The organism is Finegoldia sp. P1-F-LS (assembly GCF_052932205.1).
Map to the genome: position 1 here is coordinate 109,641 of NZ_JBRFJH010000001.1, position 115,343 is coordinate 224,983.

At 28.8% G+C, this 115,343-nt stretch carries 119 protein-coding genes and 7 tRNA genes (1 of these 126 only partly in view); 114 read left to right on the forward strand and 12 right to left on the reverse strand.

What is annotated here, in order from left to right:
- The 20 genes from leuS to ACU68Y_RS00835 all read left to right on the forward strand — a co-directional run bounded on the left by leuS (position 1) and on the right by ACU68Y_RS00835 (position 17,574).
- Complete coding sequence (leuS, locus tag ACU68Y_RS00740; protein WP_446755213.1) at positions 1-2,409, forward strand: leucine--tRNA ligase; 2,409 nt, start codon at positions 1-3, stop codon at positions 2,407-2,409.
- Between the two features lie 106 nt (positions 2,410-2,515).
- Positions 2,516-2,923: an RrF2 family transcriptional regulator gene (locus tag ACU68Y_RS00745; protein ID WP_002839398.1), complete on the forward strand. Its 408-nt coding sequence runs from the start codon at positions 2,516-2,518 to the stop codon at positions 2,921-2,923.
- A 2-nt stretch (positions 2,924-2,925) separates the two neighbouring features.
- The gene (locus ACU68Y_RS00750) at positions 2,926-4,113 is read left to right on the forward strand and encodes an AI-2E family transporter (protein WP_002839421.1); all 1,188 of its coding nucleotides are present in this window, start codon (positions 2,926-2,928) and stop codon (positions 4,111-4,113) included.
- Positions 4,114-4,123: 10 nt separating this feature from the next.
- A complete protein-coding gene (alaS, locus tag ACU68Y_RS00755; RefSeq protein ID WP_446755214.1) occupies positions 4,124-6,745 on the forward strand; it encodes an alanine--tRNA ligase in 2,622 nt (873 codons plus the stop codon).
- Positions 6,746-6,757: 12 nt separating this feature from the next.
- On the forward strand, positions 6,758-7,024 hold the full coding sequence (locus ACU68Y_RS00760) for an IreB family regulatory phosphoprotein (RefSeq protein WP_002838215.1): 267 nt from the start codon (positions 6,758-6,760) through the stop codon (positions 7,022-7,024).
- A gap of 52 nt (positions 7,025-7,076) precedes the next feature.
- A complete protein-coding gene (gene ruvX, locus ACU68Y_RS00765; protein ID WP_002836239.1) occupies positions 7,077-7,490 on the forward strand; it encodes a Holliday junction resolvase RuvX in 414 nt (137 codons plus the stop codon).
- Positions 7,491-7,492: 2 nt separating this feature from the next.
- The gene (locus tag ACU68Y_RS00770; RefSeq protein WP_446755215.1) at positions 7,493-7,735 is read left to right on the forward strand and encodes a DUF1292 domain-containing protein; all 243 of its coding nucleotides are present in this window, start codon (positions 7,493-7,495) and stop codon (positions 7,733-7,735) included.
- Positions 7,735-8,187 (forward strand): Fur family transcriptional regulator, encoded by a 453-nt coding sequence (locus ACU68Y_RS00775; protein WP_002838348.1) that lies wholly within the window; start codon positions 7,735-7,737, stop codon positions 8,185-8,187. Before ACU68Y_RS00770 ends, ACU68Y_RS00775 begins: the two co-directional genes overlap by 1 nt.
- Positions 8,188-9,855 (forward strand): ribonuclease J, encoded by a 1,668-nt coding sequence (locus tag ACU68Y_RS00780; RefSeq protein WP_002842267.1) that lies wholly within the window; start codon positions 8,188-8,190, stop codon positions 9,853-9,855.
- A 1-nt stretch (position 9,856) separates the two neighbouring features.
- On the forward strand, positions 9,857-10,195 hold the full coding sequence (locus ACU68Y_RS00785) for a YlbF family regulator (RefSeq protein ID WP_002838362.1): 339 nt from the start codon (positions 9,857-9,859) through the stop codon (positions 10,193-10,195).
- A complete protein-coding gene (locus tag ACU68Y_RS00790; protein ID WP_446755216.1) occupies positions 10,188-10,832 on the forward strand; it encodes an O-methyltransferase in 645 nt (214 codons plus the stop codon). The genes ACU68Y_RS00785 and ACU68Y_RS00790 overlap by 8 nt, the downstream gene beginning before the upstream one ends.
- A gap of 46 nt (positions 10,833-10,878) precedes the next feature.
- Positions 10,879-12,105: a peptidase U32 family protein gene (locus ACU68Y_RS00795; protein ID WP_002839360.1), complete on the forward strand. Its 1,227-nt coding sequence runs from the start codon at positions 10,879-10,881 to the stop codon at positions 12,103-12,105.
- 37 nt (positions 12,106-12,142) lie between these two features.
- Positions 12,143-13,300, forward strand: a complete 1,158-nt coding sequence (locus ACU68Y_RS00800; protein ID WP_002838296.1) for an HlyD family efflux transporter periplasmic adaptor subunit — start codon at positions 12,143-12,145, stop codon at positions 13,298-13,300.
- The gene (locus ACU68Y_RS00805) at positions 13,300-13,980 is read left to right on the forward strand and encodes a YggS family pyridoxal phosphate-dependent enzyme (protein ID WP_002838283.1); all 681 of its coding nucleotides are present in this window, start codon (positions 13,300-13,302) and stop codon (positions 13,978-13,980) included. The genes ACU68Y_RS00800 and ACU68Y_RS00805 overlap by 1 nt, the downstream gene beginning before the upstream one ends.
- A gap of 9 nt (positions 13,981-13,989) precedes the next feature.
- On the forward strand, positions 13,990-14,475 hold the full coding sequence (locus ACU68Y_RS00810) for a cell division protein SepF (protein WP_002838352.1): 486 nt from the start codon (positions 13,990-13,992) through the stop codon (positions 14,473-14,475).
- Positions 14,472-14,744, forward strand: coding sequence for a YggT family protein (locus ACU68Y_RS00815; RefSeq protein ID WP_035110251.1), 273 nt, complete (start codon positions 14,472-14,474; stop codon positions 14,742-14,744). Before ACU68Y_RS00810 ends, ACU68Y_RS00815 begins: the two co-directional genes overlap by 4 nt.
- Before the next feature lies 1 nt (position 14,745).
- Positions 14,746-15,522, forward strand: coding sequence for a YlmH/Sll1252 family protein (locus tag ACU68Y_RS00820; RefSeq protein WP_002838393.1), 777 nt, complete (start codon positions 14,746-14,748; stop codon positions 15,520-15,522).
- 8 nt (positions 15,523-15,530) lie between these two features.
- On the forward strand, positions 15,531-15,977 hold the full coding sequence (gene lspA / locus ACU68Y_RS00825; RefSeq protein ID WP_446755217.1) for a signal peptidase II: 447 nt from the start codon (positions 15,531-15,533) through the stop codon (positions 15,975-15,977).
- Positions 15,977-16,654, forward strand: a complete 678-nt coding sequence (locus ACU68Y_RS00830; RefSeq protein WP_060790630.1) for a uracil-DNA glycosylase — start codon at positions 15,977-15,979, stop codon at positions 16,652-16,654. Before lspA ends, ACU68Y_RS00830 begins: the two co-directional genes overlap by 1 nt.
- On the forward strand, positions 16,651-17,574 hold the full coding sequence (locus tag ACU68Y_RS00835) for an RluA family pseudouridine synthase (RefSeq protein ID WP_002839375.1): 924 nt from the start codon (positions 16,651-16,653) through the stop codon (positions 17,572-17,574). Before ACU68Y_RS00830 ends, ACU68Y_RS00835 begins: the two co-directional genes overlap by 4 nt.
- Positions 17,575-17,589: 15 nt before the next feature.
- Here ACU68Y_RS00835 and ACU68Y_RS00840 read toward each other — a convergent pair whose 3' ends face one another.
- Both ACU68Y_RS00840 and ACU68Y_RS00845 read right to left on the reverse strand, forming a co-directional pair.
- Positions 17,590-18,477, reverse strand: a complete 888-nt coding sequence (locus ACU68Y_RS00840; protein ID WP_446755218.1) for a DegV family protein — start codon at positions 18,475-18,477, stop codon at positions 17,590-17,592.
- 30 nt (positions 18,478-18,507) lie between these two features.
- A tRNA-Thr gene (locus ACU68Y_RS00845) sits at positions 18,508-18,583 on the reverse strand.
- Between the two features lie 142 nt (positions 18,584-18,725).
- Between ACU68Y_RS00845 and ACU68Y_RS00850 the strand changes: the two genes are divergently transcribed.
- The 4 genes from ACU68Y_RS00850 (at position 18,726) to ACU68Y_RS00865 (ending at position 20,397) form a co-directional block, all read left to right on the forward strand.
- Positions 18,726-19,400 (forward strand): glucosaminidase domain-containing protein, encoded by a 675-nt coding sequence (locus tag ACU68Y_RS00850; protein WP_446755219.1) that lies wholly within the window; start codon positions 18,726-18,728, stop codon positions 19,398-19,400.
- Between the two features lie 18 nt (positions 19,401-19,418).
- Positions 19,419-20,108 carry a thermonuclease family protein gene (locus ACU68Y_RS00855; RefSeq protein WP_002839275.1) on the forward strand — a complete coding sequence of 230 codons (690 nt, stop codon included), beginning with the start codon at positions 19,419-19,421 and terminating at the stop codon, positions 20,106-20,108.
- 125 nt (positions 20,109-20,233) lie between these two features.
- Positions 20,234-20,310 (forward strand) — tRNA-His (locus ACU68Y_RS00860).
- A gap of 3 nt (positions 20,311-20,313) precedes the next feature.
- Positions 20,314-20,397, forward strand: a tRNA-Leu gene (locus ACU68Y_RS00865).
- A gap of 252 nt (positions 20,398-20,649) precedes the next feature.
- Here ACU68Y_RS00865 and ACU68Y_RS00870 read toward each other — a convergent pair.
- Positions 20,650-20,736: transfer RNA gene (locus ACU68Y_RS00870), tRNA-Leu, on the reverse strand.
- A 176-nt stretch (positions 20,737-20,912) separates the two neighbouring features.
- On the opposite strand from ACU68Y_RS00870, the gene ACU68Y_RS00875 reads away from it, so the two are divergent.
- Both ACU68Y_RS00875 and ACU68Y_RS00880 read left to right on the forward strand, forming a co-directional pair.
- Complete coding sequence (locus ACU68Y_RS00875) at positions 20,913-21,869, forward strand: DUF1002 domain-containing protein (protein WP_002839433.1); 957 nt, start codon at positions 20,913-20,915, stop codon at positions 21,867-21,869.
- A 131-nt stretch (positions 21,870-22,000) separates the two neighbouring features.
- Positions 22,001-22,564: a redoxin domain-containing protein gene (locus ACU68Y_RS00880; RefSeq protein WP_002839335.1), complete on the forward strand. Its 564-nt coding sequence runs from the start codon at positions 22,001-22,003 to the stop codon at positions 22,562-22,564.
- A 27-nt stretch (positions 22,565-22,591) separates the two neighbouring features.
- On the opposite strand, the gene ACU68Y_RS00885 is transcribed toward ACU68Y_RS00880, so the two are convergent.
- A complete protein-coding gene (locus ACU68Y_RS00885; protein WP_446765316.1) occupies positions 22,592-24,433 on the reverse strand; it encodes an ATP-dependent helicase in 1,842 nt (613 codons plus the stop codon).
- Between the two features lie 101 nt (positions 24,434-24,534).
- Between ACU68Y_RS00885 and ACU68Y_RS00890 the strand changes: the two genes are divergently transcribed.
- From ACU68Y_RS00890 to ACU68Y_RS01005, 24 genes are all read left to right on the forward strand, one after another.
- Positions 24,535-25,329 carry a nitroreductase family protein gene (locus ACU68Y_RS00890; protein WP_446755221.1) on the forward strand — a complete coding sequence of 265 codons (795 nt, stop codon included), beginning with the start codon at positions 24,535-24,537 and terminating at the stop codon, positions 25,327-25,329.
- A gap of 68 nt (positions 25,330-25,397) precedes the next feature.
- Positions 25,398-26,204, forward strand: coding sequence for a molybdate ABC transporter substrate-binding protein (modA, locus tag ACU68Y_RS00895; RefSeq protein WP_446755222.1), 807 nt, complete (start codon positions 25,398-25,400; stop codon positions 26,202-26,204).
- On the forward strand, positions 26,197-26,880 hold the full coding sequence (modB, locus tag ACU68Y_RS00900; RefSeq protein WP_446755223.1) for a molybdate ABC transporter permease subunit: 684 nt from the start codon (positions 26,197-26,199) through the stop codon (positions 26,878-26,880). Before modA ends, modB begins: the two co-directional genes overlap by 8 nt.
- Positions 26,867-27,481 (forward strand): ATP-binding cassette domain-containing protein, encoded by a 615-nt coding sequence (locus tag ACU68Y_RS00905; protein ID WP_446755224.1) that lies wholly within the window; start codon positions 26,867-26,869, stop codon positions 27,479-27,481. The genes modB and ACU68Y_RS00905 overlap by 14 nt, the downstream gene beginning before the upstream one ends.
- 76 nt (positions 27,482-27,557) lie before the next feature.
- On the forward strand, positions 27,558-29,663 hold the full coding sequence (gene rnr, locus ACU68Y_RS00910; RefSeq protein ID WP_446755225.1) for a ribonuclease R: 2,106 nt from the start codon (positions 27,558-27,560) through the stop codon (positions 29,661-29,663).
- 12 nt (positions 29,664-29,675) lie between these two features.
- Positions 29,676-30,125, forward strand: coding sequence for an SsrA-binding protein SmpB (smpB, locus tag ACU68Y_RS00915; RefSeq protein WP_002838120.1), 450 nt, complete (start codon positions 29,676-29,678; stop codon positions 30,123-30,125).
- An 8-nt stretch (positions 30,126-30,133) separates the two neighbouring features.
- Positions 30,134-31,870: an Rqc2 family fibronectin-binding protein gene (locus ACU68Y_RS00920; protein WP_446755226.1), complete on the forward strand. Its 1,737-nt coding sequence runs from the start codon at positions 30,134-30,136 to the stop codon at positions 31,868-31,870.
- Positions 31,871-31,939: 69 nt separating this feature from the next.
- Complete coding sequence (locus ACU68Y_RS00925) at positions 31,940-32,815, forward strand: YicC/YloC family endoribonuclease (RefSeq protein WP_002838464.1); 876 nt, start codon at positions 31,940-31,942, stop codon at positions 32,813-32,815.
- Between the two features lie 7 nt (positions 32,816-32,822).
- The gene (locus tag ACU68Y_RS00930) at positions 32,823-33,074 is read left to right on the forward strand and encodes a DUF370 domain-containing protein (protein ID WP_002838275.1); all 252 of its coding nucleotides are present in this window, start codon (positions 32,823-32,825) and stop codon (positions 33,072-33,074) included.
- A gap of 1 nt (position 33,075) precedes the next feature.
- Entirely contained in the window at positions 33,076-33,663 is a 588-nt protein-coding gene (gene gmk, locus ACU68Y_RS00935; protein WP_002839418.1) for a guanylate kinase, read from the forward strand.
- The gene (locus ACU68Y_RS00940; protein WP_002838258.1) at positions 33,656-33,853 is read left to right on the forward strand and encodes a DNA-directed RNA polymerase subunit omega; all 198 of its coding nucleotides are present in this window, start codon (positions 33,656-33,658) and stop codon (positions 33,851-33,853) included. The genes gmk and ACU68Y_RS00940 overlap by 8 nt, the downstream gene beginning before the upstream one ends.
- Complete coding sequence (gene coaBC, locus ACU68Y_RS00945; protein ID WP_446755227.1) at positions 33,846-35,012, forward strand: bifunctional phosphopantothenoylcysteine decarboxylase/phosphopantothenate--cysteine ligase CoaBC; 1,167 nt, start codon at positions 33,846-33,848, stop codon at positions 35,010-35,012. The genes ACU68Y_RS00940 and coaBC overlap by 8 nt, the downstream gene beginning before the upstream one ends.
- Before the next feature lie 6 nt (positions 35,013-35,018).
- Positions 35,019-37,388 (forward strand): primosomal protein N', encoded by a 2,370-nt coding sequence (gene priA, locus ACU68Y_RS00950; protein ID WP_446755228.1) that lies wholly within the window; start codon positions 35,019-35,021, stop codon positions 37,386-37,388.
- 9 nt (positions 37,389-37,397) lie between these two features.
- Complete coding sequence (gene def / locus ACU68Y_RS00955; protein ID WP_446755229.1) at positions 37,398-37,886, forward strand: peptide deformylase; 489 nt, start codon at positions 37,398-37,400, stop codon at positions 37,884-37,886.
- A complete protein-coding gene (gene fmt / locus ACU68Y_RS00960; RefSeq protein WP_002841708.1) occupies positions 37,876-38,808 on the forward strand; it encodes a methionyl-tRNA formyltransferase in 933 nt (310 codons plus the stop codon). The genes def and fmt overlap by 11 nt, the downstream gene beginning before the upstream one ends.
- A gap of 9 nt (positions 38,809-38,817) precedes the next feature.
- Positions 38,818-39,501, forward strand: coding sequence for a zinc metallopeptidase (locus ACU68Y_RS00965; RefSeq protein ID WP_002838286.1), 684 nt, complete (start codon positions 38,818-38,820; stop codon positions 39,499-39,501).
- A gap of 113 nt (positions 39,502-39,614) precedes the next feature.
- Positions 39,615-40,886 (forward strand): 16S rRNA (cytosine(967)-C(5))-methyltransferase RsmB, encoded by a 1,272-nt coding sequence (rsmB, locus tag ACU68Y_RS00970; RefSeq protein WP_304151431.1) that lies wholly within the window; start codon positions 39,615-39,617, stop codon positions 40,884-40,886.
- Between the two features lie 49 nt (positions 40,887-40,935).
- Entirely contained in the window at positions 40,936-41,985 is a 1,050-nt protein-coding gene (gene rlmN / locus ACU68Y_RS00975) for a 23S rRNA (adenine(2503)-C(2))-methyltransferase RlmN (protein WP_304151429.1), read from the forward strand.
- Positions 41,982-42,719, forward strand: a complete 738-nt coding sequence (locus ACU68Y_RS00980; protein ID WP_446755230.1) for a Stp1/IreP family PP2C-type Ser/Thr phosphatase — start codon at positions 41,982-41,984, stop codon at positions 42,717-42,719. The genes rlmN and ACU68Y_RS00980 overlap by 4 nt, the downstream gene beginning before the upstream one ends.
- Positions 42,709-44,592 carry a Stk1 family PASTA domain-containing Ser/Thr kinase gene (gene pknB, locus ACU68Y_RS00985; protein ID WP_446755231.1) on the forward strand — a complete coding sequence of 628 codons (1,884 nt, stop codon included), beginning with the start codon at positions 42,709-42,711 and terminating at the stop codon, positions 44,590-44,592. The genes ACU68Y_RS00980 and pknB overlap by 11 nt, the downstream gene beginning before the upstream one ends.
- Positions 44,582-45,460 carry a ribosome small subunit-dependent GTPase A gene (gene rsgA / locus ACU68Y_RS00990; protein ID WP_154273416.1) on the forward strand — a complete coding sequence of 293 codons (879 nt, stop codon included), beginning with the start codon at positions 44,582-44,584 and terminating at the stop codon, positions 45,458-45,460. The genes pknB and rsgA overlap by 11 nt, the downstream gene beginning before the upstream one ends.
- Positions 45,460-46,116 carry a ribulose-phosphate 3-epimerase gene (rpe, locus tag ACU68Y_RS00995; protein WP_446755232.1) on the forward strand — a complete coding sequence of 219 codons (657 nt, stop codon included), beginning with the start codon at positions 45,460-45,462 and terminating at the stop codon, positions 46,114-46,116. The genes rsgA and rpe overlap by 1 nt, the downstream gene beginning before the upstream one ends.
- A 10-nt stretch (positions 46,117-46,126) precedes the next feature.
- Positions 46,127-46,666 (forward strand): energy-coupled thiamine transporter ThiT, encoded by a 540-nt coding sequence (gene thiT / locus ACU68Y_RS01000; protein WP_002838242.1) that lies wholly within the window; start codon positions 46,127-46,129, stop codon positions 46,664-46,666.
- A complete protein-coding gene (locus ACU68Y_RS01005; protein ID WP_002838197.1) occupies positions 46,663-47,295 on the forward strand; it encodes a thiamine diphosphokinase in 633 nt (210 codons plus the stop codon). Before thiT ends, ACU68Y_RS01005 begins: the two co-directional genes overlap by 4 nt.
- A gap of 28 nt (positions 47,296-47,323) precedes the next feature.
- Here the strand turns inward: ACU68Y_RS01005 and rpmB are convergent, their stop codons facing one another.
- Positions 47,324-47,539 (reverse strand): 50S ribosomal protein L28, encoded by a 216-nt coding sequence (rpmB, locus tag ACU68Y_RS01010; protein ID WP_002836298.1) that lies wholly within the window; start codon positions 47,537-47,539, stop codon positions 47,324-47,326.
- 179 nt (positions 47,540-47,718) lie between these two features.
- On the opposite strand from rpmB, the gene ACU68Y_RS01015 reads away from it, so the two are divergent.
- The 6 genes from ACU68Y_RS01015 (at position 47,719) to ACU68Y_RS01040 (ending at position 53,440) form a co-directional block, all read left to right on the forward strand.
- Complete coding sequence (locus tag ACU68Y_RS01015; protein WP_002838226.1) at positions 47,719-48,081, forward strand: Asp23/Gls24 family envelope stress response protein; 363 nt, start codon at positions 47,719-47,721, stop codon at positions 48,079-48,081.
- A gap of 8 nt (positions 48,082-48,089) precedes the next feature.
- Entirely contained in the window at positions 48,090-49,715 is a 1,626-nt protein-coding gene (locus ACU68Y_RS01020) for a DAK2 domain-containing protein (protein WP_002839379.1), read from the forward strand.
- Positions 49,716-49,803: 88 nt separating this feature from the next.
- Positions 49,804-51,840, forward strand: a complete 2,037-nt coding sequence (gene recG, locus ACU68Y_RS01025) for an ATP-dependent DNA helicase RecG (protein WP_446765317.1) — start codon at positions 49,804-49,806, stop codon at positions 51,838-51,840.
- Between the two features lie 8 nt (positions 51,841-51,848).
- Positions 51,849-52,409 (forward strand): 16S rRNA (guanine(966)-N(2))-methyltransferase RsmD, encoded by a 561-nt coding sequence (rsmD, locus tag ACU68Y_RS01030; protein WP_002839291.1) that lies wholly within the window; start codon positions 51,849-51,851, stop codon positions 52,407-52,409.
- Positions 52,402-52,890 (forward strand): pantetheine-phosphate adenylyltransferase, encoded by a 489-nt coding sequence (gene coaD / locus ACU68Y_RS01035; RefSeq protein ID WP_002838125.1) that lies wholly within the window; start codon positions 52,402-52,404, stop codon positions 52,888-52,890. The genes rsmD and coaD overlap by 8 nt, the downstream gene beginning before the upstream one ends.
- Positions 52,891-52,966: 76 nt before the next feature.
- On the forward strand, positions 52,967-53,440 hold the full coding sequence (locus ACU68Y_RS01040) for a hypothetical protein (protein WP_002838280.1): 474 nt from the start codon (positions 52,967-52,969) through the stop codon (positions 53,438-53,440).
- A 40-nt stretch (positions 53,441-53,480) separates the two neighbouring features.
- Here the strand turns inward: ACU68Y_RS01040 and ACU68Y_RS01045 are convergent, their stop codons facing one another.
- A complete protein-coding gene (locus ACU68Y_RS01045; protein ID WP_094225590.1) occupies positions 53,481-53,900 on the reverse strand; it encodes a flavodoxin in 420 nt (139 codons plus the stop codon).
- 3 nt (positions 53,901-53,903) lie between these two features.
- Complete coding sequence (locus tag ACU68Y_RS01050; protein WP_002841693.1) at positions 53,904-54,449, reverse strand: DUF3793 family protein; 546 nt, start codon at positions 54,447-54,449, stop codon at positions 53,904-53,906.
- A gap of 205 nt (positions 54,450-54,654) precedes the next feature.
- On the opposite strand from ACU68Y_RS01050, the gene secG reads away from it, so the two are divergent.
- The 4 genes from secG (at position 54,655) to map (ending at position 59,135) form a co-directional block, all read left to right on the forward strand.
- Entirely contained in the window at positions 54,655-54,879 is a 225-nt protein-coding gene (gene secG, locus ACU68Y_RS01055) for a preprotein translocase subunit SecG (protein ID WP_094229786.1), read from the forward strand.
- 24 nt (positions 54,880-54,903) lie between these two features.
- Entirely contained in the window at positions 54,904-56,916 is a 2,013-nt protein-coding gene (locus ACU68Y_RS01060) for a sodium-translocating pyrophosphatase (RefSeq protein WP_012290564.1), read from the forward strand.
- 123 nt (positions 56,917-57,039) lie between these two features.
- Positions 57,040-58,383, forward strand: a complete 1,344-nt coding sequence (locus tag ACU68Y_RS01065) for a hemolysin family protein (RefSeq protein WP_094225592.1) — start codon at positions 57,040-57,042, stop codon at positions 58,381-58,383.
- Positions 58,380-59,135 (forward strand): type I methionyl aminopeptidase, encoded by a 756-nt coding sequence (gene map / locus ACU68Y_RS01070; protein ID WP_002838358.1) that lies wholly within the window; start codon positions 58,380-58,382, stop codon positions 59,133-59,135. Before ACU68Y_RS01065 ends, map begins: the two co-directional genes overlap by 4 nt.
- Positions 59,136-59,171: 36 nt before the next feature.
- Here the strand turns inward: map and ACU68Y_RS01075 are convergent, their stop codons facing one another.
- Entirely contained in the window at positions 59,172-60,317 is a 1,146-nt protein-coding gene (locus ACU68Y_RS01075; RefSeq protein ID WP_446755234.1) for a tRNA(Met) cytidine acetate ligase, read from the reverse strand.
- 86 nt (positions 60,318-60,403) lie between these two features.
- Between ACU68Y_RS01075 and ACU68Y_RS01080 the strand changes: the two genes are divergently transcribed.
- From ACU68Y_RS01080 to rplT, 15 genes are all read left to right on the forward strand, one after another.
- Positions 60,404-60,844: a hypothetical protein gene (locus ACU68Y_RS01080; protein WP_002838155.1), complete on the forward strand. Its 441-nt coding sequence runs from the start codon at positions 60,404-60,406 to the stop codon at positions 60,842-60,844.
- A 58-nt stretch (positions 60,845-60,902) separates the two neighbouring features.
- Positions 60,903-61,544, forward strand: coding sequence for a zinc dependent phospholipase C family protein (locus tag ACU68Y_RS01085; protein WP_002839352.1), 642 nt, complete (start codon positions 60,903-60,905; stop codon positions 61,542-61,544).
- A gap of 20 nt (positions 61,545-61,564) precedes the next feature.
- Positions 61,565-62,290 (forward strand): hypothetical protein, encoded by a 726-nt coding sequence (locus ACU68Y_RS01090; protein WP_002838325.1) that lies wholly within the window; start codon positions 61,565-61,567, stop codon positions 62,288-62,290.
- A gap of 89 nt (positions 62,291-62,379) precedes the next feature.
- Positions 62,380-62,455: transfer RNA gene (locus ACU68Y_RS01095), tRNA-Phe, on the forward strand.
- A gap of 8 nt (positions 62,456-62,463) precedes the next feature.
- A tRNA-Gly gene (locus ACU68Y_RS01100) sits at positions 62,464-62,538 on the forward strand.
- A 3-nt stretch (positions 62,539-62,541) separates the two neighbouring features.
- A tRNA-Cys gene (locus tag ACU68Y_RS01105) sits at positions 62,542-62,615 on the forward strand.
- A gap of 51 nt (positions 62,616-62,666) precedes the next feature.
- Complete coding sequence (locus tag ACU68Y_RS01110; RefSeq protein WP_002838395.1) at positions 62,667-63,797, forward strand: DUF6873 family GME fold protein; 1,131 nt, start codon at positions 62,667-62,669, stop codon at positions 63,795-63,797.
- Between the two features lie 13 nt (positions 63,798-63,810).
- Entirely contained in the window at positions 63,811-65,106 is a 1,296-nt protein-coding gene (gene hisS, locus ACU68Y_RS01115; RefSeq protein ID WP_002838300.1) for a histidine--tRNA ligase, read from the forward strand.
- Between the two features lie 195 nt (positions 65,107-65,301).
- Positions 65,302-67,206: a threonine--tRNA ligase gene (thrS, locus tag ACU68Y_RS01120; RefSeq protein ID WP_002838140.1), complete on the forward strand. Its 1,905-nt coding sequence runs from the start codon at positions 65,302-65,304 to the stop codon at positions 67,204-67,206.
- 74 nt (positions 67,207-67,280) lie between these two features.
- Positions 67,281-69,008, forward strand: coding sequence for an ABC transporter ATP-binding protein (locus ACU68Y_RS01125; protein WP_002839277.1), 1,728 nt, complete (start codon positions 67,281-67,283; stop codon positions 69,006-69,008).
- Complete coding sequence (locus ACU68Y_RS01130) at positions 68,998-70,737, forward strand: ABC transporter ATP-binding protein (RefSeq protein WP_002839371.1); 1,740 nt, start codon at positions 68,998-69,000, stop codon at positions 70,735-70,737. The genes ACU68Y_RS01125 and ACU68Y_RS01130 overlap by 11 nt, the downstream gene beginning before the upstream one ends.
- A 9-nt stretch (positions 70,738-70,746) precedes the next feature.
- The gene (locus ACU68Y_RS01135) at positions 70,747-73,149 is read left to right on the forward strand and encodes a phosphatidylglycerol lysyltransferase domain-containing protein (protein ID WP_002839333.1); all 2,403 of its coding nucleotides are present in this window, start codon (positions 70,747-70,749) and stop codon (positions 73,147-73,149) included.
- Between the two features lie 171 nt (positions 73,150-73,320).
- Positions 73,321-73,827 (forward strand): translation initiation factor IF-3, encoded by a 507-nt coding sequence (gene infC / locus ACU68Y_RS01140; RefSeq protein WP_002838237.1) that lies wholly within the window; start codon positions 73,321-73,323, stop codon positions 73,825-73,827.
- Positions 73,828-73,840: 13 nt separating this feature from the next.
- Positions 73,841-74,032 (forward strand): 50S ribosomal protein L35, encoded by a 192-nt coding sequence (rpmI, locus tag ACU68Y_RS01145; protein WP_002838103.1) that lies wholly within the window; start codon positions 73,841-73,843, stop codon positions 74,030-74,032.
- An 18-nt stretch (positions 74,033-74,050) separates the two neighbouring features.
- Positions 74,051-74,404 carry a 50S ribosomal protein L20 gene (gene rplT, locus ACU68Y_RS01150; protein WP_002838114.1) on the forward strand — a complete coding sequence of 118 codons (354 nt, stop codon included), beginning with the start codon at positions 74,051-74,053 and terminating at the stop codon, positions 74,402-74,404.
- 31 nt (positions 74,405-74,435) lie between these two features.
- On the opposite strand, the gene ACU68Y_RS01155 is transcribed toward rplT, so the two are convergent.
- Both ACU68Y_RS01155 and ACU68Y_RS01160 read right to left on the reverse strand, forming a co-directional pair.
- The gene (locus ACU68Y_RS01155; protein ID WP_446755235.1) at positions 74,436-74,711 is read right to left on the reverse strand and encodes a GIY-YIG nuclease family protein; all 276 of its coding nucleotides are present in this window, start codon (positions 74,709-74,711) and stop codon (positions 74,436-74,438) included.
- On the reverse strand, positions 74,711-75,328 hold the full coding sequence (locus ACU68Y_RS01160; RefSeq protein ID WP_316533732.1) for a regulatory protein RecX: 618 nt from the start codon (positions 75,326-75,328) through the stop codon (positions 74,711-74,713). Before ACU68Y_RS01160 ends, ACU68Y_RS01155 begins: the two co-directional genes overlap by 1 nt.
- 188 nt (positions 75,329-75,516) lie before the next feature.
- Here ACU68Y_RS01160 and ACU68Y_RS01165 point away from each other — a divergent pair, with 188 nt between their 5' ends.
- The 16 genes from ACU68Y_RS01165 (at position 75,517) to ACU68Y_RS01240 (ending at position 91,228) form a co-directional block, all read left to right on the forward strand.
- Positions 75,517-75,756 (forward strand): YdbC family protein, encoded by a 240-nt coding sequence (locus ACU68Y_RS01165; protein WP_002838212.1) that lies wholly within the window; start codon positions 75,517-75,519, stop codon positions 75,754-75,756.
- Positions 75,757-75,764: 8 nt separating this feature from the next.
- Entirely contained in the window at positions 75,765-76,841 is a 1,077-nt protein-coding gene (locus ACU68Y_RS01170) for a metallophosphoesterase family protein (protein ID WP_002838419.1), read from the forward strand.
- On the forward strand, positions 76,838-79,090 hold the full coding sequence (locus tag ACU68Y_RS01175; protein ID WP_446765318.1) for an ATP-binding protein: 2,253 nt from the start codon (positions 76,838-76,840) through the stop codon (positions 79,088-79,090). Before ACU68Y_RS01170 ends, ACU68Y_RS01175 begins: the two co-directional genes overlap by 4 nt.
- 2 nt (positions 79,091-79,092) lie before the next feature.
- Positions 79,093-79,773 carry a metallophosphoesterase gene (locus ACU68Y_RS01180; RefSeq protein ID WP_094229805.1) on the forward strand — a complete coding sequence of 227 codons (681 nt, stop codon included), beginning with the start codon at positions 79,093-79,095 and terminating at the stop codon, positions 79,771-79,773.
- Position 79,774: 1 nt separating this feature from the next.
- Positions 79,775-80,317 carry a class IV adenylate cyclase gene (locus ACU68Y_RS01185; protein WP_012290576.1) on the forward strand — a complete coding sequence of 181 codons (543 nt, stop codon included), beginning with the start codon at positions 79,775-79,777 and terminating at the stop codon, positions 80,315-80,317.
- Between the two features lie 19 nt (positions 80,318-80,336).
- Complete coding sequence (topA, locus tag ACU68Y_RS01190; protein WP_446755238.1) at positions 80,337-82,403, forward strand: type I DNA topoisomerase; 2,067 nt, start codon at positions 80,337-80,339, stop codon at positions 82,401-82,403.
- A gap of 115 nt (positions 82,404-82,518) precedes the next feature.
- Complete coding sequence (gene rpsB, locus ACU68Y_RS01195) at positions 82,519-83,328, forward strand: 30S ribosomal protein S2 (RefSeq protein ID WP_002838265.1); 810 nt, start codon at positions 82,519-82,521, stop codon at positions 83,326-83,328.
- A gap of 78 nt (positions 83,329-83,406) precedes the next feature.
- Positions 83,407-84,081: a translation elongation factor Ts gene (gene tsf / locus ACU68Y_RS01200; RefSeq protein WP_002838199.1), complete on the forward strand. Its 675-nt coding sequence runs from the start codon at positions 83,407-83,409 to the stop codon at positions 84,079-84,081.
- Between the two features lie 121 nt (positions 84,082-84,202).
- Positions 84,203-84,922: a UMP kinase gene (gene pyrH, locus ACU68Y_RS01205; RefSeq protein WP_002838447.1), complete on the forward strand. Its 720-nt coding sequence runs from the start codon at positions 84,203-84,205 to the stop codon at positions 84,920-84,922.
- On the forward strand, positions 84,915-85,472 hold the full coding sequence (gene frr / locus ACU68Y_RS01210) for a ribosome recycling factor (protein ID WP_002838260.1): 558 nt from the start codon (positions 84,915-84,917) through the stop codon (positions 85,470-85,472). The genes pyrH and frr overlap by 8 nt, the downstream gene beginning before the upstream one ends.
- Positions 85,473-85,678: 206 nt before the next feature.
- Positions 85,679-87,448 (forward strand): NlpC/P60 family protein, encoded by a 1,770-nt coding sequence (locus tag ACU68Y_RS01215; RefSeq protein ID WP_446755239.1) that lies wholly within the window; start codon positions 85,679-85,681, stop codon positions 87,446-87,448.
- Positions 87,449-87,546: 98 nt separating this feature from the next.
- Positions 87,547-88,185, forward strand: coding sequence for a helix-hairpin-helix domain-containing protein (locus ACU68Y_RS01220; RefSeq protein WP_304140199.1), 639 nt, complete (start codon positions 87,547-87,549; stop codon positions 88,183-88,185).
- Positions 88,186-88,198: 13 nt separating this feature from the next.
- On the forward strand, positions 88,199-89,263 hold the full coding sequence (gene selD, locus ACU68Y_RS01225; RefSeq protein WP_446755240.1) for a selenide, water dikinase SelD: 1,065 nt from the start codon (positions 88,199-88,201) through the stop codon (positions 89,261-89,263).
- A gap of 7 nt (positions 89,264-89,270) precedes the next feature.
- Complete coding sequence (locus ACU68Y_RS01230; RefSeq protein ID WP_002838404.1) at positions 89,271-89,969, forward strand: response regulator transcription factor; 699 nt, start codon at positions 89,271-89,273, stop codon at positions 89,967-89,969.
- A 40-nt stretch (positions 89,970-90,009) separates the two neighbouring features.
- Positions 90,010-90,594: a peptidylprolyl isomerase gene (locus tag ACU68Y_RS01235; RefSeq protein WP_002841716.1), complete on the forward strand. Its 585-nt coding sequence runs from the start codon at positions 90,010-90,012 to the stop codon at positions 90,592-90,594.
- Between the two features lies 1 nt (position 90,595).
- The gene (locus ACU68Y_RS01240) at positions 90,596-91,228 is read left to right on the forward strand and encodes a thymidine kinase (RefSeq protein WP_002838263.1); all 633 of its coding nucleotides are present in this window, start codon (positions 90,596-90,598) and stop codon (positions 91,226-91,228) included.
- Positions 91,229-91,249: 21 nt separating this feature from the next.
- Here ACU68Y_RS01240 and ACU68Y_RS01245 read toward each other — a convergent pair whose 3' ends face one another.
- Both ACU68Y_RS01245 and rodA read right to left on the reverse strand, forming a co-directional pair.
- On the reverse strand, positions 91,250-91,720 hold the full coding sequence (locus tag ACU68Y_RS01245) for an S-ribosylhomocysteine lyase (RefSeq protein ID WP_154273815.1): 471 nt from the start codon (positions 91,718-91,720) through the stop codon (positions 91,250-91,252).
- Positions 91,721-91,728: 8 nt separating this feature from the next.
- Positions 91,729-92,832, reverse strand: coding sequence for a rod shape-determining protein RodA (gene rodA, locus ACU68Y_RS01250; RefSeq protein WP_002838149.1), 1,104 nt, complete (start codon positions 92,830-92,832; stop codon positions 91,729-91,731).
- 74 nt (positions 92,833-92,906) lie between these two features.
- Here rodA and ACU68Y_RS01255 point away from each other — a divergent pair, with 74 nt between their 5' ends.
- The 23 genes from ACU68Y_RS01255 to ACU68Y_RS01365 all read left to right on the forward strand — a co-directional run.
- Positions 92,907-93,740 (forward strand): deoxyribonuclease IV, encoded by an 834-nt coding sequence (locus ACU68Y_RS01255; protein WP_446755241.1) that lies wholly within the window; start codon positions 92,907-92,909, stop codon positions 93,738-93,740.
- Entirely contained in the window at positions 93,721-94,347 is a 627-nt protein-coding gene (gene nth, locus ACU68Y_RS01260) for an endonuclease III (RefSeq protein ID WP_002838210.1), read from the forward strand. Before ACU68Y_RS01255 ends, nth begins: the two co-directional genes overlap by 20 nt.
- A gap of 67 nt (positions 94,348-94,414) precedes the next feature.
- Positions 94,415-95,335, forward strand: a complete 921-nt coding sequence (pyrB, locus tag ACU68Y_RS01265) for an aspartate carbamoyltransferase (protein ID WP_002841720.1) — start codon at positions 94,415-94,417, stop codon at positions 95,333-95,335.
- Positions 95,335-95,763, forward strand: a complete 429-nt coding sequence (locus ACU68Y_RS01270) for an aspartate carbamoyltransferase regulatory subunit (RefSeq protein WP_012290584.1) — start codon at positions 95,335-95,337, stop codon at positions 95,761-95,763. Before pyrB ends, ACU68Y_RS01270 begins: the two co-directional genes overlap by 1 nt.
- Positions 95,763-96,959: a dihydroorotase gene (locus tag ACU68Y_RS01275; protein ID WP_446755242.1), complete on the forward strand. Its 1,197-nt coding sequence runs from the start codon at positions 95,763-95,765 to the stop codon at positions 96,957-96,959. Before ACU68Y_RS01270 ends, ACU68Y_RS01275 begins: the two co-directional genes overlap by 1 nt.
- The gene (gene pyrF, locus ACU68Y_RS01280) at positions 96,946-97,797 is read left to right on the forward strand and encodes an orotidine-5'-phosphate decarboxylase (RefSeq protein WP_446755243.1); all 852 of its coding nucleotides are present in this window, start codon (positions 96,946-96,948) and stop codon (positions 97,795-97,797) included. Before ACU68Y_RS01275 ends, pyrF begins: the two co-directional genes overlap by 14 nt.
- Positions 97,790-98,506 carry a dihydroorotate dehydrogenase electron transfer subunit gene (locus ACU68Y_RS01285; RefSeq protein ID WP_446755244.1) on the forward strand — a complete coding sequence of 239 codons (717 nt, stop codon included), beginning with the start codon at positions 97,790-97,792 and terminating at the stop codon, positions 98,504-98,506. Before pyrF ends, ACU68Y_RS01285 begins: the two co-directional genes overlap by 8 nt.
- A complete protein-coding gene (locus ACU68Y_RS01290) occupies positions 98,499-99,395 on the forward strand; it encodes a dihydroorotate dehydrogenase (RefSeq protein ID WP_446755245.1) in 897 nt (298 codons plus the stop codon). The genes ACU68Y_RS01285 and ACU68Y_RS01290 overlap by 8 nt, the downstream gene beginning before the upstream one ends.
- A 10-nt stretch (positions 99,396-99,405) precedes the next feature.
- Positions 99,406-99,978 (forward strand): orotate phosphoribosyltransferase, encoded by a 573-nt coding sequence (gene pyrE, locus ACU68Y_RS01295; protein WP_002841736.1) that lies wholly within the window; start codon positions 99,406-99,408, stop codon positions 99,976-99,978.
- Positions 99,979-100,106: 128 nt separating this feature from the next.
- Positions 100,107-100,811 (forward strand): isoprenyl transferase, encoded by a 705-nt coding sequence (locus tag ACU68Y_RS01300; protein WP_002838086.1) that lies wholly within the window; start codon positions 100,107-100,109, stop codon positions 100,809-100,811.
- The gene (locus ACU68Y_RS01305; RefSeq protein WP_002838092.1) at positions 100,808-101,587 is read left to right on the forward strand and encodes a phosphatidate cytidylyltransferase; all 780 of its coding nucleotides are present in this window, start codon (positions 100,808-100,810) and stop codon (positions 101,585-101,587) included. The genes ACU68Y_RS01300 and ACU68Y_RS01305 overlap by 4 nt, the downstream gene beginning before the upstream one ends.
- A gap of 12 nt (positions 101,588-101,599) precedes the next feature.
- Positions 101,600-102,604, forward strand: a complete 1,005-nt coding sequence (rseP, locus tag ACU68Y_RS01310; protein WP_060790589.1) for an RIP metalloprotease RseP — start codon at positions 101,600-101,602, stop codon at positions 102,602-102,604.
- Positions 102,605-102,654: 50 nt separating this feature from the next.
- The gene (ispG, locus tag ACU68Y_RS01315; RefSeq protein WP_012290593.1) at positions 102,655-103,704 is read left to right on the forward strand and encodes a flavodoxin-dependent (E)-4-hydroxy-3-methylbut-2-enyl-diphosphate synthase; all 1,050 of its coding nucleotides are present in this window, start codon (positions 102,655-102,657) and stop codon (positions 103,702-103,704) included.
- Positions 103,705-107,970: a PolC-type DNA polymerase III gene (locus tag ACU68Y_RS01320; protein ID WP_446755246.1), complete on the forward strand. Its 4,266-nt coding sequence runs from the start codon at positions 103,705-103,707 to the stop codon at positions 107,968-107,970.
- Positions 107,971-108,002: 32 nt separating this feature from the next.
- Complete coding sequence (locus ACU68Y_RS01325; RefSeq protein ID WP_002841668.1) at positions 108,003-108,986, forward strand: PhoH family protein; 984 nt, start codon at positions 108,003-108,005, stop codon at positions 108,984-108,986.
- Positions 108,967-109,428, forward strand: a complete 462-nt coding sequence (gene ybeY, locus ACU68Y_RS01330; RefSeq protein WP_446755247.1) for an rRNA maturation RNase YbeY — start codon at positions 108,967-108,969, stop codon at positions 109,426-109,428. Before ACU68Y_RS01325 ends, ybeY begins: the two co-directional genes overlap by 20 nt.
- Positions 109,412-110,155 (forward strand): diacylglycerol kinase, encoded by a 744-nt coding sequence (locus tag ACU68Y_RS01335; RefSeq protein WP_002841737.1) that lies wholly within the window; start codon positions 109,412-109,414, stop codon positions 110,153-110,155. Before ybeY ends, ACU68Y_RS01335 begins: the two co-directional genes overlap by 17 nt.
- A gap of 7 nt (positions 110,156-110,162) precedes the next feature.
- A complete protein-coding gene (gene cdd / locus ACU68Y_RS01340; protein ID WP_002838211.1) occupies positions 110,163-110,558 on the forward strand; it encodes a cytidine deaminase in 396 nt (131 codons plus the stop codon).
- Positions 110,551-111,435 carry a GTPase Era gene (era, locus tag ACU68Y_RS01345; protein WP_002838109.1) on the forward strand — a complete coding sequence of 295 codons (885 nt, stop codon included), beginning with the start codon at positions 110,551-110,553 and terminating at the stop codon, positions 111,433-111,435. The genes cdd and era overlap by 8 nt, the downstream gene beginning before the upstream one ends.
- Positions 111,435-112,139, forward strand: coding sequence for a DNA repair protein RecO (gene recO, locus ACU68Y_RS01350; RefSeq protein WP_002838372.1), 705 nt, complete (start codon positions 111,435-111,437; stop codon positions 112,137-112,139). The genes era and recO overlap by 1 nt, the downstream gene beginning before the upstream one ends.
- A gap of 9 nt (positions 112,140-112,148) precedes the next feature.
- A complete protein-coding gene (locus ACU68Y_RS01355) occupies positions 112,149-113,837 on the forward strand; it encodes a glycine--tRNA ligase subunit beta (protein WP_060790584.1) in 1,689 nt (562 codons plus the stop codon).
- 10 nt (positions 113,838-113,847) lie between these two features.
- On the forward strand, positions 113,848-114,645 hold the full coding sequence (locus ACU68Y_RS01360; RefSeq protein WP_002839089.1) for a pyruvate, water dikinase regulatory protein: 798 nt from the start codon (positions 113,848-113,850) through the stop codon (positions 114,643-114,645).
- An 83-nt stretch (positions 114,646-114,728) separates the two neighbouring features.
- Positions 114,729-115,343, forward strand: partial view of a PASTA domain-containing protein gene (locus ACU68Y_RS01365; RefSeq protein WP_446755248.1) — the 5' end (the start) only. Its footprint extends 819 nt past the window's final position; the window shows 615 of its 1,434 coding nt (coding positions 1-615); its start codon is at positions 114,729-114,731; its stop codon lies off the right edge, out of view.

A 115,343-nucleotide genomic window follows, 5' to 3' on the forward strand; every position in this document is an offset into this window, starting at 1 on the left:
ATGGATAGATATAATCCGAATTCTATTGAGAAAAAGTGGCAAAAATATTGGGAAGAAAATAAAACTTTCAAAACATCTGATGATAAATCTAAAAAAAGATTTTACGCATTAGTAGAGTTTCCTTATCCATCTGGACAAGGACTACACGTAGGTCATCCAAGACCATACACTGCACTAGATATTGTTTCAAGAAAAAGAATAATGCAAGGATACAATGTTTTATATCCTATGGGTTGGGATGCTTTTGGACTTCCAACAGAAAATTTTGCTATTAAGAATAAAATAAGACCTGAAGTTGTTACTGAAAATAATATAAAAAACTTCAAAAGACAAATGCAATCAATCGGATTTTCTTTTGATTGGGATAGAGAAATAAACACAACAGATCCAGATTATTATAAATGGACTCAATGGATTTTCATTCAAATGTTCAAAAAAGGTCTTGCTTATAAAAAAGAAATGCCTATTAATTGGTGTCCATCATGTAAAACTGGACTTGCAAATGAAGAAGTAATCAATGGTCACTGTGAAAGATGTGGTGGTCAAGTTGTCAGAAAAGTTAAGAACCAATGGATGCTTAAAATTACTGAATACGCTGATAGGCTTATTGATGATTTAAAAGATGTCGATTACTTTGATAGAATTAAATCTCAACAAATCAATTGGATTGGAAGATCATACGGAGCAGAAATTAATTTTGCAGTAAAAGAAGTTGATGAAAAAATTACTGTATTTACAACAAGAGCAGATACTATATTTGGTGCTACTTACATGGTTATTTCAGTTGATCATCCTTTGATTGAAAAATATAGTGATAGAATTAAAAACATTGATGAAATTAGAAGCTATAGATCAGAAGTTGCAAAAAAATCAGAATTAGAAAGAACAGATTTATCTAAAGAAAAAACAGGATACAAAATTGATGGATTAACAGCTATTAATCCTTTGACAAACAAAGAAATCCCTGTTTATGTTTCAGATTATGTATTGATGACTTACGGAACAGGTGCTATCATGGCAGTTCCTGCTCACGATGATAGAGACTATGAATTTGCTAAAAAATTTAATATTGATATGATTCCTGTAATTGAAGGATCTGACATAGAAAATTGTGCATTTACAGAAACAAATGAAGGAAATCTTATTAATTCAGGATTTTTAAATGGCTTGACTGTAGATGAAGCAAAAGAAAAAATGTATGAATACATTGAAGAAAAAGAAATAGGTCATAAGAAAACAAATTACAAATTAAGAGACTGGGTATTTTCAAGACAAAGGTATTGGGGAGAGCCAATTCCATTGGTTTACTGTGAACATTGTGGATGGGTTCCATTGGATGAGAAAGATTTGCCATTGGTATTACCAAAGGTAGATAATTATGAACCAACAGATAATGGAGAATCTCCACTATCAAAAATAGATGATTTTGTTCACACAAAATGTCCAAAATGTGGCAGAGATGCGGTTAGAGAAACTGATACAATGCCACAATGGGCTGGATCTTCTTGGTATTATTTAAGATATACTGATCCACACAATGATGAAGCTATAGCTAGCAAAGAAAACTTAGACTATTATACACCTGTAGATTGGTACAACGGTGGAATGGAACACACTACACTTCACTTATTGTATTCTAGATTTTGGCATAAATTCTTGTATGATATCGGAGTAGTTCCTACAAAAGAACCATACATGAAGAGAACTAGCCATGGAATGATTTTAGGGGACAATAATGAAAAAATGAGTAAGTCTCGTGGTAATGTCGTAAATCCAGATGATATAGTTAGAGATTTCGGTGCAGATACTTTGAGATGTTATGAAATGTTTATTGGAGATTTTGAAAAATCAGCTCCATGGTCAGAAAATGGAGTTAAAGGTTGTAGAAAATTCTTGGATAAAGTTTGGAGAACACAAGAGTTAGTTGATGGTGATTCTAATTTTGAAAAAATGGAAACCTTGATTCACCAAACTATTAAAAAAGTTAGTGAAGATTATGAAAATTTGAAATTCAATACAGCGATTGCTCAACTTATGACATTATTGAATGAATTCAACAACTTAGACAAAATCTCCAAGGAACAATATAAAATTTTCTTGATATTATTAAATCCAGTATGTCCACACATTACAGAAGAAATTTGGCAAAGAATGGGATATGAAGGATATGTTCATGAATCTAGCTGGCCTGAATATGATGAATCAAAGACTATCTTAGATGTCATTGAATTGCCTATCCAAGTAAATGGTAAATTAAGAGCAACAGTAGAAATAAACAGGGAAGCTTCAGAAGATGAAGTTTACGAAAAAGCTGTTAAGGATGATGTTGTTGCAAAATATCTTGAAGGCAAAAACGTAGTTAAGAAAATTTATGTTAAAGGAAGAATTTTTAATATAATTGTAAAATAATTTTGGTAATAGTAGATTGAGTTATCTTAATCTACTATTATTATTGACATAGGATATTTACACAACTATTTTACTATGATAAAATTTATCATAAATAGGAGGGCTTATGAGATTATCTACTAGAGGAAGATATGGGCTTGCGGCAATGATATATTTAGGCAAAAAATATGGAGATAATCCAGTTAGTTTGAATGAAATATCAAAAGCCACAGGACTTAGTAATAATTATTTAGAACAACTTATTCGAGAATTAAAAAAACAAGATTTAGTAATTTCTGTCAGAGGTGTACAAGGTGGTTATTTATTAAAAAAATCACCAAAAGAAATTTCGGTTGCCGAAATCTTGGAGTGCTTGGAAGAGTTCTTTGGAGTGACAGAATGCTCTGTAGTTCCTGGACTATGTTCAAGAGAAGATACTTGTCCATCTAGACTTATTTGGACTCAAATGCATGACGATATGATTAATAGTATTAAAAACGTAAGTTTACAAGACCTGATTAGCAAAGAGAAATAGATATGATTATTAATTCTGAATTTCTACACAATGCATTAGTATTTATAACTATTATTTTCATGGTATTTGGAACGTATTTTTTGATTACTGTGGGAAATAGTAAGGTAGATGAGAAATACAAAATTGTATTTAATTTCCATAAAATAAAAAAAACTACTATATTGATACTTATTCTATTGGGATTATTGGCTTTATTTTCAAAGTATCCTGTAATTTATCACACTATCAATACTTTATTGATAGGAATAATACTTTCATACATTATCAATCCTTTGGTTAAGTACTTTGAAAATAAAGGAATCAGAAGGTCGTTTGCAATTTTAATAATATATGTCATAGTAATATTTTTGATAATATTATTAGGAATGATTGTTGTTCCTCAAACTATTCAACAAATCAAAAAAATGATAATTAGTTTACCTGGTTTTATGGCCGATATTTCTATAAAAGTAAATGATTTTAATAGAAAAATATTCAAAGAGTATCCTAATGTAAGCAAAATAATGTCCAATGCGATGCAAACAGTTAATCAAAAACTTGGGACAATTCAAACTTCGATATTGGACATGTTATCACAAACAGGAAATATTACAGGAAGTATTTTTACTAATTTACTTAGAATTATTTTAATTCCTGTTGTTAGTTTTTATATGTTATTGGATAAAGAAAAATGTATTGATTTTATAATGGGATTTATACCAAATAAAAATAAAGACAAGTTTTTGAGCGTTTGCAATGATATGGATAAAGCTTACAGCGAATTCATTCGTGGTAGATTAATAATGGCGATATTTGTAGGAGTGCTTACAGCTATTGCTTTAATTATAATGAGAGTTGATTTTGCGATTATCATAGGAATACTTACTATGGTAGGAGATATTATTCCTTATATTGGCCCTTTTATAGCGGTTACTCCGGCTTTTATATTGGCTTTTTTAGACAGCCCAATAAAAGCTGTGGTTGTTGTAATTGTATTCGTATCTATACAATGGGTTGAAAACAACATACTTGCACCTAAATTGTTGGGTTCAAAAATTGGTATTAATCCATTGTTAGTAATTGTTAGTTTGATAATAGGTGGTGGAATGTTTGGAGTTGTAGGTATGATTTTATCAGTTCCATTCGTTGCTACAATTAAAATATTATATTTACATTTTAAAGATAAAATTAAAATGTTTTTTAAAAATTAGTGAGGTTATAATGAAAAATTACGGTTTAAATGAAATTAGAAAAAAATTCTTAGATTATTTTGGTGAAAGAGGACATCTTGTTATTAAATCATTTCCTCTTATTCCACAAGATGATAAGAGTCTTTTACTTATAAATGCTGGTATGGCACCATTGAAAAAATACTTTACAGGTGAGAAAAAACTTAAAAAAGACAGAGCAACATCTTCACAAAGATGTATTAGAACAGCAGATATAGATGAAGTAGGAAAAACACAAAGACATGGTACTTTTTTCGAAATGCTTGGTAATTTTTCTTTTGGAGATTATTTCAAAAGAGAAGCAATTACATGGGCATGGGATTTCTTGACAAATGAATTAGAAGTTCCAAAAGATATTTTATGGGTAAGTGTCTATGAAGAAGATGAAGAAGCTTATAATATATGGGTTAATGAAGTTGGGATTAGTCCAGAAAGAGTTGTTAAATTAGGCAAAGCTGATAACTTCTGGGAGTTAGATCAAGGACCTTGCGGACCATGCTCTGAAATTCACGTAGACAGAGGATTTGAATTTGATCCTAGAGAAGATGCAAAACCAGGTGATGAAGGCGAAAGATTCTTGGAAGTATGGAATTTGGTTTTCACACAATTTAACAAAACAGCAGATGGAAAATACGAAAGAATTGCTCATCCAAATATAGATACTGGAATGGGTCTTGAAAGAATTACAATGGTTTTGGAAAATGCTGACAACATTTTTGAAATTGGACTTGTAAAAGATATAATCAAAACTATCGAAGAAATTTCAGGTGTAAAATACAAAGAAAATCACAAGAACGATGTATCCATTAGAATAATTGCAGACCACGTACGTGCTATGACATTCTTAATCTACGATGGAGTAATACCAAGTAATGAACAAAGAGGATATGTACTAAGAAGACTTATAAGAAGAGCTTGTAGACATGGAAAATTATTGGGAATAAACGACAGTTTCATAGAAAAAGTTATCGATTCATGTATTAAAGTTTATGAATCAGGATATCCTGAATTAAAAGAAGATAGAGATAGAATTGTTAAAATAGCTAATGCCGAAGAAAAGAAATTCCAAGAAACTTTGGATTTGGGATTGAATATTTTAGATTCTATGTTGAAAGAAACAGATTCAGATGTATTTAGTGGTGAAAATGCATTCAAGTTATATGACACTTACGGATTCCCAATAGATTTAACTAAGGAATTAGTCGGTGAAGTTAACAAGACTGTAGATGAAGTTCAATTTAAAAAATTAATGGAAGAACAAAAAGAAAGAGCTAGGGGATCAAGAAATGAATCTAATATGGGTTGGTCTTCTGACAAAAAATATGGCGAAGGACTTCCAGAAACAAAATTTGACGGATATAATTCATTAAAAGATGAAAGTAAAGTTATAGAAATTTACGGTGAAGATGAAAATAATTTAAAAGCCGGACAAATGGGTATAATAGTATTAGATTGTACAACTTTCTATGGAGAAGGTGGAGGACAAGTAGGTGACAAAGGAATTATCTATAATGATAATTTCAAAGCTGAAGTGTACGACACTAAGAAAACAGGAAAGAAAGTATTCTTGCACTATGTTAAAGTCACTGAAGGAAGTCTACACGTAGGTGACAAAGTTACAATAGAAGTAGATGAACTTAACAGAAGAGATATTATGAAAAACCACTCTGCAACACACTTATTGCATCAAGCTTTAAAAGATGTTGTGGGGGATCATGTTAATCAAGCTGGATCTTACGTTGATGGTGAAAGATTAAGATTTGATATCACTCATTTTGAAGCGGTTTCAAAAGAACAATTAGAAAAAGTTGAACAAATTGTTAATGATAAAATAGCTTTGGGAATTCCAGTAAAAATTGATGAAATGTCATTGGAAGAATCACAATCAATAGGAGCTAGAGGACTTTTCGAAGATAAATATCAAGATGTTGTAAGAGTTGTTCAAATGGGAGATTATTCTATAGAATTATGCGGTGGAACTCACGTTAAAACAACAAGTGACATTCAAATGTTGAAGATAATATCTGAATCAAGTGTTGCTGCAGGTGTAAGAAGAATCGAAGCCATAACTGGCCGTGCAGTATACAAATATCTCAAAGAAAGAGATAGTTTGATTGATAATGTTAAGCATTCACTAAAAGCATCTAACGAAGACGAAATCACTAGAAGAATTGAAATGAATACTGAAGAAATTAAGGGATTGAAGAAGAAACTTAAAGATATAACAAATAAGGATTTATCTTCAAATGTTGATTCAGTTATTAATGATGCTGTAGAGGTTAATGGTACAAAAGTTTGCACATTTGAATTAAGTGGTTTGGACAATAATTCATTTAGAGATTTTGGAGAAAATATTAAATCAAAATTAGAAGATGGAGTTGTAATATTAGCTAATTCAGATGAATCAAAAGTATCATTTATAGCTTTAGTTACGGATTCTGCAGTTAAAAAAGGTGTATTTGCAGGAGATATTGTAAGAGAAGTTGCCAAAGTATGTGGTGGTAACGGCGGTGGACGTAAAGACTTTGCACAAGCTGGTGCAAAAGATAGTTCCAAAGTTGATGAAGCATTACAAAAAGGAATTGAAACAGTGAAATCAAAACTTAATGCTTAAAGGAGGCAAAAAATGGAAGGTAAGGATTTAAACCATACGGTTAGATTTGAAGCATCGAAACTTGAAAAGAAATCAATAAAGGAGACTTTGAAAAAAGTTTACCAAGCTTTAGAAGAAAAGGGATATGATCCTAAAAATCAAATTATTGGATATATATTATCAGGAGATCCTACTTACATTACAAGCTTTAATAATGCAAGAAATTTGATAAGACAAATAGATCGAGATGATTTATTGGGAGAAATGTTAGAAGTTTACTTGAATGAAATAGATAAATAAAGGATAATGTAGAGCTGTTACTTGTAACAGCTCTCAAAATATGTAAAAATTTATGGAAAGATATATTGGACTTGATGTGGGAGATAGGACTATAGGTGTCGCTATAAGTGATCCGTTTTTATTGACTGCCCAATCATTAATGACGATCAAGAGAAAAAGTAAAATTGAAGATATAGAAATCATTAATGATATAATTAAAGAGAAAGAGGTCAGTAAAATTATAGTAGGTCTACCTAAAAACATGAATAATACAATTGGCCCTCAAGCTAAAAAAGTTAAAACATTTGTAAAAGAGCTAAGAAAACATACGGATTTGGATATTGAATATGTTGATGAGAGATTGACAACTGTCAGTGCTACGAGAGTTTTGATAGAACAAAATGTATCAAGAAAAAAAAGAAAAGATGTAATAGATAGTGTTGCAGCGACATATATTCTGCAAACTTATTTAGATATGGGAAGATAATTATGGAAACAATAAAATTATACGATGAAAATAATAATGAAAAAGAATTTAAAATAATTAATACATTTGGTATGGATGATGATAATTATTGCGTATTAGAGGATGTATCAAATGGAGAGAATGTTATTTTGAAATATATAGGAAACGATGAACAAATTGAATTTATTGGATTAGAAAACGAAAAAGAATTAAACGATGCTATCGAAGTATATGAAGATCTAATGAATTCACAAAAGGAGCAATAATGAACATTGAAACATTAAAAACTAAACTAATCAATGCAGGATACAAAGTAACTAAACAAAGAGAAGTGATTTTTGAAGCATTGTTAGAAAATATGGATTCACACCTATCTCCGGAAGAATTAAACGAAATAGTAAGCAAAAAAGATCCGGAAATTGGTATAGCTACGGTTTATAGAACTTTATTAATTTTTGAAGAACTTAACTTGGTATATAAGTTAGATTTTGATGATAAAAGATACAGATATGAATTAGTGGATGAAGATGAAGATCACCATCATCACCATATTATATGCACGAATTGTGGTAAAGTTGATGAAGTTAAGTATGATTTATTAGAAGGCATCGAAAAGCAAATTAGAAAAGATTACAACTTCGATATACAAAATCACGATGTAAAGTTTTATGGGATATGTTCTGATTGCCAAGAGAAACTTAAAAATGAGGAGAAATAAATGGCAAAAAAGAATATTGATAAATTAAAAGTTATTCCACTAGGAGGACTTAATGAAATAGGGAAAAATATGACAGTAGTAGAATACAAAGATGATATTATTGTCGTTGATTGTGGAATGACATTTCCTGATGAAGAAATGTTGGGGGTAGATATAGTAATCCCTGATATTTCTTATCTAGAAAAAAATAAGGAAAAGATCAGAGGAATAGTTATAACTCACGGTCACGAAGACCATATTGGAGCAATTCCTTACGTATTAAAAAAATTAGATGTCCCTGTTTATGGAACAAAACTTACAATGGGACTTTTAGAAAATAAAATATTGGAGCACAAATTAAGTTTGAAGTCACTTCATACAGTTGATTACAGAAAACCAATTAAACTCGGAGAATTTAGCGTAGAGTTTGTAAAAGTATGTCACTCAATTCCAGATTCTGCAAGTTTAGCTATAACAACTCCTGTAGGAGTTTTGTTCTTTACTGGTGATTTTAAAATAGACTACACTCCAATTGATAATAATAGAATGGATTTTGGAAGAATAGCTTCCATAGGTAATAAGGGAGTTCTAGCATTATTCGCTGATAGTACAAATGTTGAAAGACAAGGTTATACTTTAAGTGAAAAAAGTGTTGGTAAAACTTTTATAAATTTGTTTGACGATGCACCTGCTAGAATAATTGTAGCGACCTTTGCATCTAATGTTCACAGAATTCAACAAGTTATTTCAGCTGCTGAGCATTTCAATAAAAAAGTAGCTCTTTCAGGAAGGTCTATGATTAACACTGTTAACGTTGCGCGTGAGTTAGGATACATTAAAGTTGGCGACAAAACTATTATTGATATAAATGATATCAATAAGCATAAACCAAACGAAATAGTTCTTTTAACAACTGGCTCTCAAGGTGAACCAATGAGTGCAATGACGAGAATGGCTAATGGTACACACAGAAAAGTTCATTTAGATCCAACTGATACAGTTATTTTGTCTGCTACACCAATTCCAGGAAATGATAATCAAGTTAGTTCAGTTATCAATAAGTTAATGGAAATGGGAGTTAAGGTTATTTATTCTTCCTTGGCTGATGTACACGTAAGTGGACACGCTTGTCAAGAAGAACTGAAATTGATGCATTCATTAGTTAGACCTAAATTCTTTGTTCCACTTCATGGAGAAATGAGACACTTAAAGTGTCATGCAAATTTAGCGCTTGATATGGGAATGAAAGAAAAAGATATTGTGATTGCAGACAATGGTAATACAATTGAATTTACAAGAAAAAGCATTAATCTTGTCGACACTAAATTTGCAAGTAACATTTTAGTAGATGGACTTGGAGTAGGTGATGTTGGAAATGTTGTATTAAGAGACAGAAGACATTTATCAGAAGACGGATTAATTGTTGTTGTAATTACTTTGGATGCTAGAAACAAAGAAGTTATAGCTGGCCCTGACATCATTTCAAGAGGGTTTGTATATGTTAAAGAAAATAATGATTTAATGGAAGAGTGCAAATCTGTTGTTCAAAATGTTTTAGACGAATGTTATACGAAAAATATCTACGATTGGTCAACTCTTAAACACAATATTAGAGAAACATTAAAGAAATTCTTGTATCAAGAAATCAAGAGAAATCCAATGATATTGCCAGTAATAATGGAGGTATAATATGGAATATAAGAAAAAGGCTGAAGAATTAGCTCAAATGTTGAATAATTCATCAGAGTTTCAAGAACTTAAAAAACTTCACAAAGATGTTTATAAAAAGAATGAAAATAATAAAAATATGATAGATGATTTCAAAAAACATCTTTTTGAATATCAATTAAAAATTCAACAAACAGGAAAAGAAGATCCTGAAGATGTAAAAAAACTTCAAAATTTACAAAATATCATTATGACAAATCATGATATTGCAGCTTATCTACAAGCAGATGCAAGATTTTCTATGATTTTAAAAGATGTTTACGATGCATTAGAAAGTGGCATAAAATTAGAAGATGAATAGTATTGTAAATGAACACCTACAAGATTATTTAAGACAATTATCAAAAAGTAACGATGAAACTATCCTAGAGTTAGAAATATTTGCCAAGGAAAATCATATACCAATTGTTGAACCAGAGGTTAGACAATTGCTGAAGATAATATTACTAATGGAACAACCAAAGTCTATTTTAGAAATAGGCACAGCTATTGGTTACAGTTCGATTATTATGAAAAAAACTTGTCCTGATGCAAAGATTATTACAGTCGAAAATTACGAAAAAAATGCAAACCTTGCAAGAGAAAACTTCAAAAAGTATGGATATGACGATATTCAATTAGTCTTTGGTGATGGATATGAAGTTATGAAAAACATGGACACAAAATTTGACTTGATATTTATCGATGCTGCTAAAGGACAATATATAAAATATTTTGAAGAAGCTGTACGATTATCTAACAAAAATTCAGTTATTGTATGTGATAATGTTTTGTTTAGAGGAATGGTATGCGAAAAAGAATTCTATGAACATAGACACAGAAAGATAACTATAGTTAAGAGATTAAGAGAATTTTTGGAAATTATTTCAGATAGTTCAAAATACGATACAACTATCATTCCAATCGATGATGGAATGAGCATAACTAAATTAAAATAGCAATAGTCGGAAGTCTGTGATTTCCGACTATTTTTGAGGAGATTAAATGAAAAAAGTTGAATTATTAGCACCTGCCGGTGATTTAGATAAATTAAAAACAGCCATTGATTATGGTGCAGATGCAGTGTACATGGCAGGCCCAGACTATGGATTGAGAACTGCATCTAAGAACTTCACAATAGAAGATATGAAAGAAGCTGTAGAATACGCCCACAGTAGAGGCAAGAAAATATATATAACAATGAATATATTAGCTCACAATGATGATTTGGAAGGAATTGAAGACTACATTCAAAACTTAATAGATATTAATGTAGATGCTCTTATTGTTTCTGATCCAGGTATTTATTCTATTATTAGAAGTATTAATAAAGATATTGAAGTCCACATGTCGACACAAGCATCAGTAACAAATTTTAGAACAGTAAAATATTGGATGGATCAAGGCATAAAGAGAATTGTATTGGCTCGTGAATTGTCATTGAAAGAAATTCAAGATATCAAGAAAAATATTCCTGATTCCGAATTGGAATGTTTCGTACATGGAGCAATGTGTATGTCTTATTCAGGAAGGTGTTTATTGAGTAATTACATGACTGGAAGAGATGCAAACAGAGGTGATTGCGCACAAGCGTGTAGGTGGAAGTACAGACTTGTTGAAGAAAAAAGACCTGGAGAGTATTTTCCAATTGAAGAGGATGAGAAGGGAACTTTTATTTTCAATTCAAAAGATTTGTGTATGATAGAACACCTGGATAAATTAATTAAAGCTGGAATTAACAGTTTAAAAATAGAAGGTAGAGTTAAGAGTCAATATTATGTAGCAACGGTTGTTAGAAGCTACAGAATTGCTATCGACAAATACTACAATAACGAATTTGATGAGCCAACAGCGAAGAGACTTTTAGAAGAAATTAAAAAAGTTTCTTACAGAGATTTTACTACAGGATTTTTTGAAAAAAAACCTGATGAAAATGATCAATTGTACGAATCATCATCTTACATTAGAAAATACGATTTTGTAGGTTTATTATTGGATTATGATGAAGAAAGTAAAATTGCTACTTTTGAACAAAGAAACAGAGTTTTCAAGGGAGATGAAGTAGAAATTTTTGGCCCAGAAGATGGATTTATTACTACAAAAATCGAAAAAATGTATGATGAAAAGATGAATGAAATTGAAGTAGCTAATAAAGCTCAACAAATTTTTAAAATAAAAATTGAAGAAAAACTTCAACCTAATTCGATGATGAGAAAAAAGAGCGATAATTAATTTTGGAATGTAATTTATACTATGATATAATCAGATTATGAAAACGAAAAAACTTAACAAAAAAGAAATTTTTATAATTATCATTTCTGTTTTAGTATTAATTTTTATTGTTCACAATTTATTAGGTTTTTTCTTTAAAAGAAACCTTTATCTTGTGAATGATATTTCCAAAATAAAAAACGAAATAAATGCAAATGCTCTTGTTCTAAAAGATGAGTACATTTATTTAAATGATGTGGATACTAAAGCAGCTGAAAATGTAAAATATCCTGTAGGATCAAATGTTATAAACATACCAAAAGAAATAAACTCACAAATGAGTACAAAGTATATAGATGACAAATTGAATGATTTGGAAACAAATCACAGCGATAAAACAACAAGTAATTTTGATATTAAAGATACCGATATAAAATCATTATCAAACTCTATAAGAAATAGAAAATTCGATGAAAAGTTTTTATCTGAGTATGATAAGAAGAAAAACATCACAGAAGAAGAGTATTTTCATTCAAAAAAAGAATTAGAAATACTAAAACAAGTTCTAAACTCAAAATCAACTACCGTTAAGACTACGGTTAGTGGAGTGCTGAAAAAAAATGTAGACAACTATGAAAACTTTGTAGTATATAACTCTTCTAGTATATTCGGTAGTGATTATTATTTGAGAGATATTGGAGAAAATTATAACACTAAAGGTTTATCTGTAGTTGATAGCATGAATTTATCATTAGTATTTGATGTTGAAAGTTCAAAACTGAATAGAAATTTGAAAAATAACGATGAAATTGAAATTAATATTGAAAAAAATGACTATTCTGCCCATATAAAAGACATAAAGGTAAATGGGAATATTATAACTATAGTTTGTGACATGAATGATGGTATTAATAATTTGATGAATAAAAGATTCGTACCTATAACGGTAATTGATAAAAAAACAAAAGTATTCAAAATACCAAAAAAATCAATTATTACGAAGGATTCTACACAAGGTGTGTTCATTAAAAAAGAAACAGGAATTATTAAATTTGTAGCTGTAAAAGTTTTAAAAACTGATGACAAATTTGCATATGTTTCAACTGGTACTGATGGACAAATCGATGTTAATAACAGAAAAGTAAAAACTTTGGAACTTTACGATTATATCGTAAAAAATCCAAGGTTTGTTAAAGAGGGGGAACTTTTAAAATAATGAGTATAAAAGATAATCTAAATGAAGTTAATGAAAATTTGAAAAAATTTGCATCTCATGGAGAAACTCCAAAACTTATTGCGGTTACAAAAACTGTTGATATCGACAGAATAAAAGAAGCTATTGATTGTGGAGTAACAGATATTGGTGAAAACAAGCCCCAAGAAATGAGTTGGAAATATGATGAATTAAAAGATTCTGTAAATTATCATATGATTGGTCATTTGCAATCTAATAAAGTTAAAGATGTTGTAGGAAAAGCTTGTTTGATTCATTCATTGGATAGAATGAGTGTTTTAAAAGAAATTGAGAAGAGAGCAAGTGCTATTAATAAACCACAAGATTGTTTGATTCAATTAAATGTAGCAGAGGAAGAGCAAAAATCTGGTTTATATCTTGATGATTTGGATTCTTTTATAGAAGAAATTGAAAAAAGAAAGTTTGTAAAAGTAAAAGGTTTGATGAGCATTGCTCCGTTTGCTGATGATCCAGAAGAAATAAGATGGGTTTTTAAGAAAATGAGAGAAATTTATGATAAAATAAAAAATACAGAATACAAAAATATCGAAATGAAATACTTATCTATGGGAATGAGCCACGACTACAAAGTGGCACTTGAAGAAGGATCAAATATGGTAAGAGTGGGAAGCTTTATTTTTGGTAAAAGAAATTACAATTAGGAGGACGTTATGTCATTTATGAATTCATTTAAAAAATTAGTAGGAGTAGAAGACGATTACGACGAATATTACGATGACCAATACTACTATGATGAATCAGATCATGTAGAATCTGAATCAAAAGATTATGAACAAAAACAAAATTATGAAACAAAATCAAATATAGTAAGCATGAATAATTCTGCAACTAAACCTGTGGAATCTAAACCTTTGAATAGAGTTAAAATAAACATTCATGAACCAATTAGTTTTGATGATGCACCAAAAGTAATTGATGTAATATTAAAAAATGAAGTTGCCGTATTAAATATTGAAATGCTTGAAAAAGATGTAAAGCAAAGAATATTTGACTTTGTTAGTGGAGCTATTTATTCACTTGATGGCAAAATGCAAAAAGTAACTAAAGATATTTTTGTGTTGGTACCAAAAGGAGTTGAAATTGACGGCAAAATTAAGGATCAGATAACAAAAAATAATGGATTTTTCCAATTATGATAAATGGATTTAGTATAGTTAATTTTTTCTTAACCATTTTGAAGTTGATTGAATGGTCGATATTTATTAGAGTTATATTGTCATTTGTTCATATATCAAGGGATAATGCTTTGGTCGACTCGATTTATTTGATTACTGATTATATAATGTATCCTGCAAAAATATTGCTGGGCATGTTTGGACTTGATAGATCAATTATAGATTGGTCTCCATTAGTAACATTGATATTTCTTCAAATTATTGGATCATTAATAATAGGATTGATTTAAAATGAGTTACGAATTAAATTACATTCAAGATATAGAAATTAAAAAGACTATCGATAGATTTATTGATAGTCTTATTTCAGTTAAAAAGACAAAAACTATATATTCAACAGATTTTATGAATCCTAAAGAAATAGAGTATGCTATTTCGATTTTAAATACAGAGACTGATGTAGGATATATGGCTACGAATTGTCCGAAAAACTGTGAAAATAGCATTATTATAATGTGGGATAGATATTGCTACTCAGAAGAATACATTAATATGTTCGATTATATTGGTCTATTGGAAATACAAACCGATCAGGAAATTTCTCATAGAGACATTTTAGGAGCTGTGTTGAATTTAGGAATTAATCGTGAAAAAATCGGAGATATTTTTACACATAATAAAAGATTTTATATTTGTGCTACAAATACGATGATAAAATTTTTGAATTTAAATTTGACAAAAATTAAAAAGTTTAATATTTCGACATCGATTGTTGATAAAAACATAGAAAAAGATGAAGAAAAGTACAAATCATTCACAGGCATTATAAACTCAGAAAGATTGGACTGTTTGGTTTCTGAGATGGCAAATATTTCCAGAAAAGATGCTCAGATTATGATAAAAAATAAGAAAATTAAACTTAATTATGAAGTATTATCTAATACTAGCAAATCAGTCGAAGAAAATTCTCTCGTATCAATTAGAGGTTATGGTAGGTACAGGCTTATAGAATACTTGGGAAACACAAAAAAAGACAAATTGAGAATAAAATATATTAAATACATTTAGGAGTAAAAATGGTTACTATTTTAATGATGATTTTGGTAATTGGCTTAGATCATTTAACAAAATACATGGCAATTTCTCTAAAAGCAGGAGATATTGTAATTTTTGATAAATTTTTAAAGCTTACTTATCTTGAAAATAGAGGAGCAGCATTTGGAATTCTTGAAAACAAGAAAATATTCTTACTTATAATAACATTACTAATAATTGGATTTGTTATATTGTATATTTTTAAGAATTACAAAAGCTTGATGAATTTTGAAAAAGTAATATACGGTCTACTTCTTGGTGGAGCATTAGGAAATCTGATTGACAGAATTTTCAGAGGTTATGTCATTGATTTTATTTCTGTAAGACTTCCATTTAATTATGATTTTCCAGTGTTTAATGTGGCGGATATAGCTGTTGTTGTATCGTGTATTTTACTTGTTATATTTAGCTTAAAAGGACATAAATAATGAGTGTTAATATAGGAAATAGTTGGGATGAATTACTAAAGGATGAATGGAACAAAGATTATTATAAAAAAATCAGAGAAGTTTTAATTCATGATTATAAAAATTACAAAGTATATCCAGATATGAATTATATTTTTGAAGCATTGAAATTAGTTCCTTTTGAAGATTGTAAGGTTGTGATTTTAGGACAAGACCCATATCACAATCCTAATCAAGCACATGGACTTAGTTTTTCTGTTAAACCAAATGTTAAAACGCCTCCTTCATTGATTAATATTTATAAGGAATTGCAAAATGAATTTGGTTATCCAATTCCTAATAATGGATATTTGATGAAATGGGCAAAACAAGGAGTTTTATTATTAAATACTTCACTTACGGTAATAGAAAACAAACCAAATTCTCATTCAAAAATTGGATGGCAAATTTTAACGGATAAAATTATAGAATTATTAGGAAATTCAAATAGACCAATAGTATTTATATTGTGGGGCAACAACGCCAGAATGAAAAAAGATTTAATAAAAAGTAAGAATGCGCTTATACTAGAATCGCCACATCCTTCTCCATTTTCAGCTAATAGGGGATTTTTTGGTTGCAATCATTTTATAAAAACTAACGATTATTTGATAGATAATGGTCTAGAACCTATTGATTGGAAGATAGAAAATATATGATTTACGAATTTTTAATTGACGATTCTAATCAAAATGCAAGATTGGATGTTTTTTTGGCAAATGTAGTCGAATTATCTAGAAGTGAAATTCAAAAACTTATAGATGATAAAAAGGTTTTGGTAAACGGTAAAATTCAGAAAAAAAATTATAAGCTAAATTTGAATGATAAAATTACATTAGATTATGAAAAGCCCGACAAAACTATCAAAGCGCAAAAACAAGATTTGGATATTGTATATGAAGATGATTATCTAGCGATTATTAACAAAGATAAAGACGTCATTGTACATCCTACAGAAACTATATATTCTGATACTTTAGTGAATTATTTAATGTATAATTTCAAAAATTTGAGTGATGTGGACGGGGATTATAGAAGGGGAATAGTCCACAGATTAGATAAAGACACAACAGGGCTAATAATAATTGCAAAGGACAATGATACCCATCTAAAATTAAAAGAGATTATCAAAAATCACGAAATTATAAAAACTTATTTGTGTATTGTACATGGAAAAATCGATGAATGTGGAACAATTGAAGAATATATGTCTAGAAATCCAAAAGATAGAAAGAAAATGATGGTTTCTGACGAAGGGAAATTATCTATTTCTCAATATGAAAGACTTGATTATAATGATGATTATTCTCTTGTAAAAGTTCAAATCAAAACCGGTAGAACTCATCAAATTCGAGTTCACATGAATTATATTCATCATCCTATTTTAGGTGACAAATTATATGGATTGAAAAAGGAAAAAATACTTTTCGACAGTCAAGTTCTTCACGCATATAACCTTCAATTTATTCATCCTCAAACTCATGAAAAAATAAATGTGATAGGGAAATTAAAACCAGATTTTATGACAGCTATCGAAAAAACAAAACTAGATTACACAAAAATACCTTCTAAGTTATAACTTAGAAGGTTATTTTTATACTTCTGATAATTCGTCTCCCAAATCTTTGTTACTAAAATAAATACTTAGTAGATTTGGACCGATATGAGCACCTATAACACATCCCAATGGATACTTTACTATTTTTTTGAACTTGAATTCTTCTTTTATTCTTTCGATAAATAAATCTGCTTCATCTTCATTTTCGCCATAGCAAACATAAAGAGTTTGATTTAAATTAACATTATTGTTACATTTTTCAGCCATTAAATTTTTGATTTTAGCAAAAGTTTGTTTTTCACCGCGCGCTTTTTCTACAACATATAAGCTACCATCATTTTTATCCACACTCATAATTGGTCTTATGTTCAATAATGAACCCATTACCTTTTGAGTCTTAGATAATCTTCCACCTCTGTACAAATACTCTAAGTTAGTAACAGTAAAAATATGCTCTTGTGCGCAGATTATTTCATCTAATTTTTCGTTTACTTCTTTAAATGAATAATTTAATTCTAAAAGTTTAAGTGCTTTATTAACAACAGAAGTTTCTCCTGAGCAAGCACTCACAGAATCCTTAACGATTATCTTATAATCTTTATTTTCTTCTAAAACATCATTCATTGCCATAGTAGCTGTTTGAAATGTGCTTGTTAGTCCGCTTGAAAGTGTAATGCAAATAACTTCATTTCCAGCTTCCAATTCTCTTTTAAATGTTTCGTAGTATGTTTTATATGGAACTTGACTAGTTTTAAAAACCTCTCCATTTTTCATTCTAGAAAACATATCTGAAGAATTAATTGTTTGACCTTCTATGTATTCTTGATCAGAGCTAATAACGGGCATATTCAATAAAATTAAATTTTCGTTTTCATTTGAACCTGTTAGTTGACTACTAGAGTCCGTAATTATTTTTATAGACATTCTTACCTCCAGATAAGTATTGTTTTTAAATGGTGCTGTTGAGAGGGATCGAACCTCCGACCTATTGATTACGAATCAATTGCTCTACCAACTGAGCCACAACAGCATATACATTTATTATAAGCTTAAGAGTACAATATTTCAAGATTATTACAATGTACAATATTTCAAGATTATTACAATAATGAAAATCAATAGGAAATAATAAAAAATTATGATAAAATACTATTCATATTCTAGGAGGAATAATGAAAAACAAGAAATTAATAAGAAAAAGAGTTGGAATATTCTTGCTAATGATAGTTTTTTGCTCCTGCTTAATAATAAATTATTCTGAAAATTACTTTTCTTTTTCTCGAAAAATCACGCATCATAAAAGTGAATTAGAAGATAATGAGTTAAGAACACTAAATAAATTAGAAAAAGATATGGTTGAATTTAAGAAGGTTGGGGCCTTAAAAATAACAGAAGATAATATATTTTATCCAACTCATAAATCTAAAATAACTGAAAGAATGTTAGAGGTTGCATTAGAAGGTACTGATTTAGAGGGTAATGCACATTCGTTCATTAAAGTTGAAAAGAAATATGGAGTGAATTCTTTGTATTTATTAGCTATAGCAAATCATGAGTCAGATTTTGGACAGAGCAGAATAGCAAAGGATAAAAATAATTTGTTTGGATTCAATGCAATAGATTCAAATCCATATAATGGAGCAAGTCAATACGATTCACTTGATGAGGGAATTCAAGATATTGGTAAAAAAATTAAAATATTGTATCTTAGTGATAATGGAAAGTATTTTAAAGGATATAATTCTTATGCTATGAATAAAAACTATGCAAGTGATAAGAATTGGGGAGAAAAAGTAAACAATCACATGATACTAATAGCACAAAAGATCTTATCGAGCTATAAATAATTAAAAGAGAGAGCAAGCATGAAGAAATTTTTACTGGGAATATTAATATTAATATCATTAACTGGCTGTGACAAATTTGGTCAAAATGAAACTGAAAATAATTTGTATGAAGTAGTTAGAGTTGTAGATGGAGACACTGTTATATTAAACATAGATGGCAATAAAACTAGAGTGAGGCTTATAGGAATCGATACACCGGAAAGTGTAGCCAAAGATAAAAGTCGAAACGTCAAAGAAGGTAAGGTTGCAAGTGATTATACAAAAAGATTGCTCGAAAACAAAAGAGTGCGATTGGAATACGATGATGAAAAAAATGATGTATATGACAGAAAACTGGGTTATTTGTTTTTAGATGATGAATTTATCAATGAAAAACTACTCAAAGAAGGAATGGCAAAATTATACACAAAAACAACTAATCAAAAATATTCTGAAAGACTAAAAAAAGCAGAACAATACGCAAAAGATAATAAGAAGGGATTCTGGAAAGATTTCTATGTTAATGATACAAATTTATATAAAAAATATATCGATTCTAAAGGTAGGGGAATGATAAAAGGAAATATAAACCGTAAAGGTTTAAAAATATACCACTTGCCAAATCAAAAAAGTTATAAAGATGTAAAAATTAACTTCAAAAAAGGCGAAAAATATTTTATAACAGAAAAAGAAGCACAAGAAGAAGGATTTTCAAAATCTTCAAAATAATACTTGCAAAACGAAAATTACAATGCTATAATATTAAAGTCAAGTTGACTTGAAATAAATTTTACAAATGCTTGACAATCATAGTTTATTATGGTACACTTATAAAGTAGTCAATTGAGGCTATGGTGGATGTAGCCTAGTTGGTTAGGGCGTCAGTTTGTGGCACTGAAGATCGAGAGTTCGAATCTCTTCATCCACCCCATAAGCAGGAATGGCGGAATTGGCAGACGCGCTAGACTTAGGATCTAGTGTCTTTGACGTGGGGGTTCAAGTCCTCTTTCCTGCACCAAATTATAACGACTCAATTTCAAATGATTGTTCATTGAAATTGAGTCGTTTTTTGTTTGTGTATTTAGTCTAACTACGCTTAAATTTGATTTTAGATGAAACAACAACAGTAACTTTATAGACTATTTTAGCTTTTGGGAAGGCAAACTATGAGTTAATGCTTTGAATTAAAAAAACCCAGGTAAAAATATTTTACTCCTGGGTTATTTTAAGTTTACAAGAAAAAAGATAGCTTAAAAAGCTATCTTGTATATGGTGCCGGAGGCGGGACTTGAACCCGCACGGTGTTGCCACCGCTGGATTTTGAGTCCAGTACGTCTGCCAATTCCATCACTCCGGCTGACTTTATAATTATAGCATAAAGTAAAAACAATGTAAAGGAAATTTTGTGAAAATTTGAAGCTTAAATATTAGCCTTTGAAATTCAGCTTAATAATTTAGTTTTTCTTAATAATTTTGTAGACTTTGAGTGATTATTTTTGTGCTATAATCAATGTGAACGGAGGATAATAATCTATGAAAAAAATTACAGTTTTTTTATTAGCTATTTTAATTTCATTATCATCTACTATTAGTTTCGCTGGCAAGATTGATACTAATGTTATTGATGAGAAGTGGGGCAAGCCAACTTTTGTTTATGGTGAAAGCTTGGATAAATCTCAAATTAGAAAAACAAAAGGACTTTTAGATATTGAAGACGACAGTAATATTAAGTCAGTCATGGTTACTTATAATGATTTGTTGAAGTATATTGGTGGGGATGATTCTAATCCGGGCAGTATGATTTCTAGCGTTTTGGTTAAGAAAGAAAACAAAAATAAAGGCATAAAAGTTAATATTACGACACCGAAAAATATTACGTTGATTACTGAAAAGCAATATGAAAATGCCGCTATAACAGCAGGTGTAAAAGACTGCACAATAATGGTAGCTGCGGTTAGACCGGTAACTGGAGAATCAGCCCTAACAGGAGTATATAAAGCTTTTGAATCAAATGGTGAAAAGCTCGATAAGGAGAGAATAAAAGTAGCCCAAAAAGAATTGGAAGTTGTTAGTGATATTAACAAAGAAAATAAAGATAAAGGCGAATTCGATAGAGACAAATTAAATGATGTTATTGTTGTAATAAAAGATAATATTGCAAATATAAATATTAACAATAATGGTCAAGCACCAAGTCTTGATGAAATAAAAAAGATTGTAAATGATGCAATCAAAGAAAATAACCTTGAAAATGTAATTACAGAAGATCAAAAACAAGAATTAATAAATCTATTTGAAAAATATTCTAACGTAAAATCTATTAATTCAAAAGACATCAAGGATGAATTGTCTAATATTTCTGATAAAGTTATAGAAGGAGCCAAAGATATTTATAAAAAGGCAGAAGATGCAGGAATTATTGATAAAATAATTAACTTTTTTTCCTCAATAATCAAATCAATAGCGGATTCTTTTGGATCAGAAAATTAAATTTTTATGGGACTTTCGAGTCCCTTTTTTAATTGCTCGAAAATATATTACAAACTATTAAACGAAACTTGTAATCATTACAAAATGTGGTATAATTAAATTGTAAATCAAATAAGAAAGGATGATTATTTATGTCATTAATTAAAAAACACGTTGAAGAATTTAAAGTTCCTGCTTATCTCAATGAAGAACTTACAGAAGTTTCTAGTGAAGATTTAAAAGGTCACTGGTCATTGTTGTTCTTCTATCCAGGAGATTTTACATTTGTTTGTCCTACTGAATTAGAAGACTTACAAAACTTATACTCAGAATTTAAAGAATTAAACTGTGAAATTTATTCTATCTCTACAGATTCAGAATTTGTTCACAAGGCATGGCATGATAAATCTGAAAAGATTAAAAAAATCCAATATCCAATGTTATCAGATAGAGCATTTGCTTTATCAAAACAATTTGGAGTTTTAAAAGAAGCTGACGGTCAAAGTCAAAGAGGTGCTTTCTTAATCAATCCTGATTTAGATGTTGTATTATACGAAGTATCTGCTGATGGAATAGGTAGAAATGCACATGAATTATTAAGAAAACTACAAGCTGCACAATATGTTGATAAATACGGTGATCAAGTTTGTCCAGCTAACTGGGCACCTGGTCAAGACACTTTAAAACCAGGAATTGACCTAGTAGGTAACTTATAAATAACAAAACTAGCTGTAAAATTACAGCTAGTTTTTTAAATTATTTTCAATTTCTATAATATCTTTTAAGAATTGAGATGAATCAACTTCAACAGAATTTCTAGTTTTAGGAGACAACAGAGTTAATTTGTCTTTAGCTCTAGTCATAGCTACATAAAACATTCGTCGTTCTTCTTCAAATATATTTTCATAATTTTTTTTATTCGAGTCGATGTTTGTAGGAAACTCACCATCTATTAAATCTATGATGAATACTTCATCGAATTCCAATCCTTTTGCAGAATGTACAGTTAGCAAATTTAAATTACTGGTATGTTTTATTGATTCTTTTTGAATTTTCTTTAAGCTTTCAATTTCGTTTATAAAATCTTCGTAACACTCACAATCTTTAAACAGGTACTTATATATTTCGACTAAATGGTCCAATGATATTTTTTGGTTTTGTAGCAAAACACTATCTTCAATATATGTTTTGTAATCAATGTCATTCATTATAATATCAATTTTCTTGGAACCTTTTGCTCTTTTTATTCCGGAAAAAAATGATTTTAAGTCCATAAATCTGTCTACATAATACCTACTTAAAGTTGAATCATCCAAAAGACGATCTAAAACAGGCATTGATTCATCGTAGGTTTCCAGTTGATTTATTGATGTTTTTTTGATGTAGCTGTTTAGTTTGTAGTATATGTCTCTAAAAAGGCCGACAGAGGTTTTATTTTCCGAAAAAGCAATCATTTTTAGAATATCATTTAGTACAAAATGATTATAAAAATCATCTTTTTGATATCTGGAGTGAAAATCAATATCCTGATCATGTAAATATTTCGTTAGCGCTATAGAAGAAATATTTTTACGGTATAAAATAGCGGTTTTTTTATCGGGATTAATATTGTTTTTCAGATAAGAATACAACGATAAAAAGTTTTGAGGAAATTTTATTATTATTTTCTTGTTTGATGCTTTTGTTGAAGTAACATCCTTATTATATCGGTTTTTATTTTGCTTAATAAACAAGTTACTTGCGTTTACTATTTTGTCGCTGCATCTAAAATTTTGATCAATATAATAAATACTTGCATTGGAAAAAATTTTATTAAAATGCAATAAATAACTAGGATCTGCTCCTCTAAAAGAATAAATTGATTGATCGTCATCTGCTACAATGAACAAATTATTTTCCGGATATGCGATTTTTTTGATTAACTCAAATTGAATTTTTGAGGTGTCCTGACCTTCGTCTACTTGAAAAAACTTGTACTTGCGTTTAATTCTTTTTAGTATATATTCATCCTCATTAAGAATTTCAAATGACTTTGTAAGCATATCATCAAAATCTATAAAGAAATTTTTTTTCTTAAAGCTTTCATATTCTTGATAAATTTGCTCGAAGTTTTCAATGTCGAATTTTGGAAAATCTTTTATTATCATCATATTTTTACAATATCCATAGTATTGTAAAAATTTTTCAACATCTTCATCTTTAGAATTTGTTTTATTGATTTTTCGCATGATATTTCTGATGACCAAATATTTATTGGTATCATTATTTGATTCAAGTATTTTGAAAATTCTATTATTCATTTTATAGTATAGTTTTATAATATAATAGCAAAAAGAATGTATCGTAGAAAAATACGCAGAATCTGTTTCTGGGAATTTTTCAGAAAATCTTTCTTTCATATCCATTGCTTGAGATTTGCTGAATGTTATTGATAAAATACTTTTTGGATCAACGTTGTGAACTTTCTCCAAGTATTTTATTCTATTTAGAAGTACCGTAGTTTTGCCGGCTCCTGGGACTGCTAGTACTAAAGCAGGGGATTCATAATGAGATATTGCTTTTTGTTGATTTTCAGTAAATTTCATATTATCACCATTAATTATTATATCAAAATGTTTGTGATTATTTGTGATTTGTAGTATTATTTAATTAGAAGATTTATGTTAAGGAGTAGATAAAAATGTCAATGAACGAATTTTTAGAAAATAGAAAATCAGTAAGAGATTTTAAATCAAAAAATCTTAGTGATTCAGATTTACAAAAAGTTGAATCTATAATTTTTGATATAAACAATTCAGCAAAAAAACACGATGTTAGTTTTAAATTATATAAAGATGGTTCTGTAGATTACAATGCACTTGATGGTGAAGGTGGATATGGAGGAGCTATGATTAAAGCTAACCATTATATAGCCATGGAAGCAGACAAAAGCAACGAACAATCAATGATATTTGGTGCATTTTATTTTGAAAACTTAATCACTAAACTAGATGCATTAAATGTAGGAAGTTGTTGGGTAACTATATCTAACGCATCTGAAGAATCTAAAAAAAGGGCTTTTGGAGAAAATTGTAACGTAGATTTCTTGCTTGCTATGGGATATGCTCCAAGTGAATTTGGATTTGGTAAGAAAAAATTTAGCTCTAGAATTGGCGTTGAAGAATTTGTGTGTGACAAATCATTGTCTACTCCGATAGATATAGATAAATTACAAAATTACGGTTTAGATGAATTATTTAGTTATTTGAGATTTGCTCCATCAACTAAAAATGAACAACCTTGGAGATTCGTTCTAAATGATGATGATTTGGATTTGTATATTAAAGATTACAAAGGAATCGAAAATCTAATAGATGCAGGAATAGTAATGTACTATTATACAGAATTAGCTAATTATAATAGTATTGATGCTAATTGGGTTGTAAAAGACAACTTAAGTGATAAGGATAATTACAAATATATCGCATCAGTTAATTTCTAATTTTTACAAAAAAGCCTTTAACTAGGCTTTTTTAATACATAGCGTTATATGCTAAGGAGGATAATGAAATGAAGAAAAAGTATTTATTATTAATGATAGTGGGGTGTTTAATTTTGGCTAGTTGCGCAAAAAATGAAAAACAAAATACTGAAAAGAAAGAAGAACAAAAAACTGAACAAAAAGCAGAAACTCAAAACATAAGCTTGTTTGCAGCGGCTTCTTTGGAAGAATCGTTAGCAAAAATTATTCCTGAATTCGAAAAAGAAAATAATGTTAAAGTTGATGTTAACTTAGCAAGTTCAGGAAAATTACAAAAACAAATCGAGCAAAAAGCTCCTTGTGATGTATTTGTTTCAGCAGGACAAAAACAAGTAAAAGCTCTTGAAGAAAAACAACTTGTAAAAGATTCAAAAAGTTTATTGAAGAATAAGCTAGTAATTGTAAAAAACAAAGAAACAGATGTTAAAGTTTCAAAAATTGAAGATTTGGAAAATGTTAAGGGTAAAATTGCTGTAGCTGAATTGGAAACTGTTCCAGTTGGACAATATACAAAACAAAGCTTAACTCATTATAATTTATTGGACAAACTTCAAGAAAAATTTGTTTATGGTAAAAATGTTAAAGATACTTTGAGATTTGTTGATAGCAAGGAAGCTGAAGTTGGTTTCGTTTATTCTTCCGATGCTGCAACTGATGACAAGGTGGAAGTAGCTTTAAATGTTGATGGTAGTTCACACAAACCTATCATATATCCAATTACAAAAACAACTTATTCAAAAAATACAGAAATGCAAAACAAATTGTATGAATTCTTGCAAAACGAATTATCTGAAAAGTATTTTAAAGAAGCGGGTTTTGAATCTAGCCATGAATAATGATATTATGATGCCTATTATAATTTCATTAAAGGTATCCGTAATTTCAACTATTATTACATCCATTCTATCAATCTTTATAGCGTGGATGATGGTAAAATTTAATAAAAAAAATGGTAGTATACTAGAGGCAATAATTACATTGCCTCTTGTTTTACCACCATCAATATTAGGATACATACTTCTAATTATAATAGGAAATAACGGTTTAATTGGGAAATTCTTTTATGATAATTTTGAGTGGAGTATTATTTTTACTTGGAAAGCTTGCGTTATAGCATCTGTAATAGTATCGTTTCCATTAATGTATCAAAATTGTAAGTCTGCATTTCAAAGTATAGATAAGAAAATTTTAAATGCAGCTAGAACAATGGGTGCGAGTGAGTGGAAGATTTTTTTTAGAATAGCAATTCCGCTAGCATACACAGGAATAATAAGCGGTTTGGTTCTTGCTTTTGCTAGAAGCTTAGGAGAATTTGGAGCGACTATGATGGTTGCTGGAAATATTCCAAGGAAAACTCAAACAATTCCATTGGCTATGTATTATGCAGTGGAAAGAGGAGATAAAACAATGGCAAACACTTTAATGGTTGTAGTTGTTGTATTTTCATTTTCGTTGATATATTTCCTAAATAGATGGATAGAAAAGAGAAGGAATAGAAATGCTGAAGTGTAATATTAAAAAAAAATTGAATCATTTTGTACTTAATGTAGATTTTACCGTAGAAAATGAAATTTTGTGCATAATGGGTGAATCGGGAAGCGGAAAAACATCTATATTAAATTCAATAGCAGGGTTGTTAACTCCAGATAAAGGAGATATTATTCTCGATGATAATATTTTGTTTTCGGATAAAATAAATTTGAAACCACAACAAAGAAATATTGGATATGTTTTTCAAGACTACGCGTTATTTCCTAATATGAGTGTAAGAGATAATATTTTCTTTATGAATCCAGATAAAGATTACGCAAATTCGCTTATAGAAAAACTAGGTATAGAATATCTTTTGGAGAATTTCCCAAATACTTTATCAGGCGGAGAAAAACAAAAAGTTTCAATAGTAAGAGCATTGGCAAATAAGCCACGTTTACTTCTAATGGATGAGCCATTCAGTTCGATTGATGAAAAATTTAAAAATAAATTTTACGAAGAACTCATTGAAATCAAAAAATCATTAGATGTTCCTATTATGATGGTTACTCACAATAGACACGAAGCAGAAATTTTAGCTGATAGATTAATTTTTATTGATAAGGGAAGAATTATCAAATAAGCATTAAATACAATAATTAGGTAGTTTTTTGTCATTTAGGGTATAATATAGATAAGAAACAAACAGGAGGTATTTAATGAAAATAAAGCAAAAGGTACTTAATATCGTAAATTCTAATGATTATATTCCTTTAACTTTTGATGAATTATCTTCACGATTAAATATTGAAAAAAAAGATAAAAAAATTTTTCATAAGATTATTAATGAACTGCAAAAAGATAGAAAAATTTTACTTGAAAAAAATTCTAATATAATTCCAATTACAGAGCAAAAAGCATATCCAGGAACTATTCAAGGATCTGGAAGTGATTTTTGCTATTTTATTCCTGATGATGAAAATATTGACGATATATTTATAGCCAAAAAAGATTTAAATGGTGCAATTCACAAAGACAAGGTTTTAGTTACAATAACAGTAGAAAAAAAACCTAACCGTAGTCCTGAAGGTAAAGTTTTACAAATTTTATCCAGAGAAACAAAAAAACTCGTAGGAACTTTTGATGAGGCAAAAGGTTATGGATTTGTAATTTTGGATGATAAAAAATACGGTTTCGATGTTTTTGTCCAGTCAGGTAACAAAAATGGAGCAAAAAACAACGATAAAGTAGTGGTAAAATTAATCAAAACTCCATCTAAAAAACACAAAAATCCAGAAGGAGTTATAGTTGAAGTCTTAGGAGGCAAGGACGATCCAGGAATTGACATTTATTCTATAGCGAAGACTTTTAAATTACCGTATGAATTTCCAAAGAAAGTAAAAGAACAAGCAAAGGAAATAGAACAACAGGTCGATGAATCAGAAAAGAAATCTAGAATGGATTTTAGAGATTTGTTTACTGTTACAATAGATGGATCAGATGCAAAAGATTTTGATGATGCAATAAGTATCACCAAAAAAGGAGAAAATTTTGTACTATATGTTCATATAGCTGATGTCAGCCATTATGTGAAAAAGAACACTGCACTAGACAAGGAAGCTTTTAGAAGAGGAACAAGTGTATATATGTTAGACAGGGTAATTCCAATGTTGCCTGTGGAACTATCTAATGGAATTTGTTCACTAAATCCAAATGAAGATAGACTTTGCTTAACAGTTAAAATGGAAATTTCGCCAACAGGAAAAACTCTTGACTATAAATTTTACGAGTCGGTGATTAATTCTGACTATAGATTAATCTACAAAAATGTGTCAGACTTTTTGGAAGACATAGATAATCCTTATGAAGATGAAAAACTCACAGATAACTTACTATTAATGAAAGAATTGTATGAAATTCTAAGTGCCAGAAGAAAAAAGAGAGGTAGCATTGACTTCGACTTTCCAGAAACTAAAATTATTTTAGATGAAAATTCTAAAGTAATAGATGTTACAAAAGATGAGAGAAGAATTGGAAATAAGCTGATTGAAGAATTCATGTTGATTACCAATGAAACTGTGGCAAGTCATTTCGGGTATTTGGATAGACCGTTTTTATACAGAGTTCACGAAGAGCCTGACGAAGAAAAAGTTAATACTTTTAAAAGAATTTTGTCAAACTTTGGATATCACTTAAAAGGTAAGAATTTGTACTCTAAAGATTACCAAAGAATTTTGAATGAACTAGATGGTAAGCCTGAAAAACCTCTGCTTTCATCACTTTTGTTAAGATCTATGCAAAAGGCTGAATATAGCGAAAATCCTAGCATTCATTTCGGATTAGCATCTATGTTCTATACGCATTTCACATCTCCAATTAGAAGATACCCGGATTTATTTATTCACAGAATTGTAAAGAATTTTATAAACCATAAACCAGATACTAATAACGAAAAAGAGTTCATGAAATACATCAAAGACATCGCAAAGCAATGTTCAGCAACTGAAAGAAGAGCAGAAGAAGCTGAAAGAGAAGCTATTGATATGAAATCAGCAGAATATATGCAGCAACACATAGATGAGGAATTTGAGGGAATTATTAGTTCACTTACGAAATTTGGAATCTTCGTACAACTTGACAATACTATTGAAGGTTTAGTACAATTTCAATCTATGATAGATGATTATTATGTATTTGACGAAAAAAACTACACGGTTTATGGAGAAAGAACAAAAAAATCATATCATATTGGACAAAAAGTTAGAGTTAAAGTTATAAATAGCGATAAAGACAAGCGTCAAATAGATTTTGAATTTGTAAATTAGAAAAGGAATATAATGAGTGAAATAAAATTATTAGCTAACAATAAAAAAGCACGCCACGAGTATTTTATTGAAGAAGTGTACGAATGTGGAATTGAATTAAAGGGAACTGAAGTAAAATCTATCAAAAAAGGTAAGGTTTCTATTAAGGAAAGTTATTGTATGATAGAAAACTCAGAAGTTTTTGTATATTCAATGAATGTGAGTCCGTACACAGAAGGAAATATTTTTAATGTGGATAGTTTAAGAAAAAGAAAACTTTTAATGCATAAGTCTGAAATCAGAAAATTAATCGGGAAAACAAAAGAACAAGGTTACACTTTGATACCACTAAGGGTTTATGCAAAAAATGGACTCGTAAAAGTAGAGATAGCTCTTGCGAAAGGTAAAAATTTGTACGATAAGAGAGAAACTTTAAAAAAACGTGATGATTTGAGAAATATGCAAAGAGCAATGAGAAGATAGGAGTAATAATGAGCTTTGACGGAATTGTAACAAAAGCGATAGTAGATGATATAAAAGAAAAATTAATCAATGGAAAAATCAGCAAGGTTAATCAACCAGATAAAAACGAATTGGATTTAATCATCTATAATAACAAACAAAATTATAAACTTCTTATTTCTGCATCCTCGTCTTTACCGAGGATGCATTTTACAAATGAAAATAAGAAAAATCCAATTGAAGCGTACAATTTCTGTATGCTGATGCGAAAATATTTACAAGGAGCAGTTATAACCGATATTTATCAAGAATCTATGGACAGAGTTGTAAGTATTGATATCAACTCCAGGGACGAAATGGGTTATGACATGAACTACACATTAGTTGTAGAACTTATGGGGAAGCATTCCAATATCATTTTAATTGAAAAAGAAAGTCAAATGATTGTAGATGCAATTAAGAGAATTAGTTTCGATACAAAAAGTATAAGACAAATACTTCCAAAAACTAAGTATTCATATTTAGAAGATGATAAGATTAATATTCTAAAATCGGATGATCTTCCTACTGATATTGCTGAAGGGACTACTAAACTTCAACAAGTTTTTTACAAAAACTACACAGGCTTTTCTCCAACTATTTCAAGAGAAATATGCCTAAGAGCAGATTTGGATTATAACATAAGAGTTGAAGATTTAAATGATGATGAAAAATCAAGATTTAATCAAGCATTTATTGACATTAGAGAAGATATTAGAAATTGCGATTACGAGTATTCTATAGTCATTGATGAAGATGAAAAATTAAAGGATTTTCATGTAATTAAATTAGAAAAATACGGATACCTTAAGAAAAATTTTGATGATATTCACGAAATGTTGGATTATTATTATAAAAAGCACAGTTCAAATGATTCTATTACACAAAAATCTTCTCATCTAAAAAAAATAGTTTCTAACAAAATTCAAAGAAACTCCAATAAATTGAGTAATTTAACTGTTGATTTACAAGAAGCGAAGAAAAGAGATATCTATAAAGTATACGCTGATCTTATAAGTTCAAATATGCATTTGATAAATAAGGGAATGGATAAAATAACTGTAGATAACTTCTATGATGATATGAATCCTATAGAGATTCCATTAAATCCTATAAAATCAGGCAATGAAAATGCACAAATTTATTATAAGAGATTTAGCAAATTAAAAACCAGAGAAAAAATGATTACACAAGAGCTTCCACTGATAAAACAAGAAAATGAATATTTGCTTCAACTTTTAGAAACTCTGGAGAGAATTACAGAATATCAAGAATTATCAGAGATTAAAGATGAGATGGTAAAAATAGGTTTGATAAAAAAATCTAAGAAAAAGACTGCAAAGGTAAAACCTTCAAAACCAAGACATTTTGTAACAGAAAATAATGTTGATATTTTTGTAGGAAAAAATAATTACCAAAATGATAATCTAACTTTGAAACAAGCAAATAGAGAGGATATTTTCGTTCACGTAAAGGATATGCCAGGTTCACATGTGATTATGAGAAATGAAAATTTGATTCAGAAAGATTATGATGTTGCTTGCTTCTTAGCAGCGTATTTTTCCTCAATGAGCAAAGAAAAATATGTTGAAGTAGATTATACTGAAAAGAAAAATGTAAAAAAAGCTAAAGGCGCAAAACCAGGAATGGTATTTTACAATAACTTTAACACTGTCAATGTGGATATGAGCTCTTTTAATATTGACAATATAAAAGAAATTGTTTAAAAAATGTAATAAATTATTGTAAATTCCTAGAGATTAATATACACTAACAATATCAAGGGAGGCGATAGAATGAAGTCTATGACAGGATTTGGATCTTCTAGTTTGGAATTGGAAGATTGCAGCATAGATATTGAAATCAAATCTGTAAATAATAGGTATTTAGATTTCAATTTTTCAATGCCGAGTTATTTGAATTTTATGTTGGAAGACATGAAATCACTAATAAAAAACAAGTTGAAACGTGGAAGAGTGGATGTCTATATCAAAATAAAAAAATATCAACTAGCTGTTGATAGTGTAGATATTAACTATGAATTAGCACAGAAAATTAAAGAAAAGCTTGATTCATTAAACGAAAATCTAGATATGAAATCAGACATTAATGTCAGAGATTTAGTGAAATATGATGATGTAATGTCATTTACTTACAAAGATTTGGATAATGAATTTTTGCACGATAATATTTTGAAAGTTTTAAATGAAGCTGTGAATAAAATATATTCAATGAGATCCACTGAAGGAGATAATTTGAGAGAAGATTTATCTACAAATCTCTCAAAAATAGAGGAAGAAATATCCAAAATATCAAGTTTGACTGAAAATAGTGTAAAAGAATACAGAGAGAATTTATTTAATAAAATTTCTGAATTATTGGATGAAGAAAAAATTGATAAAGACAGAATGTATTTGGAAGTCGCTTTAATGGCAGATAAAGTTGATATCAATGAAGAATTAAAAAGATTTGATTCTCATATTGTACAATTTAAATCAGCAATGGATATGAAAGATTGCATAGGTAGAAAATTAGACTTCATAATTCAAGAGATGAATCGTGAAATCAATACAATTTCTTCAAAATCAAATGATGAAAATATTTCAGTATGCGTTATTGAAGTAAAAAGTTTGATTGAAAAATTAAGAGAACAAGTGCAAAACATTGAATAGAGGGAAAATGGAAAGTTTAGGAATAGGATTTTCAAATTTAGTTAATAGCAACAGGATTATTGCAATTGTTAGCCCTGAAACAAATCCAATTAAAAGAATTGTTCAAAAAGCGAAGGAAGACAACAATCTCATCGATGTTACTTTTGGTAGAAAAACTAGAAGTGTAATAATTATGGATTCAAGTCACGTTGTGTTGAGTTGTCTTCAACCAGAGACTTTACAAATGAGATTGGATAAATCAAATAATAAGGAAGATTAAAATGAGAGACGGATTTTTATTAGTTGTTTCTGGTCCATCGGGAGTTGGCAAAGGAACTGTTTGTGAAAAATTAATATCGCAGAAAAAAGATATTGTATATTCTGTATCCGCTACGACAAGAAAAAAGAGACCTTATGAAGTAGACGGAGAAAATTATTATTTTTTGAGTTTAGATGAGTTTAAGAAAAAAATTGATCAAGGAGATTTCATTGAATATGCTAATGTACACAATAATTATTATGGAACTCCAAAATCATTCGTCTTCGACCAAATCAATAAAGGAGAGATAGTTATTTTAGAAATTGATGTTCAAGGAGCGTTAAAAGTAAAAGAAAACTATCCAGAAGCTGTTTTTGTATTCATTCTTCCACCAGATTTAATTGAGCTTAGAAGAAGAATTGAAGGAAGAAATACTGAAGATGAGGAAACAATTAATATTAGAATGCAAAACGCTAAAAAAGAATTGAGTTTTATTGATGAATATGATTATGCAGTTATTAATGAAGATGTCGATGAAACTGTAAAAAATATTGAAACTATAATTGATGCAGAAAAATTTAGAGTTGTAAAAGGAGAAAAATATGATTAATCCATCATTTAAAAAATTATCAGAAATAAATAATAGTAGATATGCACTTTGTGTAATGGTAAGTAAAAGAGCAAGAATGCTAATAGACGGAAAAGAAACTAAATTAAAAAAAGCAAAAGCCCAACCAGTTACTACAGCTTTGGAAGAAGTTATGGAAAAGAAGGTTTGGGAAGATAAATCAAATGAATAAAAACATTCTTTTAGGAGTTACTGGAGGAATTGCTATTTACAAAGTTGTGGATGTTGTAAGTAGATTAAAAAAACTTGACTATAATATTAAAATCATTATGACGGATTCTGCTTGCGAATTTGTAAGTCCAATGACTTTTGAAACGATTGGAAAATGCGATGTTAAAAACAAAATGTTTCATAACAATTCACACAAGGTTGTTGAACATATAGAGCTTGCAAATTGGGCAGATTTGTTTATGATTGCACCAGCTAGTGCGAACACGATGGCTAAAATAAATTATGGTATAGCAGATGATTTATTATCTTCTACAGCACTAGCTTATACTAAACCTATAATGTTTTGTGTAAGCATGAATACTAATATGTTAAACAATCCTGCAACACAAAAGAATATCAAAGATTTGAAAGAAAAGAAACACTTAATTATCGATTCAAATAATGGAATGCTAGCTTGTAATACAAAAGGAGACGGAAGACTAAAAGAACCTTGGGAAATTGTCGAAGAAGTTGAAAAGTACTTTTGTAAAAAAGATTTAAAAGGTAAGAAAATTTTGATTACAGCCGGGGCTACAGTTGAAAGAATTGATCCTGTACGTTATATAACGAATGATTCCAGTGGTAAAATGGGATATTCGATTGCTAAGAAAGCTTTTATGAGAGGTGCAGATGTAACAATTATTTCTGGGAAAACAACAGCAGAAAGTCCATACGGTGTTGAAAATATTAAAGTTGATTCTGCTATTGAAATGAAAGAAAAAATCGAAAGCTGCATTGAAAACTACGATTGCTTAATTATGGCGGCAGCGGTAAGTGATTTTAAAGTAAAAAATAGAAAAGAATTAAAAATAAAAAAGCAAGACGTCATCGATTCATTAGAATTAGAAGAAAATCCAGATATTTTGAAATCATTAAATAAAAAAGAAAATCAAATCTTCATAGGATTTGCTGCAGAAACAAATAATTTATTGGAAAATGCTAGGAAAAAATTAGATAAAAAAAATCTAGATTATATAGTATTAAACGATGTGTCAAAAAAAGACATTGGATTTAACTCAGAATACAATAAAGTATCTGTAATTAGCAAAGACAAAATATTAGATATTGAAAGAGATACAAAATTAAATATCGCAGATAGGATATTGGATTTGATAAAGTAGGTAAACATGTATATTGATGTTATTTTTAGAAATAAATCGAAGATGACTAACAGGCTGTACTCTTATCATTCGAATGAAGAAGTTGAAGTTGGAATGAGAGTAATAGTTCCTTTTGGTAAATCAAATATTAACAAATTGGCATTAGTGGTTAGAGTTAATGAAAACCCTAATCAAGATATTGATTACAAAGAAATAATATCAGTAGTAGATTTGAATCCTATTGTCACACAAGAATCCATTGACATAGCTTTTTTTATGATCGATAAATATTTGAGCGATTATAGTTCGGCTTTTCAAACTATATTACCACCTGGTAACTTTGAAGAATTAAAAGAGTATTTCGTTGCAAATGATAAACTGAATAATGTTGATGAAGATTTGTACAATATTCTTAAAACAAAGAAAGAATATTCGGAAATTAAGGAAATTTCAGATATTAGTCACAAAAAACTAATGGAGTATGTTAAATTTGATTTATTGAAAATGGATTTAGTGTACGATCAAAAAATTTCTCCTAAATTATTAAAATACGTAAAACTTATAGACAATAATCCAGTTATTTCAAAAAGAGCAAACGCACAACAAAAAATAGTTGATATGCTTAAAAAGGAAAGCAATATACTGTATAGCGAACTTTTAGCTAAAACAAATACGACTTCAAGTGTAGTAAAAGCACTTGAGGAAAAGAAAGTTGTTAAAATTTATTTCAAAGAAGTTGACAGAATTGTTGTAGATGACACCAAATCTTATCATAAAATAAGCCTAAATTCGCAGCAAGAAAATGCCTACAATTCGATTTTAGAAAATCAATTTAATTTGTTACATGGTGTCACTGGTAGTGGAAAAACTGAAGTTTATTTGCATTTGGTTGAGAAAATGTTAAACGAAGGAAAAGATAGCATAGTTTTGGTTCCAGAAATTTCTTTGACACCTCAAACAATTGAAAGATTCGAGGGAAGATTTCCTGGGAAAGTTGCTATTATTCATTCTAAACTAAATATTAACGAAAAATTTGAACAATTTAGAAAAATGTATAATGGAGAATACAAGATAGTGGTTGGAGCTCGAAGCGCAGTTTTTTCTCCTTTTAAAAATTTAGGCTTGATAATAATTGATGAAGAGCATGAAACAAGTTATGTAAGTGAAAAAAATCCTAAATATAATGCTATCGATATTTCTAGATTTAGAGCAGAATATAATAATGCTAAGCTTTTATTGGGTTCGGCAACTCCTGGAGTTGAAGAATACAATAATGCTTTAAAAGGTGAGTACAACCTTATCGAAATGAACAAAAGAGCAAACAACACAACTCCTGTTGATTGCACGATTGTAGACATGAGAAAAGAATTAGAGACTGGAAACATGAGAATGTTTAGTAAAGTTCTTCTCAACAAAATTCAAGAAAATTTAAACAACAAAAAACAAACTATTTTGTTTTTAAACAAAAGAGGCCACACTTCTTTTATTTCGTGTAGAAGGTGTGGATATGTATTAAAATGTGATAGCTGCGATGTATCCATGACATATCACAAAACAAAAAACAGACTGATTTGTCACATGTGTGGAAGAACTGCATTAAAACCAAAAGTATGTCCTAATTGTGGTTCGAAATTTATTAAAGAGTTTGGAGCAGGAACGCAAAAACTAGAAGAAGAAACTAGAGAGCTATTTCCAGATGCACGAATTGTACGAATGGATAGGGACACTACAAACACGAAAAAAGATTACGAAAAAATCTACGATATGATGAATAATCAAGAAATAGACATATTAATTGGGACACAAATGTTGTCAAAAGGATTTGATTTTCCAAATGTAACACTAGTCGGTGTAATGGCTGCAGATATTAGTTTGAACTTAGGAGATTACAAATCAAACGAAAAAACATTTCAATTGATAACTCAAGTAGCCGGAAGAGCTGGAAGAGCAGAATATGAAGGAGATGTAATTATACAAACTTATAAACCTGATAATTTTGCTATCACATCAGCAGCTCTTCATGATTACAAAATGTTTTATGAAAAGGAGATAAAACTTCGAAAATCATTTAATTATCCTCCTTTTTACAGGATATTAAATATCAATATTTCCAGCAGAAATCGAAATGTTGCGATGAAAAAAATCAATGAGGTTTCAAATTATGTTGCTGCATTGATTAGAAGATATAAATTATCTACAACATTGATTAATGGTCCTCATCCTTCTCCAATAGAAAGGATAAATAATATGTACAGGTTTGATTTGTACTATAAATTCCCTAATGGAGAGGATAAAATAATAGAAATAATAAAAAAAGTTTTAATAAACAATGAATACAATATTAACTTAGAGGGAATAACGCTTAAAATAACATTAGATCCTCAAAGTTATTTTTAAGGAGATAAAATGGCATTAAGACAAATTAGATTAGAAAATGATCCAATCTTGAGAAAAAAATCAAGAGAGGTTGAAAAAATAGATGATAGAATCAAACAAATCGTAGAAGATATGTTTGAAACGATGTATGAAAATAAAGGAATAGGATTGGCTTGTGTTCAAGTTGGAATGCTTAAGAGAATAGTAGTAATAGACATGCAAGATGAAGACGGGAAAATGGTTTTGATAAATCCTAAAATAATAGAAAAATCAGAAGAGAAACAAATTAATATTGAAGGGTGTCTATCTGTTCCTGGAAAAAATGGATACGTGGAAAGGCCTAAAACAGTAGTTGTAGAATACACTGATTTGGATGGAAACACTCAAAGAGTAATGGGTACTGATTACAAAGCACATTGCTTTTGTCATGAATTAGATCACTTGGATGGTGTATTGTACACTGATAAAGTGTTGAATCTTTCTGAAGAAGAAGTTGAGAGATTGAATAATGAAAAATAAAATTGTATTTGCAGGTTCGCCTGATTTTGCAGTTGAGAGTTTGCAAAGGTTATATGATAATCCAAATAACGAAATTCAATTAGTAATATCACAAGAAGATAAAAAACGAAATAGAAACAAATTTTCACCTACAGCTGTAAAAAAAAGAGCTATGGAATTGGGGATTGATGTTATCACTCCAAAAAACATCAATGATGAAGAAGTTTTCGATTTACTAGATAAACTTAATCCTGATTTTATTGTGGTAGTAGCTTATGGTCAATTAATCAAAAAAAGAATTCTTGATAGATTTAAAAACAAGATTTTGAATGTTCACGCATCAATTTTACCAAAATACAGAGGAGCTTCTCCAATTAATTATTCACTATTAAATGGCGATAAGGAGTCTGGAGTAAGTATAATGTTAGTTGAACAAGGCCTTGATACGGGAGATGTATTAGCAGTAGATAAAATTGAGCTTGACAATGAAATTATGCTTGAAGAATTACACGATAAATTAATGATAATGGGTGCTGATTTAATTAATAAAGTAATTGATGATTACCAAAAATATTTTGATTCAAGAAAAGAACAAAATGAAAATGAGGCCTCCATAGTAGGAAAAATTCATAAATCTATGGGCCAAATTAATTTTAATGAGAAATCAGATGTTATTTACAATAAATTTAGAGGATTAACTCCTTGGCCGGGGTTGTTTTTCAAATTAGAAGATAAAATAATAAAAGTTCACAATATCAACATAATAAAACAATATAATGATAATAAGAATGGTGAAGTTGTAAAGGTAGATAAAAATGGCATAAAAGTTGCTTGCGAAGATGGATTTATCATTATCACAAGATTACAACTTCCTAATAAAAAACCTCTAAATATAAGCGAATATTTAAATGGAAATTCATTTGAAGAGGGAATAATTTTGTAGGAGGAATCATTGTTTAATTTTTATTATGATAGGACTATGCTGCTTTTAATTCCAGCTTTGATATTGGCGTTTTACTCACAATACAAGGTTAGTCATACTTTTGATAAGTATCAAAAGATTACTAACTCAAAAGGTTTAACAGGAAAAGAAATGGCTAGAGTTTTACTTGATTACGAAGGTTTATCTGAAATAGAAATCGTAAATGTTCAAGGAAGCCTAACCGATTATTATGATTCATCAAATAAAGTATTAGCTTTATCAGATGAAGTTTATAATAGCCAGTCGATTTCAGCAGTTTCTGTAGCAAGTCATGAAGTTGGTCATGCAATTCAAGATAAGGAAAATTATGGTTTCTTAAGATTTAGAGAATCATTGTTTCCAGTTGTGAATTTTGCTTCGAAATCAGTGTGGATTTTAATTTTACTAGGATTTTTATTTAGCATGAGACCATTAGTAGAATTTGGAATTATTTTATTTTCTGCAACTGTTTTATTTCAATTAGTAACTTTACCCGTTGAATTTGATGCAAGCAAAAGAGCCATAAGAGCATTATCAAACGGATTATTAGCTGATGATGAAATAGAGCCAGCAAAACAAGTTTTAAAGGCTGCGGCATTGACTTATATTGCAAGTGCTTTGGTATCATTATTACAATTGGTAAGACTAATATTGATATCAAAAGATAGAGATTAACACAAATGTAAATTGAACCTAAGAATAATTATTCTGGGTTCAATTTTTTTATTTTTGTAGTTTTAGTGTAAAATATATTATGTAATGAAAATATTTAAAAGAAATGAGAGATTATGAATATTAGAAATGAAATAATTAATATTACAAATTCCATAAATAATAAATCAGGATATTCTTCTGAAATATTAAAAACCTATGATTATGGTGATTTGGACAAAAGAGATATCGCATATATTAAGAGGTGTGTTTTTACAGAGATAGAAAATAGATTTTTCATAGATTATGTAATATCTAAGTGCAGCGATTTGGAAATAAATAGACTTGATAAGTTCGTTCTGGAAATATTAAGAATGGCAACTACAGAAATACTATTTATGAAAACAGCTGATTATGCAGTGGTTGACGAGGCTGTAGAATTGGCTAGAAGCATAACAAGATACAAAGATTATGTTAATGCTGTTTTAAGAGAAGTTTGTAGAATTAATGTAGATTCTGAAGATTTAGAAGATGATATAAAATTTTCTATAAATAAGGATTTGCTTAAAATGTTAAATAAGTCTTATTCGAAAAAAACTGTTAGAAAGCTTCTTAAATCATTCTTCTATAAATCTGATTTTGTAATCAAACAAAATAAATTAAAAGAAAACAATTTAAAAATAAACCTAGAAAATCAAGGATTTGTATTAAATGATCATCCGTTTTTAAAAGACAGTTTCATTGTAGAAAATCCAGAATCTATAATAGATACGAAAGAATTTAAAGAAGGTAAATTTCTTATACAAGATGGTTCTTGTAGTTTGTGTGCAGAAATATTAGAACCGTTGGAAAACTCTATAATACTTGACATTTGTGCTGCTCCTGGGTCAAAATCATGTAATATTCAAGAAATAACAAACAATCAGTCGATTATTTATTGCAATGATATTAACCAGAATAAAATTGTTAGGATTAAGGAAAATGTAGAAAAATGTGCAGTGAAAAATGTTCAATATATGAACTTTGATGCGACTATTTTACAAAAAGATTTGATAAATAAATTTGACAGAATTTTAGTGGATGCACCATGTTCTGCCACTGGCGTTATAAATAAAAACCCTGAAATAAAGTTATTCAGAACAAAAAAAGATGTTGAAAATCTAGTAAATACACAACGACAAATACTTGAAAATTGTGAGAAATATCTGAAAAAAGGTGGCATTTTAGTTTATTCTACTTGTTCACTTTTAAAAGAAGAAAACGAAGAAAATGTTGAATTTATAGAAAATAGATTACATTTAAAAAGAAAAGACATTGAATTTTATGGAGATAAAAATGAATTTATAAAACTAATGCCTTTTCAACAAGGAACGCAAGGCTTCTTCATTTCAAAGTTTGTAAAGGACTAACAGATTACAAAACTTGAGATTTTTGATATAATTTAAATTGGTGAATAATATGCAAAAAAAAATCATCTTGGAAAACATGACTGTTGATGAACTGAAGGAATTTTTTGTTAACAATGGAGAAAAACCATTCAGAGCGTTGCAGTATTTTCAAGCTATTCATAAAAATAGAATATTCAATCCGGACGAAATGACTAATTTCTCTAATAGTTTAAGGGGAAAATTAAATCAGTACAACGATATAAAAAATTGTTCTATCATAAAAAGAATTAATTCGAAACTCGACAACACAAAAAAGTATCTTATTGAGATGAGTGATGGTAATATTGTAGAAACTGTGTTTATGCAGTACAAAACTCACACTTCAATATGTTTATCAACACAAATTGGTTGCAAGATGGGATGCAAATTTTGTGCGTCAACAAAGAAGAGCTTTGTTAGAAATTTACAACCTTATGAGATGTGTGCTCAAATTTATTTGGTGGAAAATGATTTGGATATAAGAATTAATAATATTGTATTGATGGGAATAGGAGAACCACTAGATAATTACGACAATGTTTCTAGATTTATTGATTTGATTACTGACAAAGATGGTCAAGATATGTCAATTAGAAATATAACATTATCTACTTGCGGATTGGTTGATAAAATTATTAGACTTGCAGACGATGATATAGGTATAAATATAACTATTTCACTTCATAATCCATTCGATAATGAGAGAAATAAACTTATGCCAATAGGAAACAAATACTCAATTGAAGAGATTCTAGATGCATGTGATTACTATTTCAAGAAAACTAAACGACGTATTGGTTTTGAATACACTGTCATTGAAAATGTTAATGATTCAAAAAAATACATGGATAAGTTAGTTAGTTTATTGAAAAACAGAAATTGCTTATTGAACTTGATAACATTAAATCCTATTGAAGAATTTAATCAAAAATCTCCAGATAGATATAAAATGACAGAATTTATGGAATATATGAACAAAAATAATGTAAATACAACGATAAGAAGAAAACAAGGCATTGATATAGATGGGGCCTGTGGACAATTAAGAATTAACAATATGACAAAAAGAGGTGTGAAATGAAATATGCTTCAAACACAGACATCGGCTTGGTAAGAAAGCTAAATGAAGATTATCATATGAATTATATGACTGATGATTTTAGCTTGCTTGTTGTATGTGATGGAATGGGCGGACATAAAGCTGGAGAGGTTGCAAGTAAGAAGGCAGTAGAAACAGTTGTAAATTTTGTAAAAGAAAATGAAAATGAGAAAGATTATGAGAGAATATTAACTGAGGCTATTGAATTAGCTAATGATGAAGTATTCAACGATAGTGAAAATAATTCGGAACATAGAAACATGGGAACTACGATAGTTGCATGCTTAATTCATGATGATAATGCTATTGTAGCAAATGTAGGTGATAGTAGATTATACTTATATAGAGATGAAGAATTAAAGCAAATAACTGTCGATCATTCTCTTGTAAATGACTTGTTATCATCTGGAACTATCACAGAAGAAGAAGCTGTTGATTTTGCACAAAAAAATGTTATTACAAGATCATTGGGAATTCAAGATAATGTAGATGTAGATATATTTAATATTAAACTTGTTAATGGAGATTTGATATTAATGTGTACAGATGGATTAACTTCACAATTAGAAAATGAAGACATAGTTGATATTATCAAAGAAGAATCAGATTTAGATCAAATTATTAAAAATTTGATTGATGAAGCAAATGACATTGAAGGAATCGATAATATAACTATTACGCTTTATTTATTTGAAGGGGAAAATTATGATAGGTAAAATTCTAGGCGATAGATACGAGATAATAGAAGAAGTCGGCGTTGGGGGTATGGCCAAAGTGTACAAAGCTTTGGATACTGTTTTAAATCGATATGTCGCTGTAAAAGTTTTAAAAAATGAATACATGGAAGACCAAGATTTTCTTAGAAAATTTGCCATGGAAGCTCAATCTGCTGCATCATTGACTCACGCAAATATTGTAAGTGTGTTTGATGTTGGAAGTTCTTATGTAGATGGTCGCAAATATAATTACATTGTAATGGAATATGTGGATGGTAAAACTTTAAAGGATATAATCGACGAAAAACAAGTTTTACCAATTGAAGATATCGTAAATTATGGAGTTCAAATAGCAAGCGCATTAGAATGCGCTCATAAAAATGGGATAATCCATCGCGATATAAAACCGCATAATATGCTTATTGATAAATCTAATAATCTAAAAGCTACAGATTTTGGAATTGCAAGAATTTCTTCATCAGCGACATTAACATATACTTCAACAGTTTTAGGAACTGTTCATTATATTTCACCAGAACAAGCAAAGGGTAAATTTATTGATGAAAAAAGTGATATATATTCATTAGGTGTAGTATTGTACCAAATGGCTACAGGAGAAGTTCCTTTTGATGCACCAAATGCCGTTGGAATTGCGTTAAAACATATTCAAGACCCATTGGTACCACCTATAAATCTGCGTCACGATTTGCCACAAGGACTTAATGATATCATAGTTAAAGCCATGGCAAAAGATCCTAACGACAGATTTAAATCTGCTACAGAATTAAAAGAGATGTTGAAGAATTATCAAAACTACTCATCTGATTTGTATCAAAAAACTACAAAAAATCCAATAATTAAAGAAAATGACGAACAACCTGAAGTAAAAGAAGCGATTTATAAAACTCCTATACAGTCTTCTACAAAAGACAATAAAAATAAATCTAAAAAGATTTTGTGGATTATATTACCAATCATTCTAGCTTTTTTGGTATTTGTTGCGGTGTTATTAGGTAAAAAGTATATAAACAAGAATAAACAAGACTTAGTCATAGTTCCAGCGTTGACTGGGTTAACTGAAAATGATGCATTGAATAAAGCTAAAGCTAGCAATTTGATTGCTGTAGTTTCAGAGTACAAAACCGAAAATAGTGTTGAGCCTGGAAAAGTAATAGAACAAACTCCAGAATCTAGTTCGGAAGTAAAAAAAGGAACTATTATAAAATTAGTCGTGAGCAAAGGTGAAGAACAGGTTTCTGTGCCTAATTTATCAAATATGACAATAGAAAATGCTAAAATTCAGCTCAACAAATTAGGCTTAGAAATTGGAGAAATTACTAAAGAAAACAGCGATAATTTTGAAGTTGGAAAAATTCTGAAACAACATCCAGAAGCAGGAACTAGCATAGGCAAGGATTCTAAAATTGATTTGGTAATTTCTTTAGGGAAAAAAGAAGAACTAGTAGAAATGGTTGATTTGATGGGCAGTGATATTAGTCAAGCTATTAATAAGCTAAAATCAATTGGACTAAATATAGGTAATATTGAAAAAAAATATAGTAATTCCTATGATACTAACCAAGTAATTTGGCAACAATACGATGCAGGTAAAAAATTGAAAAAAGATAGTTCTATTGATGTTATAATCAGTAAAGGCAAAAAAGATTCTGAAATGGTTGAAAGATTATTTAGAATAAGTAAACCAGTAGACAGAGGAATTTACACTGTCACTATAAAAGACGAAACAGAAGATAATATCATATATGAAGAAAACCATAAAGCTTCTGAAGGAGATATTAGAATAAAACTTAAAGTAAAACCTAAAAACGACATTAAAGTTTATATTAATGGAGAATTGATTAATGTCGGATAAAACAGGGATTATTACTAAAATTCAAAGAGAATTGTTCTACGTAAGCATTGGAAATAATGTATATCCTTCAAAAGCCAAAGGGAATTTTAGAAATAAAAAAATTACCCCTGTTGTAGGAGATAAGGTAGATATACATGTAGAAAATGGTCTTGGATTTATTTTAAAAATACATCCAAGATCTGTACTTTTACATCGACCAGAAGTGAGTAATGTAGACAAATGTTTCGTATTGAGTAGTATAAAATCACCAAATATTAATTTGATGTTATTGGATAAATATTTGTTGATGATTGAGAAAAACAACATTGATTGTGTGATTGTATTCAATAAATCTGATTTGGTATCTGAAAATGAAAGAAACTTATTCGCAGAGATATATAGAAATATTGGATACAAGGTTATATTTAATTCAAATGAATCTTCGCATGTAAATGAAGAATTATTAAAAGAATTTAAAAATCATATCAGCTGTGTTATAGGGCCAAGTGGAGCAGGAAAATCAAGTACTTTAAAAAAATTGTTTCCAAATGAGAATTTTGTTTCTGGAAAAATAAGCGAAAAAACTCAGAGAGGGAAACAAACAACTAGGCATATCGAAATTAAAATGGTTGATGAAAATACTTATGTTTTGGATACTCCAGGATTTAGTTCTTTTGATTTATCTTTTTTAAAAGATAAATCAGAAATTAAGAATAATTTCTTAGAATTTAGAAAGAACAGTTCAAAATGTAAATTTAATAATTGTGATCACATTAATGAACCAAAATGCGAAATAAAAAAACTTTTAGAATCTGGAGAAATATCTAAAAGTAGATATGATAACTATTTAAAAATTGTAGAAGAATACGAGAAAATTAGGAGGTATTAATGACTAGTTTGAGTCCATCTTTGTTAGCGTGTAATTTTTTTGAATTAGAAAAGAACTTAGATATATTAAAAAACAAAGGAATAAGATATTTACATTTAGATGTTATGGATGGAAATTTTGTACCAAATATTTCTTTTGGTCCAGCAATTATAAAACAAATCAGAGAAAAATATCCAGAATTTATCTTTGATTGTCACCTTATGGTTAATAAACCAGAGAATATTATAAATGATATATTGGATGCAGGAGCAGATATAATTACTTTTCATCCAGAAGCAACTTTTCATCCTCATAGAATAATTCAAACTGTTCATAAAGCAGGTAAAAAGTGTGGGTTAGCATTAAATCCTTCTACAGGGTTAGAATCTTGTAAATATATTATCGATGATTTAGATATTATACTTGTAATGAGCGTAAATCCAGGTTTTGGGGGACAATCGTTTATAGAAAGTCAATATTTGAAATTAATAGACGCAAGAAATATGATAAAAGCTTCAAAAAAAGATATTATATTAGAAGTTGATGGAGGAGTTAAAACATCAAATATTGATAAAGTTTTGGAAGCAGGGGCTGATTTAATCGTAAGTGGATCAGATGTTTTCAATCATAATATTGAATCACAATTAGATATTTATAATCAAAAATTAAACAGATAGGGAGAATGTTATGAACAAAAATTTGAAGTTTATGGTTGAAGGAGCTATTACTTTAGCTCTTACAGCGGTATTGAACAGTATAGTAATTTTTAAAATGCCAAGAGGAGGATCTGTTTCATTGGCAGGATACGTTCCAATCTTATTATTTGGTCTAAGATGGGGACTCAAACCTGGTATTTTAATAGGACTAATGTATGGGATTTTAGATAGCCTTGTGGATCCTTACGTTATACATCCAATACAATACCTACTAGATTATCCAATAGCTTATATGGCTCTAGGTTTATCAGGATTAGGATGTAATGAGGAAACTTTAAGTGGCAAAATTAATATTAAAATGATTTTAGCGTGTGTATTCGCGGTATTAATGAGAGGAGTAGCTGCTATATTAAGCGGATATGTATTTTTTAAAGACACATTACCAAAAGATATACCGGCTTTACTGGGATCTTTCTTGTATAATATTACTTATATCGTTCCAAATGGAATTATAGCTATAGTTGTAATTTTAATTTTAATTAAGCCTGTATCAAAGGTAAGTAAGAAATGATTGGATTGATTTGTTGCGCCGGTGAATTGTCTGATAGGATTCTTTTTGAAGAATATTACGAAAAATCAGATTTTAAAATAGCAGTAGATGGTGGTACAAAATATTTTACAGACTATGACAAAGATTTTGATTTCGCTATAGGAGATTTTGATTCTATAAAAATCGAGGATAAAAAATTTCTAGAAGTAAATAACAAGATTTATGAAAAATATAAGCGAAAAAAAGATTTTACTGATTTTGAAGCCGCAATAAATATATTAATAGAAAAAAATTGTAAAACAATATATGCCTTTGGTGCAACAGGAACAAGATTAGATCATACAATGTCGAATTTAATCTACTCAAAAAAATGCTTTGATATTGGAATTGAACTTGTATTTGTTGGAAATAATAACATTATTAAATTCTTAGGCGAAAGCACTGAATGCGTTATGAGATATGATTATATCTCTATTGTAGTATTATCGAATAATGGCATGAGAATTAGATTAAAAGGTTTTGAATACGATAGTGAAAACTTGGATGTGGATTATTGTTCAACATTAACTATTAGCAATAAAATAAAAGATAAAAAAGCATATATAGAATTAATTGAAGGATATGGTCTTTTGATTGATTCTAGAGATTAAAAAAGAGTCGAAATTTCGACTCTTTGTTTTATTCTTCTTCTGTTGTTTTGATAAATTGAGGTCTTTCAACTAAACCTGATCTTAAGCATCTTGTGCACACATTGATTCTTTTTGGTTTGCCATCAACTAAAGCTCTAACTTTTCTGATGTTAGGTGCCCAGCTTCTATTTGAAGATCTTAAAGAAAATGATCTATTATTTCCGAAAGTTCTTGATTTACCACAAATTTCACATTTTTTGGACATAATTACACCTCCTGGTTCTTTTTCAAATGTCTCTTGATATTATAGCATATTTTAAAACAGAATTTCAAGCTTTTAAAACTAAAATATGTTATAATAATATAGTATTAATATGTAAATTAGAATCTTTGACATAAAAAGAGTATAATATAATTAATTAGGTATCACAAATAGGAGGTAATATGACTACTAAAATTGATAACGAATATGGTTCAATATTAATATCAGATAATATCGTTAGAACTATTGCTAGTGAAACAGCGATGACTTGTTACGGAATTGTTGGACTAGCTTATAAAAATTTGTCAGATGGTTTTTTAATGTTACTCAACAAAGATAATATGAGTAAAGGCGTAAAAGTATATACAAAAAATAATAAAATTGTAATAGATTTGACTGTTGTTTTGGAATACGGTACTAAAATTGCTGTGGTTTGCCAAAATATTATTGATACAGTTAAATATAGTGTAGAAAACAAAACAGGTCTTGAAGTTGAATGTGTTAATGTTCTTGTTCAAGATATGAGAATAAACGAAGGAAAATAGGGGGCACAATGAAGAATGACGCAACACTGTTCAAGAATTGCCTTCTAGCGGGATTTAAGAACTTAGAAAATAAAAGGGAAATAGTTAATAGCTTAAATGTTTTTCCGGTTCCAGATGGAGATACTGGTACCAATATGACATTGACAATTAAATCTGCTATTTCTAAAGTCAATGGCGTAACTGATTTGAGCATTGCAAGTTTAGCGAAAGCTATGAGCGATGGTTCACTTATGGGAGCTAGAGGAAATTCGGGAGTAATTACTTCTCAAATTATGAGGGGTTTTTATAATGGTTTTAAAGATTATACAGAATTTAATATATTAGCATTAAGAGATGGATTTGTTGAAAGTTATAAAACTGCCTACAAAGCTGTAATGAAACCAACAGAAGGAACTATTCTTACAGTTTCTAGATGTATGGGAGAATTTGCTGAAGAAAACTACCAAAATTACGAAGATATCAAAGAATTTTTGACAGATATTATTTCTGAAGGTAATAAGGCGCTTCTTAAAACAAAAGAAATGTTACCTGTTTTAAAAGAAGCCGATGTAGTTGATGCAGGCGGACAGGGATTAATGTTATTTTTGGAAGGCGTTTTAAATTACGATAATGAAAAATTAATTTCAGAAACTGTAATCGATGAATCTTCTAGAACTATCAATGAAAACACAAATGTTGTATCTGATGAAGAAATAAAATTCGGATATTGTACTGAATTTTTCATAATGACTGATGCTGACGAAAATTCATATAGATCAAAACTTGAAAACCTTGGCGATTGTTTATTAGTTGTAAAAGGTGATGGAGTAATCAAGACTCATATTCACACTAACAATCCTGGTAAAGTTTTAGAAATAGCTTTAGAATTAGGCGCATTAAAAGATATTAAAATTGATAACATGAGATTACAACATCAAAACTTGCATTCTACTGAAGAAGAAATTAATCAAGCTTCTAGTAAACCTTCAGAACCAGAAAAAGATTTTGGATTTGTGGTTGTTAGCAGTGGGAAAGGCTTCAGCAAAGTTTTTGAGATGCTAAATGTCGATGAAGTAATAACTGGTGGCCAAACAATGAATCCATCAACTGAAGATATAGTTAATTCTATAGAAAAAGTTAATGCAAAGACAGTTTATGTGTTCCCAAATAATAAAAATATTATATTATCAGCAAATCAAGCTAAACAAATAGTTGATAAGCAAGTATATGTGGTAGAAACAAAAGCCGTACCACAATCTATTTCTGCGCTTTTGGCTTTCAACGAAGAAGCTAGTGCACAAGAAAACTTTGACAGTTTTAACGATGTAATATCTACTGTAAAAACAGGAGAAGTTACTTTTGCTGTAAAAGATTTAAATATGTCTGATATAAAAGTTAAAAAAGACGATATTATCGGTCTTGATCAAAAGAATATTAGGGCTGTCGGTAATGATATTAATAAAGTTTCAATGGATTTATTAAGACAACTAATTCAAAAAGATGATTCATTAGTCACTATTTATTACGGCGAAGGTTGTGATGAAATGATGGCCAATAAATTAAGGGATAGTTTAGAAGAAGAATATAAAGATATTGATATAGAGGTTGTTGAGGGATCTCAACCGTTATATTATTATGTATTTTCAATAGAATAACTCCTTACAAAGAATACCAAATAATAGATCGATTTTATCGGTCTATTATTTGTATTACTAATGTAAGGATTTTTTTGTGTGGTGAATTATGCAATTATCAGAAATAAAAGGAATAGGAAAGAAAAAATTAGAAGTATTAAACTCTATGGGCATTATCAATATTAATGATTTGTTGAATTACTTTCCTTACAGATACGAAAACAGATCTATTATTAAAAACATTATTGATACTAGAGATGAAGAAAATTGTGTTATAAAGGTAAAGTTTATTTCTAAACCTATAACTAAATATTTAAGAAGAAATCTAAACTTAACAACCGCTATAGCATTTGATGATACTTCAAAAATTAGCGTATCATGGTTTAATCAACCTTTTATTAGAAATCAAATTTTACCAAATACAACTTATTATCTATATGGAAAGATACAAAGAGTCCAAAATCAATTTAAAATATCTTCACCAATATTAAGTAAAACTTTTGGCGGGAAATTGGGCATAATTTATCCAATTTACAAAGTTAAAAAAGGCATAACAAATAACGATATGATTAAGTTCGTTGATTTTGCTATTAAACATTGTATTGATGAAATAAAAAATGTTATTCCGTATAGTATGATTAAAAACTATGATATTGAAAATAAAAGAAATGCGATAAAAAACATTCATAAACCAGTTGATTACGCACAATTCAAAAAAGCAAGAACAGCGCTTGTACTTGAAGAAGTTATTATAATGCAACTGGCAATGAAATCGATGAAAACTTCACTCAATCAACAAAATCATATAAAATTTCAATCAGACGAAAGTATAAATATTTTCATAAATTCTTTAAAATTTGAACTTACAAAAGGACAACTTGAAGCAATAAAAGATATCGAAATGGACATGACATCTGAAAAGAGAATGAATAGGCTGGTTCAAGGTGATGTTGGAAGTGGCAAGACAATAGTAGCGGAGGCAGCGATTTTTAAATCACATTCTAGTGGTTATCAATCTGCCTTTATGGCTCCTACAGATATCTTAGCGACACAACATTATGAAAGCTTGTCAGAAGATTTTTCAAAATTTGGAATAAAAGTTTGCTTATTGAAATCTGACTTAACAAAATCAGAAAAAGATTTTGTTCTAAAAGGAATAAAATCAGGATATTTCGATGTTATAGTAGGAACCCATGCAATAATACAAGATTTTGTTGAATTTAAAAGACTTGGACTTGTAATAACCGATGAACAACATAGATTTGGAGTGGGTCAAAGAAAAAAAATTTCTGACAAGGGACAAAATCCAGATGTTCTTGTAATGACAGCTACTCCAATTCCTAGAACTTTAGCACTTTCCTATTACGGAGATTTAGATATATCAACAATAAATGAAATGCCTAAAGGAAGAAAAATAATAGAAACATATTCTGTTGGATTTAGCTATGAAAAAAGGATAGCGGCTTTTATAAGAAAACAAGTTGATAATGGGTTTCAGGCATATATCGTTTGTCCATTGATAGAAGAATCTGAATCTTTAGAATTAGAAAATGTAACTGAACTTTACAATAGGCTTACTAGTGAGTATTTTTCAGATATAAATGTTGGGATGTTGCATGGAAAAATGAAATCCTCGGAAAAAGAAGAAACTATGAAAGATTTTGTAGACGGTAAAACAAAAATACTTGTATCTACAACTGTTATTGAGGTTGGAGTTAATGTTAGAAAAGCAAATGTAATAGTTATTTATAACGCTGAAAGATTTGGACTTTCACAACTTCATCAACTTAGGGGAAGAGTAGGTAGATCATCAGATCAATCTTATTGTATTCTGATAAATAATGCACATTCTGATGAGCAAATGGAAAGAATGAATATTATGGTCAAGACAAATAGCGGATTTGAACTATCACAAAAAGATTTGATGATGAGAGGTAGTGGTGATTTATTAGGAACTAGACAATCAGGAATACCACTTTTAAATATCGCAGATCTTGAAAAAGATTATGATTTGATAGAAAAAGCAGCGGTGATAACTGATTATATCTACACTAATGATTTGTTAAAAAATAAAGAATATAGTTATTTAAATAAAGAAATAAACAAATTTAAAGATAAATTATTAGAAAATGTAATTTTTAATTGAGGTGAGAAATGAAAGTTATTTCAGGAAAAATGAGAGGTATGAACTTAAATACTGATTTAGATAGATTTACAAGACCAACTGAAGGCAAAATAAAAGAAGCTATATTTAGCGTGATATTTCAGGTAAAACCAAATTCTAAAGCATTGGATTTATTTGCTGGAAGTGGAGCGGTTGGGATAGAATTCATAAGTAGAGGTTGTGATTTGGTAGTATTTAGTGAAGCTTCTAGTGATAACATAAGATGTATTAATGAAAATATTGAACATACGAAATCACAAGAATTTACAAAAGTATTTAAGGGAGATTTTAAGAAAAATATATTGAATATCAAGAGGCAAGGAATAAAATTCGACTATGTTTTTATAGATCCTCCATACGAAAGACTAAATTATTACAAAGAATCAATTCAAATGCTCTTAGATAATGATATTTTGAATGATGATTGTCTTGTGATATTAGAATCAGAAAAAGAGTTGCCAGATGAATATTTTGGTTCTTTGAATTTGGAAAAGCAAAAACAATATGGAAAAAAGAAAAATATTTATTTTTTGAGGAAAGATAATGAATAAAACAAAAGTTTTATATCCAGGTAGTTTTGATCCGATAACAAATGGGCACATGGATATCATTGAAAGAAGCGCAAAGATTTTTGAAGAAGTAAATGTAGCTGTTGTAAAAAATATTCAAAAGAAAAGTACATTTACGCTAGAACAGAGAGTTGAAATGATTGAAAAAGCTTGTAAACATTTATCTAATGTAAAGATCCATCAATTTGAAGGATTGACTGTAGATTTTGCAAAACAAATAGGATGTAGTACAATTATAAGGGGACTACGTGCTGTAAGTGATTTTGAGTCAGAAATGCAAATGTCATTGGCTAATAAAAAGTTAAATGATGAATTAGAAACATTATTTCTAGTTGCAGATGGAAAGTATGCATTTCTTTCGTCTTCTATAGTAAGGGAGATAGCTTCATATGGCGCTGATATCTCAGAACTTGTTCCAGAAAATATCGTTGAGGATATAAAGCGAAGATTTAACGATAAATAAACGCTTTATCTTGAATTAATTTGATATTTTTATTATAATAATTATAAGAATAATTAGCTCAATGCGGGAGGGTTACATGGATATTATTAAATTAATAGAAGAAATGGAAGACATACTTGATGAAGCATCAACAGTTCCATTTTCTAAAAAGGTTATGGTAGAAAGAGAAGAACTTTTATCAGTTTTAAAAGACATGAGAGAAAATCTACCAGAAGAAATCAAACAAGCTCAATGGACTAATGCTGAAAAGAATAGAATTATTGATGAAGCTAACAGAGAGTCTGAAAATATTAGAACTCAAGCTTATAAAGAAGCTGAAAAAATTGACCAAGAAGCTCGTAACAGATTTGAAACAATGGTAAATGAACACGATGTTACTATTGCAGCTCAAAAAAACGCGGAAGAAATTACTTCTCAAGCCGAAAACAATGCTAGACTATTGAAGAGTCAATCTATTCAATATATCGATGAAATGTTAGAAACAACACAAGACAAATTACACAATTTATTGGACGAATTACAAGAAAATAGAAACGAATTAAAAGGCTAATAAAAAGCTTGGTAGTTTAAACTACCAAGCTTTTTAAGTATTATTTTAATAAATTATCTGCGAATTTTTTGATGTCATTAGTAGAGTTTTCATCTGGTGCATCGTAACAAATTACAGTGTCAATAACATTTAAATTATTTTTAGCACATCTTTCTTTCCAAAATCCCATCCATTCACCGTTGTTCCATTCGTATGATCCGAATAAAGCGATTTTTTTATCATTTAATTTGTTTTCTAAATCAGAAAACATTGGTTCAAATGATGTATCCTCTAATTCTTCGTCTCCCATAGCAGGGCATCCGAAAGCAATTACATCGAAATTATCGATATTGCAGTTTTGATAATCATCACTAAAAACCATTTCAACTTTAGAACCCTTTGACTCACACTCATCTTTAATTATTTGAGCCATTTTTTCAGTGTTACCAGTTTGTGACCAGTACAAAATTAATAAATTCATAATTTACTCCTTAAAATAATTTATTATATCAAACAAGTTATTTCCTTGTAATGATAGCCTTTTTGTTATTTGCTTAGCGTAGTCATATTTTTTAAAAATATTTTTTGCTCTCTCAACATCAGAATATACTTTCCATTTTCCAGATATACATTCATTTTTTCCATTGTAATTTATAAATCCAAGCACATCTTCATATGGATACCCTAAGAAAAATCCGATTTCATGAGGGAATTCATTTTCAAGCAATCTTTTCTTTAAAAAATTTATGCTGCTATTAAAATTATCCACAGGATAACCATAACTTTCTAAAGCTTTTTTTAGCCTCTTATCATTATAGTTTTCTATTAAATTGTAATTTATTAAGTACAGCAATAACTTTTTTTCAGTTTGCTTTAAAATAATTAAACTAAAATTATATTCAGATAATTTTTCATTTAATTTTAATATGTCTTCAAATATGTTTTCTGTATAATCGACGTTTATCATATTCGCAAATTTGAGATTACTAAGTGTGGGATAACAATGTTCTAATAATATGTCTTGTAACATAACCACCTCTATAATAAGTATTGATAATTGATATCATAAAAATTATAACACATGATTTTGTAGAAATCAATATTGATTATCAATTAAATTCTAAGTAATTTGTGGTATAATATTTTTGTGCATTAATGGTATATGAAATATCTTGATAATATCGAATGTGTATGTTATATTTTATATATCAACTTAATTGAAATGAGGTGGATAAATGAAGACTGTTTTTTCAGTAATTTTAGTTATTGCTAGTATCGTAATTATATTTGCGGTAATGAGTCAAGAAACTAAATCAGAAGGGATGGCAGCGTTAACAGGCGAAACTAATGTCGGAGGACACGGTGGAAGATTAACTAAGGATAATTATATCAACAGAGTCGTAGTTGTATCATCAGTTATATTCTTAGTTTCAGCTTTGGCGTTAGCATATATAAAATAATTTAATAGTTGAAAGGAGTAAATCATGGACAATATGTATTACTATTTAGCTATTGCAGCAGGTATTATCGCTTTATTATTTGCTGCAATAAAGTTTAGTAGCATAAGTAAAAAAGGTGCTGGTAATGAAAGAATGAAGGAGATATCTGGATTTATTCATGATGGAGCTATGGCTTATCTTTCTCGTCAATACAAAGCACTTATTATTTTTGTTGTTGTAGTATGCGTAATTTTAGGTGTTGCAATTGATTATAAGACAGCAATTTGTTTCTTAGCTGGTGCTATATTTAGTGTACTTGCTGGATATATTGGAATGCAAGCTGCTACAAAGGCAAACGTTAGGACCGCTAACTCAGCAAAAGAAGAAGGAATGAACGGAGCATTAAACGTTGCATTTTCAGGTGGAGCAGTAATGGGAATGTGCGTTGTTGGATTAGGAATTTTAGGTATAACTCTTTCTTATATTATTTTCCAAGACGCAGAAATAGTTACTGGATTTAGTTTTGGTGCTTCTTCAATAGCATTGTTTGCCAGAGTAGGTGGCGGTATTTACACTAAAGCTGCCGATGTTGGTGCAGACTTGGTTGGTAAAGTAGAAGCAGGTATTCCTGAAGATGACCCTAGAAACCCTGCAGTAATTGCAGATAACGTTGGTGATAACGTAGGGGACGTTGCAGGTATGGGAGCTGACTTATTCGAATCTTATGCCGGTAGTATTTTATCAGGGATTACATTAGGTTTATTAGCTTACAAAGAAGCAGGTGTGTCTTTCGCAATTGCAATAGCAGCTATAGGAGTTATTGCTTCTATTATAGGTGTATTTACAGTAAGAGGAGGAAAGGATCCTCAAAAATCTTTAAATACTGGTACTATTATTAGTTCTATTTTAGCAATCGCAGGATCATTCTTCTTATCAAGAACTATTCTTGGTAACAATAATGCGTTCTTCTCTGTTTTAGCAGGTATTTTAGTTGGATTGATAATTTCTCAATTTACAGAATATTACACATCTGAAGACAAAAAACCAGTTCAAAAAATAGCTGAAGAATCTGAAACGGGTTCATCTACTAACATTATTTCAGGATTAGCTACAGGTATGAAATCAACAACTGGCCCTATTATTGTTATAGCTATTGGTATAATTGTTTCATTCTTTGCATCAAATGGTGCAACTAATCCTACAGAAGGTTTATACGGTATTGCAGTAGCAGCTATTGGTATGTTGTCAACTTGTGGTATGACAATTGCTGTAGATGCTTACGGTCCAATAGCCGATAACGCTGGTGGTATTGCAGAAATGTGTGAATTACCAGAAGATGTTAGAAATATTACAGATAAATTAGACTCAGTTGGTAATACAACTGCAGCCATTGGTAAAGGATTTGCAATTGGTAGTGCTGCATTAACAGCTTTGGCACTATTTGCATCATACACTGCCGTTGTAGGATTAAAACAAATCAATGTAACAAGTCCTGAAGTAGTAGCTGGTATGTTCATTGGTGGTATGTTACCATTCTTATTCTCAGCGTTAACTATGGATGCTGTAGGAACTGCTGCAAATGATATGATTGTAGAAGTTAGAAGACAATTTAAAGAGTTCCCTGGAATAATGGAAGGCACTCAACAACCAGATTACAAAAAATGTGTTGATATTTCTACTGGAGCTGCATTAAGACAAATGATAGTACCTGGATTATTAGCTGTAATATGTCCTGTAATAATGGGATTCCTATTAGGTGCAGAAGCTCTAGGAGGACTTTTAGCAGGTTCACTTGTAACAGGTGTTTTAATGGCGATATTTATGTCAAACAGTGGTGGAGCATGGGATAATGCTAAGAAGTATATTGAATCAGGTCAACATGGTGGAAAAGGATCAGATGCTCATAAAGCAGCTGTTGTAGGAGATACTGTAGGGGACCCATTCAAAGACACATCAGGCCCATCATTAAATATCCTAATTAAATTGATGACAGTAGTTTCATTAGTATTTGCACCATTAATTGCTCAACATGGTGGAATAATATTAAATTTATTCTAAATAATAAAAAATTTTTTAAACGGAATGAAATCTGTACTTTACAGATACATTCCGTTTAATTTTGTTTTATTTTAATTCTAAATTATTGTATAATATTAGTATGTATAATTTTAGGAGGATTAAATGGACGAAGTCGGGCCCAATCTTTTTATAGAATTGGTAATTTTATTGGTACTCATAATAATTAATGCTTTTTTTTCAGCAAGTGAAATAGCTATAGTATCTTGTGACAAAAATAAGCTTAGAGCTATGAGTGAAGATGGTAATGATAAAGCAAAATTAGTTTTAGAACAATTTGAAAAACACACAAAATTTTTATCTACTATTCAGGTTATTTTAACTTACATTGGATTTGTTGCTGCTGCAATATGTTCCTCTAGTTTAAGTGGGAGTTTGAGTAAAAAATTAGTATTTTTAGGACTAAATAACTCCTTGACTTATTGGTTATCAGTTTGTATAGTACTTTTAGTTTTGTCATTTTTGTATATTTTGTTTGGACAATTGATTCCGAAAAGGATTGCTTTAAGTGTTGCGGATTCTTTTGCACTATTTTCAATCAGTGCTGTAAAATTTGTTTATTTTATCTTGAAACCATTTGTTTTCTTACTTTCAAGGGCAACAAAGCTTATATTAAGTATAATTGGAATTAAAACCTTGAATGTTGAAAGCAAGATAACTGTTGAAGAAATAAAGTCAATGGTAGAAGTGGGAAAAGAACAAGGTATTATAAATTCAAATGAAAAAGACATGATTGATGCTGTTATAAACTTTAATGAAAAAACTGCTGAAGAAATTATGACAGCAAGGACAGAAGTTTTTGCTATCGATCTTGAAGATTGTATCGAAGATTACTTGGATAAATTAATGGAACTTAAATTTTCAAGAATTCCAATTTATGAAGGTGATATTGACAATATTCTAGGCATTATTTATATTAAAGACTATATGAGCGAAGCTTACAAACTTGGATTTAATAATGTAGATTTAAGAAAAATTTTGAAACCTGCGTATTTCATATCTGAAACTAAAAATATTAATGATTTATTTTCAGATATGAAAAAGAAGAGAATTCATATGGCAATACTAATTGATGAGTATGGTGGATTTTCAGGAATTGTATCAATGGAAGATTTGATTGAAGAGATAGTTGGAAATATTGAGGATGAATATGATCATGAGGCACCAGATATTGTTCAAGTAGATAAATTCAATTATATCGTGAAAGGAAGTACTTCTATAAAGGAAATTAATTCTAATATAGGACTTGAAATTGATGAACTCTCTGACGATTACGATACATTAGGCGGTATGCTAATAAATCGATTAGGATATATACCTGAAGATGGGTTTAAAAGGAAAATTGATATTGATGGAGTTTTGTACAATATAATTTTTGTAGAAGATAAAAGGATTAAAAAGGTAAAAATTACATTACCTAAGAACTTTTTTGAACAGGTGAGTAAATGATTATTATAAAAAATAAAGACGAAATAGAAAAAATGGACATTTCTGGAAATGTAATTTCGGGTATGCACGAAGCGTTAAGAGAATATGTTAAACCGGGATTAACTACAATGCAAGTCAATGATTTTTGCGAAAAATTTATTAGGAGCAAAGGAGCAATTCCTGCTCAAATTGGTTATGAAGGGTTCCCATATGCTACATGCTGCTGTGTCAATGACGAAATATGTCATGGATATCCATCTGATTATGTTTTAAAATCTGGAGATTTGCTAAAAGTAGATACAGTGGTTGAATTGAATGGCTGGATGAGCGATTCATGTTGGAGCTATGCCGTTGGTGAAGTTGATGAAGAAACTAAAAAGCTAATGGAAGTTACAAGAGAGTGCATGTACGAAGGAATTAAATTAGCCGTTATTGGCAATAGATTAGGTGATATCGGAGCAAGAATTCAATCTATTGCTGAAGCAAATGGTTATTCAGTAGTACGTGAATTTACAGGACATGGAATTGGTAGAGGCATGCATGAAGATCCAATGGTTCTTCATTACGGAAAAGAACACAGAGGTCTTAGATTACAAGAGGGAATGGTATTAACTATCGAACCAATGATAAATATGGGAACTCATAAGTTGAAAATTGATAAAAATGGATGGACAGCAAGAACTATTGATGGTAAAAAATCATGTCAATATGAGCATACACTAGCGATCACTAAGGATGGTCCAAGAATTTTGACAAAACAACAAGGGCAATAAAAAATAGAGAATATTTTGGGGTTACCCGAATATTCTCTATTTTTTTATTACTGGAAAATCATAAAAATCATTAACTTTTCTTGTCGAGTAAATTAGTCTGCTGACTTTTATATCAAATTCAAATAACTTTTGGTAATCCTCTGATAATTTTGAAAAATCTCTGGTAAGTGAACAAATTTTACAATTTTTATTAATCATAGATAAATCGAAATTTTTATTAAATCCTAATAAACGGATTGCCTCGATGTCTTTTTTCAAGATATCATCGACAAATTCTTTCTCAACTCCTAAAATATAATTTAAAATCAATCTCTTAAGACGATTTTGCGAATACTTTCTATTTTTAATATTTTCAAATAAGGCATGATAATTTTTATCCAGGCCTTTGGTTAAAAGATTTTCTAAACCTTTCTCATATCCTGTAATATTATCTAATTTATATTTTTCTATTAATAATTTATATGATAATATATCCAAAAGCTTATTATTAACTTCAATATAACTGTTTTTTAGAAATTTATACGTTAAAGTTGGAATTTTGCTTTCGCATTGATCTAATAATTCTATATTACTTCTAATAGAAGATGCGCTATAAGATATATTTTCAATAGAATTTGAATTATAATCGCTGTTAATCCTTTTAATTGGAAGTATTTTACAATTAGAGTTTATTTTATCTAATGATTTTATATACTCCAATGCAAGAATATTGTTTGATCTGAATATTTCATCGGAATAATCCATATAGTTTTGTTTTGAAAATTCCATTATACTTTTGTTATATGAAAGATTTTTATTGTCACAAATAAATTGCTCAATGTTATCATTGTTTTCTAGAAGAAAATTTTTAAAAGAAATAAGATCTTCGATTTCTGATTCAATTCCAAAGGATACGTAGTCGCATCCAATAGCATCAATGATTTTAATAGCATAATATCCAAAATTTTGTGCTGATTGTAATGAGAATACAGAAGGAATTTCAATCACACTGTCTATTCCATATTCCAAAGCAATTTTAGTTTTATAAAGTTTGTCTAAAACAGAAAACTCTCCACGTTGTACTAAATTACCGCTCATAATTGCAATTAGGTTAGCTTTTGGAAAAACTTTCTTGATTTCTTTTATTTGATGTAAATGACCAAAATGAAACGGATTGTATTCACATACTATAGCAATATTCATAATTTTCTAATCCTTTCATATACTTTTTTCTTATGTTGTATTATAATTGATATTGGTAATATAGTAAATAAAAAAGGGGAGATTTTATGGATATAAGATTTGTTAAAGGCAATATTTTTGAGCTACAAAGTGATGCAATTTTATATTTTATAGAAAACTCACTTCTAGAAGAGAATTCAAAAAAATTAGTTGAAAAAGCTGGAGAAAGAATTTTGGAGCCTCTTACAAAAATAAGTGGGATAGAAAAAGGTGAATGCAAAATTATTCCTGCTTTCAATTTAATATCGGATTATGTTATATTGGCAAATTTGCCAGAAAATTTAAAAGATTACAACAAAAATATTTTCAAAAACTTAATTTATAACGTTTTTTGCGAAATGAAAAAATTTGAAATACATTCTCTTAACATAGATTATTCTTTTTTAACTGAAAAATATTCTAGTGAATTTGTTAATCTGATAAATGAAGTTATAGACGAGAAATCATTGAGAATTAGCGATTTTCTTGTGTTTATGTGCAAAAGTTAAGAATTGACTTTTAACTTAAATTACTCTAAAATAATAATATGTCCAATGACGAAAGGTAGTGATTAATATTTTTCCGGAAACTCATAAGAGAATTGTTAGAGAAATAAATCAAGACATTAAGGATTCCTATGGAATCAATTTAAATATAAAAAAGTTAGAATGGGGAGCTGTTAGTCCAGATATTTTACCAAAATATAAGCTAATACGCCATTATAAAGAAGAAAGTATAAATTATATTGTTAAAGAAATTATCACTATAATTTATCTTTTTCAATTTACAGATTTAACAAGATTAAACTCATTGCAAAATAAGATTTTAAGTACAAAACTTGGAGTAATAAGTCATTATCTAAGTGATTATGTGTGCCTTCCACACGCAAAAAGATGGAGATGTAATCAGCATCTAAAAGATCACATGAATTACGAAAGAGTTTTGAATAAGATATCTCAAAATCATGTATTTAACAAAAAAGCAATAAAAACTAGTCGAATAAACATAGATAACGATGAATGCGTGATGTTAAAAACATTGGTTAAAAATTATATTGAAGATATAGTCGATGAATATAGCATGTCAGAAGGTAAAACTAGGGATTTGGACTTTGCGTATGGTTTGAATTATTCTATCTTCTGTTTTATTTTTGAAACCATTGAAATATTCTCTACAGAAAGATACTATCAAAAGTCCTTTGTTTTTTAAATATAATTAGGAGTACAGTTATGTATAAAGCTTACAACATGAACAATTTAAAGAAAAAGCTTGAAAAAAAATTTCTTTTTGAAGACGATTTATTAGCTTTATACTTAATGCTTGATATTGTTCAACAAGAAAACAAAATACAACCGTGTTATGTTAAATATAATGCTATTAATAAGATAAACAACGTTTTAAATAACCATCTTTCCTATAGAAATGATAAAGATAATATTATTAAAGCCGTTTTTGACTTAATCTCAGAAGATATTAATAAAATTGAGTTTACTTATTATCTTCAAGCATACACTGAAGGTTTCAATAATAAATATATAAGCGATGAACTAGAGTTTTATGTATTAAGGCATATTCCGGCATCAACAATAAAAAAATCTGATATTCTTCTTCATAATACTGAAAGTAGAAGTGCTAAATTTTTAAAAAGCAAAATGATTTGCTCTATTAAAAACAAATCAAATGCTTTTAGAGTACAGGATTCAATAATAGATAATTATTGCGAAAATATTTTAAAAGACAAAATATTTAGCATTAATAGCAAAATGGATAAACAATTGGTGATGAAATCTATTAACGACAGTATTGTGATTTCTGAAGAAAAATTTTTGAATATGTGGCAATTAGAAAATTTGTACAAAAAAATTGTTAAAACTTTGAAAAATGTTTTAAATAATTCAATAGAAGATGCATTGTGGTATGGGTTGAATGACAGAGTATTGCAAAGGTATAAGTAATTTGTAAAGTTAGGTTTAAATTGTTGTAAAAAAATTTGACAAAACAAATTTAATAGTTTATACTTATTAAGTAATGTTTGATACATTAAGCCCAGATAGCTCAGTCGGTAGAGCAAAGGACTGAAAATCCTTGTGTCGCTGGTTCGATTCCGGCTCTGGGCACCAAAATGTGTGCGGAAGTGGCTCAGTGGTAGAGCATCGCCTTGCCAAGGCGAGGGTCGCGAGTTCGAGTCTCGTCTTCCGCTCCATATGGCGACATAGCCAAGTGGTAAGGCAGAGGTCTGCAACACCTTCACCCCCAGTTCAAATCTGGGTGTCGCCTCCAAAGGAAAGTTTATTATAGACTTTCCTTTTTTTTATATGCTAAGGAGTTATTATGATTTTTATTGATTTATTGAAAGATGAACACTTCGAAGAGTTATCTGATTTTGTATATAAACTTAGAAACAATATCTTATGTCAAAATAAATTTGATTCAAATATAGCTAAGAATAGATCTACTATACTTAAATCTATGAAAAAACAAATACTAGAAAAAAATCATTTCGTGATTTACGAAGAGGATAAATTGATAGGATATATAGTGCTAGATTTTGAAGATAATGAATTAATTATTAATGAGATTTATTTTGATAAGATTAATAACTCAATACTTTTTAAGGTTTTTAGATTTTTAATGGATTATGCAGTTTCAAATTTATTTGATATAATTAAATTTAAGTTTAAAGGATTTATTTTTGATGAAATTATTAAAGAACATTTGGACAATCAAAATAGATTGGAAATAAGAAATGATATATTTGAAGAATTTCGTAAGAAATTTGCAATAGTTAGTTTTAAATCTAAGGATGGATTAATAAAGTTTTTGCAAGAGAGTAGTTACGATATTATTTACAGTTTTAATAGCAATAAATTGGATAAAAAAGTATGTGACCATGTCGATATGCAAATTAGAAAAATAAACGATAATACATTTGTTTGTTCCCAAGAGTCATATAATCATTACAGGGCATATCTTCCAAATTATATAACATTATACGTAACAGAATTTGATATATCAGATAAATATCCAAAAGATTGCTTGTTGAATAACTTTTCGATTAAGAATCATTTGATATGTAATAAAAAATCTATTGATCCTGTTATCTTGAAACTTCTTAAAGACGAGAAAATAATAATGGTAAATCAGGGATATTCCAAATGTTCAACAATAGTTACTAATAATTTTGTGATTACAAGTGATAAATCTATATTTAATAGTGTTCAGAAGGAACATATTGAGGCTTTTTTGATAGATTCTGGTGAAATAAAACTAGAAGGTTATGATACAGGATTTATTGGTGGAACTTGTGGATATAGTTCTGATTTGGGGCTTGTATTTTATGGTAATCTTGAAAAGTACAAATATAAAGAAAAACTTATTGAAATTTTAAATAAAGAAAAGATAAAATATTATTATCCAAAAGATGATGATTTTATAGATCGTGGATCTATAATCTTTAATTAATAGGAGGTTAATTATGATTCAACCATCTACATTACCTGGAATGATGGAACTTCTTCCTGAAGACCAATTGGTATTTGATACAATTAAAAGAAAAATAGAAGATGTTTTTATTAAAAATGCATTTTTCTCTATTGATACACCAGCTATAGAAAAACTTGACGTTTTACTATCTAAAGGTGGAGGAGAAACTAGTAAGCAAGTTTTCAGAATTGACAATAGCAAAAAAAATCAAGGATTAAGATTTGACTTAACTGTGCCACTTGCAAAATATGTTTCAATGTACATGCAAGATTTAGCGTTCCCATTCAGAAGATATCAAATAGCAAAAGTTTACAGGGGAGAGAGAAATCAAAAGGGTCGCTACAAAGAATTTTATCAATGTGATATAGACATAATTGGAAATGAAAAATTAAGCTTATATAATGATGCAGAAATAGTAAAATGCATGTATGAAGCTTTAAAATCTATTGATGTTCCAGAGTTTGAATTTCAATTTAATAATAGAAAAATATTAAATGGATATTTTTCATACCTAGGCATCGATGATTTTGAATCATGTTTGCGAGTAATCGACAAGCTAGATAAAATCGGAATAGATAATGTAAAAGAAGAACTATCTAAAATAAATTTGGATGCATCAAAAATTGATACTTTATTAAAATTTTTAGAAATCGATGGAACTAACCAAGAAATAATTGAAAAACTTGAATCATTAAATATCGATAACGAGTTATTTACATGTGGAGTTAATGAATTAAAATTTGTGTATCAAGATATTTTATCATTGGGTGTAAATCCAGAAAATATTAAAATAAATTTATCTATAACAAGAGGACTTGATTACTATACGGGTTCTGTATTTGAAACATTTTTTAAAGATTATCCTGAAATTGGATCTATTTGTTCTGGCGGAAGATATGATAGTTTAGCTAATAATTTTACTAAGAGTAAGTTGCCGGGAGTGGGCATGAGTATTGGATTGACTCGATTATTTTATCAACTTCAAGAATTAAATTTAGTAAAAGGAAAACAAACTAATTTTGATTGCATTATAATCCCTATGAAAGGCTACGAAAAAAACGCAGTAAAACTTATGAATGATTTGAGAAACTCTTCTGTAAAATGCATGAGTTATCTTGAAGATGATAAATTAAAAAAGAAATTTAATTATGCTGACAAATTATCCGTAAAATATGTTATAATAATAGGACAGGATGAAGTTGAGCAAAATAAATTCACTTTACGAAACATGGAAAATGGTAATCAAGAATTATTAGAACTTAACGAAATTATAGAAAAGTTAAAATAAAGGCTATGAAAAATCCCAGTAGGCATATAAGAACTTTCAGAGAGAGTAGAACTTAGGCTGAAATTCTATTTAAGAGATCAGTATGCTGAATACTAATTTGGAGCCGATTATTTAAATGAGAAAAAATTAGGGTGGAACCACGAGACACTTGTCCCTATCAGGGGATGAGGGTCTCTTTTTTATTAGGAGGTATTTATGTTTGAAGTAAAATTAAAAGATGGATCCGCAAAAGAATTTGATGGAGAAATAAGTTTATTAGATGTTTGCAAATCAATATCTGAAGGATTAGCAAGAGACTGCGTTGGAGCAGTTGTAGATGGTAAAATAATGGGATTAATGGAAACTATTGATTCTGATTGTGAAGTTCAATTCGTAAAATTTGATGATGATGAAGGAAAACAAGTTTTCTGGCATACTTCATCACACTTAATGGCCTATGCTATTCAAAGATTGTATCCGGGCACAAAATTTGCAATTGGTCCTTCAATTGATTCTGGATTTTATTATGATTTAGATACAGATCATAAATTTGTACCAGAAGATTTAGAAAAAATCGAAGCTGAAATGAAAAAAATAGTTAAAGAAAATCCTAAACTAGTAAGAGTTGAAATTTCTAGAAAAGAAGCATTGGAAAGATTCAAAAATGAAGGACAAGACTATAAAGTAGATTTAATAGAAAATTTTGATGAAGATGCTACAATTACTTTATATGAAATGGGAGATTTTGTGGATTTGTGCAGAGGACCTCATTTATTGGATGTAAAAAACATTAAAGCATTTAAATTATTATCAATCGCAGGTGCATACTGGAGAGGCGACGAAAATAATAAGATGCTTCAAAGAATTTACGGTATTTCATTCCCTAAGAAAAAACTATTAGATGAATATTTGGATAGAATGGAAGAAGCTAAGAAAAGAGACCATAGAAAAATTGGTAAAGAAATGGGATTATTCTCAATTCAAGAAGAAGGACCAGGTTTTCCATTCTTCCATCCAAATGGAATGGTTGTTTTAAACGAATTAGAAAAATTCCTAAAAGAACAACTTTTAGAAAGAGGATATGGCCAAATTAAAACTCCTTTAATATTAAATGAACATTTATGGCATCAATCAGGACACTGGGACCATTACAAAGAAAATATGTATTTTACTAAAATAGATGGTGAAGATTATGCAATCAAACCAATGAACTGCCCAGGATCAATTTTAGTTTACAAAGATGAATTGCACAGCTATAGAGAGCTTCCAATTAAAGTAGCAGAATTAGGTCAAGTTCACCGTCATGAGTTATCAGGTGCATTACACGGTCTATTTAGAGTAAGAACTTTCGTGCAAGATGATGCTCACGTATTCTGCTTACCTGAACAAATAGAAGACGAAGTAAGTAAGATAATTGATTTCTGTGATTACATTTATTCTAAATTTGGTTTTAAATATGAAGTTGAATTATCAACACGTCCTGAAGATTCAATGGGCTCAGACGAAGATTGGGACTTGGCAATAAGTTCTCTTAAGAATGCATTAGAACATAAAGGTCTCCCATACAAGATTAATGAAGGAGACGGTGCTTTCTACGGACCTAAAATAGATTTCCATTTGGAAGATGCAATTGGTAGAACTTGGCAATGTGGAACTATTCAATTAGATTTCCAAATGCCAGAAAGATTTGATATGACATACATTGCAAGTGACGGATCTAAAAAACGCCCAGCAATGATTCATAGAGCTATTTTAGGTAGTGAAGAAAGATTTATGGGAATATTGATTGAACATTATGCAGGAAAATTCCCACTATGGTTGTCACCAGTTCAAGTAGAAATACTTCCTATTAGTGATAAATTTAATGATTATGCTTATGAATTACAACAAAAAATGAAAGCCCGTGGATTGAGAGTAAAAGTCGATGATAGAAGTGAAAAAATCGGACTTAAAATTAGAGAATCTCAATTGAAGAAAGTAAATTATTCATTAATAATTGGACAAAATGAAATTGATAATAATGAAGTATCAGTAAGAAAAAGAGATATTGGCGATGTAGGATCTAAAAACACTGATGAATTTATCAATGAATTAGTAGATGAATATCAAAATAGAAAATAATATTTAAAAATTTATTTTCAAATAAAAATTTGCTCTGAGTTTTTCAGAGCAAATTTTTAATAGAAGGAGGCAAAATGTACAAGAAATTTTATTGGTTTCTAAAATATTATAAAAACAAATTAATTCTTGCCATTACATTTCTTTTATTAAGCGACCTAGTGGGATTAATTCCTCCGTATATTACTGGTAAGTTAACAGATAGAGTATTGAACGATTCTATAAAATTAAAGCCTTTTTTAATTATACTTTTAATAGATGTTTTAATAATAGGAATAAAATATTTTTTTGCGATGGGTTGGTGCTATTATACTTTCAGGGCATCAAATGAAATAGACTATGTAACCAGAAATAGACTTATGGATAAGTATTTAAACGAATCTATGAAATACTTTCAAACTTTTAAAACTGGAGAATTAATGAATAGGGCTACTGGAGATGTTAATAGTCTAAGTGATTTGATGGGATTCGGAACGCTTACTTTCTTTGATTCCACAGTTTTTCCTTTATTTATTATAATTATAATGATGATCGTTGTTGACGTCCGTCTAACACTTGTTTCTATAATACCACTTCCCATATTAGCGTTTTTGTGTTTAAAAATTGGTAGGAAAATTCATGAAAAATATTCGATAGTACAATCTACATTTGATAAGTTAAACAATAGCGTACTGGAAGATGTTGAAGGAATAAGAATTATAAGGGTTTTTGGAATAAAAGATGCCAGATATTTTTCGTTTAAAAATCGATCAAAAATGTTAGTTCAAAAAAATATGGATGTTGTCAAATATAGAGCAATGATGGCTCCGTTTCAAAGAATAATTCCAGCAATAACTTTTGTTATAGCTATTGGGTACGGAAGCTATTTGATAAGTAAAAACGAAATTTCAGTTGGTCAATTAGTATCTTTTACTTATTATTTAAACATGCTAATATGGCCAATGTATGCGTTAGGTAATTTCATAAATGTATATCAACAAGCTGATGCGTCAATGGATAGAATCGATAATATACTAGACTATAAGGATGACTTGGATTTAAATGAAGATTATAAAAAAGTTAGTGACATAGAAAGCGTAAAATTTGAAAATTATAGTTTTAAATATCCATATGCAGAGGAAACTGCACTCGAGAATATTACATTTGAACTTAAAAAGAATATGAGAGTGGCTATTGTAGGGAAAACAGGATCAGGGAAATCTACTATTCTTAAGCAATTTTTATTCTTGTACCCTAGACAAGATGAGTTTAAAATCAATGGGAAAAACACTAATTTAATAAATCTAAAATCTGCAAGGGATAATATCGCTTATGTTTCTCAAAAGAGTATGATTTTTTCAGATACAATTAAAAACAATATAAAATTATCTAAGATAGATGCTTCAGACGAAGAAGTTGTTAATGTATCTAAAAGTGCTGATATTTATAAAGATATTGTGAATTTTCCCGATGGTTTCGACACATTGTGTGGTGAAAATGGACTTTCATTATCCGGTGGTCAAAAGCAAAGAATTTCCATAGCTAGAGCTTTATTAAAAGATTCTAATTTGGTTGTTTTGGACGACTGCTTAAGTGCGTTGGATACGCAAACTGAGAAAAATATTCTTGGGGAGTTAAAAAAACTTAAAAAAACAGTCATCTTATCAACTCATAGATTAAATCAAATTGATGATTTTGATTTAATAATAGTATTAAAAGATGGTCATATAAGTGAAATGGGTACACATTCTGAACTTATGGAAAACAAACAATGGTATTATACTCAATATAATATCCAATTAGTGAGGGAAAGATATGAAGAGTAAATTAAGAAATAAATTTGTATCAGAAAAACTAAAAATGTATTCCATGAAGCAATCCAAAGAATTGGTGATCGGATTTGTATTTTCTTTTCTAAGAACTTCGATGGAAATTTTAGGACCAATTGTAATAGGATATGTATTAAATGAGTTTGTGGCTAAGAATAATATATCAGGCAATTTTTTAACAATAATAAAATACTTGGCTTTTTATTTGGTGATTTATGTTGCTTGTGGAATTTTTAGCAACTTAAGCATGATTTATTTTGAATTGGCAGCAAATAATGTGACTTATTTTGTGCAAAATGATATTTACAAACATATTAATGAACTGCCAATTGAATACTTTGATAATCTTGCAGCTGGAAGTATTGTTTCAAGAATTACTAATGACACTATGAGATTGAAAATTATGTTTCAATTAATATTAGCTGACATTGCAACAGCAGCAATAATGATAATTGCTATATATATTATGATGGTTGTAACAAATATTGAAGTTTCTCTTATGCTTTTGATTTTATTTCCTTTAGTTTTCTTAATATTCTATGATTATAGATACAAATCAGCAAAACATAACAAAAGGATTCGACATTTGGTAAGTAAGATTAATGCTAATATTAATGAAAATATTAATAATATGGAAATAATTCAAGCATTAAATGTCAAGAAAACTATAAAGGATAAATTCGACAAAATTAACAAAGAAATTTTCAGTAATAATTTGGCTCTTACAAAATTAAGAAGTTATGGTGGATACAGGGCGATTGACATAATTGGTTTATTATCAACGGTTATAATTTTATTCTATTTTGGATATGGCCATATTACGAAGAACTATCCTGTGACGGTTGGCGGATTGTATATTATTATTGATTATACTTCAAAGATATTTTCTAATGTTAGCGTAATCGTTACAAGATTTGGAGATATGGAACAAGCTTATGCATCTGCAAGTCATATATTTGATATAATGAAATTAGATACAATTGAAAAATCAGATGGAGTAATTGATAAACTAGAAGGAAATATTGAATTTAAAAACGTGTATTTTGCCTACGATAAAAACGACGTATTAAAAAATGTTTCATTCAAAATTCCAAAATCAACCAGCGCTGCTTTTGTAGGAACTACAGGTAGTGGAAAATCTACTATATTGAATTTAATATTAAAATTTTACGATGTGAAAAGTGGCGAAATATTAGTTGATGGCGTAAATATCAATGATTTAAATGAAGATGTTTTAAGAGAAGACTTTGCTGTTGTACTGCAAGATCCATTTCTTTTTGAAACAACATTAAAAGAAAATATAACCTTAGATAAAGATTATAGCGATGAAGAAGTAATCAATGCTCTAGAAGAATTGGGATGCTATACTTTATTAAAAAAAGGATTAAATGAGCAAATAAAAGAAAAAGGCTCAAATCTTTCGCAAGGGGAAAGACAATTGATATCTTTTGCAAGAGCTTATATTAGAAATCCTAGAGTATTAATTCTCGATGAAGCTACATCAAATATTGACACAGAAACAGAGCAAATTATTCAACAACCACTAGAAAAGTTAAAATATTCGAGAACTACATTGATAGTTGCTCACAGATTATCTACAATTAGAAATGTAGATAAGATTTTTGCATTATCAAATGGTAAAATAATTGAAAGCGGAACCCATGACGAGTTATTAGAAAAAGACGGATTTTATAAACAAATGTACGATGAACAATCAGCAAATTAAGGGGGATTAATGGATAAAAAACTAAAATACATTAGGACATTTTACACAATCATATTTACTATTATAGTGTTGTATATAGTTAGGAATAACTTTATTTTGCCAAATCATATCTTTAAATATAAAATTTTCTTGAGCATGGAACAAAAAATTGAAAATCTAGTACTTGGAATACTTGTATTTTTTGTTTCATCTATTTCTTATTTTGTAGTTGATGAGAAATTTAACATTAAAAATTTAAAAAATTACTGGGCTCTAGAATCACTTAGAAAATTTATATGGATTAATGAGGTGGAATCAGTATTTAAAGGAGCAGACACCTACCAAAATAAAAAAATAAACAAGAGTATTTCTAATTTTATAGCATTATCACTTATAAGTTTATTTACTATATTTTACATTAAGCCTGAATGGACTTTGTTTCTAATCTATTTATTTGTAATAGTTATTGCTGTATGTGTAATCTATTTTAAAAACAAATCACTATATTTTCTAGAGTATATTAGCATTGAGGATATAGGTTTTAAGAGAAAAATTTTATCAATAATATATGAGTTGATAGTTACAATTTGCAATATTATGTTTTTTGTATTTGTGATAAAACAATTTACTGACGTAAATTTTTCAAATTTAGTGCTGATTTATTGCGTTTCAAATGTTTTCGGTCAAATTAGTTTGATGCAAGATGGACTGGTAGTATCAGATTTATTACAAATTCATTTATTAAGCAAATTGATAGAACCTCGTGCTGCGATTATTGCTATTTTAATGTATAGAATGGTAAGTAGTGTTATACCTTGGATAATTTCATTAATTATGATTTTGCGAAGAATATATGATAACTACAATACTGATCAACACAAAAAGCAATTTGCGTTCAATATTTTATCAATTTTCACACTTATAGTTGGTATAATATTATGTTTAAGTGTTGCGACTCCATCAATTTTATTAAGAATTAAATTTTTAAGGAGATTCGTCAAGAAAGATGTATTGGTTTTGGCAAGATTTATAACTCTAACATCCGGTGGATTATTAATTTTGCTTTCACAAGGGATAAAAAAATCGGTGAAAAAATCTTTTTATATAGCTGAAACTGTATTACTTATTTCAGTTTTTTCAACTTTACTAAAAGGACTAGACATAGAAGAATCAATTATTACATTAATATTGGGAATTGTAATGTATATAATGAAAGATGGATTCACTGAAAAAGCTATAAAATTCAGTACAAAGTATTTTGCAAATACAATAATAAAATTATCGTCTGTCACAGTATTTTTCATATTCATTAGCAATAGTGTTCGAAAAGTAAACTTTTTTAGTTCACATAGAAAGTATTCTTTACAGTATTTAATTGAGAACAAGAAATTCATATTATTATATGTTTTATTTGTATTGATATTGTCTTATCTCGCTCAATATACAAGAACAAAAAAGATAACATTTAGTAAATTGACAGATGAAGATTTCTCTAAAATCGGTAAATTCTTAGACGAATATGGAGGAAATGAGTTTAGTCATCTTGTTTATCTGAATGATAAAAATGTGTATTTTGACAAGACAAATACTGTAATGATAATGTATCGTCCAGTGCAAAACAGCGTTATAGTATTGGGAGACCCAATTGGAAAGAAAGATAACTTTGTTGAAGCTATTAATGATTTTATAATTTATTGTAACGAATATCACATGAATGTATGTTTTTATGAAATAAATGGAGAAAATCTAGAATTATATTGCGATCAAGGATTTCGATTTGTAAAAGTTGGTCAAGATGCAACATTAAACTTAAATGAATTTTCTTTAGTTGGAAAGAAAAATAGAACATGGAGACATGTTATCAATAATTTTGATAAAGGAAATTATGAGTTTAAAGTTGAAGAGGCAACAGATAATCTTTTATCGCAAATGAAGGTTGTTTCAGATAAATGGCTTGGAAATAAAAATGAAATGGGTTTTAGTTTAGGATTTTTTGATGAAGACTATCTAAAAAGAACAAAAATTGCATGTATATATAAAGACAATGAATTACTTGCTTTTGCAAATCTTCAACCTTTTTACGATAACAAAACATTATCAATAGATTTAATGAGATATAATAGATCAAATGAAGATGGTTTGATGGATTTCATATTTATCAAGTTGATTTTGTGGGGTCAAGATAATAATTTTGAAAAATTTTATCTAGGTATGGCACCTTTATCTAAAGTTGGAGATAAGATTTATTCAAAGAAAAAAGAAAAGATTTTAAATATTGTTTACAATACTCAAAATAAGATATATAATTTTAAAGGCTTAAGGAACTATAAAGATAAATTTAAGCCTGATTGGTCAAATAAGTATATAGCATATACTTCAGACTTTAATTTACCATATATTTTAATTAACGTTGTAAATTCTAAGAAAAAATAGTTGACAAAGTGCTCATCATGGTATAGAATATTTGTTGTTGATAAGTAGAGGTATCCGCTCTCACCTTATAATTTCGAATTCATAAGGTTAAAATTTAATTTGATTATTAATTTTTGGCGGGTATCTTTACCCGCCATTATTTTTTTGGAGGTGAATAATATAAAAGACTTAATGATTAATGAGGAGATAAGATCTTCAAAAGTTAGATTAATCGATGACGAAGGTGAACAAATAGGTGTAATTCCTATAAAAGAAGCTTTAAAAATGGCTGAAGATAAACATCTTGATTTGGTTAATGTAGCACCAAATGCTAAGCCACCTGTATGCAAAATATTAGATTATGGAAAATATAAATACGATGCATTAAAGAAGGAAAAAGAAGCAAAGAAAAATCAAAAAGTAATAAACGTAAAAGAAATAAGACTTTCACCAAATATTGAAAAGCACGACTTAGAAGTTAAAGCTAACCAAGCATCAAAGTTTTTAAGTAATGAAAACAGAGTTAAAGTTTCTGTTAGATTTAGAGGTAGAGAACTTGGTCATAAAGATTTGGGTAAAGAAGTTCTTGATAAATTTTATGAATTAACAAAAGATGTAGGACAAATAGAAAAGAAACCTTCTATGGAAGGTAGAATGATGATAATGTTTATGGGTCCTTTGACTGATAAAGATAATTAGAGGGGGAAATAATATGCCAAAAATGAAGACACATAGAGGTTCTGCTAAAAGATTTAGAAGAACTGGTACAGGTAAGTTAAGAAGATTTAAAGCTTATGCAAGTCACTTAACAGGTAAGAAATCTGCAAAGAGAATTAGAAACTTAAGAAAAGGCACAACAGTTAGCGAAGCAGATATGAAAAGAATCGATAAAATGATTCCTTAGTTAGAGGGGGAAATATAAATGGCTAGAATTAAACGTGGTACAAATAATAGAAAAAGACATAAAAAAGTATTAAAACAAGCTAAAGGATATTACGGCTCAAAACATACATTATTCAAAACTGCTAACCAAGCTGTTATGAAATCATTAGCTTATTCATATGTTGGAAGAAAAAGAAGAAAAAGAGATTTCAGAAAATTATGGATTGCTAGAATTAACGCAGCTACAAGAATGCACGATTTAAGCTACAGCAAGTTTATGCATGGCTTAAAAGTAGCAGGTGTTGATTTGAACAGAAAAGTTCTTGCAGATATGGCTGTTAGGGATGAAAAAGAATTTGCTAAATTAGTAGAATTAGCAAAAAATAATTTATAAAATAAAAAGCTTAAGTTGATTTATATCATACTTAAGCTTTTTTTAATATCTCATTAATTTCATTTTCATTTGAATTAATTAGTTTTAACTTATCGTCACGATTTAGTTTTTTTATTTTTATTTCTAATTTTAATGCATCACTTTTATTATCGATTTTTTTCATAAAAACATAGTTTACAGGAAGCCTTGCTCTTGTATATTTACTAGCTTTGCCATTATTATGCATTTTAATTCTTTTTGAAAAATCATTTGTAATACCTGTGTATAAACTTTTATCCGCACATTCTAAAATATATAAATAATACATTAATACATACCACTAATTTGTTTTGCAACATCATAACTGAAACCTTTTTGGAGTAAGAAGGTAACAATTTTATTCTTTAGCTCGTAGCCTTCATATTTTTCTTTCCAAATGTTAATTTTAGTTTCAACTATTAGAGTAGCTTTGTCTAATTCCATATTGTACCCAAAAACTTCTTCTAAATAATCTTCATAAATTTTCTTATCTATACCTTTTTGATATAAATCGTTGATTATTCGTCTTTTACTGTAATTTGTAAGATTAATTTTATCGTTAATAAATATTTTTGCATAGTTATAATCGTCCAGTAAATCTAGATTTTTTAATTTAGTAATTACGTCATCAATAATTTCTGTGCTAAATTTCTTGGATTTTAATTTTGTAATTATTTCTTTTTCAGTTCGTAATTTATATGATAAAAAATTAAGGCTGATATCAAAAGCTTCTCCAAATTTTGATATGTTCAATAGGTGAGCATACAATTCATCATCTATTATCATTTCGTTATGAATTTTAAATTTTTCAAAGTCATTATAACTTAATAAAAAACTTTCTTTTGTATCAGTCTCAATTACAAACTTATCTTTTTTATCGTTGAACTCAATTTTTTGAATTATCATTTTATCTCATGTTCATTATTACATTGAGTATGAATGGAGCAACCATCATCGCTACTAGAATAATAGCTACAATTTGAGCTAATTTTTGTTTTTTCATGAAATTCACCTCTATGATATTCTAACACAAAAACATATATTTGCATATTTTAAAATAATGCTATAATATATTTATAAAAATGGAGGTAATTATGGCTGATTTAAAATTTGAAATAGTAGAAAGAATTGGAGTTTTATCCACAAAAGCTAACAATTGGAATAAGGAATTAAATATTGTTAAGTGGTCGGATTACGACGCAAAATATGATATTAGAGAATGGAATCCTGATCATACAAGAATGAGTAAGGGTCTTACATTTACGGAAGATGAATTAAGAGTATTACATGCATTAATTGAAGATGAATTAAAGCAATTAGATTCTGAAAAGTAGGATTTATTTTGAAGTTTATACATGCAGCTGATTTTCACTTAGGCATGAAATTTGAAAAATCTTCAATTCCTCAATCTATGTCCAAAATAAGGAGACAAAGAATTTGGACTTCAGTTGAAAAATTAATCAAATATAGCATTGATGAAAATGTTGATTATATTTTTTTGTCTGGAGATTTGTATAATTTAGAGAATTTTAGCATAAGTGATATGAATCGTTTAATTGATTTATTTTCCAGGACAAATTCACAAATTTGTATTATTGGTGGAAATCACGACCCTATATACAATGATAATTTATGGGACATGGTAAATATTAGCGATAATATAAATGTTTTTAAAAAGGATTGTCTTGAAAAAATAGAATTTGATGATACTGATGTTTATGGCATAACCTACAATAAAAATAATTACGATTTCATGGATATTTTTAATGATATAAAACTAGACAAATTGAAAACTAATGTTTTAATGATTCATTCTGATTTATTGAATGATAATAATAGTTATATGTTTTTTGATCAAGAAAAAGTAAATAATTTGGGCTTTGATTACGTAGCGTTAGGGCATATACATAAACCTACGATTTTTAATGATAAATTTGTGTATCCAGGCTCGATAGAACCGTTGAGTTTTAAAGAACAAGGAAGGCATGGAGCGGTTATAGGTAGTATAGTTGATAATAAACTAGACATGGATTTTTTAGATTGTTCTGAATCAAATTTTAATGAGTTTGAATATAATATATCAGATAAATTTAGTTATTATGATTTAGTTGGTGCGTTATCTAAATGTTTGCTCGAAGATAAGAAAAATTATATTAGAATTAATCTAAAAGGACAATTAGAAGATGGATTTGATCTGGATATAGATTCGTTACAAGAAAGTTTAAAAAAATATTGTGAATATGTAGTAATTGTTGATAATACAGAATCAAATATAAATTTGGATAAAATTTATGAATTCAATAGAAATAATGTGCTGGGTTACTTTATTGAAGAGACAAAGAACTTGGATTCAAATGATCCTATAGTTAAAAGAGCAATTGATTTAGGAATTCATTCTTTGATGGAGAATAATTTATGAAAATTATTAGATTAGATTTGATATCGTTTGGCAGATTTAATAATTACACAATAGAATTTGGAGACAAATTTAATCTAATTTACGGGTTAAATGAATCAGGGAAAACCACTATATCCAAATTTATTGAAGGTGTATTTTATGGATTTGTTAAACCTTATTTAAAGAGAACTGTTTATACTGAAGATTACGAGAAATACCGCCCTTGGAATAACGAAAACTATGAGGGCAGTATTTTAGTGGAGAAAGATGATAAAAGATATGTAATATATCGAAATTTCAAAGAAAAATATTTTAATATTTTTAACGAAACTACAGGTAACAATGAAACTGATTTAGATGGGTTTAACAGAGATAATTTGTCTTTTCCTGGTGAATATTTTTTCAAAATGCCTTCGGATATTTTTACATCAACTGTTTTTTCTAACTTAAAAGAACTAGATTCAGAAAATAAGAATGTGAATTCTATTGTAGATATGCTATTGAATTCATCAGATAGTAATAATGATTCAGTTTCGTTTAAAAAAGCTCTCGATAATTTAGAGAAGATGAAGTCGAGTATAGGAACAAAACAATCTAAATCCAAACCCTTGGGTAGTTTGTATCAAAAAAAGTTTGATTTAGAGGATGAAATCAAAAATATTAACAATGATAAAAAAGAGTACGAAGATAGTTTAAACAAATTAAATGAGTACAAATTTAAACATGAAAGGCTGCTTTTAAATAAAGAAAAATTAGTTAGTTTGCATAAGAAAAATGATATTGAAAAAATAGAAGATGCAAAAAATTATAAAATGCAGATTTTAAAAGAAAAAGCAAGCTTACTAGATACAATATCAAAGATAAAATACATCAATGATATTAATGAAGATGATGTTAATAGTTTGGAACATGAGAATAAAATATTAAATGAAAACAGAATTAAATTTAATGAGTTATCGAAGAAGAAAAAATTATTAAATAAGGATTACTACCAATTAAAAGCAAAATTAAGTAACTATGAAACAATAAGTAATTATATTGAAGAAATTAATAATTTAAATGGAAAATTAAATGGAATTGCTAAATTAAACATTAAATTAATTGTTATTGGACTTATATTTACATTTATTGTTTCTGCAATGATTTATATGATGGGAAAAACAAAAGAATTTGTTATTGCTCCTATTTTATTTGTTCTGTATTATATTGTGGTTATTTTTTTGAGTAAACTTAGGAAATTATCTTTTACTCGTCAATTAAATAAAATTGTGCAAAAAATTAATCAAATTACAAATATGAGATATAAAAGCCACAATGAAGTAATTAATGATTTTAGATACGATTCAAATATGGATAAAAGTATTGATTATTTGAACACTTTGGAAGAGCAAATTAAAGGTATTGACTTAAGACTAGATTCTATTATTAATGAAGATGAAAACTCTAAGTCTAAAATTAACAGTATTTTATCTTCATCAAAAAACTTGAAGAATATCGATGTTGAAGATTATAGAAGAAAAAGGATAGAGTACGATCAATTGATTCATAGAATTTCAGATAAAGATGATCAACTACAAAAGATATCATCTGAGTATGATTTTAGTATTTTATTGGATAATGTGGATTCGGATTCAATAAAACTAGATGATAATGATATAAAAGATATCAATGTACTTAATAAAGAAATTGGCGAATCTATCGAGAAAAATGCGAAATTATATGAAAGGACTAAAATCCTTGAAAAATCAGTAAATCTATTACTAGAAAAAGAAGAAAAATTATCAGATATCAATGAGAATATTCAAAAATATGAAAATGAAATTATATCTATAGAATTAGCTATGGATTTAATTAATAAAAGTATAAATAAACTACACAAAAATTTTATTCCAAGAATTAACAAGAAAGTCTCAGAAATGATGGCATATTCAACTAAAGACAAGGACAGATTCAGAGTTGATGAAAATTTAGATGTTAGTATTTATGATGGAGTAAAGTTTTACGAACAAAAACATTTAAGCTCCGGAACGTTTGACTTGCTTTCTGTTTTTATCAGAATAAGTGTACTCGAAGAATTAATGGGTCTTGATTATTTGATGATATTAGATGATTGTTTTGTTCAATTAGATGATGTAAGATATAAGAAATGTCTAGATTTATTATTTAAAATTTCAAATAATAATCAAATAATACTTTTTTCTTGCCAAAACAGAGATGAGCAATTGTTGAATGAACTAGACATAATATTTAAGAAGATTGAGTTAAAGTAATTATGATATATGCAATAGGTGATTTACATCTGGATTATACAAAAGAAAAATCGATGGATGTGTTTGGTGATAATTGGGATAATTATGAAGAAAAGATATTTCATAATCTAGGAAAATTGGATGATGAAGATATTATACTCATACCAGGAGATATTTCCTGGGCTATGCAATTAGATGATGCTCTTGTAGATTTGAAAAGAATCGATAAGAGTCCTGGCAGAAAAATATTAACTAGGGGTAACCATGATTATTGGTGGTCTGGTATAAGTAAACTAAGAAAACTAGATTTGGAATCTATTAGTTTTATTCAAAATGATTCACTTGATTTAGGAAATATTAATATATGTGGCTCGCGTGGATGGCTTGATCCGACAAGTAAAGAAGCTACAGAAAAAGATGAAAAAATTTTCCAAAGAGAAATATTAAGAGTTAATATGAGTTTGGAAAGTGTTAGAAATGACAATGATATTATTATGATGCTTCATTATCCACCTTTTGATATTAACAAACAGCCCAATGAGTTGTTTAATTGTTTAAAAAATTATAATGTTACAGATTTAATATATGGACATTTACACGGTTACGGTCATCTAAATGTCGTAGAAGGGAAAATTGATGGAATAAATGTACATTGTGTATCATCAGATTATATAGATTTTAAAGTTAAGAAAATTAAGGAATAATATGGAAAAAGAATTAGAATGTAAGGTGTTTACTGATGATTTTAATGCTTTAATGGATAAAGCTATTGAAATGGGAGCTAAAATGATAGCTCACGAAATACAAGATAATATTTTAATCGAATCTAATGATTTTGATTTAATTAATAATAGTGATTATCTTAGAATTAGAATTACAGAAGATATTTTCAATAACAAAACTAAGAAGTATCTAACTTATAAAAAAAGGATTAATGATACAAATGTTAGACATTATGATGAATATACTATAGAATTTGATAACGAAGAAAACTTGAAACAAATATTAAGATTTGTTAAATTAGATAAGCAATCTTCATCTAAAAAAGAAAGAAAATCTTTTGAGTTTATGGGTGCAAGATTAGACTTTGATCGTTGGGATAAAGATTTTTATCCATACCCATATTTAGAAATTGAAGTTAAAAATGAAGAACATTTGACTCAGATTATAAATAAATTGGGAATAAGAAAAGATCAAATTTCTACAGAATCTATAAGTGAATTAAGATTAAAATTACAAGAAAATTAATAGAAAGGATAGACTTTTAATGGCAAACAAAAAGCTAGTAGTAGTGGAATCTCCAACCAAAGCAAAAACAATTCAAAAAATGTTAGGCTCTGGATATAAAGTTGTAGCTACTATAGGTCATTTAAGAGATTTACCGAAAAGCAAACTGGGAATAGATATAGAGAATGATTTTGAACCACAATATATCAATGTTCGTGGTAAAGCTAATGTTATTAATGCTTTAAAAAAAGATTATAAGAATTCTCAAAAAATATTCTTGGCAACTGACCCTGATAGAGAAGGAGAAGCCATTTCTTGGCATTTGTGCTATTTATTAGGAATAAATCCGAAGGAAGAAAATAGAGTAAAATTTCAAGAGATAACAAAAGACTCCGTAAAAGAAGCAATCAAAAAGCCGGAAGCTATTGATTTAAAATTGGTAGATGCTCAACAAGCAAGAAGAGTTTTGGATCGTATTGTAGGTTATAGCATTTCTCCATTATTATGGAAGAAAGTTAAATCAGGACTAAGTGCTGGTAGAGTACAGTCTGTAGCATTAAGACTAATTTGTGAAAGAGAAAAAGAAATAAGAGAGTTTGAGCCAGAAGAATACTGGTCCATTCATGCAAACTTATCAAAAGATAAATTAGATTTTGATTCTGAACTATATTATTCAAAAAGCAATAAATCTAATAAAATAAATATAAAAAACAAAGATGAAGCTGATAAAATTTTAAATGATTTATCTGATAAATTCGTTGTAGACTCAATAAAGCAACAAAAAAAAGCAAGAAAACCATACGCTCCATTTACAACATCGACACTTCAACAAGAGGCATATAAAAAGTTATATTTTCAAACGTCAAAAACGATGAGAATTGCTCAACAGCTATATGAAGGAATTAGTTTGGGAAGCGAAGGGTCAGTAGGTTTGATTACTTATATGAGAACTGATTCAACAAGGATTTCTCAGGTTTGTGTTAATGATTGTTTAGATATTATTAATGAGCTTTATGGAAAACAATATGCAACAAGAGGATATGATTATTCCAAAAAGAAAAAAGGATCACAAGATGCACACGAAGGAATTAGACCATCGTCTGTAAAAAGAAGACCGAATGAAATTAAAAAATATTTGACCGAAGATCAATACAAACTATACAAATTGATTTGGGAAAGAACTGTTGCTAGTCAGATGAAAGATGCTAGATATTTATCTACATCAATTGATTTTGATAATAATGGATACACCTTTAGATCTAATGGCAATGTCGTTATTTTCGATGGATTTACAAGAGTTTATTCATTAAATACTAAAGATAGTGAATTACCAGAATTAAAAGATAGAGAACCTATATCTTCAAATGAAATCGAACCTAAACAGCACTTTACTAAACCAAAACCTAGATATACAGAAGCAAGTTTGGTAAAAACGCTAGAAGAAGATGGTATTGGTAGACCAAGCACTTATGCGTCTATTATTAGCAGTATTTTGTCCAGAAATTACGTTGAACTTAAAGAAAAAAAATTCTATACAACTGAAATTGGTGAAAAAGTTTGTGAATTTGTAGTTAAATACTTTGATTCAATTATCAATGAAAAATTTACTGCAGAGATGGAGAATGAATTAGATAATATTGCCGAAAACGACGTTGAATGGAAAAAAGTAATTAGAGATTTTTATAATGGATTTAATGAAGATTTAGTTAATGCAAAAAATGCACAAGATAAATTTAAAGTTAAAGATGAACCAATTGGAAGAAAATGCCCAGAATGTGGCAATGATTTGGTAATAAAGCATGGAAGAAACGGAAAATTTATCGGATGCAGTGCATTTCCTGAGTGTAAGTACACAGAAACGATAGTAAAAGATACAAAGGTAAAATGTCCAAAATGTGGACATAGAATTATTGAAAAAGTGTCTAAAAGAGGTAAGGTTTTTTATGGATGCGAAAATTATCCAAATTGTGACTTTGCTTTATGGGATAAACCTACTGGAGAAAAATGTCCTGAATGTGCAAGCTTATTAGTTCATAGAAAAAATAGACGTGGTGAATCCGTACTTTGCTCTAACGAAAAATGTAATTATAAAAAGCTTGAAAAATAAAATTATTTATGATATACTTTCTAAGTAAAACACACAGCCGATGATACAAATACAGTTGCTTAAATGTCGTATTTGTAGGTGAGTCGTCTGGAGGAAAAAAAACGGAGGTAGAAAAATGTCAGTAGTATCAATGAAATCATTGTTAGAAGCTGGGGTTCACTTTGGACATCAAACAAGAAGATGGAACCCAAAAATGTCAAAATTTATATTTACAGAAAGAAATGGAATCTATATAATAGATCTTCAAAAAACTGTAAAACAAATTGACGATGCTTACAATTATGTAAGAGACATCGTTGCAGATGGTGGAGAAGTGCTTTTTGTTGGAACAAAAAAACAAGCTCAAGAAGCAATTGAAACAGAAGCAAAAAGATGTGGACAACACTTTGTAAGCCAAAGATGGTTAGGTGGTATGTTAACAAACTACAAAACTATCAAAACAAGAATTAATAGACTTCACAAATTATATGAAATGGAAGAAGATGGAACTTTCGATCTTTTACCTAAAAAGGAAGTTAGCCAATTAGAAAGAGAAAGAGAAAAACTTGAAAAAAATCTTGGCGGTATCAGAAAAATGAACAAAATGCCAAGTGTACTTTTCGTAGTTGATCCTAAAAAAGAATACATTGCTGTTCACGAAGCAAAAATATTAGGAATACCAGTAGTAGGTATTGTAGATACAAACTGTGATCCAGATGAATTGGATATTGCTATTCCTGGTAATGACGATGCAATTAGAGCTGTAAAATTATTAACATCTACAATTGCAGATGCTGTTATAGAAGCAAATCAAGGTCGTGAAGATTCAGAAGATGTTTATTCTGAAACTGAAAATGATACTGAAGAAACAGATGAAGAATTAGTATCAGAAGAAGATTTAAAAGAATTTGTAGAAAATTCTGAAGAAGAATCAGACGAAGAATAATAATATATAAGCGACAGTTAAACTTAAAATTAAATAATTGTTTGACAGTCGCTTTTTAATTTAATTGGAGGTAATAAAATGGCACAAATTACTGCTAGTATGGTTAAGGAATTAAGAGAAAAAACTGGTGCAGGAATGATGGATTGCAAGAAAGTTCTTTCTGAAGCAGATGGAAATATTGAAAAAGCAGTTGAGCTTTTAAGAGAAAAAGGACTTGCAGGAGCAGAAAAGAAAGCTGGAAGACTAGCATCTGAAGGTATTGTTGAAACTTATATTCACGGAGGAAAGATAGCTTCTTTAGTTGAAATTAACAGTGAAACAGATTTCGTTGCTAAGAATGAAGAATTCAAAAATTTTGCAAAAGATATAGCAATGCAAGTTGTAGCATCTAATCCAAAATATGTAAGTCGTGAAGAAGTTCCAGCTGAAGAAGTTGAAAAAGAAAAAGAAGTTTTAATTCATCAAGCATTAAATGAAAATGATGGAAAAAATATTCCTGAAGATAAAGCAAAAATGATTGCTGAAAAGAAAGTAGAAGGAAGAATTAATAAATTCTATTCACAAATTTGTTTGTTAGAACAACCATTCATTAAAGATCCTAATAAAACTGTAGAACAATTACTAACAGATTTAATTGCAAAAATTGGTGAAAACATTAAAATTCGTAGATTTGCTAGATTTGAAGTTGGTGAAGGTCTAGAAAAGAAAAACGAAGATTTTGCTGAAGAAGTAAAAAAACAAATGGGTCAATAAAAATTATTGCTGCAATATTTATATTGCAGCTTTTTTATTTTACATATTATCATATTGATTTTAAAATCTTAATTTGGTATGATTAATTAAAGAAAACCTTATTATTAATTAGGAGGAAATTTTGAGTTTAAAATATAAAAGAGTTCTATTAAAATTAAGCGGTGAAGCTTTAAGTGGAGATCAAGGACATGGACTAGATGACGATATTATAGAAAGCATTTGTGATGCCATAAAAGTTGTTCATGATGAAGGGTTAGAAATAGCTATAGTTGTTGGCGGTGGTAATTTCTGGCGAGGTAGATCTTCAAAAATAGATAGAGCCACATCTGATTCAATGGGAATGTTGGGTACAACTATAAATGCTTTAAGATTACAAGCATCATTAGAGGCAAAAGGTATTCAAACTAGGGTTCAAACTGCGATAGATATGAAACAAGTTGCAGAACCTTATATTAGAAGAAGGGCTATAAGACATATCGAAAAAGGTAGAATTGTAATATTTGCAGCAGGAACTGGATTGCCTTATTTTTCAACTGATACAACAGCGGCTTTACGTGCAGTAGAAATTAATGCAGATGTTATTTTAGCAGGCAAAAGAGGAACTGACGGTATATACGATTCTGATCCAAATAAAAACAAAAATGCCATTAAATATGATAAATTAACTTATATTGATATTTTGAACAAAGGTTTAGGTATAATGGATGCAACTGCTACATCACTTTGCATGGAAAATAATATGGGTTTAGTGGTATTTGGAATAGATGATCCTAAAAATATAATTAGAGTTTCTCATGGAGAGAATATAGGAACAATTGTTGAGGGGGATAAAAATGAGTAAACAAATTTTAAAAGATATGGAAACAAAAGCTGACAAAACATTACACGCACTAAAAGAAGAGTTAAAAACAGTAAGAGCTGGACGAGCTAATCCAAGTATATTGGATAACATTATGGTAGAATATTATGGCACTTCAACACCTTTAAAACAAGTAGCTACTATTTCTGCACCTGAAGCTAGACTACTTACAATTCAACCATGGGATAAATCTATAATGAAAGAAATAGAAAAACAAATTCAAGCTTCAAATTTGGGAATTACTCCTTCTAATGATGGAACTATTATAAGATTACCATTTCCACAATTAACTGAAGACAGAAGAAAAGAATTGACTAAGGTAGTTAAAGAATATGGTGAAAAATCAAAAGTTACTATTAGATCTATAAGAAGAGATTTTGTAGACGATGCAAAAAAAATGGAAAAGAATGCAGAAATTTCTGAAGATGAATTACACGTACTATTAGATGATATCCAATCTTTAACAGATAAATTAACAAAAGAAATTGACAATATTGTTACTGATAAAGAAACAGAATTAATGGAAATTTAATAAATTAATATTGATTAAAAAATCTATTCTAATGAGAATAGATTTTTTTTTGGTAAATAAATCAAATTGTAAAATCTCCAATTATGACAAAAATGTTACAATTATTACTTTTTTGAAACTTATTTGTAACTTTTTTGTTGAATTTACTTGACATATGTTTTTTATTCTTTTAATATAATCTTAGGATGTATTAGGAGGAAGTTAATATGAATAAAAAAGGACTTGGCTTATCTATAGGATTGGCTTCAGTTATAGCTGTAGGAACTTTTGTATCGCCTTATTTAAGTTCTACAACTTTAATAGGAAACAATAGTATTGAATCAAATCAATCACTTGATTCAAAATATTCAGTTGCAGTAAAAAACGACTCGACATTGAATCAAAGAGCTGAAGAAAAAGAAAAAGCACTTAATGAAATAAGAAATTCACAAGTAAGAAACGTATTAAATGATTCCACAAAAACAATATCTAAAAAACAAGATGATAAATCTAAAGAAGAAATTAATTCTGAAACAAAACAAGAAAAAACAAATAAGCAAGAATTGATTGCTTTCAGTAATAACGTTTCTACATATAAAAATAAGAGTGAAAAAGTAGATACAAAAAAGGATTCAAATAATAAAGAAGAAAAACATGCAAAAGAAGTTATTGGGAAAACTTCTGTAGCTGAAATTTCAAAAAAATCAGAATTAAAGAAAGAAAAATCTGAAGTTGCTTCATTAACTCTTTCAAGAAATTCTGAAAATGAAGAAGAAAAAATTTATTCAAACATAACAAAATCAACAACTGGAGATTTGTTTGTAAGAGAAAAAGCGGATAAAGATTCTGAAGCAATAGGTGTTTTGCCAAAAGATACTAAAGTTGTTGTTAAAGATAATAGCTATAATGCTTGGGCAAAGATTAACTATAAGAACAAAGAAGCATACGTAAGTAAGAGCTTCTTAGCTAATGAAAAATCAAATAAAAAAGTAATTTCAGAAAGCAAAAAGGAAGTTTCTAAAAAAAGTCCACAAACTAAAACTAAAAAATCTGAAGGAAAATCTAAATCCTCTGAAAAATTAGTAGAAATGTGGGTTAAATCTCCAGTTTATCTAAGAAGCGATAAATCAATCAGTTCTGATAAACTAGGTGTTTTAGAAAAGAACACTAAAGTACAAGGTAAACTTGAAGATGGATGGTTTAAAACTTCTGCAAATGGGAAAAATGGTTTCATTAGTTTAAAATATTTGCAAAATAAAGAAATAAAAGAAAAAGCATTCGATAAAATTCAAACTTCAGAAATTAAAAGTAATGAGCAAATAAAAAGCTCAAAATCTACAAGCTTTGAAGGAACAAACTATACAGGATACGTAAAAGAATCTGTAAATGTTAGAGATAATGATAGCATGGATTCTAATGTTGTTTCAGTATTAGAAAAAGGCACTAAGGTTAGCGGAATCAAAGGAAAATATTGGATTAAGATTTCAGAAGGAAGATATATTTCCGTAAATTATGTACAAGATGATAAGGTTGATTTAAACCAATCAAGTAATGCAGAATCGACAGATTCATATAAAAAAGAATCTAAAGCTAAAGTTGTAAGATCTAACGAAGGTGGTTCTGGAAGTGCTGTGGCACAAGCTGCATATAATTATTTGGGAGAAAAATATGTATGGGGTTCAGCTCAACCAGGCGTAGGATTTGATTGTTCAGGATTAACAAGCTATTTATATAATAAAGTATGTGGTATATCGCTTTATAGAAACTCAGCAGCGCAGTCAAATAATGGATATCCTGTAAGTAAAAATAATTTAAAGCAAGGAGATTTATTGTTCTTTAGCACAAATGGTTCTGGAAGTATATCACATGTTGGTATTTACGTAGGAAATGGAAAAATGATTCATGCCTCAACTCCAAGTACAGGTGTAATTATTTCAGATATTGATTCGAATTATTATTCGGATACATTCGTAACAGCTAGAAGAATTCTTAATTAAAAATATAGGCTATTAGTATTAATACTAATAGCTTTTTTTATTGGACGAATTGCTTAAGCTTGTGATATTATTATATATATGGATAAAAGAGGCGTGTTATGAACTTCAATTTTTCTAAGGATAAGATTATCATAGGTATAGCAATTATTGCTTTAGCTGGTTTTGGTTACTATAAATCAAGTTCTGATAGTTTAAATAGTAATCAGATTCAATCTATTGTTGATACAAAACAAACTGATAATATAAATAATCAATCAGAAGTTGAGAATAAAGAAAATGAAGATAATTCTTCGAAAATGTGCCAGATAGATGGTTGTGTTAATAAGCCAGGAGTTTACTCTTTTAAAAAAGATGATAGAATTAAAGATATTATTGATTTAGCTGGTGGATTTACAAAAGATGCTGATACTAAGAGTGTTAATTTGGCAATGAAGCTAAAAGATGAAATGAAAATTTTTATTCCATCAAAAAATGAAACTTCAAAGCAACAAAACCATGATACCGAAAACTCACAGATAGTTACCTTAAAGGATAACAACTCAACCAATCTTGTAAATATCAATACTGCAGATAGCAATAAACTTCAAACATTACCAGGTATTGGACCATCTAAAGCAAAGAAAATAATAGAATTTAGAGAGAAGAATCAATTTAAAAAAATTGAAGAACTAAAAAATGTCGATGGTATAGGTGAAAAAACTTTTGAATCATTAAAAAGTTTAATAACTATAGATTAAAGGAGATAAAAAAATGTTAGACAAAAAGTACAAAACAATTAAACCAGAAGATGTAAAATTAACTGAGTTTACTCAAACGGCGGGATGTGCAGCAAAAATCGGACCGGGCAAGTTGGCTGAAGTGCTAAGCCATCTTGAAAAAATTAATGATGAAAATCTAGTTGTTGGGTTAGATACAAGTGATGACTGTGCAGTATATAAAGTAAGAGATGATTTATGTTTAATTCAATCTTTAGATTTCTTTACACCAGTTGTTAATGATCCATACACATTTGGTCAAGTAGCTGCAGCAAACTCTTTAAGTGATTTATATGCTATGGGATCTGATCCTTTGTTAGCCTTAAATATTGTTTGTTTTTCAGATTGTATGAATCAAGATATTTTAGTAGAAATATTAAAAGGTGGAGCTGATAAAGCTAAAGAAGCTGGATGCCTTTTAGTAGGTGGACACACTATACAAGATGATGAACCTAAATATGGTCTATCTGTAACTGGAATCAATCATCCAGATAAAATCTGGGCAAATTCCACTGCTAAGGTAGGAGACGTTATTGTTTTAACTAAAAAGCTAGGAGTAGGGATTGTAAATACAGCTATTAAAGGCGGAATGGATAATCAAAAATTATTTGACGAAGTTATCAAATCTATGTCTACTTTAAATAAATATGCCAAAGAAGCTTGTGACGGATTAGATGTTCACGCTGCTACTGACGTAACAGGATTTGGATTATGTGGCCATGCTCTAGAAATGGCAAAAGGTTCAAACTTGACTATAGAAATTGATTCTAAAAACTTACCTATCTTTGAAGGTGTGGAAGAATTCGTTAATTTGGGTTTAGTTCCAAAAGGAGCATATGATAATAGAAACTTTATTAGAAATGATGTAAAAATTAGCAAAAATGTAAGTAGCTTTGTAGATGATGTAGTTTTTGATCCTCAAACTTCAGGTGGATTATTAATTGCTTTATCAGAAGATGACGCTAATAAACTTGTTAAGAAGCTTCATGAATCTGGACAAGTTGGAAATATTATCGGAAAAGTAAAAGAAAAGGCAGATCACTTTATAGAAGTTATCTAATTGATTTATGAAACTTAGAATTCTATTAGTTTTTCCTTCAAGCGTCTATAAAGATGAGATTATTCTTAATTTTTCAAATGATGAAAATTATGAAGTATCTGAATGTTCAACAATTCAAGACGCACTTGAAAAACTAAAAAAAGGTTACTACGATTTTTTGCTGTGTGATATGAATTTTTCGGATGGGACAGGTTTAGATTTCAAAAAGGAAATTAGTAAATTATATTCTATTCCTACAATTTTTGTTAGTGATGAATCCGATGATATGAAAAAAATTTTGGCTCTTGAATATGGAGCGGATGATTATGTAGTTTATCCATTTAATATGCTGGAGCTTAAAGCTAGAATTAGAGCTGTCCTTAGAAGAACAAAATCAGATTTTGATAGTGAAAACAAAAATTCAAATATAATGCAAATAGGTGGATTCGAGTTCAATCTGATATCACGAAGTGTAAAGAGATATGGTCAAGATGTAGAGTTAACTGGAAGAGAATTCGAATTACTATATGCACTTGTTTCTAATAAAGATAAAGTTCTCTCAAGGAAGGAATTAGCAGCGAAATTATGGGAAGACGCACAATCTCATATTCGAACTGTAGATGTTCATATTAAAAGATTAAGAGAGAAAATCAAAGACAACGAATCAATAATAATAAGAACAAAATGGGGAGAAGGATATTACTTCTCTTCAAATACAAAACTTTAAACTGCTTTTATAAAGCAGTTTAATTATTTATGGAGGAAATATGTATCAAACAGATATACCTAAAAAAGATCAATTAATTGCAAATATAACTACAAATTTAGGAGAAATAAAAATTTGCTTGTTTGAAAATGATGCTCCAAATTGTGTAGAAAACTTTGTGACTCATGCAAAAGAAGGATATTATGATGGAACAATTTTTCATAGAGTTATTAAAGATTTTATGATTCAAGGAGGAGATCCACAAGGAAGTGGATACGGCGGAGAAAGCATTTGGAAAAAGCCATTTGAAGATGAATTTTCTGAAAATTTAAAAAATATAAGAGGAGCATTATCAATGGCTAATTCTGGGCCAAATACAAATGGATCTCAATTCTTCATAGTTCAAAATAATTCAATTAGAAAAGATTATATTAAATATCTTGATGAATGTGATTTGAACGAAGAACAAAAAGATTTTTATAAAAATAATGGCGGTTGTTTTTGGTTAGATGGAAAGCATTCTGTATTTGGGCAAGTTTTTGAAGGAATGGAAGTTGTGGATAAAATCGCAAGAGTTGATACGGACTTTTCAGATAAACCTTTAGAAGATATTATAATTAACTCAATAGAAATTTCAAGGAGTTAGTATGCATCAATACAGAGGAAAACTTATAGTGCATACGGGATCTATGTTTTCAGGGAAAACATCTAGTTTGTGGAAAGAAGTAAATAGATTTAAGATTGCTAAATATAATGTTGTTGTATTTAAACCAAGAATGGATTCTAGATATTCAAAGGAAAAAGTAGTAACTCATGATAAAAACGAAATAGAAGCAATAAATGTTGATAATATTGATGATATAGTCGAGTATACAAAAACTCATGATGTTAATGTAATTGCAATAGATGAGATACAATTTATAAATTCTAAAGCTGATCATTTTGTAAAACAAATTAATTATCTTTTAGAGAAAGGATTTACAATAATAGCTGCTGGTCTTGACATGGACTATAAAGCCAAGCCATTTCAACTTGTTAAGGAATTATTACCAATATGTGATTACGTTGAAAAACATCATGCGGTGTGTGCTGTATGTGGAAACGACGCATGGGTAAGTTATCGTATATCAGACGATAAAAACAGAATACAGTTGGGAGCTAATGAAGCATATCTGCCGTTATGTAGAAAACATTATATTGAAAAAATGAATGAGAAGAGGTTAACTGAACTTCAAACAACGTATTTAGATAAAAATAGAGCAAAGAAAAACACAATTTAGATAAACTAAATTGTGTTTTTTCTATTCTGGATATATTAAATTTTCTTTTTTTATGTTATTTATAACATTTAAATATTTATTAGAGTAGAATTTCGCCATACTTAAATTCATATCTGAATAATTCCCGCAGTCTTTAGCTGATTGACCAGGTATTTCACCTTCGTAATTAGATATAAATTCAAAAAGCTCTTTAATTAAACCTACGATATCTTCAGATTTTTTATCTCCAACTAATATTAAATAAAAACCTGTTCTACATCCCATCGGTCCAAAATAAATTACTTCATTTTCTAGTTTGTTTCTTAAAAAAGTAGCTCCTAAATGTTCTATTGCGTGAACTTCTGCTGTGTTCATAACGGGTTCTCTATTAGGCGCTGTTATTCTTAAATCGAAAGTAGTTAGTACTTCATTACTTAAATAGTCTTTTCGTGATACATAAATGCCTGGCATTAATTTTAAGTGATTAATTTTAAAACTTTCTATTTTATTCATACTTCCTCCTAAATGAAATTTAATGGGTCTTTTTGAATTGATGACGATATTATCAAACCAATTGAAATTAAGTTAATAATTTGAAATGTTCCACCATAACTAAAGAATGGTAAAGGAATACCTGTAATAGGCATTACTCCGACAGTCATTCCTATATTTTCGAATATGTGGAATAAGAACATCGCCGCAAATCCAATTGTTAATAATTGCGAGTATAAATTATCTGAATTTTGAGCGATAACCACACATCTGTAAAGCATTAATGCGTATAATAAAATTAGAATAAATCCACCTAAGAATCCAAATTCTTCAACTAATACTGCAAAAATAAAATCTGTTTGTTTCTCAGGAATAAAATTATACTGACTTTGTACTCCTTTTAAAAATCCTTCACCTGTAAATTTACCTGAACCAATAGCAATTTTGCCTTGAAGAGCTTGCCATCCTGTGTTGGATAAATCTCTTTCAGGATGAAGAAAATTTAGTATTCTATCTCTTTGAAACTGATCAAGTCTCAAATATAAAAAAGGTAAGCTAACTATACCTAATATAATTGCACTTATCAAATATTTCCAATCAATTCCGGCGGTGAATAGCATTACAATTATTATAAATGTATATACCATAGCTGTTCCAGCATCAGGTTGTTTTAAAATTAATGCTACTGGAATGAAAGCAAAAATGAGTATTTTTAATAATGTTTTTGGATTATTTAAGCTATTTTTATTGGATTCTATTATATTTGCAAGCGAAATAATAAGAACTATCTTCATTATTTCAGAAGGTTGAAAATTTATTGGTCCGAATTTAAACCAACTTCTAGCACCCCACTCGTCACCGACACCAAAAAATAAAACTAAAACAAGTAGAACATTACAAATTATGTACATTGGAATGTTAAGTTTTTTTATTATGTGATTATCAAGTGAAATTATAAATAAAACGATAATTATTCCAATAATTGTGGCAATAATCTGCTTTCTGAAATAGTGATTGGATAAACTTGAACCAGCACTGTATAAAACTATAAGCCCGTAAATTACAAGAATTACAACACTAATGATTAGAGTTTTATCTATTTTTGATATATTTTTTTTGTTAATATTAAACATGTCTCACTTCCTCATGTAGTATTATAACATACTTAAATAGCCAGGTGTGATATAATAATGACTTGGAGGTAATTATGAATAGAATAGGTTGTCATTTATCTACTTCGAAAGGACTTCACAAAACAATAGAACAATGTCTAGAAATAAATGCAGATACTTTTCAATTTTTTCCTCGAAACCCAAGAGGATCTAAGTCAAGGTTAATTCCTAAAAAAGAAATTGATAAATTCTTAGAACTAAGGAAGATCCATAATATAAACAAAATTGTGTGTCATGGAGCATATACCATGAATTTATGTAGTGATAGAGAAGATTTAAGAAAATTGGCAGTCAAACTTATCAATGAAGATATGAAAAAAATTCGGGACATGCGTATAAATCATTATGTTCTTCATCCAGGAAGCCATAAAAATCAAGGGATAGAAGAAGGTCTAAAATTAATCGTTGCAGGTATAAACAAAGTTGATGTTTCTAATGGTCAAATGATATGTATCGAAACTATGAGTGGTAAAGGTAGCGAGCTTGGATGTGATATAGACCAAATATCATATATTGTAAATAACGCCAGCATTCCTTTATATGTTTGTATAGATACTTGCCATTTATTTAGTTCTGGAATTAGATTAGATAATTTTGATGATTATCTTGATGAATTTGATAAGAAAATTGGAATTGACAAGATAAAAGTAATTCATTGTAATGATTCTATGATGCCTTTTGGAGCAAATAAAGATAGACACGAGAAGTTTGGGAAAGGATTAATTGGAGAACAAGATTTATTTAATGTAGTTTTTAACGAAAGACTGAAAGACAGGCCAATTATTTTGGAAACGCCTAATGACTTAGATGGATATAAAATAGAAATTGAAGAAATAAGGAGAAATTTTAATGAGTTACGACAAAATTAACAAAATTTTAGATGATTTAGATAGTTTATATCCTGATGCAAAAGCAGGGCTTGATTTTACTACACCTTTTGAATTATTGATTGCGACTATTTTATCAGCACAATGTACAGATGTTAGAGTAAATAAAGTTACAGCAGTTTTATTCAAAGAACACAATACTCCTAAATCAATATTAGATTTAGGAATAGATGGATTAACCAAATATATCAAAAGCTGCGGACTCTACAAAACAAAATCAAAAAATATAATAAACACATGTAATGTTTTATATCATGATTATGATTCAAAAGTTCCTGATAATATTGAAGAATTAATGAAACTACCTGGAGTTGGAAGAAAAACTGCAAATGTAGTTGTTAGCAATGCTTTTGATACTCCTGCAATCGCAGTAGATACTCATGTTTTTAGAGTAACTAATAGAATAGGAATAGTTAATGAAAAAGATGTATTAAGTACTGAAAAGGCGTTAATGAGGGTAATACCAAAAGAAAGATGGTCAAAAAGTCATCACTTATTTATTTGGCATGGAAGAAATATATGTAAAGCTAGAAATCCTAAGTGCGAAGAATGTATATTGAATGACAGATGCAAATTTTACAACTCATAATAAAAAAACTATTGACATAAATCTTTTTTGATGTTATTATAGTAAAAATTAATCAAAGGAGATAGTTATGTTAAAAAATAGAAATTTAATTAACGCGGATGATTTTAATGTAGAAGAGATAAACGAAATATTAAATTTAGCAGAAGAAATTATAAAGAGTCCTTCTGATTTTTCTAATTTATGTAATGGAAAAATCTTAGGGACTCTTTTTTTTGAGCCTTCAACAAGAACTAGATTAAGTTTTGAGTCAGCAATACATAGATTAGGCGGTGATTGTATTGGATTTTCCGAAAGCGCAAGTTCATCAACATCAAAGGGTGAATCTTTGGCTGATACAATAAGAACTGTATCGAATTATACAGATATAATAGCAATGAGAAACCCAAAAGAAGGTTCAGCAGTATTAGCTAGTTCATATGCAGAAGTTCCATTGATAAATGCAGGAGATGGCGGACATCAACATCCCACTCAAACATTGACAGACTTGCTAACAATTTGGATGACAAAGAAAAAATTAGACAATATGACTATAGGATTGTGTGGGGATTTGAAATTTGGTAGAACAGTGCATTCTTTAATAAAAGCTATGTCAAGATATGAAAACAACAAATTCATATTAATTTCACCAGAAGAACTTCAAGTACCAGATTATATTAAAATGTTTTTAAAATCTAAAAATATAGAATTTAAAGAAGTTGAAAAAATGGAAGACGTAATCGGAGAGCTTGATGTTTTATATATGACAAGAGTTCAAAAGGAAAGATTCTTTAATGAAGCAGATTATGTTAGATTAAAAGATTCATATATTTTAGATAATGATAAAATGAAATTAGCAACTGAAGACTTAGCTGTACTTCATCCGTTGCCAAGAGTGAATGAAATAGCTACTGAAGTTGATAGCGATCCAAGGGCCGTTTATTTCAAACAAGTTAGATACGGCGTAATTGTTAGAATGGCATTAATATTAAAATTATTAGGGGTGAGATAATGTTAAACATTAATAGTATTGAAAAAGGTATTGTAATTGATCATATTAAATGTGGAATGGGATATAAAATATTTCAACTTTTAAAGTTAGATAAAGCGGATTATACAGTAGCATTAATTATGAATGCACAATCAGGTAAACTAGGAAGAAAAGACATGATAAAAATCGAAAATGTTATTGATATAGACTTCGATATACTTGGTGTATTTGATGATAATATGACTGTTAATGTAATTGAAAATGAAAAAATAAAAGAAAAAATCAACTTAAATTTACCAGAACATTTTGAAGGCTTTATTAAATGTAAAAATCCTAGATGTATAACTCAATCTGAACGTAGTATTGTACAAAAATTTAGCCTAGTAGATAAGGACACTAGAACATATAAATGTGATTATTGCGATCACTTATATAATGTGGAGGAATAATGAAATTACTGCTTAAAAATTGTCATATCATAGATAGAGATAAAGATATTTTTGCTGATATTTTAATAGAAAACTCTAAAATAAAAGCTATAGGACAAATATTGGAAGAATACGATGAAGTCATTGATGTTAACAATAAAATAGTAATGCCAGGTTTTATAGATTTGCATACTCATTTCAGATATCCTGGTCAAGAAAATAAAGAAGATTTATATACTGGTAGTCTATCAGCCCTTGCTGGAGGCTACACTAGTTGTAATTTAATGGGAAATACAAAACCAGTTGTAGATAATAACGAAATCTACAATCAAATTATAGATAAATCAAAAGAAATTGATTTAATAAATATATATCAATGCATGGCAACAACAAAAGACTTACAATCAAAAGAGATGATTAATTTTGAAAAAGCAGATAATAAAATCAAATTCTTCAGTGAAGACGGAAAAGGAATAACAGACTCTTTACTAGCTTTTAATATTTTTACAGAAATAGAAAAAATAAATAAGGGTATAATGATTCACGCTGAAGATCATAATCTAACTAAAATATCTACGAGATATGCAGAAGATTTAGAAACAATTAGAGATTGTTACTTGAGTTTGAAAACTGGATGTAGAGTTCATTTTTGCCATGTTAGCACTATAGATTCTCTAGAAGCAATAAAATTTTACAAAGGTAAAAAAGCGCCAATAACTTGTGAAGTTACTCCACATCACATCTACATGAAAGATAGTGAATTTAGAGTAAATCCTTCGATAAGAACTCAAGAAGATATTGATTGTATAGTTGAAATGATAAAAAATAATACTGTAGATGCTATTGCAACAGATCACGCTCCACATACTAAAGAAGATAAAGATAACGGTGCATGTGGAATGATTGGACTGGAAACAGCATTTAATATAGCATACAAAGTTTTGCATGAAAATAATAATATTTCATTAAATAAAATTTCTGAATTAATGAGTTACAATCCAGCCAAAATATTAGGGGAAAGAAAGGGAGTTATTAATCCAACATACGATGCAGATTTAGTTGTAATTGATATTGAAAAAGAAATTAAAGTTGAAAAATTTAATTCTAAATCAAGTAACTCTCCATTTATTGGTGAAAAGTTTAAAGGTAGTATTGATATGACTATTGTAAAAGGAGAAGTCAAATTTGAGAAAGGGGTTAAAAATGATAATAGATAAGCTTTCTAAAAGAATAGATGAAAGATCTATAGTATGTGTAGGGTTAGATACGAGTACAGATTATGTACCAGAGAATATGAAAAAAGGTAAAAAAGTTAGCGAATATTTATTTGAATTTAATAAAGAAATAATAGATAATACAAAAGACTTAGTAGCATGTTTCAAGGTTCAAATCGCTTACTACGAAGCACAAGGCATAGAAGGATTGATAGCATATAAAAACACTCTTAAATATCTTAAAGATAATGATTTGATTTCAATAGCCGATGTAAAAAGAGGAGATATAGCAAATACAGCTAAAGAATATGCGAAAGCACATTTCGAGGGAGATTTTGAAGCTGATTTTATAACAGTTAATCCATTTATGGGATATGATACATTAGAACATTACTTACCATATCTTGAATCTAAAGAAAAAGGGATATTCGTACTAATGAGAACATCAAATCCTGGTTCAAAAGACATTCAATATAAGGATTATAAAGGCCAACCATTATATTATGAAATAGGTGATAATTTAAACAAAATTGCTAAGGATTATCTTGGAGAATGTAATCTAAGTTGTTTAGGATTTGTAGTAGGTGGAACTCAAAGTGAAAATGCAAACAAAATAAGAGAAAGCTATCCAAATATAATGTTTTTAATTCCTGGTTATGGCGCACAAGGGGCAAAACCTGAAGATATCAGAGTATACCTTGACAATTTTAAAAAGGGAATTGTTAATTCATCAAGAGGTATAATATTGAATTACAGAAAATTTGATGATGGAGAAGAAAATATAGGTAAATATGCTAGAAAAGCTGTAGAAGATATGAGAAAGGATATTTACTGTGAATAAATATATCGATTCTGAAATATTACTTAATGAAGAAATAAGTGAAGGGATTTATAAATTAGTTTTAAAAGGTAAATTCGAAGGGAATCCTGGACAATTTTATATGTTGAGAGCATGGGATGAATCGCCGCTTCTTCCCAGACCTTTAAGTATTTGTGATTTAGATGAAGAAAGTATAACATTTTTATACGCAGTAGTAGGTAGAGGTACATCTATAATCTCATCAATGAGAGTAGGAGAAAATATAAAAATTCTTGGGCCTTTAGGAAACGGATTCGAATTACATCCAGAAGCTAAATGTGCTATAGTTGCGGGTGGAATCGGAATCGCTCCAATGAAATATTTATCAAGAAAACTAAAAAACATTGATTTATATGTAGGATACAGAGACACTTCATACATGGAAGATGAGATTTTAAATAAAAATAATACAATCATATCTACGGAGGATGGATCTATTGGGCTCAAAGGATATATAACCGAATATGTTGAAAATGAATACGATTATATTTATGCTTGTGGTCCAAACCCTATGATGAATTCATTGAAGAAAAGAAATCTGAATGCTATAGAATTTTATTCTTTAGAAGCACACATGGCATGTGGGATAGGGGCGTGTTTAGGGTGTACTGTTCATACAACAAGTGGTCTTAAAAGAGTTTGCAAAGATGGCCCTGTTTTTGAAAAAAATGAGGTGATATTTGATGCTTAAAACGAATTTCTGTGGAGTAGAATTCAAAAATCCTGTTGTTGGAGCTTCTGGTACTTTTGGATTTGGAAGAGAATATGAAAATTTTACAGATTTAAATAAATTAGGAGGTATCTCCACAAAAGGATTAACCATTCAAGCTAAAGATGGGAATACTGGTTTAAGAATTTATGAAACACCTTCTGGAATTATGAATAGTATAGGACTACAAAATCCATCTGTTCAAGAATTTATTAATAGAGACCTGGACTATATGTTATCCTTGGATACTGTTACTATTGCAAACATTGGTGGTTCCGATATAAAAAGTTATATTGAAGCTGTTGAACTTATATCAAGCACTGACATAAAAATAATTGAGTTAAATATTTCTTGTCCAAATGTTAAAGAGGGTGGAATGGCTTTTGGAATAAAATGCGATATAGCACAAAATGTCGTTTCAGAAGTAAGAAAACATACAGACAAAATTTTAATGATAAAATTATCTCCTAATGCTAATGATATTGTAGAAATGGCAAAGACTTGTGAAGATTCTGGAGCGGATGCTATCAGCCTTGTTAATACTTTTAATGCACTAGCAGTAGATATTAATAAAAGGAAAGCTGTATTTGATAATATAACTGCCGGTCTTTCAGGTCCTTGTATAAAGCCAATAGCGTTAAGAATGTGTAGAGATGTTTGCAAAAATGTTAAAATTCCAGTTTGTGGTATGGGTGGAATACAAAATTACAAAGATGCTTTAGAATTTATAATGGTCGGATGTCATTTAGTTCAAGTTGGTACAGCAAACTTTGTTAATCCAAATGTTATGGTTGAAATAGCAAATGGTATGGAAAACTATTTAAAAGAAAATGGTTTTAAATCTATTGAAGAAATAAGGAATATTATTTAGGGGGAAAATTATGGATAGAGTTGTTGAATTATTAAAAGAAAGTAATGCATTATTAGAAGGTCATTTCTTATTATCATCTGGAAATCACAGCGATAAATACTGCCAATGCGCAAAGTTATTACAATATCCAGACAAAGCTGAGGAAGTAATAAAAGTTATTGCTGATAAGCTTAAAGATGTTGAATTTGATACTGTTGTTGGACCTGCTATGGGTGGAATAATTGTAGCTTATGAGTTAGGTAGACAACTACATAAACCAGCTATATTTACTGAAAGAAAAGATGGAGAAATGTGTTTAAGAAGAGGTTTTGAAGTAAAAAAAGGCGAGAAAGTTATTATTTCAGAAGATGTTGTAACAACTGCAAAATCTTCATATGAAACTAAAAAAGTTTTGGAAGATTTGGGAGCGGAAGTAGTAGGAATTTGTTGCCTAGTAGATAGAAGTGTAAATCTGGATATTGATTTACCATTGTACAGTGCAACAAAAATCGACATAGAAATTTTTAAACCTGAAGAATGTCCATTATGTAAGAAAGGAATAGATTTGGTTAAACCAGGTTCAAGAGAAATTAAAACTAAATAGTTTATTATAAAAATAAGCCGAATTTGAGGATTTCTTCTAGAAAGACACAAAAATGAAGGCTTATTTTTTGTGTTGAAAAATATTAAAATATGATACAATAAATAAGAATAAACTAAAAGGAATTTAAAATGGATTTATCAAATTTAGATCAAGATAGATTGCCTAAGCATATTGCCATAATAATGGATGGAAATGGTAGATGGGCTACGAATAGAAATAAACCAAGAGTATTTGGACACAATGAAGGTATGAAAAGAGTTGTTGATGTTGTCGAAAACTCATTAAATATTGGGATAAAATATTTGTCCTTGTACGCTTTTTCAACAGAAAATTGGAAAAGGCCACAAAAAGAAATAGATTTTTTGATGCAAATTCTAATAAAGTATATAGATGACCAACTAAATAAATTAGTAACTCAGGGAGTTAAAATTAATATCTTGGGTGACATTAGTGTACTTCCAAAAAAAGTAATTCAAAAGATAGAATATGCATTAGATTCAACAAAAGATAATAATAAATTAATTCTCAACATTGCGATTAATTATGGATCGAGACAAGAGATTTTATTAGCTGTAAATAATGCAATTGAAAATGGTCAAATCTTGACTGAGAATGAGTTCTCAAATCTATTATATACTAGAAATCAACCTGACGTTGATTTACTAATCAGACCAGGTGGTGAAAAAAGGCTAAGCAATTTCTTGCTTTACCAAATGTCTTATGCAGAACTTTATTTTTCAGACACTTATTGGCCAGATTTTAAATTGGACTCACTAATCGATGCAATTTATTGGTATCAAAACAGAAATAGAAGATTTGGTGGATTAAAATGAAATTTGTAAAAAGAACACTAACTGGAATAGTAATTTTATTGTTATCTTTTATTTGCGTTTCTAAGGGTGGCGTTTATCTTTTAATTATGAACTTATTCCTTAGTAATGTAGCAATATATGAGCTTGAAAATGTAATAAACAAGAACAATTCTAATAATATTAATATTAACAATTTGATAATTAATCTATTATTTAATGTAAGTTTTAATTTAAGTATTTATTTAAAAAAAGAATTATTTGCAATAGCATTATTGTGCAGTTTTAGTTTGATAGAGTTTACTTTATACACTATTTTTGACAAGCCTATCAAAGAAGTATTAAATAATTATTTTATGCATATATACATTACGATTACTTTTTCATTAATGTATTTTATTTCAGGAACTGAATATATCTGGCTTATTTATATATGCTCTTGGGGAACAGATACTGCAGCATATTGCACAGGAATGCTATTTGGAAAGCATAAATTAACAAAAATCAGTCCTAAAAAAACTATTGAAGGCGCTTTAGGTGGAATAATAGGTAGTATGATAATTGCAGCCATTTTTTCGGCTTTTTATGGTGAATTAAATATTATTAAGATAGTTATAATAACTTTCTTCGGATCAATCATATCTCAAATTGGCGATATTAGTGCATCAAAAATAAAAAGAAAAGCAAATGTAAAAGATTATGGAAATATTTTTATTGGACACGGTGGAGTAATGGATAGGTTTGATAGTTTTATTTTTGTTTTACCGTATTTATCAATTTTATACTGTTTAGGGATTTAATTAGGAGGAAATGTGATTACAATAATTTCATCAATTATAATATTTTTACTTGTAATTTTAATACATGAATTTGGACATTTTATTGTAGCTAAAATGAATGGAGTTTCGGTTTTGGAATTTTCAATTGGTATGGGACCAAAACTTTTCCAGAAAGAATCAAACGGAACTCTTTATTCTTTAAGATTGTTGCCTGTAGGTGGGTATTGCCAACTAGAAGGTGAAGACGAGGAAAATGACAGTCCAAATTCTTTAAACAATCAGTCACCATTTGTAAGACTTAAAGTAATTTTAGCAGGTGCTATAATGAATTTCATTCTAGCATTTATTTTGTTAATTTTACTAATGTCTGTAAGTAGAGTTAGTACTGAGGTATCTGGTGTATTGGAAAATTCACCTGCATATTCTTCAGGAATACAAGCAGGAGATAAGATTGTATCTATAAACGGACAAATGTTAGAAGACGGAGAACAAGTGTTAGAAAGCATAAAAAAATCCAAAGGAGATTTGGACATTGTGCTGCTACGAAACGAAAAATCAAGGAATATTAAAGTTACCCCAAGATTAGAAAATAATAATAGAAAAATTGGAGTAAACTTTCAAGAAGAATATAATATTAAAAATTTTAATATAATAAAAGGATTAAAAAAAGGAATAGCAACTTTCCTTAACTTAACAGGAATGTTATACAAGTTCTTAGGAATGCTTATAACTGGAAAGTTAGGTCTAGGAGGAGTGAGCGGACCAGTTGGTGTTGTCAAGGAGATTGGAAATGCTGCAAAGACAGGTGTTGCTAATTTAATTTTCTTATTGGCATATATTAATATTAACTTAGGTGTATTTAATTTATTGCCTATACCGGCATTAGATGGTGGAAGAGCAATTTTCATATTGATTGAGATGATATTTGGCAAGAAAATATCTCAAGAAAAAGAGGGCTATATTCATATGGTAGGATTAATCCTGCTTTTAGGACTAATAGCTATAGTTACAATTAAAGATGTTATCAAATTATTTTAGATGTTTTAATCAGGCCTGTATAGGCCTTTTTAAATTTGAAAGGTGAAGTAATGAAAAGAGAAGATACAAAAAGAATTTATGTAGGAAATGTTGCCGTGGGAAATGGAGCAAGAGTTACAGTTCAATCTATGACTAATACTGACACTAAAGACATAGAGAGCACTGTAAAACAAATCAAAGAATTCGAATCAGTAGGTTGTGATATCTCTAGAAGTGCAATAAATGATTTGGAAGATGCAAAAGCAATACCAGTTATAAAAAGCATGACAAATATTCCGCTTGTTGCAGACATTCAATTTCATCACAAATTAGCAATAGCTGCAATTGAAAATGGATGTGACTGCATAAGAATTAATCCAGGTAATATTGGAGGAATAGACAGGGTAAGAGAAGTTGTAGATTGTTGTAAACACCATAAAATTTCAATGAGAATAGGAGTTAACAGCGGATCTGTTAATCAAAAATTCATTGACAAGTATCATGGAGTAAATGTTGATTCAATATGCTACAGTTGTCTTGATCAAATAAGAATGATTGAGGATATGGGATTTAACGATATCAAATTATCATTAAAATCTTCTAATGTTAATATGTCAATAAAAGCCTATGAAAAAATGTCGCAACTTTGTAATTATCCACTTCATGTTGGAATAACAGAAGCAGGTCCTTCTACTAAAGGAATTATAAAATCGAGTGTAGGGATAGGTAGCATTTTATCAAAAGGTATTGGAGATACTATCAGAGTATCGTTAACTGGTGATCCTAAAGAAGAGATTATTGTAGGAAGACAAATATTAATGAGCTTGGGATTATTAAATGAAGGAATTGAAATAATCTCATGTCCAACATGCGCTAGAACCAAGATTGATTTAATTAGTATTGTCAATGAGGCTGAAAAAAAATTGGATAAAATAGACAAACATATCAAGGTTGCTATTATGGGTTGTGTTGTAAATGGACCTGGCGAAGCAAAGGAAGCTGATCTTGGTATAGCTGGGGGAAATGGAGTAGGATTAATCTTCAAAAAGGGTGAAATAATACGAAAAGTTAAGGAAGAAGAATTATTAGACGTATTAATTGAAGAAATTGAGAGGTTATAAATGCATTTATTACTAAACGATGTGTTGAAGAAAATAGGTCTAAAATATGATTCAAGAAATCCGATCTACATCGATAAATTAACTTACAATAAGGATAATGATGAGTTAGATTGTTTGATAAATGTTCATAAAGATGAGAATAAAGATAATTTGTCGGAATTTATTCAAAAAGATTTATTGGATTTTATTGCAAAAATTAATATTGAATTTATAGAATATGAAAATTCAAAAACGAATTTCTCAAAAGACATTTTGATTAAAATATTAAAATCAGCTGATTTTTGTGAATATTCATCATGTGTTGATTTTGAAAGTATAAATATAAGCGATTCTGAAATATCAATTGTTTTTAATTTTGAGCAAATAAGGGATAAATTCATTTCAGATCAAAAAGATATCGAATTATCATCATTAATAAAACAAGCATATAATCTAAGTTATTCAATAAAATCTAAAATAGTTGAATTAAGGGATAATGATGATTATATAAAAAATCTCAAAGAGTATGATAATTCAATTAGAGAAAAAATAGCCGAATCAATAAAAGATATTCCTAAGCAAGAAAAAGAAGAGGTTAAAAAAACGGGAATAAAGTGTGGAAAGGACATAGAAAAGACTCCAATTAAAATTAAAGAAATTATAGAAAATGAAGATGATACTTGCATCAAAGCTGAAATTATTGATGTAGATGTAAGAAGCATAAAAGATGGTAAAAGTTTTATTGTTTCTTTGGATTTAAGAGATGAGAGTGGAGCTGTTCTAGCAAAGAAGTTCTTGAAGAAGAATGAATATGAAGCTTTTGGAGACAAATTGAAATCGGGAGTTTATTTATTGCTAACTGGAAGATTGGAATTTGATAGGTTTACTTCTGGAAAGTCTTTTTCAATAAAACAAATGCAAGAAATTGAGAAACCAGAATCAAGAAAAGATGAGTACTATAAAAAGCGTGTAGAACTTCATATGTATTCTCAGATGAGCCAACTAGATGGATTCATTGACTTGGATGAATGCTGTAAAACTCTTAAAAAATGGGGACATACTGCGCTTGGATTAACTGATAAATCTGTAGTTCAAGGTTATCCCCAATTGTATGAAGCTTGCAGCAATAATGGACTAAAACCACTATTTGGAATGGAAGCTAAAATATTAGAAGATGATTTTAGAATTATAACTAATCCTTATGACTCTATGAATTTGAAAGAGTTTGTGGTTTTTGATATTGAAACTACAGGATTATCTAATGCAACAGAAAAAATAACTGAAATTGGAGCTGTAAAAATAGTAGACAATAAAATTGTTGATGAATTCAATCAATTAATCAACCCAGAAATTCCAATACCAGAAAAAATAACAGAACTAACGTCTATAACAAATGAGATGGTAAAAGAGATGCCGAAAATAGATGCAGTATTACCTGAGTTTTTGAAATTTGTCGGAGACTGCACTTTAATAGCTCATAACGCAGATTTCGATATGGGATTTATCAAGAAAAACTGTATTGATTTAGGGATAAATCCTGTAAGAACATATATAGATACTCTTGCATTTGCTAGGGCGTTGGAGCCTCATCTTAAAAACCATAAGCTAGATACATTGACAAAAAAATATAACGTAAATTTGTTCAATCATCATAGAGCTTGTGATGATGCTAGAGCAACTGGTGAGGTATTCATCTGCATGGTTAATAACCTTGAACAAAGAGGTATTAAATTTGATATTAATATAAATCAAATGGACTCTGATTGGAACATTTCTAAAAGAGAATCTCATACTGCTACAATATATGCCAAAAATTTAATAGGATTGAAGAATTTATATAAATTAGTGACTGCTTCTAATTTAAAATACTTTTCAAGAGAAGGTGGAATACCAAAATCTGAATTGAATAAACGAAGGGAAGGTCTAGTAATCGGATCTGGAAATGAAAATGGAGAATTAATAAAAGCAATTCTTAGTTTTGAATCTGATGAAAAAATAGATGAAATAATTTCAAGATATGATTTTTTGGAAGTTCAACCACCTCTTTATTATGATGGTGTAAAATCTAAAAGTATGAGTTTTAATTTAAGAAGTTGTGAAGAATTAACCAGAAAACTATACAATTTATCATTAAAACATAATAAACCTCTTGTGGCTGATTCTTATGCTAAATATTTTGAAAAAGAGGACTATATATTTAGAAATATAATTTTAGAAGGTCAACCTAGAAAAATTTACGGTGAAAAATTTCCTACTTTATTTTTCAGAACAACTGATGAAATGATGAATGAATTCGGTTTTTTAGAAAAAGATGTGGCTGAAGAAATAGTAATAGATAATACGATAAAAATTTCAGAGATGCTAGAGGAAATAAAGCCTATACCAGACGGAACTTTTCCACCGGTTATTGAAGGCTCTGATACGGAATTAAGAGAAATGACTTATAAAAAAGCCAGAAGTATATATGGTGATGATTTACCTGAAATTGTTGAAAGTAGATTAGAACGTGAATTATCCTCTATCATTTCAAATGGTTATGCTGTATTATATATTATCGCTCAAAAATTGGTAAAGAAAAGTAATGAAGATGGATATCTAGTAGGATCCAGAGGATCTGTAGGATCAAGCTTTGTTGCTACAATGGCTGATATTACAGAGGTTAATCCTTTAATTCCTCATTATATTTGTGAGAACTGTAAACATTCTGAGTTTATTCATGATGAGAATATTGGATCAGGAGTGGATCTTGATGACAAAATTTGTCCAGTATGCGGGAAACCATTAAAAAAAGAAGGCCATAACATACCATTTGAAGTTTTCTTGGGCTTCGATGGTGACAAAGAGCCGGATATTGATTTAAACTTTGCTGGAGAATATCAACCTACAGTACACAAATACACTGAAGAATTGTTCGGGGAAGGTAAGGTGTTTAGAGCGGGAACTATCGGTACAATTTCAGATAAAACTGCTTATGGATATATTAAAAAATATTTTGAAGATAAAAACGAATATGTTAATAATTCAGAGATAAAATATTTACAAAGAGGAATATTGGGCGTTAAAAGAACATCAGGGCAACATCCAGGTGGCGTAATGATAGTTCCAAGAGATAAAGATATCGAGGATTTCTGTCCAGTTCAACACCCTGCAGACGATGTTAACAGTGATATAATCACTACTCACTTTAATTATAAATCAATTAGTGGTAGAATTTTAAAACTCGACTTGCTGGGACACGATGTTCCAACTATTATAAAAATGTTATCTGATATGACAGGAGTTGATCCGTTAACTATTCCTATGGATGATAAAGAAACAATGAGTATTTTCTCGTCAATAGATGCTTTACACTTTGAAGAATTAATTGATGGATTGGATATAGGGACATTAGGAATACCTGAATTTGGAACAAACTTTGTAAGAGGAATGCTTAGAGACACTACACCAAAAACTTTTTCGGAATTAGTTAGAATTTCTGGATTATCTCACGGTACAAATGTATGGTTAAATAATGCACAAGACTTAATAAGAGATGGTGTTGTAGAATTAAAAGACACTATATGTACGAGAGATGATATTATGATTTATCTTATTAATAAGGGATTGGAAAAGAAAAAATCATTTAAAATAATGGAAACAGTTAGAAAAAATAGAGTTCTTGATGAAGATACACTAAACTATATGATTCAAAATGGTGTTCCAAATTGGTACATTGAATCTTGTAAAACGATAGAATATCTTTTCCCTAAGGCTCACGCAGTAGCGTATGTAATGATGAGCTATAGAATAGCTTATTTTAAAGTACACTACCCGGAAGCATTTTATTCAACATTTTTTACAATAAAATTGCAAGATTATCCAGGAGATGTTATTGTAAGAGGATTGAGTGCAATTAGAGAAGAAATGCAATCCCTGAAAGATAAGTACAAAGAATCAAATTCTAAGATGACAGCAAAAGATAGCAACAAATATTCTGTATTAGAAGTTGCAGAAGAAATGTATTGTAGAGGAATAAAACAATCAAGAGTGGATTTATATAAATCAGATAAAGCGCGATTTAAAGTTTTGGAAAAAGGATTCATTCAACCTCCTTTTAATGCCTTAGAAGGTGTAAGCGACGCAAACTCTATTGCTATCTTTGAAGAAATCCAAAAAGGTGATTTTATTTCTAAACAAGATTTTGCCGATAGAACAAAAGTTAACAAAACAGCACTAGAAATACTAGAAAATCACGGTGTATTAGATGGTTTACAAAATGAAAACCAAATAAGTTTATTTGATTTTTAGTGATATGTTATAATTAGATAAATGGAGTGATTATGGATAAAAATTTAATTTACAAAACAAATAACGAAAAATTAATAACTTTTATTTTTGGACAATTAGAAAAAAACTCAAAAAAAATTGAAGAAACTTGTGATGTTAAACTTAAGATATCTGAAGAGGGTATTTTGATTAGTGGTTCTGATATAAATATTGAAAGTGTTGGCAAATTAATTGAATCACTTGATACACATACTTTATCTAGAAACGAAGTAACAGATCAAGATTTAGATTATTTGCTTTCTAATTTGGAAAAAATAAAACAAGATAACATTTCAAAAATTAAAGACTATGTAATCTGCTACAATTCAAAAGGCAAACCTCTTAAACCCAAAACAGTTAATCAAAGAAATTATGTTGAAATGATTAATAAAAATGATATTGTTTTCGGAATTGGACCAGCAGGTACCGGAAAAACTTACTTGGCAATGGCGATGGCTATAAATGCTTTTAGAAACAACGAGGTAGATAGAATAATTTTAACTAGACCAGCTGTTGAAGCCGGAGAAAGTTTAGGGTTTTTACCTGGAGATCTTCAAGAAAAAATTGATCCTTATTTAAGACCAATTTATGATGCAATGTTTGATATCTTAGGTTATGAGAATTTTGAAAAATTCAAAGATAGAGGATTAATCGAAGTAGCGCCATTGGCATATATGAGAGGAAGAACATTGGATAATGCATACATTATTTTAGATGAAGCTCAAAATACAACTAATGAACAAATGAAGATGTTTCTTACCAGAATAGGATACGGATCAAAAGCCATTGTTACTGGAGACATTACCCAAGTGGACTTACCAAGAGGAAAAAAATCAGGACTGCTAGTAGCCACTAATATCCTTAGAAATATAAAAGGAATAAGCTTTTTAGAGTTTGAGAAAACAGATGTTGTACGTCATCCGCTTGTACAAAAAATTATTGGAGCTTATGAAAATTTAGAAAATAATAGGTCGAATTATGATAATACAGACAAGTAATAGACAAGAAGATTTTCAAATTGATGATGAATTGACATCAGATATTGAAAAGTCAATAAGAATATGTTTGCTTCAAGAATTAAATGACGATAATTATGAAATATCTTTATCTTTTGTTAGTGAAGCAGAAATTAGGAAATTAAATAGTGATTATCGAGATAAAGACAGTGTAACAGATGTGTTAAGTTTTCCTTTAGATGATGATTTTGCGATTCAAACAAATCTTTTGGGAGATATAATTATATGCTGCAAAAGAGCTATTGAACAAGCAAAAGAATACAATCATTCTATTAAAAGAGAAATTGTGTACTTAGTAGTTCATTCAATGTTTCATTTGTTAGGTTATGATCATATTGAGGAAAGCGATAGAATTATTATGCGAAACAAGGAAAAATCAGCATTGAAAGAAATAGGTATTTATAAAGATGAAGAATTTAAATAGCAAATCAAAAGATAAAAACATTTCAAAAAATACATCTTTTATTACTAGCTTTCAATACGCAATGGATGGAATTATACATTGCTTGAAAAATGAAAGAAACTTTAGAACTGATATACTGATGACTGTTTTGGTCATGATAGCATCATTGATGTTCGACTTATCTAGAGTTGAAATGGCTTGCTTGTGTATAACTATAACTTTCATACTCATGGCAGAAATGATTAACACTGCAATTGAAACTATAGTTGATTTAATTTACGATAAATACGACGATAAAGCAAAGATAGCAAAAGATGTAGGAGCTGGGGCAGTGCTACTTGCTGCTTTTAATTCTATTTTTGTAGGTTATTTTATGTTTTATGATAGAATTGTGCCTCTAAGTCACACAGCAGTAATCAAATTACAAAACTCACCTACCCATTTGACATTTATAGCTTTGATTTTGGTAGTTGTTATAACTTTAGTTTTAAAAAGTTTTATATATCAGAATAAATGGACATATTTACAAGGTGGTAGCGTAAGTGGCCATTCATCAGTTTCTTTTTGTAGTGCTACTATTATTGCTCTTCTAGCAAATAATACACTCGTGACGATACTATCATATTTTATAGCTTTTTTAGTTGCAGAAAGTAGGGTAGAAGGCAAAATCCATACGTTAAGTCAAGTTATAGTTGGTGGTATTATTGGGACTTTAGTAGCTATATTATTATTTAAAGTGATTATTTAGGAGTATTATGGAAATTAATAAAATGTACAAAATTGCTTTGCAATATAAACAAAACGCATACACACCATATTCTAACTATAATGTAGGATGCTGTGTAAAAGACACAGACGGAAACTATTTTGGAGGTTGTAATATCGAAAATGCATCATTCAGTCCAACTATTTGTGCTGAAAGAACTGCTATTTCAAAGATGGTTTCTGAAGGATGTAAATTAATAGATACAATTTTAATAATTGGAGATTCAGATTTTACTTATCCTTGTGGAGTTTGTAGACAGGTGATTAAAGAATTTTCTAATGAAGATACTAGGATAATAGTAGCTAGAAATGAGAAAGATTATAAAATTTATAATATTGAAGAATTACTACCTCATGGATTTAGTGGAGATGATGTAAATGTTTAAATCAGGATTTGTTTCAGTAATAGGAAGAAGTAATGTAGGGAAATCAACTCTTTTAAATAGAGTTTTAGGAGAAAAGCTAACGATTATTTCAGACAAACCACAAACTACCAGAAATAAAATTCAACTTATATATACAGATGAAAATATGCAAGCAATATTTCTAGATACACCAGGAATACAAACACCAAAAAATAAACTTGGAGATTATATGCTTAAAGTATCAATGTCAACATTGAATGAGGTTGATGTTATAACATATATTGTTGATACCACAGAAGAAATAGGAAAGCTGGATTCAGAAATTATAGAAAAACTAAGATTAGTTAATACAAAAATTATTTTATTAATCAATAAAATTGATAAAATAGCAAGTGATAAAGTTAATGAACTAGTAGAAATGTATACTAAAGTTGGAATATTCGAACAAATAATTCCTATTAGTGCTTTGAATGGGGATAATATTGAAGGATATTTAACCTCTCTTCGTAATACATTACCAGATGGACCTATGTATTATGATAAAGATAGTGTAACTGATCAACCTATTAGGCAGATTGTACAAGAACTAATCAGGGAAAAGGCACTTATCAATTTATCTGATGAATTACCACACGGAATAGCTATAACTATTGAAAAATTCAAAGAGAGACAAGATAAGAATTTAATAGATATAGACGCTACAATTATCGTTGAGAAAAAAAGTCATAAAGGTATGGTAATTGGGAAAAAAGGATCAATGATTAAAAAAATAGGCACTGATGCCAGAATAGATATAGAGCAATTATTAGATACTAAAGTAAATCTTAAACTTTGGGTTAAAATAGATGAAGAGTGGAGAAATAAAGATTCTAGATTAAGGTATTTGGGATACAACTAATGGATAAAGACTACATCAAGACACAAGCGATTGTACTAGAACATATTGTTTATGGAGAAAACTCTATAATTTTAAATGTTTTTAGTAAAGAAGAAGGTATTATTGGTATTTTTATCAATAATATTAATTCTATGAAGTCAATTATTGAATTTAACGTTTTATCAGTGAATGATTTTACTTTAAAAAAAGGAAATCAATTCTACTACTTGGTAGATTATGATTTGATTAATTCTAACTTCAATATTAGAACTAATTACAGATCAGAATTATTTAGCTTAGTAATTGTCGATTTAATTAAGTCGATTTTTTATAATGAAGTTTGCAATGAAAAAGTATATGCCTTGATTTTAAAAACAGTAATATTCTTATCCAAATATTCTGAAGATCAATACGCTTTAATAAATGCGTTTATTTTGAAACTTGTATCATATCTTGGATATCAACCTAGTATGTTTTATCAAAATAGTCACAATAGGTTTTATTTAGATGGTGGATTTGTAGATTCTGATGGAGAATACTATCAAATTGATAATTTGCATGCAAAGTATATGATATACTTAATGAAAAATAGATATGATGATATAATTAATAAAAAGTATGAATCAATAAATGAGAATGAAATTTTAAAGATTTTGCTAAAATACACGATGAACAATTTTGGAATAGAATATTTAGGGTCATTAGGTTACCTTGAATATTTGTAAGGAGAAATAATGCACAACTTATTAATTGATATAGTGACTAAGAATATACCTAATGACTTTATTGGATTTATAAATAGATCACTTTACGAAAAAATAAGAAAAGAATTTAAAAAACTTCAATTACTATATTCAAATATAGATTTGGATACAATAAAAGATCATTTTTTTATTTATGTTACTAGCATAGAAAATACCAAATACACGCTAGAAGATTACGAAACCATAATAATTAATGCAATTGATTCTATAAATTTTAAATATAAATATAATCACGAGAGTTTATCATTTAAAGAGTCTATTTTGCAAATAAAAATTTTTAATGAAGAACAGCATAAAACAATAAATTTTAATGATGTTGATGAAAATAAGAATAACGAATTAGTTAATTCTTCTACTTTTAACGATTTTTCCTCTGCGTTATTGAAAAATGAAATTATATTGAAAAAAGACCAGAGACTAGAATCTTTTGAAAAAAGTGCTAATAAACTTGCAAGAGCTAACGGATGCTCAATAATTAATAATAAGAGCATAATGAATGAATATGCTAATAAGTTTGATTATCCAGTAAGTGTAGAAGGTTCATTCGACGAAAAATATCTATGCATTGATAAATCAATACTATATACAGTTTTAATGGAAAATTTTAAGGTATTACCAATGGAATTTGAAAATGGAAATAGTTCTAACTTTTTTGTCTATGCTAAAAATAAAAATTCCGAAGACTCTCGAGTTTTGTGTGCTGAAATTAATAATAAATTGGAAGAAATAAATAATTTGATAACTAAAAAGTCAGATAAAAAACTTGAAGATTTTGTAGAAGATTTAAAAAACGTTACTTATATTAATAATTATGGTAACTTTTATGATAAAACACAAAGACTAATAAAAATATCTCCTGAATTATGTAAGATGCTTTCGGTTAGCGAAGAAACAGTTAATTCTGTAAACAGAATTTCATTTCTGTGTAAAGCAGATAAAGCAACAGAAATTGTTAAAAAGTGTCCTTACTTACATGGATTAATTGGTAGATTGTATGCTAAGTCTGATGGAGAAGAAAAAATTGTTTATGATGGTGTTTATGAGCATATTAAACCAAGATTTATATCTGAAAGTATTCCAAATTCAACAGCGGCTAGAATTGTAGCAATTTCTGATAAAATGGAATATGTTATGTCTTACATAATATCAAGCAGTGACGAAAATTTTAAATATAATTACAAGCTAAGAAAAACTATTACATCGGTGATATCTATTATTCTCAAATCAGAATTGGATTTTAATTTAAGTGATTTTATTACTAAAATTTTATATGTTTTTTTACAAGACAAAGGTATAGTAGATTATGAATATTTTGAGAAAAGTATAAAAGAAATTATTCTTGATGTTTACAGAGACGAATGCATAAAATCAGGGTATGATTTTGATGAAATTGATGTGATTAATTATGCTAATTTAAATATTTTTAAATTAAATCGTTTATTGACAAACTTACATGAAATAAATTCAAAATATAATGGTAAATTAATGTTACAGATTCAAAAAATGCTAGAGGTAAATTGTAATGAGTGTAAGTATACACCGATGGAATTAGATAGCAATAATTTGTGTGATATGTTTGAAAGATTATCAAAATGCTCTGAAGAAGATTTGGCTTTTTATAAATTAATTTTTAAAGGTGTATTTAATAAATTAAATTAAGGAGAATGTTATGAATAAAACTATATTAGTTATTTCTGATTCTACAGGAGAGACAGCAAATCAAGTTTTGGATGCTGTGAAAGTTCATTTTGATATTACAGATGTTGATATAAAAAAATTCTCAAAAATTAATAAAAAAGAACAAATTGATGAAATACTAGATGATATTAAAGGAGATATATTAATATTTTCTACGATTGTAGATCGAGAATTATTAGATTACTTGATTGAAAAAACAGAAATGAATGAATCGATTTATCTAGTAGACGTTTTATCATATCCTATGCTAATTTCAAGTAAATTTTTCGGGCAACAACCTAGATTTGATGTTGGATTAAATAGAAAAGTTGACCAAGAATACCTTGAGAAAATGGAAGCATTAGAATTTGCAGTAAAATATGATGATTGTAAGGATAAATTTGGTATATTAAAAGCAGATATTATATTAATTGGGGTTTCAAGAACCTCAAAGACACCTTTAAGTTTAAATTTAGCATTCAAAAACTATAAAGTTTGTAATATTCCTATTTTACCGGAAGTTGAAATTCCTTCAGAATTATATAAAGTAGATAATAAAAAGATTATTGGTTTAATAATTGATTCTGACAAGCTTAATAACATTAGGGAAGATAGAATGGCCAAAATTGGTTTACAATTAGGTTATTCAGATGATTTCAGGATTGAAAAAGAGCTTGAATATGCAAAAAAAATTATGAACAAAATAGGATGTAAAATAATTAATGTAACAGATAAAACAATCGATGAAACATCTAATGAAATAATTTCGTATATTGATAAATATAAGTAAAATTTAAGTTCTCATTTTTTGAGAGCTTTTTTGTTTTAGATATTAAATTATGATAAAATATTAGGAGAATACTGGAGGCTAATGTGGAGAATAATAGATACGAAATTCAAAGAAAAATAAATGAAGACGAATTTTCTACGACATTTAAAGCATATGATAAAAAATTAAATAGATATCTTTGTTTAAAAGAATATCACGACAAAAACTATTTTGAAAATTTAACAAATGATTTAAAATACTTATCAAATCTACATCATCCAAATATTCTTGAAATGTATGATTTAATAAATTCTAGTAATAAGAGCTACTTAACTTACGAAATTTTTGATGGGATATCCCTTGATATTCTATTCAAAAGAAAAAGAGTATCTGAATCATTTCTATTAGATGTTTTAAAAAAAATATTACTTTCGCTTATTTACTCTGAAAATAATGGCATATTTTTAGGAAATTTAAGAATTTATAATATGATTGTAGATGAGAATGATCATTTCAAGATTGATATTTTCAAAAACTTTAATGGAGAACACTTTGGTGATAGTACAGCCCAATTAAGATTTAACATAACACTACTATTAGAGATTTTAGAAGAATCTAATATTGATATTGTTAATAGTAACCTAAATAATTTTTATCAAAAACTAAGAAATTACACTTTTAATGATACACAAAGTATAATGAAAGATTTAAATGAAATT

Coding starts and splice junctions, on each gene's coding strand:
- ACU68Y_RS01320 (WP_446755246.1), top strand. CDS start 103,705: ATGCATTTATTACTAAACGATGTGTTGAAGAAAATAGGTCTAAAATAT.
- ACU68Y_RS00855 (WP_002839275.1), top strand. CDS start 19,419: ATGAAGAAATTTTTACTGGGAATATTAATATTAATATCATTAACTGGC.
- ACU68Y_RS01245 (WP_154273815.1), bottom strand. CDS start 91,720: ATGAATAAAATAGAAAGTTTTAAAATTAATCACTTAAAATTAATGCCA.
- rpmB (WP_002836298.1), bottom strand. CDS start 47,539: ATGTCCAAAAAATGTGAAATTTGTGGTAAATCAAGAACTTTCGGAAAT.
- selD (WP_446755240.1), top strand. CDS start 88,199: ATGTTAGACAAAAAGTACAAAACAATTAAACCAGAAGATGTAAAATTA.
- infC (WP_002838237.1), top strand. CDS start 73,321: ATGATTAATGAGGAGATAAGATCTTCAAAAGTTAGATTAATCGATGAC.
- ispG (WP_012290593.1), top strand. CDS start 102,655: ATGAAAAGAGAAGATACAAAAAGAATTTATGTAGGAAATGTTGCCGTG.
- ACU68Y_RS01270 (WP_012290584.1), top strand. CDS start 95,335: ATGTTAAACATTAATAGTATTGAAAAAGGTATTGTAATTGATCATATT.
- leuS (WP_446755213.1), top strand. CDS start 1: ATGGATAGATATAATCCGAATTCTATTGAGAAAAAGTGGCAAAAATAT.
- ACU68Y_RS00890 (WP_446755221.1), top strand. CDS start 24,535: ATGAACGAATTTTTAGAAAATAGAAAATCAGTAAGAGATTTTAAATCA.
- ACU68Y_RS00940 (WP_002838258.1), top strand. CDS start 33,656: ATGATTAATCCATCATTTAAAAAATTATCAGAAATAAATAATAGTAGA.
- rplT (WP_002838114.1), top strand. CDS start 74,051: ATGGCTAGAATTAAACGTGGTACAAATAATAGAAAAAGACATAAAAAA.
- secG (WP_094229786.1), top strand. CDS start 54,655: ATGAAGACTGTTTTTTCAGTAATTTTAGTTATTGCTAGTATCGTAATT.
- pyrB (WP_002841720.1), top strand. CDS start 94,415: ATGTTAAAAAATAGAAATTTAATTAACGCGGATGATTTTAATGTAGAA.
- ACU68Y_RS01300 (WP_002838086.1), top strand. CDS start 100,107: ATGGATTTATCAAATTTAGATCAAGATAGATTGCCTAAGCATATTGCC.
- ACU68Y_RS00785 (WP_002838362.1), top strand. CDS start 9,857: ATGGAATATAAGAAAAAGGCTGAAGAATTAGCTCAAATGTTGAATAAT.
- ACU68Y_RS01255 (WP_446755241.1), top strand. CDS start 92,907: ATGAATAGAATAGGTTGTCATTTATCTACTTCGAAAGGACTTCACAAA.
- frr (WP_002838260.1), top strand. CDS start 84,915: ATGAGTAAACAAATTTTAAAAGATATGGAAACAAAAGCTGACAAAACA.
- ACU68Y_RS00925 (WP_002838464.1), top strand. CDS start 31,940: ATGAAGTCTATGACAGGATTTGGATCTTCTAGTTTGGAATTGGAAGAT.
- ACU68Y_RS01130 (WP_002839371.1), top strand. CDS start 68,998: ATGAAGAGTAAATTAAGAAATAAATTTGTATCAGAAAAACTAAAAATG.
- ACU68Y_RS00875 (WP_002839433.1), top strand. CDS start 20,913: ATGAAAAAAATTACAGTTTTTTTATTAGCTATTTTAATTTCATTATCA.
- map (WP_002838358.1), top strand. CDS start 58,380: ATGATTATTATAAAAAATAAAGACGAAATAGAAAAAATGGACATTTCT.
- ACU68Y_RS01110 (WP_002838395.1), top strand. CDS start 62,667: ATGATTTTTATTGATTTATTGAAAGATGAACACTTCGAAGAGTTATCT.
- ACU68Y_RS00770 (WP_446755215.1), top strand. CDS start 7,493: ATGGAAACAATAAAATTATACGATGAAAATAATAATGAAAAAGAATTT.
- ACU68Y_RS01160 (WP_316533732.1), bottom strand. CDS start 75,328: ATGATAATTCAAAAAATTGAGTTCAACGATAAAAAAGATAAGTTTGTA.
- smpB (WP_002838120.1), top strand. CDS start 29,676: ATGAGTGAAATAAAATTATTAGCTAACAATAAAAAAGCACGCCACGAG.
- ACU68Y_RS00930 (WP_002838275.1), top strand. CDS start 32,823: ATGGAAAGTTTAGGAATAGGATTTTCAAATTTAGTTAATAGCAACAGG.
- rpmI (WP_002838103.1), top strand. CDS start 73,841: ATGCCAAAAATGAAGACACATAGAGGTTCTGCTAAAAGATTTAGAAGA.
- ACU68Y_RS00815 (WP_035110251.1), top strand. CDS start 14,472: ATGATAAATGGATTTAGTATAGTTAATTTTTTCTTAACCATTTTGAAG.
- recG (WP_446765317.1), top strand. CDS start 49,804: ATGCAATTATCAGAAATAAAAGGAATAGGAAAGAAAAAATTAGAAGTA.
- ACU68Y_RS01020 (WP_002839379.1), top strand. CDS start 48,090: ATGAAGAATGACGCAACACTGTTCAAGAATTGCCTTCTAGCGGGATTT.
- def (WP_446755229.1), top strand. CDS start 37,398: ATGGCATTAAGACAAATTAGATTAGAAAATGATCCAATCTTGAGAAAA.
- ACU68Y_RS01235 (WP_002841716.1), top strand. CDS start 90,010: ATGTATCAAACAGATATACCTAAAAAAGATCAATTAATTGCAAATATA.
- ACU68Y_RS01050 (WP_002841693.1), bottom strand. CDS start 54,449: ATGTTACAAGACATATTATTAGAACATTGTTATCCCACACTTAGTAAT.
- ACU68Y_RS01230 (WP_002838404.1), top strand. CDS start 89,271: ATGAAACTTAGAATTCTATTAGTTTTTCCTTCAAGCGTCTATAAAGAT.
- ACU68Y_RS01075 (WP_446755234.1), bottom strand. CDS start 60,317: ATGAATATTGCTATAGTATGTGAATACAATCCGTTTCATTTTGGTCAT.
- alaS (WP_446755214.1), top strand. CDS start 4,124: ATGAAAAATTACGGTTTAAATGAAATTAGAAAAAAATTCTTAGATTAT.
- ACU68Y_RS01290 (WP_446755245.1), top strand. CDS start 98,499: ATGCTTAAAACGAATTTCTGTGGAGTAGAATTCAAAAATCCTGTTGTT.
- rsgA (WP_154273416.1), top strand. CDS start 44,582: ATGTCGGATAAAACAGGGATTATTACTAAAATTCAAAGAGAATTGTTC.
- hisS (WP_002838300.1), top strand. CDS start 63,811: ATGATTCAACCATCTACATTACCTGGAATGATGGAACTTCTTCCTGAA.
- rsmD (WP_002839291.1), top strand. CDS start 51,849: ATGAAAGTTATTTCAGGAAAAATGAGAGGTATGAACTTAAATACTGAT.
- ACU68Y_RS00980 (WP_446755230.1), top strand. CDS start 41,982: ATGAAATATGCTTCAAACACAGACATCGGCTTGGTAAGAAAGCTAAAT.
- nth (WP_002838210.1), top strand. CDS start 93,721: ATGAGTTACGACAAAATTAACAAAATTTTAGATGATTTAGATAGTTTA.
- ACU68Y_RS00805 (WP_002838283.1), top strand. CDS start 13,300: ATGAGTATAAAAGATAATCTAAATGAAGTTAATGAAAATTTGAAAAAA.
- ACU68Y_RS01215 (WP_446755239.1), top strand. CDS start 85,679: ATGAATAAAAAAGGACTTGGCTTATCTATAGGATTGGCTTCAGTTATA.
- ybeY (WP_446755247.1), top strand. CDS start 108,967: ATGATAATACAGACAAGTAATAGACAAGAAGATTTTCAAATTGATGAT.
- ACU68Y_RS00795 (WP_002839360.1), top strand. CDS start 10,879: ATGAAAAAAGTTGAATTATTAGCACCTGCCGGTGATTTAGATAAATTA.
- rodA (WP_002838149.1), bottom strand. CDS start 92,832: ATGTTTAATATTAACAAAAAAAATATATCAAAAATAGATAAAACTCTA.
- ACU68Y_RS01335 (WP_002841737.1), top strand. CDS start 109,412: ATGAAGAATTTAAATAGCAAATCAAAAGATAAAAACATTTCAAAAAAT.
- ACU68Y_RS01325 (WP_002841668.1), top strand. CDS start 108,003: ATGGATAAAAATTTAATTTACAAAACAAATAACGAAAAATTAATAACT.
- ACU68Y_RS00880 (WP_002839335.1), top strand. CDS start 22,001: ATGTCATTAATTAAAAAACACGTTGAAGAATTTAAAGTTCCTGCTTAT.
- coaD (WP_002838125.1), top strand. CDS start 52,402: ATGAATAAAACAAAAGTTTTATATCCAGGTAGTTTTGATCCGATAACA.
- ACU68Y_RS01015 (WP_002838226.1), top strand. CDS start 47,719: ATGACTACTAAAATTGATAACGAATATGGTTCAATATTAATATCAGAT.
- ACU68Y_RS01060 (WP_012290564.1), top strand. CDS start 54,904: ATGGACAATATGTATTACTATTTAGCTATTGCAGCAGGTATTATCGCT.
- ACU68Y_RS00920 (WP_446755226.1), top strand. CDS start 30,134: ATGAGCTTTGACGGAATTGTAACAAAAGCGATAGTAGATGATATAAAA.
- gmk (WP_002839418.1), top strand. CDS start 33,076: ATGAGAGACGGATTTTTATTAGTTGTTTCTGGTCCATCGGGAGTTGGC.
- ACU68Y_RS01040 (WP_002838280.1), top strand. CDS start 52,967: ATGGATATTATTAAATTAATAGAAGAAATGGAAGACATACTTGATGAA.
- ACU68Y_RS00850 (WP_446755219.1), top strand. CDS start 18,726: ATGAAAAACAAGAAATTAATAAGAAAAAGAGTTGGAATATTCTTGCTA.
- pyrF (WP_446755243.1), top strand. CDS start 96,946: ATGATAATAGATAAGCTTTCTAAAAGAATAGATGAAAGATCTATAGTA.
- coaBC (WP_446755227.1), top strand. CDS start 33,846: ATGAATAAAAACATTCTTTTAGGAGTTACTGGAGGAATTGCTATTTAC.
- ACU68Y_RS01360 (WP_002839089.1), top strand. CDS start 113,848: ATGAATAAAACTATATTAGTTATTTCTGATTCTACAGGAGAGACAGCA.
- ACU68Y_RS00760 (WP_002838215.1), top strand. CDS start 6,758: ATGGAAGGTAAGGATTTAAACCATACGGTTAGATTTGAAGCATCGAAA.
- ACU68Y_RS00750 (WP_002839421.1), top strand. CDS start 2,926: ATGATTATTAATTCTGAATTTCTACACAATGCATTAGTATTTATAACT.
- fmt (WP_002841708.1), top strand. CDS start 37,876: ATGAAAAATAAAATTGTATTTGCAGGTTCGCCTGATTTTGCAGTTGAG.
- ACU68Y_RS00905 (WP_446755224.1), top strand. CDS start 26,867: ATGCTGAAGTGTAATATTAAAAAAAAATTGAATCATTTTGTACTTAAT.
- ACU68Y_RS01240 (WP_002838263.1), top strand. CDS start 90,596: ATGCATCAATACAGAGGAAAACTTATAGTGCATACGGGATCTATGTTT.
- modA (WP_446755222.1), top strand. CDS start 25,398: ATGAAGAAAAAGTATTTATTATTAATGATAGTGGGGTGTTTAATTTTG.
- modB (WP_446755223.1), top strand. CDS start 26,197: ATGAATAATGATATTATGATGCCTATTATAATTTCATTAAAGGTATCC.
- ACU68Y_RS01080 (WP_002838155.1), top strand. CDS start 60,404: ATGGATATAAGATTTGTTAAAGGCAATATTTTTGAGCTACAAAGTGAT.
- ACU68Y_RS00810 (WP_002838352.1), top strand. CDS start 13,990: ATGTCATTTATGAATTCATTTAAAAAATTAGTAGGAGTAGAAGACGAT.
- era (WP_002838109.1), top strand. CDS start 110,551: ATGTTTAAATCAGGATTTGTTTCAGTAATAGGAAGAAGTAATGTAGGG.
- ACU68Y_RS01305 (WP_002838092.1), top strand. CDS start 100,808: ATGAAATTTGTAAAAAGAACACTAACTGGAATAGTAATTTTATTGTTA.
- rpe (WP_446755232.1), top strand. CDS start 45,460: ATGACTAGTTTGAGTCCATCTTTGTTAGCGTGTAATTTTTTTGAATTA.
- pyrE (WP_002841736.1), top strand. CDS start 99,406: ATGGATAGAGTTGTTGAATTATTAAAAGAAAGTAATGCATTATTAGAA.
- recO (WP_002838372.1), top strand. CDS start 111,435: ATGGATAAAGACTACATCAAGACACAAGCGATTGTACTAGAACATATT.
- ACU68Y_RS01045 (WP_094225590.1), bottom strand. CDS start 53,900: ATGAATTTATTAATTTTGTACTGGTCACAAACTGGTAACACTGAAAAA.
- ACU68Y_RS01220 (WP_304140199.1), top strand. CDS start 87,547: ATGAACTTCAATTTTTCTAAGGATAAGATTATCATAGGTATAGCAATT.
- ACU68Y_RS01355 (WP_060790584.1), top strand. CDS start 112,149: ATGCACAACTTATTAATTGATATAGTGACTAAGAATATACCTAATGAC.
- priA (WP_446755228.1), top strand. CDS start 35,019: ATGTATATTGATGTTATTTTTAGAAATAAATCGAAGATGACTAACAGG.
- ACU68Y_RS00790 (WP_446755216.1), top strand. CDS start 10,188: ATGAATAGTATTGTAAATGAACACCTACAAGATTATTTAAGACAATTA.
- ACU68Y_RS01185 (WP_012290576.1), top strand. CDS start 79,775: ATGGAAAAAGAATTAGAATGTAAGGTGTTTACTGATGATTTTAATGCT.
- ACU68Y_RS00800 (WP_002838296.1), top strand. CDS start 12,143: ATGAAAACGAAAAAACTTAACAAAAAAGAAATTTTTATAATTATCATT.
- ACU68Y_RS01180 (WP_094229805.1), top strand. CDS start 79,093: ATGATATATGCAATAGGTGATTTACATCTGGATTATACAAAAGAAAAA.
- ACU68Y_RS00830 (WP_060790630.1), top strand. CDS start 15,977: ATGAGTGTTAATATAGGAAATAGTTGGGATGAATTACTAAAGGATGAA.
- ACU68Y_RS00780 (WP_002842267.1), top strand. CDS start 8,188: ATGGCAAAAAAGAATATTGATAAATTAAAAGTTATTCCACTAGGAGGA.
- ACU68Y_RS01175 (WP_446765318.1), top strand. CDS start 76,838: ATGAAAATTATTAGATTAGATTTGATATCGTTTGGCAGATTTAATAAT.
- ACU68Y_RS01165 (WP_002838212.1), top strand. CDS start 75,517: ATGGCTGATTTAAAATTTGAAATAGTAGAAAGAATTGGAGTTTTATCC.
- topA (WP_446755238.1), top strand. CDS start 80,337: ATGGCAAACAAAAAGCTAGTAGTAGTGGAATCTCCAACCAAAGCAAAA.
- ACU68Y_RS00840 (WP_446755218.1), bottom strand. CDS start 18,477: ATGTCTATAAAAATAATTACGGACTCTAGTAGTCAACTAACAGGTTCA.
- ACU68Y_RS01125 (WP_002839277.1), top strand. CDS start 67,281: ATGTACAAGAAATTTTATTGGTTTCTAAAATATTATAAAAACAAATTA.
- thrS (WP_002838140.1), top strand. CDS start 65,302: ATGTTTGAAGTAAAATTAAAAGATGGATCCGCAAAAGAATTTGATGGA.
- ACU68Y_RS01275 (WP_446755242.1), top strand. CDS start 95,763: ATGAAATTACTGCTTAAAAATTGTCATATCATAGATAGAGATAAAGAT.
- ACU68Y_RS00745 (WP_002839398.1), top strand. CDS start 2,516: ATGAGATTATCTACTAGAGGAAGATATGGGCTTGCGGCAATGATATAT.
- pknB (WP_446755231.1), top strand. CDS start 42,709: ATGATAGGTAAAATTCTAGGCGATAGATACGAGATAATAGAAGAAGTC.
- tsf (WP_002838199.1), top strand. CDS start 83,407: ATGGCACAAATTACTGCTAGTATGGTTAAGGAATTAAGAGAAAAAACT.
- ACU68Y_RS00775 (WP_002838348.1), top strand. CDS start 7,735: ATGAACATTGAAACATTAAAAACTAAACTAATCAATGCAGGATACAAA.
- rnr (WP_446755225.1), top strand. CDS start 27,558: ATGAAAATAAAGCAAAAGGTACTTAATATCGTAAATTCTAATGATTAT.
- rsmB (WP_304151431.1), top strand. CDS start 39,615: ATGAATATTAGAAATGAAATAATTAATATTACAAATTCCATAAATAAT.
- lspA (WP_446755217.1), top strand. CDS start 15,531: ATGGTTACTATTTTAATGATGATTTTGGTAATTGGCTTAGATCATTTA.
- ACU68Y_RS01005 (WP_002838197.1), top strand. CDS start 46,663: ATGATTGGATTGATTTGTTGCGCCGGTGAATTGTCTGATAGGATTCTT.
- ACU68Y_RS01155 (WP_446755235.1), bottom strand. CDS start 74,711: ATGTATTATTTATATATTTTAGAATGTGCGGATAAAAGTTTATACACA.
- ACU68Y_RS01135 (WP_002839333.1), top strand. CDS start 70,747: ATGGATAAAAAACTAAAATACATTAGGACATTTTACACAATCATATTT.
- ACU68Y_RS00820 (WP_002838393.1), top strand. CDS start 14,746: ATGAGTTACGAATTAAATTACATTCAAGATATAGAAATTAAAAAGACT.
- rpsB (WP_002838265.1), top strand. CDS start 82,519: ATGTCAGTAGTATCAATGAAATCATTGTTAGAAGCTGGGGTTCACTTT.
- cdd (WP_002838211.1), top strand. CDS start 110,163: ATGGAAATTAATAAAATGTACAAAATTGCTTTGCAATATAAACAAAAC.
- ruvX (WP_002836239.1), top strand. CDS start 7,077: ATGGAAAGATATATTGGACTTGATGTGGGAGATAGGACTATAGGTGTC.
- ACU68Y_RS01090 (WP_002838325.1), top strand. CDS start 61,565: ATGTATAAAGCTTACAACATGAACAATTTAAAGAAAAAGCTTGAAAAA.
- rlmN (WP_304151429.1), top strand. CDS start 40,936: ATGCAAAAAAAAATCATCTTGGAAAACATGACTGTTGATGAACTGAAG.
- ACU68Y_RS01065 (WP_094225592.1), top strand. CDS start 57,040: ATGGACGAAGTCGGGCCCAATCTTTTTATAGAATTGGTAATTTTATTG.
- ACU68Y_RS00835 (WP_002839375.1), top strand. CDS start 16,651: ATGATTTACGAATTTTTAATTGACGATTCTAATCAAAATGCAAGATTG.
- thiT (WP_002838242.1), top strand. CDS start 46,127: ATGAACAAAAATTTGAAGTTTATGGTTGAAGGAGCTATTACTTTAGCT.
- ACU68Y_RS00885 (WP_446765316.1), bottom strand. CDS start 24,433: ATGAAATTTACTGAAAATCAACAAAAAGCAATATCTCATTATGAATCC.